The organism is Sporosarcina sp. P12(2017) (genome assembly GCF_002743035.1).
GTDB lineage: Bacteria > Bacillota > Bacilli > Bacillales_A > Planococcaceae > Sporosarcina > Sporosarcina ureae.
This window is the reverse complement of the sequence record NZ_PDYL01000003.1, coordinates 115,344-230,686: the sequence shown is the minus strand read 5'-3', so window position 1 is coordinate 230,686 and position 115,343 is coordinate 115,344. Positions and strand designations below refer to the sequence as shown.

Here is a 115,343-nt window from a genome sequence, read left to right as displayed (position 1 = left end):
AAGGAGGAAGACCGTGCATGAAACCCATTACATTAACAATGACAGCATTTGGACCGTATAAAGAGAAGGAAACTGTTGATTTTCGAGATTTAAAAGATCATCGTTTATTTGTCATTTCCGGAAAAACAGGTGCAGGGAAAACTACGATCTTTGATGGCATTTGCTTCGCATTATATGGACAAGCAAGTGGAGAAGATCGTACCGATACGAAAGCGTTGCGCAGTCAGTTTGCGGATGATGATATTCAGACGACTGTAGAATTGACGTTTGACATCCATAAGCGTAGATACCGTGTCGTACGTCAAATTCCTTACAGAAAAAAAGGTAATAAATCGGATACATTAGGTCGCTGCGAATTATTTGAAGAAAAAGATGAGCAATTCATTCCGGCAGTAGATCGCCAAATTGTCACCGAGGTAAATGATAAGATTGAACAATTGCTAGGCTTTACGCACGCGCAATTTAGTCAAATCATGATGTTGCCTCAAGGTGAATTCCGTAAATTCTTGACATCCGATACGGCGAATAAGGAAGCGATTATGCGTAAAATATTTAAGACTGAACCGTATCAAAAAATAGTGGAACGGTTAAAAGTGAAAAAAGAAGAAGCGAACGCTGAATATCTTCGTGAAAAACAGCTGAGTGAAGCTATTCTTCATCAAATACCGGCAAAGTTACCTGCGCGAGCCTCTTTATTATTTACAGAATTACAGTCAGATTACCCGAACTACCATCAGCTCGTATCAGGTCTTCAACAAGAACATGCACATCATGTGACGCAATCTAAAGAAGCACATAAAGAATATACTAGACTTTATACCGTTCATAACGAAAAACAACAGACACTACATGACGCCCGTTCAATTAATGAACAATTTACAAAGCTGCTGCAACGCCAAAAAGAACTGGATGGCATGCTAGCGAAACAACAAGAGATGAAAAGCCTTGAACAGAAATTGCAACAAGCTGAACGCGCCGCGAGATTAGAAGATTTAGAACAACAAGTGAAGTCTAATGTAACTGAATGCCAGAAAAAAGAAAGAAGCCACTCTGAAGCGGTCAAGCTTCTCGCGGAAACAGAGGAAAAGTTAGTGTCCGCAAAGGCTTCGTATGAACAAGAACTAGCTAAAGAATCTGAGCGAAATGAAGTAAAAGAACAGTTGCTTACGCTTAATAATTTACTTCCAACCGTATCGGGACTCGCTACGCAACGTCAAGTAGTAGAGTCACTTAAGCATACTGTAGACCAAGCGGAGAATTCGTTGCTAGTAAATCAGCAAGCATCTAAGAAACAAAAAGAATCCATTGCAGTTCTGAAAAGTGAAATTAAAGAATTGGAAACTTCATTAGAGAAATATGAAGAGTTGTTGGATCAACTTGCACAAAGCAAAGCCATTGCAAAGCAGGTGGCTTCATACAAGCAACAGCTATCACAACGACAAGAAGTTGAGGCTCATTACGAAACGGCTAAGCAACAAGTAGAGCATTCTGCAGAAGTCTATCAAGCTCTTGAGAATCGTTGGATTAGTAATCAGGCGGTCGTCCTTGCGGCATCACTTCATGAGGGAGAGTCTTGCCCGGTTTGCGGTAGTATCGACCATCCGGCTAAAGCTGAAGGTTCAGAAACAGAGCACGTATCCAAGCGACAAATAGACACGGCGAAGCTAGAGTTAACGAATAAAGAACAGACTTTCCATACTAAGCAAGCGGAATTGCAACAAGTGATGCAACGTATTGAACAAAGTGAAGCCGAACTACATGATCAACGAGTGGATTTGAATCGAGATTATCATAAAGAACAAGCTGAATTGACAGACAACGTAGCTGAACTTAGAAGTAAGCGAGAGGTATTGAAACAGAAGAAAGACGAGCAAAACCAAGCGGAGAAGGCCATGGAGGATCTTGCCGAAAAAATAAATACATTAGAACAGCAGCGTAATGAATCAAAAGGTGAGCTCGAAACGAAACTAGCTCTCTATAACCATGTCCTAACGACGGTTCCTGAAAATCTACAAGAACTATCCGCGTTGCAACAACAAATTACATCTAAAGAAACCGCAAGTCAAAAACTTGAACATGATTGGAAGTCTGTTCAACAGAAATTACAAGACGCTACAACTGAGAAAGTTAAATGGGAATCTAGAGCAATGTTAGAAAAGCAATCTCTAACAGATATGCAAGAAAAATTAGACCGAAGTGAAGCTTCCTTTGCAAAACGGATGATAGAAGAAGGTTTCGCTTCAAAAGAGAATTATATGCAAGTCAAACTGCCGACGTCAACGCGTCAGGCGATTGAGCAACAACTTCAAGTGTTTACCCAAACGCTTCATACATTAAAATCATCCGTAGAAGAACTCCAAAGGTCTGTTGAAGGCAAACAGCCATCTGATATTGAGATTATGGAGCAACAAGTAGAAGCGTTGAAAACACAATATGAAGAAGCGTTTGCTCACTACAATCAATCAAAAGCATGGGAACAAGCGGCACAGGATTTGCACAATGAGTTAGAAACAAGTAAATCTAGGGAAGCAGAGCTAGAAAAGACCTATGGAAAGATTACGAACCTCTATGATATAGTCCGTGGTCAAAACCATTTAAAAATTTCCTTTGAGCGTTATATTCAAATTGAATATTTAGAGCGTATCATTTATGCTGCAAATATTCGTCTGCGTGACCTGTCAAATGGACAATACGAACTCGTTCGCAGTGATCGTCAGGAAACAAGAGGGAAACAAAGTGGTTTAGGTATAGACGTTCATGATGCATATACAGGACAAACACGAGACGTCAAGACGTTATCAGGCGGTGAAAAGTTTAACGCCTCTCTATGTTTGGCGCTAGGTATGGCAGATGTCATTCAAAGCTTCCAAGGTGCTGTTCGTATGGAGACAATGTTTATTGACGAAGGATTTGGTGCGTTGGATGAAGAGGCTATTCAAAAAGCAATCGATACACTGATCGCTCTTCAGCAATCGGGGAGAATGATTGGCATTATTTCACATATTGATGAAATGAAAGAAGCGATTCCTGCTACATTGCAAGTAACTAAGTTGAAAGAAGGATATAGCAAGACGAAATTTGTATTGAGTTGATGTTATAGTTCTTAAATTGAGGAGTTTTTCTAAAAGTAGTATGGCACCGCTAACCGACTCTGCAACGGAAATCGCCAACTACTTCCTATCTAATTTTGTTCTTTGCTTTTACTGTTCTTTTAAGTCCGAACTGATCTCTATTGAGGTCAGTTTTTTATTTTAAGAACTTTATTGTAGATTTAGATAAATAGTTAGTATGTTTGCAATAGAGGCAAAAGTTAAATGATTCGACTGACTGTTGATTTTCTAAATAGGGAAGAGTAATATAAGGGAACGTAATATATTGCATACAAATTAACGCTGTTGACTTTGGGAGGATTTTTATACATATGGAAAAGAAATTATCATTTTCATCTAGTCTCGTTATTGGGGTTATGCTATTCGCATTATTTTTTGGCGCAGGTAATTTGATCTTTCCTGCAGAGCTAGGACAGCTCGCTGGAGATCAAACTTGGAAAGCTATGGCCGGCTTTTTATTTACTGGAGTAGGTTTACCTTTTTTAGGTATATTGGCTATCGGTTTTTCTGGCAAGAAAGATTTGCAGGACTTAGCAAGCCGAATTCATCCAATATACGCGGTTCTATTTACAGCCATACTGTATCTAACGATTGGGCCATTTTTTGCCGCGCCACGTACTGGAGCTGTGGCATTTGATATTGGTGTTGCTCCATTTTTAAACGGGTTTTCTATTGATCTTGCACGTTTTATATTTACATTGATTTTCTTCGGTATTAGCATGTGGCTATCACTGAACCCTGCAAAAATTGTCGATCGGGTCGGTAAATATTTGTCTCCTCTCATTATTATTATATTGATTGGCTTAATTGGTATGACTCTTCTTAGTCCGATGGGAAGTGCACAAGTAGCGCAAGCGCCTTACAATGAAACACCATTCTTTACAGGGTTTCTAGAAGGCTATAATACGATGGATGCATTAGCTTCGTTAGTGTTCGGGATCATTGTCATCAACGCATTGCGTGCAATGGGCATTACTAGTAAAAAGCAAATATTGTCTTCCACGGCGAAGACAGGATTTGTAGCAGCCGGATTTTTAGCCATTATATATATCGGTATTGCCTATCTGGGTGCCACATCAGTTGATTTATTTGGCTATCTGGATGGGGGAGGTTCCGTGTTAAGCAAGACTTCCTCGCATTTATTCGGTACGACAGGATTAATGTTACTCGGTGTAGTAATTATGCTTGCCTGTCTGACAACAGCCATTGGGTTACTGACTGCATGCGGTGAATATTTCCATGCGATCATCCCAAAAGTAAGTTATAAACTTTTTGTAGTCTTCTTTTCAATATTCTGTTTGGTCGTAGCGAATTTCGGTTTAGCGAATATTATCAATTACTCGCTACCTGTACTTGTTCTACTGTATCCATTGGCAATGGTTTTAATTCTATTAACGTTCACTGGCCCTTTATTCCATCAATCCAGCTTGGTATATCGAACAGCGACGATAACGGCTTTCCTTGTCAGTTTCATTGAAGCGCTAGTGAAATTCTACTCACTAGTAGAGAAGACCATGCCGAACTGGCTTGTAGCTGTCCAGGATGCATATACAGCATACATCCCATACTACACAGAAGGTATCGGTTGGTTGGTTCCTGTATTGATCATGACAGTTGTAACAGCCATTGTGGCGGTAGTAACCAATAAAAGAATGCGAGCTATCCAAGTGGTCTCCACTAATGAAAAATCATAAAAAACAGGATCCGTTTTTTTCGGATCCTGTTTTCCTGTCTATTTACGCATCCACATTTTCAATCGAATGAAACTCCTCGATCGCGCGTAACCAGTTTTCTCTCATAACTTTTGTAACTTGCTCACCATCACGCTGACTCATTAAATCTATAATCTGGTCATGTTCTGCAATCGACTTTTCCGTCAGTATAATGGAATTGTGAAAGAAAAGCCTACGCACATGGGCTTGTAATGAGACAAGCAGCGAAGAAATGTATGGATTATTAGCTGTGTCCACAATAATTTGGTGGAATTTTTCATCGGTTTTCAAAGCTTGGAAATAATCTTCCTTCTCAACTGCTAGCGCGAATTTCTTATTCGTATCACGCAATTTCTTAATAATATTTTCAGTTAGATTTGGTATAGAAAGTTCAGCTGATAATGCTTGTAGCGCAGCGAGTGGGGGAAGCAAATCTGAAATAGATTCACGATCAACGTCTGTCACTTGTGTTGCTTTACCCGGAAACATTTGAACAAATCCTTGAACTTCTAATAATTGTAGCGACTCACGTATAGGTGTGCGGCTCACTCCGAGTGCTTCTGCTAATTCAACGTCGTTTAGCTTTTCTCCAGGTTGTAGAGTTCCGTCAATAATCCATTTCTGCAGTTGACTGAACGCACTTTCCTTAGCAGTCTTTCGTATGGGTTGTGCGTGGTTAGTTGGTATAGGCAATTTCTCACACCATCTTTCTCCAAAAGTAGTCTTCACATAAATCTGATTTAGCTAATAGCCAATATACAATATACTACATCTTTTTTCTGTTACTTAACAGTCTTAAGTAAAATATACAGAAATAATTGGAAATTATTATAAGGCTAAATAAGATTATATTTAAGTAACATTGAGATAAATGCAAATAGTTCTTGTAGTTTCCGCTTGTATTTGATAGATTAATGTCTATACAGGTTTGCATTCCTTTAGTAGATTAAATTTTACAAATCTTCAAATTAAGGTATTGCAAATATAGTACACGTTTGGTATTGTTTGGGTGTGTACTATAACAAATGAACGACTAACCCGCTATATCATATTATCTATTGAACTTGATGAAAGCGGTTTCAGTGAAATGGGGGGAATATGAACTAATTTACTACGCTATTTAAAATAGAAAGGGGATCAACCAATGACTAATCAAGTGGCACGTGGAAAATCCACAATGGACTATGAAAAGCTCGTTCAAACAGAAGACTTTAAGGGGCTTGTAAAAAGGAAAAAGAGCTTCGCTACACCTTTTGTTATTTTCTTCTTCGCAGCGTACTTTATTCTTCCATTATTAACAGGTTATACAAAGATTCTAGAAACACCTGCCATTGGCGCAATGACATGGACTTGGGTCTATGCATTCTCCATGTTTGTTATGGTCTGGGTATTTACATCCATTTACATGAACAAAGCTAAACACTTTGATGTTGAAGTGGACAAGATTATAGAGAAAAACGTTTTAAAATAAGGGGGTTGTGTTCATGAGTTGGATTTCATATGTTATATTCTTCGCAGTAATCGCGTTAACGCTCTACATTACATACTGGGCGGCAAAGCAAACAACTACGGCAAGTGATTTCTATACAGCCGGTGGTTCATTAACAGGTTGGCAAAATGGTATGGCAATTGCTGGTGACTACTTATCGGCAGCATCTTTCCTAGGGATCGCTGGTGCGATTTCACTAAACGGATTTGATGGTTTCTACTACAGTATTGGTTGGTTAACGGCTTATCTCGTTGTTTTATTCTTAATTGCTGAACCACTACGTAACTTGGGTAAGTTTACGATGGCAGATATGATTGGTGCTCGTTTCGGCGCTAAGAAAGTGCGTGGAGCGGCAGCATTGAATACAATTACAATCGTAATGTTCTACATGCTTGCACAATTAGTTGGTGCGGGTGCTCTTATTAAATTATTATTCGGTATCGAGTATTGGATTGCTGTTCTAATCGTTGGAACTATGATGTTAATCTATGTTCTATTCGGTGGAATGACTGCAACAAGCTGGGTACAAATCGTTAAAGCAATTCTATTGATGTTAGGTACAATCATTATCTCCTTCTTGGTACTTATGAAGTTCAACTTTAACTTCATCGGTATGTTCGAGACAATGAAAACTGCTACTCCACATGGTGAAGCATTTCTTCACTCAGGGGTTGTTTATACAGACACAATCGGTCTTATATCAGTATTGATCGCACTCGTTCTAGGTACTGCTGGTCTTCCACACATCTTAATGCGTTTCTTCACAGTTAAAGATGCGAAAACAGCACGTTCTTCCGTTATTTATTCTGTATGGATTATTGGGATCTTCTATGTATTGACGATCTTCCTTGGATTTGGCGCAGCTAAATTCGTTGGATCAGACGCAATCATCGCAGAAAACGCCGCAGGGAACATGGCGGCACCAATGCTTGCTGGAGTTCTTGGAGGAGACGCACTTGAATCCTTCGTTGCAGCTGTTGCTTTCGCGACAATCCTAGCAGTTGTTGCAGGTCTTGTACTTTCTGGTGCTTCTGCAATCGCTCACGATATTTACGGACAAATTTTCAAAAATGGTAATGTAACGGAGAAACAACAAGTTGCAGCAGCTCGTTGGGCTTCTATCGCAATTGGTGTTGCTTCTATCCTTCTTGCACTAGGTTCTGAAAAGTTGAACGTTGCGTTCTTAGTATCACTTGCATTCTGTGTTGCTGCATCCGCAAACGTACCAACTATTCTATTAACAATTTACTGGAAGCGTTTCAACACAACAGGTGCTGTTGCATCAATGTTGACAGGTCTAATCGTTGCATTAGTTCTTGTTGCGATCAGTCCTTCTGTAATGAGTCCAGTTGAAGGTGCTACTCTTATTACTGGTAATCCAATCTTCCCGTATGCTAACCCAGCTATTGTTTCCGTGCCTGCAGGTTTCCTTGCTGCATTCATTGGCACACTTGTTAGCTCTAAGCGTCACGAGAAAGATGAAGTTTCTTATGCAGAAGTTCGTTTCAAAGCAGAAACTGGCTACAAAGAGCTTGATCTTTAATAACTAGCTTGATATTTAACAAATGGCCCCTCTTCTACAAGCACGACAGAAGAGGGGCCATTTTTTATTCAAATGAAAAACTGTGAAGGTAGGCAGTCATTGACTTAGTATTGGAAGTTCATGCTGAAAGAATAATGAAGGTAAACATGTACGTACTGATGACATTTACATTTGAATAATATGAAGTAAGATCTCGTGATGGTTAATTCGAATAGGAGGTTTTGAAATGCTGAAGATGGTGAAAGATCAGGAGTGGTATGATAAAATTCATGGAAATCCGTTATTTACTAACACATCACAAAAGGAATTTGATCAGTTATTGCTTGAATGTAAGCTGAAAATGTATGAAGAAGCGGAGAAATCCAACTATTTCAAAACACCTCAAGAAGGGTTGCTCATTGTGTTGAAAGGGTCCGCAGAGGTTCAAATAGAAGGACAAGATGGCAGTTCGGTAACACTGGAGTTCATTCAAGAAAATGAACTCATTGGTTTTTCCAACTTTGCCTACTACTTAGGAGAAATGGCCCGACCGCTTGATAAGCATCATATTGATATGGTTGTGGCAGAGGGCTCCGTTTGTCTCCAAGTTCCGTATGAAGTGATTAAGCATCGGATGGATGATCAAAATGTGCGCGATTATATCTTGCGCAAAATGTCGATTCGTTTGGCCAATGTCTATACCTCATTAGGGGAGCAAGTTCGTTTGGCTGACGAATATGGTGAGAGTGAACCGTATGTCCGACGTGTACAGGATTTCATGAGCAGTCCAGTGGTGACAATCCATGCGGAAGCAGAAACGAGAGAAATTGCTGAATTGATGATAAAACACTCCATTAGTTCTATTATTGTGACCGATCAGTCAGGTAAATTGCTTGGAATTGTAACGGAAAAAGATTTGGTCGAGAGAGTGATTGCGGGTGGCGGTTCTCCAATTGGACTCAAGGCAAAAGATGTCATGACGAAAGAGCCGCATACAATCAAGGTAACCGATTATTACTATGAGGCCTTGACTAAATTTTATAAACATGGAATCAAGCATTTGCCGGTAGTCAAAGCAGGGAAGCCTGTAGGAATCGTGACATTTGCTACGTTAATGACAAAACGTGATCGTAATTCTATGAATATTTTAAAAACGATAGAAGAAGCTTCCTTTGAAAAATTGCCTGTCGTGAAAGCGGCAATTTACGATGTGTTGTCCAATTTAATCCAAGATGAAATATCCACAATCCATACATTGGAAATCATTACGAAATTCTATGATCGTCTGGCTAAACATTGCGTTATGCTGGCTGTGCAGTCACTTGAAGATCAAGGGAAAGGTACGCCACCTGTTGCGTTTGCCTGGTACCAGATGGGCAGTGGTGCACGTGGAGAGCAGTTTATGCTGACTGATCAAGATCACTTCCTTGTCTATGAAGACGTAACGAGAGAACAGTCTGAACAAGTAGAGAATTACTTCGAGCTACTTGGCAATGAAATTGTCGTTCATCTTGAACAGGCAGGTTATACTAGGTGTATCGGATTCATGATGGCCAGCGAATCGCAGTGGCGCGGCACTATGGCAATTTGGCATGAACGCATTCGCCAATGGGCGTTGCAATCTACACCTGAACAGATCTTGCTCGGCTACAACTTCCTATCATTCCGTTTCCTCTACGGTGAAACTACCGTCAATGATCGATTTATCGAAATGGTCCACGATCTGTTAAGAAAATCAGCTACATTTATTTATTATATGGCGCAACAGGAAAAAGAAAAACCAATACCACAATTACAACAAAACTTTTTGAACATTTTTAGGGGACGTAGTAAAGCGGATGTAATTGATATTAAGAAACATGCTTTATTCCCGCTTCATCATTGTTTGCAAATCTTAGGAGTTAGTAATGGGATTATTAATGCAACACCTCTTGAGATTATTTCAGCCTTGCAGAAGAAGAAAAAGATCACCAAAGATTTTGCTGAAGAAATTCGCCATGCATATGAAATATCCCTCAGTATTCGAATTTCCATGTCGTGGGAAAAACATTTACGCGGTGAGAAAGTTTCTACAGAAATCGACTTGCGTAAGCTGAGAAGATGGGAATTGAACGAATTACGGACAACGCTAGATACGGTCAGAGCACTTCAATCACATTTATTGTCAAAACTTTAAGACAATATTGATAAAGGTCCCTGTACAAAGTTCGCGCATAATGTACTATAGAATGAGGGGGCGGTATCATGTTTTGGAAAAAGAAAAAATTATCGTATGATTTACAGCAATCGCTTCAGCTCAATACGCCGCTGCAAGATATGAATTTTACAGTATTTGATACAGAAACGACCGGTTTTGCTATTGGTGCAGACGATCGAATGATTGAAATCGGAGCCGTACAAGTGGAAGGATTTGAGGTTACGGATCACGTATTTCAAACATTTGTGAATCCATCCAGGGATATTCCTCCTATCATCAGCAAGCTGACAACTATACAGCAATCACAAGTTGACCAGGCACCTATGCCTCTTCCGGCTATCGAAGAATATTTTGCGTTTATTGAAAAACATAAAAGTGCAGGGTGGGTAGGGCACCATGTCAGTTTTGATGAAATGGTCATTAAGAAAGAATTAAGCCGTCAGAAATGTACATTTCAAATCCCTACATCATTTGATACGATGCATTTGATTAATTATTTGGATCCCACAGGTGAGCAACAAGACTTGGAAGACTATGCACGACTGTTTGGTACAGAAATTTTCGAACGACATCGTGCATTAGGCGATGCATTGACGACGGCACATGTCTTCACGGCATTACTAAGAAAACTCGATCGTCATGGCGTGAAGACACTAGCAGATTTACTTCGTATTAAAAGTGGTGGAGCACAAAAATTTGTTTCCTACACGTAAATTCAGTGATCGGGTTCGACATTCAATGAAATTTGAGTGGCGGGCTCGTTTGTTTGTTGTGATATAGTAGAAATTAAAGAGTTGAACAATGGATGGAGGACGTGAAGTAATGAATAAACGTCAAACGATTTTATTGATCGTCATTCTAGTGGCTATTGCAGTGTATTGCTGGATATTGTTTTTCGAGTTACCGAATAAGACAGCAGAAGGTGCAACAACATACATAGGATCACGAATTAGTTGATTCGTATAGAAAAGGAGTAGATACATATGGATGTTATCATTATTACAGGCGCTTCAAAAGGAATCGGTCAACAGTTACTCAGTCAATTTAAAGAAATGGGCGCAACGGTGTACGGTATGGCACGAACGAATCCAGATCAACTACATACGATGTATGAAGTGGATCTCGCAGACTGTGAAAAAGCGACTGCCATTCTTGGAGGGATAGTGAGTCAACATCTAGACGAAGCGAGTTCTTTCACATTGATTAATAACGCCGGTATGGTGGATCCGATTAGTTTGGTAGGTGCATTGGATGCGCAAAAAATAGAGCAGGCAATTAAAGTGAATTTAACAGCACCGATTCACTTAATGAATACCTTTATCGATACATTAAAAGATTTCAAGGGAACGAAAAAGATCATGAATATCTCTTCTGGGGCAGGTCGCAGTGCGTATGAAGGGTGGGGGATTTATTGTACAACGAAGGCTGGACTTGATCAGTTTTCACGTGTCATCGCACTGGAGCAGAAGATGGCGAAGTATCCAACCGGAATTGTATCGATCGCGCCAGGTATTATTGATACAGGGATGCAGGAGACGATTCGGTCATCATCTGAACAGCAATTTCCACACTTGAAGCGTTTCGAAGCGTATAAAAGGGAAGGTCAGTTAAGTTCAGCCCTTGAAACCGCAAAAAAACTAGTGCGATTTGTGAAAGAGGTTGACTTCTTAGAAATCGATCCAATTGCAGATGTTCGTAAATTTGATTGACTAAAAACCCGTTGCCACTATGTTGTGTGGCAACGGGTTTTATGATTCTCCAGATTCTACTGTACGCACTTCTTTAAAATCTTTCATTTTCTCGAGTGCTAGTAAAAACGGAGGGTTTCTTCTCTGATTTAGCAATTCATAGCGGATCGCATGCACATCGCCTTGGTGTAATTTCGAGACATAGTCAAGCAGTGCATCACGCTCTTCAGCTCCGCCTTCATGTCCATCATATACGGTAATCGTGATGATTCCGGATTTTTTTAGCAAACTAAGTAACGCATCGAGTGCTGCAATTGTAGATGAAGGAGTCGTGATGATACTGGGATCTTCACTGTATGGCAAATAGCCTAAGTTGAACATAGCACCGCTAATTTCGCCTTCTACGTATTGGCGGACATTCGCATGGCTATCATGAATGAGTGTAGCGCGACTGGCTAGCTCGCCAAGATGTTGCTCCGTTGTATCAAGTGCTTGTTGCTGGATATCAAATGCGATAACGCGTCCCTCGTCACCGACTAAGTCAGCTAAGAAAAGTGTATCGTTGCCGTTACCGGCGGTCGCATCGACGACTGTATCTCCAGGCTGCACGCGTTCGGTAATAAGCCGTTTCGCTATCGGCAATACGCGGTGCAGCAATATGTTTGTCACATTATTTCACCTCTTGCAGATATTTTTTCCCTTGCCAGCTATTACGTCTTTCTAATTCTTGATCAATACCATTCAGTACTTCCCATTTCGTGACGCTCCACATCGGTCCAATTAATAAATCGATTGGTCCGTCACCTGTGATGCGATGCACAATCATTTCTGGAGGCATGATTTCCAGTTGATCGACGACTAGATTGATATACGCTTCCTTCGTTAAAAATTCTAGCTTGCCTTTTTCGTATTGCTTTACCATAGGTGTTCCTTTTAATAAATGCAGTAAATGAATTTTGATACCTTGTACATCAAGTTCGGCAACTGCTTGAGCGGTTTCCATCATCATTTCCTCAGTTTCACCAGGTAAACCATTGATGATATGGCTGCAAATATTAATATTGTGTTTACGTAACTTGTCGACACCTTCTTTATAGCATTCGAAATCATGCGCACGGTTGACAAGTTTTGCAGTAGATTCATGAACAGTCTGCAAGCCGAGTTCTACCCATAGATAGGTGCGTTCATTTAGTTCAGCTAAATACTCAACTACGTCATCAGGTAGGCAGTCAGGACGTGTCGCAATCGATAATGCCACAACGCCTTCTTGGGCCAACGCCGCTTCAAACTTTTCTTTTAGAACAGGAAGAGGGGCGTGTGTATTCGTATAAGCTTGGAAATAAGCCATGTATTTAGCATCTTTCCATTTCCGCTGGGACCGTTCTTTGATTTCAGCAAATTGAACTTCAATTGCATCTACGCGATCACCTGCGAAATCACCTGAGCCTGCTACGCTACAAAACGTACAGCCACCATGTGCAACAGTTCCGTCACGATTGGGACAGTCAAACCCAGCGTCAAGCGCTACTTTCGCAATTTTGCAACCGAATGTATCCTTCAAATGTCTTGACCATGTATGGTATCGTTTCCCTTCACTTGGAAACGGAAGATTGATTTCATTCATATGTACAGCTCCTTTACATCAGACATTGTACCACGGAATATGCATGGATATCACACAACAAACCGCAGAAAGTATTTACTATACGACAAAAAGCAACAGAGGAGACTTGTATTCAGCTTGTGTTTCGGGTAAACTGAAGAAAATAATGAAGGCAATGATGAGGAATAGTACTTCTTACGCTACTTTTTAGAGAGCAGACGGCTAGTGCAAGTCTGTAGGAGTGGAGAACGAACTCGCCTTTGAGCCTGTATTGGTGAATACTTGTAACTAATACCGTACTCCGCGTTAAGGAATCAAGTTGGACGGTGTATTCCGTCAATTTGGGTGGTACCGCGGGAAACTATATAGACTCTCGTCCCTTTGTAGAGGGACGGGAGTCTTTTTTTATCTGTACGCACCAATGCAAGAAGCAGAAATTGAATCATATGGAGGAGTTTTTGACATGAGTTATCAACACACGCAAATTGAAGAGAAATGGCAAAAGTATTGGAAAGATCACGATACATACAAAATGACGGACGATCCATCCAAGCCTAAATTTTATGCATTGGATATGTTCCCCTATCCGTCAGGCGCAGGTCTGCACGTTGGACATCCGCTTGGCTATATCGCGACAGATATTTTAAGTGCATTCAAACGTAAGCAAGGATATAACGTATTGCACCCAATGGGATGGGATGCGTTCGGATTACCTGCTGAGCAGTATGCGATTGATACAGGAAATGATCCAGCTGAATTCACAGCGAAGAACATTGCAACATTTAAACGTCAAATGCAAGATCTTGGATTTTCTTATGATTGGTCTCGTGAAATCAATACAACCGATCCAAGCTATTACAAATGGACGCAGTGGATTTTCATTCAACTTTATAAGCGCGGTCTTGCGTATATTGATGAAGTAGCTGTCAACTGGTGCCCGGCATTAGGAACAGTTCTTGCAAATGAAGAAGTAATCGACGGGTTGTCTGAGCGTGGAAATCACCCAGTTGAACGTCGTCCGATGCGCCAATGGGTATTGCGTATTACGGAATACGCAGACCGTCTGTTGGAAGACTTGGATGATTTGGATTGGCCTGAAAGTCTAAAAGATATGCAACGTAACTGGATCGGTCGTTCTGAAGGTGCACAATTGAAGTTTGAAATTGCGGATACTGAGCATTCATTCGAAGCGTTCACTACACGCCCAGATACGATTTTCGGTGCGACTTATGCAGTGTTGGCTCCTGAACATAAATTAGTTAGCGCGATCACTACAGATGCGCAGCGTGAAGCGGTAGAAGAATATATCGATTCTGTAAAATCAAAGAGCGATCTTGAGCGTACAGACTTAGCAAAAGACAAGTCGGGCGTATTCACTGGAGCCTATGCAATCAACCCAGCAAGCGGTGAGAAAATGCCGATCTGGATCGCAGATTACGTATTGGCTACGTATGGCACAGGTGCGATCATGGCAGTTCCTGCACATGATGAGCGTGATTATGAGTTTGCGAAGAAATTCGATTTGCCGATTGTGGAAGTAGTTGCAGGCGGAAACATTGAAGAAGAAGCATATGCAGGAGAAGGCGAACACGTCAACTCGGACTTCTTGAATGGCTTAGGCAAAGAAGAAGCTATTTCCAAGTCGATTGAATGGTTCGAAGAGAATGGTACGGGTGAACGCAAAATCACGTATCGTCTACGCGACTGGTTATTCTCCCGTCAGCGTTATTGGGGCGAGCCGATTCCTGTCATTCACTGGGAAGATGGCACGATGACTACTGTCGATGAATCGGAATTGCCATTGATGTTGCCTGTAACAGACAATATCAAGCCGAGCGGAACAGGTGAGTCACCACTTGCGAATATTACAGAGTGGGTCAATGTAGTCGATCCGGAAACTGGTATGAAAGGTCGTCGTGAAACGAACACGATGCCACAATGGGCAGGAAGCTGCTGGTATTACTTGCGTTATATCGATCCAAATAATGATGACATGATCATAGATCCGAAATTGGCTGAACGTTGGTTGCCAGTTGATATTTACGTAGGTGGAGCGGAGCACGCAGTTCTGCATTTATTGTATGCTCGTTTCTGGCATAAAGTATTGTACGATATTGGTGTCGTACAAACGAAAGAGCCGTTCCAAAAGCTCTTCAACCAAGGGATGATTTTAGGCGAAGGGCATGTGAAAATGTCTAAGTCGCTAGGTAACGTCATTAACCCGGATGATATCGTTCATTCACACGGTGCAGACACGTTACGTATTTATGAAATGTTCATGGGACCACTTGACGCATCGAAAGAATGGTCAACGAATGGACTGGACGGATCTCGTCGTTTCCTTGATCGCATTTGGCGTCTACTCGTCAATGAAGACGATACATTGACGGATAAATTAACGGATGAAACTGGTGGACCTCTTGAGAAAGTCTATAATCAGACGGTCAAGAAAGTAACGGAAGATTTCGAAGCTATGCGTAATAACACAGCGATTTCTCAATTAATGGTATTCATCAATGAAAGCTATAAAGCGGAGAAGTTGCCAAAAGCATACATCGAAGGATTCCTTCTATTAATTTCGCCTATCACACCTCACTTGGCAGAGGAACTGTGGTCTAAACTAGGTCACACGGAGACGATTGCCTATGCACAGTGGCCGACGTTTGATGAAACTAAACTATCGGATGATACAGTGGAAGTGGCGGTACAGATCAACGGTAAAATTCGTGCGAAAATTACTGTAGCGAAAGACAGCTCGAAAGAAGAATTAGAGCAAGTCGCTTTAGCAAACGAAGACGTGAAGCAGTGGATGGAAGGTAAGGAATTGAAGAAGATCATTGCGATTCCTGGACGCCTTGTTAATATTGTAGCGGGTTAATGAAAAGTAGAAAGCCGGTTGGAGATTTATTTCTCCGACCGGCTTTTTTGGTTGTGATCGTATTTATGGGGTATGTGCTTTGTTCTGTTGGTTGAGTGCTCTATGTGTCACGCTAGCCGCTCTATCGGATTGGGGGAGCGCTCTATGTGTCACGCGATCCGCTCTATAGGACGGGGGGAGCGCTCTATGCGTCGCGCTAGCCGCTCTATCGGACGGGGGAAGCGCTCTATGTGTCACGCTAACCGCTCTATCAGACGGGCTAAGTGCTCTATGTGTCCCGCTAACCGCTCTATCGCCCACGCCAAGCGCTCTATCAGACAAGCTAGCTGCCCTATACAACCATTCAACCGCTCATAAGGCAACTCAAGGTCACCCTAATAATCCGGCATTCATCCCCGCCAGACGACCTGTCACGAGAGCGGCAGTAATATTATAGCCGCCCGTATATCCGTGGATATCCAAAATCTCTCCACAGAAAAACAAACCGATTTTCTTACGTGAAGCCATCGTCTTAGGCTCGACTTCTTTTACTGAAACGCCGCCGCCCGTCACGAAAGCCTTCTCAATCGGTTGCGTCCCTGTAATATGTACAGGGAATGTTTTTAGAAGTTTTGCGAGTGTACGAATAGCCTCACGCTTAATATCTATGCCGATTTCAGTTTCATCGATTTCTGCTTTCTTCAATAAAAACAGCAACCAACGTTCAGGTACGAGACCTTTCAATGAGGTTTTCACTTGCTTTTTCGGTTCATCTTTTAAAATTTTTGCAATGGTTTGGGTCAATTGTTCTTCATGTTGATCAGGTATTGAATCAATTTGCAGTAGGACGGGCTGCTTGCCGTTCTTCATTTGCTCTTTGACGACATATTGACTACAGCGTAATATCGCAGGACCGCTTAATCCGAAATGTGTGAAGAGCATATCCATTTGATGCGTCACAAGTGTTTTCCCTTTTTTATTCAGTACAGATACTTTGACGTCACGTAACGCAAGGCCTTGTAAATCTTTTGAGACGATAAATGGCTCGCGTGACAGCAACGGAACTTCTGTCGGGTACAGTGTCGTTACGGTATGACCCGCTCGTTCGGCCCAAGGGTATCCGTCTCCAGTACTACCTGTTTGTGGGACGGCTTTGCCGCCCACTGCAACGACTACTGCATGAGCACGTACTTCTTCACCATCTTCTAATCGAACACCGAGGATCTTTTCGTCATCCATTAATAATTTCTGTACTCGGCTTTCCAATCGTATTTCCACACCTAGTTCATCCATCTGGTTCAATAGGGCGTTTACGACATCTTTTGATTTATTTGAAACAGGAAACATCCGTCCATGATCTTCTTCTTTTAAGGGGACGCCAAGGCCTTCAAAGTAGTCGATGATATCTTGGTTGTTAAAGACAGAGAACGGTCCATATAAAAACTTTCCGTTGCCTGGAATATGTTTAATGATTTCTTCTTGTGAAAGTCGATTTGTGACGTTGCAGCGACCGCCGCCAGAAATGGCTAATTTATTGCCGAGCTTCTTTCCTTTTTCGATCAGTAGAACTCGCTTTTTTTGTTCGGCTGCTGCAATGGAGGCCATTAAACCTGAAGGTCCGCCACCAATTACGATTACATCATACATTGTAGAACCACTCTTTCGTTTCATTTTATCTTTCATTATACACCATATGGGCATGGTTGCTTTTTGATTTGGACTTCAGTTAAAGATTGTGCAAAAGCGTGTCGAGGGGTAAACTATACAAGAATCTCTTTAGGAATGGAAGGAATCAATTATGGCATCAAATTTATTGAAAGGCACGGCCATTTTAACGATTGGCTTATTTTTATCGAAGGCTCTCGGTTTACTCTATGTAATTCCGTTTTATGCAATCGTTGGAGAAAAGAGTGTCGGTCTCTATCAATACGCATACATACCGTATAATCTAGCGCTGGCGGTCGCGGTATCCGGAGCTCCACTCGCCATATCGAAGTTTGTCTCTAAGTACAATGCGTTAGGGGATTATGCGACCGGTCGGAAACTGATGAAATCGGGTATGGTCATCATGTCTCTAACAGGCTTGCTGTCATTTCTCTCTTTGTTCTTCCTAGCAACTCCGATTGCGGAACTAGTAATCAAGGATGAAGAACAGATTTTTACAGTTCAAGATATTGCGACAGTTATTCGCTGGGTTAGCTTTGCTTTGCTAGCAGTGCCATTACTTAGTATCGCTCGTGGATTTTTGCAAGGTTATCAAAAGTTCGAACCTACTTCTGTATCTCAATTAATAGAACAGATCGTACGGATCATTGTGGTGCTTGTTGGTGCTTTCGTAGTCGTCAATGTACTGGATCTATCGCCAAGAATCGCTGTACAGTTTGCAGTGTTTGCTGCATTTATCGGAGCGCTCGCTGGTTTATGGAGTCTTTACTATTACTGGAAAAAATATCAGGATGAATTCAATTATTTGTTATCGAATAGTCCACCTGCAAGTTCGGTGTCATTGAAACAAATTTATACCGAGGTCCTTGCGTACGTATTGCCGTTTGTATTGGTCGGAACGATTAATCCGATCTATCAATTCGTAGACATGATTACATTTAACGGCGCTATGAAATCAATCGGACTTTCAAGTGTCTCCGATTTATATTTAACAAAACTAAACTTTTTAACACATAAGATTGTGATGATTCCCGTGATGGTCGCGACAGGATTTTCTATGGCGCTGATCTCCATTATCACGAAGGATTATACGTCAAAGAATCAAAAGGGTATCACACGTTCACTCGATCAGACGTATCAGATCATGCTGTTCTTGACAATTCCAATGGTAATTGGATTGATTGTCTTAAACAATGAAGTCTATCAATTCTTATATGAGTATGATGTGGCAGGAGCGAGCGTCTTAGCTGCCTACGCACCGGTTGCGATTTTATTTGCGATGTTCACTGTAACGGCTGCAATCTTGCAAGGAATCGATCATCATAAATGGATCGTCTTCACTTCATTGCTCGGGTTGCTTGTGAAAATGTTGATCAACATTCCACTGATTAAACTGTTCGAAGTGAACGGTGCGATTATAGCTACCGCAATTGGCTACTCAGTAGCGGTATGTATTAACTTATTCGTTATTAAAAAAGCATTAAATTATAAATCTGAAATGGTCATCAGACGCTTGTTCTTGATTTTGGCATTCAACGCAGTGATGTTTGTGGGTGTTTGGCTGACGAATAAAGGATTAAACATGGCGCACATCCCAGTAGGTCGTTGGCAAGCATTATTGTATGTGATGATCGGTTCGGTTGTCGGTATGGTAATATACGGATTCCTGGCTTTCAAATCAGGACTCGCACAACAATTATTCGGAGATCGTTTAACACGTATTATGAAACGCATCGGGTTTGGAGGGTAATGAATGAGGTTAGATAAATTATTATCGAATACAGGGTATGGTTCGCGTAAAGAAGTGCGACAGTTATTGAAAAAAGGAATGATACGGGTGAATGGGGCAGTGGAAAAAGATCCTGCCCAGCACGTGGATCCTGAGGCAGATGCGATTTCATTGCTAGGTGAAGAAGTCATCTATAGAGAATTTATCTACTTGATGATGCATAAACCGCCTGGTGTGTTATCGGCGACGGAAGACAACCGGGATCAAACTGTTGTGGATTTGCTTGGAAGTGAAGAGCGGCATTTCGAACCGTTTCCGGTAGGACGTTTGGATAAAGACACAGAAGGATTATTGTTGCTGACGAATGATGGGAAGCTTGCACATAATCTATTGTCACCAAAGAAAGAAGTGCCAAAAACGTATTATGCAAAAGTGGCGGGAGTGGTAACGGAAGAAGATACCGAGGCTTTTGCGCGCGGTGTAATTTTAGACGATGCCTATGAAACGAAGCCGGGCGTTTTACACATTTTACATTCTGCTGAAGAGTCAGAGATTGAACTGACAATTACAGAAGGAAAGTTTCACCAAGTGAAGCGAATGTTTGAAGCGGTAGGGAAAAAAGTGGTGTATCTGAAGCGGTTAACGATGGGGCCACTCGAATTGGATCCGGATTTGGAACTAGGGGAATACCGTGAGTTAACCGAAGAAGAATTGCTGCAACTAAAAGAACTAGATCGTTCCAAGCAAAAAGGCTGATGCAAAAGCGTCAGCCTTTTTTGCGTTGTACACTTGTATATAGGAAGCTAGATCAAGAAGATAATTTCACTTTCTTGGACGTCGTGGTCCATTCGCCGCGGACTGAGCTCTTAATCAATTCATTGTACTCCAGAACGTTTAAGTCACGTTGAGCGGTGCGGGGTGAAATATTGAATTCATCCGCCACGTCCTCCGTTGTTACTTTTCCGTTATCTCGAATGAACAGATAGACATCTTTGATACGAATTAACATGCGATCGGTAGCTGGGTTCATCTAAGAAACCACTCCTTCATCTTCATATTTTCACACCAACATTGCAAAAGAAGACTGTTGGGGTATTCTTTGACATTATCTTTCCTGATCCGCTCCTTATATTTAGCTATGCCAGAATAGTAAGTGAATGATTCTGACAATAGTAGTATAACGTATTTTATGTGAAAGCGCACATGTTTTCGCTTATACTTTTGAATAAATTAGAATAAATAGATTATAAGTTACCAAACTAGCGGCTAATTCGAGTTAACTAGAAAAATGCTCCTGCCTCTTTTAAGGTCTAATTGATTTTATTCGACAAACATGTGAAAATAGAAAAAGAGGAAACTGGCGGTAGTTTGGCTTGAAGTTTCATAAAAGAAGGGGTGGCGATTGTGTGATTTATTTCAAAGATGGGGAATTCCTAACAGAAGATAAACTGAATGTATCCGTGAATGATCGTGGCTATGTATTTGGCGATGGAGTCTATGAAGTCATTAAAGTGTATGATGGTGCTTTGTACACGGCGAAAGAACATTTGGAGAGATTACTCGAGAGTGCTGAAAAAATCCGCGTAAGCATGTCATATACACTTGATGAGTTACTTGAAATCGTGCAAAAGCTTCAGTCGGATAATCAAATATCTGTTGGACATATTTACATACAAGTCACACGCGGTGTGGCGCCACGTGCACATCATTTCCCAGAAGACAGTGTCCCTGTCATGATTGGCTATGCTGTGGAAAATGCACGTCCGTTAGAAATCCTTCAACAAGGTGCGGCTATGAAGTCTGTTGAAGATATGCGTTGGCTTCGTTGCGATATAAAAAGTTTGAATCTACTTGGCAATGTCATGGCGAAACAGGAGGCATTTGATCATGGATGTCAAGAAGCATTATTTGTACGAGATGGGTTGGTACGTGAAGGTTCATCTTCCAATGCATTCGGTATTAAAGACGGAATCCTTTATACACATCCTGCCAATAATTTCATTCTGAACGGAATTACTCGTCGTGTCGTGTTGCAGATCGCAGAGAATTTGGCGATTCCGGTTAAAGAAGAAGAATTCACATTGTTGCAAGCGTTAGATATGGATGAGTTTTTCTATACGTCGACGAATACTGAAATTACACCGGTTGTAACGATAGATCAGCAACCTATTGGACAAGGAGTTCCTGGACCATTGACGAGAAAGTTACAAACGGCATTTGAGGCGCAAATTCCGAAGTTAGTGGTAGCTGGTGATACTAAGGAAAGAGAAGCTAATGGCCCAGCTAGTTAAACTCGCGGATTATGTTTCTCGATATGAGAATGACTTAACTCGTTATCCGACACAATTCATCCGTCTGAAACACTATCAATGGAAACGCATTAAAAATCAATGGGAGCACGGTGTTGATTTAAATGCGGAGACAGCGGCTGCTTTTTCTGAAGATGTGCAAGTACCTTCGAAATGGTATACGGGGTTATTCAAGAAATGGCGTAAAAAAACAGATGTGGAATGGACACATGAGTCCGCTAATTCAGAAGAAGAAGTAGAAGACCAAGAGGATGATATGGGTTTTCAGGCTTCGATAGCTAGTCAACCTACAACGATCGAACAGTTAAAGAAAGCCTATCGCGATCAATTATTTCAATTCCAATTAAAGTGGGCGAGTTCTACATTATATGACCGGTCACGTGTAGACCCAAAATATTTCACTGACCCATTATTGAAGCAACTAACACTTCGTTTACCTGATAGCTTCTTGTTATTTTATTATCCAATCGTCAAAGTCAATAAAGCACCTGTCGAGTTGGATATCATCTTGTTGGCACCTACTACATGCTATTGCATCACAGTGCTCGAAGACGAAAGAATGGCTGCGTACATAGGTAGTGGCGAAAGGTTTTGGTCAAAGAGGTTCGGTGAGGAAGAAGTGAAAGTGCTGAATCCTACGATCGCGCTCAGTAGGATGGAGAAAGTGGTTTCATCATTTTTTAGAGCGGCAAAAGTGGAGATGCCGATCAGGAAGCTGATTGTTTCTAGGAATGGCTATATTGATTATCCTGGCACTCCGTTTGAAGTTACAACAGTTGACCGCAAAACGTATGAACAATGGCTGGCTAAGTTATGCAGTAATCCGAGTCCCATGAAGCATACGCAATTTAAAGCCGCACAATCGATTTTAGATCACGCACAGACTACAGCAATGAGTCGATTGTTTGATGCAGAAGAAGTTGTGGAAGAGCAATAGAATAGAAATTATTGAAAAGAGAGAGTGTACTAATTATGCGTTTACGAAATAAGCCTTGGGCTAAAGATTTCATGGCAGAGCATCCGGATGTATTGATTTTGGATCCGGAAGGCAAAAAAGGTCGTTGGACTGAAGAGTTCGGAAACGATGCGCCAATTCATATTGAAGTAGGTACAGGTAAAGGTCAATTTATCATTGGCATGGCGCTTGCTAATCCAGAGATTAACTATATTGGCATCGAACACTTCGATAATGTGATCGTATCCGCGTTAGAGAAAGCGATTGAAGCGAAAAAGCCTTCTAATCTTCGTTTGATGCGTGTCAATGGAGAAGAACTAGAATCTCTTTTCGTAGGATCAGAAATTAGTCGCGTCTATTTAAACTTTTCTGATCCGTGGCCAAAAGACCGCCATGAAAAGCGTCGTTTGACACATCCAAACTTTTTAGCAAAATATGAAGGTGTTTTGAAGGCGAATGGAGAAATTCATTTTAAGACAGATAATCGTTCGCTATTTGAATATTCTCTTGTCTCCATGACGGACTATGGTATGAAATTACGATCCGTTTCACTCGATTTACATGCAAGTATGCCAGAAGATAATGTGTTAACCGAATATGAAGAAAAATTTTCAAGTAAAGGTCATCCAATTTATCGTCTGGAAGCGCAATATCAGAGCTAATTCTGATGTGTAAGAAATGGAAAGCTGTTGGACGTTGTACTTTTCTGCTGGATCTCTAAGGATTCCGTGGAAAAGTACAATGTCAATACAACAGTTACTAAAGGAATGTAGGGAGGAATTATTTTGGATCAATTAACTTTTCATGATATGAAACTAACGTGGCTTGACGGTGGCGTGAATTTTCTAGACGGTGGTGCGATGTTCGGTGTCGTTCCGAAGGCTCTATGGTCAAGACGCTATGAAGTGGATGAAAACAATTTAATTGAACTACGAACAGACCCAATCCTTATTCAATATCAAAATAAAAATTACTTGATTGATTCCGGTATCGGTAAGGGCAAGTTGGACGACAAGAAAAAGCGTAACCTAGGTGTACGTGCTGAAACTCGCGTAGAAGAAAGCCTAGAAGAACTTGGTATGACACCGGATGATATCGATGTCGTGTTAATGTCCCATCTCCATAACGATCACGCGGCTGGTTTGACGCAGTGGGAAAACGATGAACTTGTGTCCGTATTTAAGAATGCCAAGATCTATACATCGCAAGTCGAGTGGGATGAAATGAGAGAGCCGAATATTCGCTCACGTAATACGTATTGGAAAGAAAACTGGGAGCCAATTCAAGGTCAGGTTACGACATTTGAAGAGGAGATAGAAGTGGTGCCAGGTATTAAGATGATTCATACGGGCGGTCATAGTGATGGTCATTGTGTGATTAAGCTGGAGCAGAATGGCGAGACGTTGATTCATATGGCGGATATTATGCCGACGCATGCGCACACAAATCCTTTATGGGTACTTGCCTATGATGATTATCCGATGGACTCGATTTTCGCAAAAGAGCGCTTGATGAAGGAAGCGCTTCCAAATGAGTATGGGTTTATTTTCTATCATGATGCGATGTATCGCATGGCGAAGTTTAGTGAAGATGGAAAGACGATTGTGGATAGCTTGCCTCGTACTCGGTGAGGGGTTAAGTTCAAGTGATTTAGTGAGGGGGGTGCGCAGTTGATCGACGTTCCAGGCGGACGCTTTCCCATGGGCCCGCGGTGAGCCAACTGTTCGCTGCGCTCTCTTAGTTGTCTCACCTGATCGGGCTGATCCATCGGGAGCCGCCTTCCTCTTACGATCAACTGGTGTTGTTTTCCTGCATTAGAACCTTTATGCAATGTTAAACATTAAGTGCTAGAGACAGATCCCTTTTACGGGGGGTTTGTCTTTTTCTGTATGGAGAAGTACATTTTAAAATAGAGAAGACCGGTAACTTGGTGATACTCTGAACTTTCTTACGCAAAAAAAAGAGGCCATCGCAAGAAGTAGATACTTCTCGGATAGCCTCTTTACGTATATTTGATTATGGATTACTGACGAACTAGCTCTACGACAGTGCCTGTTTTTGCATCTGCTGCGAATTCGAATTGCTCTAGCTTGCCGTCTTTCATGCGGGAGACGCCACCACGGTAAACGTCCATAGAGATTACGTGGTTTGTGTAAGGTTCTGGTTTCATAACGATCCAAGAACCGTCGATCGGTCCCTCTTCTTTAAATGCGTCTTTTACTTTTTTCAATACGTTGTCAGCAGGTACTTCCTCATTGTAACGGTTAAATGCCTCATTCACTACTACGCCTGCAGCAACTCCAGTTAAAATTCCAGCTAAAAAGTCTTTTACTCTCATGGCTAATTGCAGCCTCCTTCGCAAATCTTTTCTTATAGTGTAACATAGTTTAAAAGTGCATGGCGATTCTAAAGTGTCTCCCACTTCATTAATCGGTAGAATATGGCACTTTTGTGTAAAGCGAATTCTTAATCTAATTAGTATTCATCTGTTTGGTATGTGGATATACTACACATAGACAATAAAAAAGTGAGGGATTTCGATGAAAAAAGAAACATTGGATTTATTTCGTACATTGACTGAACTTCCGGGCGCACCAGGTAATGAATACCGTGTCCGGGCTTTTATGCGTGATCAATTAGCACAGAACTCGGATGAGATAATTCAGGATGGTTTGGGTGGCGTGTTTGGTGTTCGACATGGACAAGAAGATCAGCCGAAAATTATGGTTGCTGGACATATGGATGAAGTCGGCTTCATGGTAACAGGTATTACGGATAACGGAATGCTTCGTTTTCAGCCGTTAGGTGGCTGGTGGAACCAAGTATTACTGGCACAACGAGTCCAGATCATTACAGAAAATGCGGAAATTCCGGGTGTGATTGGCTCTATTCCACCGCACTTACTGAGTGACGCAGAGCGTAGAAAACCAATGGATATCAAAAACATGCTGATTGATGTCGGTGCAGATGACAAAGCAGATGCTGAGAGTTTCGGTATTCGTCCAGGTCAGCAGATCTTGCCGATTTGTCCGTTCACACCGATGGCTAATCCGAAAAAGATTATGGCCAAAGCATGGGATAACCGCTATGGTTGCGGTCTCGCCATAGAACTGTTGCAAGAAGTGAAAAATGAAACGTTGCCAAACACATTGTATTCAGGTGCAACAGTCATGGAAGAAGTCGGCTTACGTGGCGCACAAACAGCAGCGCGTATGATAGATCCAGACTTATTCTTCGCACTTGATGCAAGTCCTGCAAATGATGCAAGCGGCAATAAAAAAGAATTCGGTCAGTTGGGCCAAGGGGCATTATTGCGAATTATGGATCGTTCGATGATAACACACCGTGGTATGCGCGAATTCATTTTGGACACTGCTGAAACTCACAATATACCGTATCAATACTTTGTATCCCAAGGCGGTACGGATGCAGGGCAAGTACATGTCGCGAATAACGGCGTACCAAGTGCAGTCATCGGTATTTGTTCTCGCTACATCCATACAGCGGCTTCAATTATCCACACAGATGATTATGCAGCAGCGAAAGAATTAATTACAAAGTTAGTAAAAGCGTGCGATAAAACCACAGTAGAAACTATTAAACAAAACTGCTAAACAACTAGAAATGAGGCGGTTGAATGAAATTTGTTCTTGGTTCTGAAAATCAGGCGAAAAAACGTGCAGTACTTCGGATCGTCGACCGCTTTCTAGAGAACAGCACTGTTACTTCAACGTCTGTTCCGTCAGGCGTCAGCGCACAGCCAATGAGTGTAGAGGAAACTCGGCAAGGTGCAATCAATCGTTCCATCGCTGCAGCAAAAGATGCTATTGGTATTGGGTTAGAAGGTGGTGTCCATATGATCGGGGACACGATGTATCTATGCAATTGGGGCGCCCTTACCACGCCGGAAGGCAAAACGTTTACTGCTGCGGGGGCACAAATCCCTTTACCCGAAGAGTTAGCTGAAGAAATTCGCCAGGGGAATGAACTAGGTGATGCGGTAGATGCTTATTTTAAAAAGCAAAACATTCGCATGTCTGAAGGCGCTATGGGGATGTTGACGGCTCAACTCGTACCGAGAGACGCGTTATTTGAGCATATCATGCAATTATTGATCGGCCAGCTGTTGTATAGCAAGTCGCCACAGAGCTGACGATTGCAATAGCAGCGGGGTGCGATTAGAATAGGACTGATAGAAAATTGAACGAAAGTAGAGAAGGGGGGAACCTGAATGTTGCGAAGTGGAAAGGTTTTCTTGCTGTTGCTACTAGCTGTCGTATTGGTAGGATGTAATCAGAAAGTGGAAGTCCGAACTGATGATGCATTTGTTTCAGCGAAAAAAGCATTTGAATTAAATAGCAAAAAAACAAACCAAACAGTGGGCGATATTGATTTCTATAAACCGCCAACTCTACGAATAGATAAAGAATCTATTTCACAAAAGATTGTTTTAACTAAACGAAATGATTCATTTTATCTAACAGTTAATCCGAATGAAAAGAAAAACAGTCAAGTGTATTATGACGTACTATTGACGGATGAACCGGATCATTTAGTAGGTGCACAAACATTCTCAAAAGATGATGCATTTGGCTTTGTCGCTGTTATTCAAAAAGGTGAGAAGCAAGTAGAACTAATTGCAAACGTAGGTGGAGCGAAAGTGGAAACGGTGACGAATGAAGCAAATACCGATGCCTACTTAGAAAAAATGATGGAAATTGCTCGTTCGGTTCAGCATGACGATCAGTAAGTATTATTGAGTATTGAAGGAGTGGGTTAACGAATGGAAGCTGAAGATTTGGTAGAAGAACTAAAGAAACGCTTACCTAAAGAGAACTTTGATTGGCAATTTGACCGAAAAGCAGACAAATTGCGAATTGTCCATCATACTCTTCATAAAGGTATGGATATTTCATTACCTGAAATTTTATCTAAGTATGAGCAGAAAAAAGAACGCGCAATCGATGAAGTGGTGTATACCGTCCGTGAGACTTTTCTTGCAATGGAGCAAGAGCAAGCAAAAGGGTTCGCAGGAGAAAACACGATCTATCCTGTCATCCGATCGACTTCATTCCCAACGGAAAGTTCTGCTGGACAAGCTTTCTTAAAGAAAGATCATACAGCCGAAACACGGATTTTCTATGCGCTAGACTTAGGAAACACGTATCGCTTGATCGATCACGGTATGCTGTCCGATTTGCAGATGACAGAACAGGAAATACAAGAGGTCGCCATGTTTAAAGTGAAGGCGTTGCCGACAGCTTATAAGCAGGATATCGTATCGGATAATATTTTCTACTTCATCAACAATAACGATGGCTATGATGCGAGCAGAATATTGAATCAGCCATTCATGAAAGAAATGGAACAGAAAATCGAAGGTCATATGGTCGTTTCTGTCCCTCACCAAGACGTGTTGATCATCGGAGATATCCGAAATGACACAGGGTATGATGTCGTGGCACAAATTGCCATGCAGTTTTTCACAACAGGCGCTGTACCAGTCACGTCATTGTCTTTCATTTATGAAGATGGTAAGCTTGAACCTATTTTCATTATGGCAAAAAATAGATTGGCAAGAAGGGAAAAGAAGAAATGAATATATTTTATAATCCAGAAGGTGTTGGCGACGTATTATTCGTTCAACTTACAACAGAAAGACCGACAGCTCTCACTGCTGAAAGAAAAAACAATGTTACATTGATCAAAAATGAAGAGACAGGAACTGTAGTAGCGTTCAATTTATTTGATGCATCTAGTTATTTCACTGTTTCAGCAGTAGGGCAAGTAGAACTGACAGAAGAGCTTGGCGAACAAATACAACAAGCATTAAAGAAAAACGACATAGATTTGGAATTGGAACTGGATTTCACTCCAAAATTCGTTGTAGGCTATGTGGCTGAAAAAGAAAAGCATCCAAATGCAGATAAATTGAACATCTGCCAAGTAGAAGTAGGGGAGGAAACACTACAAATCGTTTGTGGTGCTCCTAATGTGGAAGCTGGACAGAAAGTGGTTGTAGCAAAAGTAGGCGCTGTAATGCCTTCAGGTATGATTATTCGTGATGCGGAACTACGCGGCGTTGCTTCATCAGGTATGATCTGTTCTGCTAAAGAACTCGATCTGCAAGATGCACCCGATGCAAAAGGAATCCTCGTATTAGAGGACGATCGAAAAGTCGGAGAAGCTTTCGAAGCGTAAGTTGAAAATATATCCATAGTAAAAAGCTTTTGCACAAGGCTCATTTAGCTTGTGGCAAAAGCTTTTTTGTATTATTGTTACAAAGGGTTACAAATGATCATTTTATACAAAAAGTACATAGAACTGTTTGATTTCCCCACAGGTAACCTGTTAAAATGAAATGATTGATATGAAAAGAGTGATATATTTGAGTTGGCTACGGAATATGAAGAGACGCCTTCAGCAAATGCAAGAAGGCACTGAAAAAGATAACCCTTTAAAAGAACAAACAACTACTGAAAATAACATTGTAAAAAATAATGAAAACCAAAACAAAAATGAAGAATTTGATGAAAATAAAAAAACAAACTTTCGATTTCCGATAGTTTCTGACTATGAAATTTACGGATGGGAACCACAGATCCATCATGATGAATATACAAAAGATTATGTGCAAAAAGATGTAGCAGAAGAAGACATATATGAAATACTTCCTTTGGAACAGAATGAACGTTGGCCAGGTCGTTTTGAGCGAAGTGGAAATGTCTACCGTGCAGAAGCGAAACGGGATTTTGCTCATATCATTCCACCTACGTCCAATCCATTACCTCTTCCGTTTTCTGGGAGAAAGCATGAACGTACGCTGCACACAGAGCCGCAACGGATTGAACCCTATGAATCACAGCGTCCTGAATTAGAGGAAACATCTCGCCAAAAGGAAGAACCTGTGAAGGTAGAGAAACCGAAGAAATTTAGAAAGCCGTTTTCGCCTACACATGTGCCTTCACCTATCTATGGATTGCACACTAGTTCTCCAATCAGTGAGGCTATGGAATCGGTTATAGAAAAGAAAGATACGAAAGACCAAGAATTGCACGATCAATTAGAAAATCATGACGAGGAATTGCCATTATCCTTGATTTCCAATCAACAATCAAATGAAACACCACTATTTGCTAGTTCTTCAGAAAAAAGACAGTCTGAGGTGTCCTCGGCGAAAGAACACACTCAAAAAGTAGAGGAATCTAAATTAGAAGTATCTGAAGAAGCTAACCAACTAGTAGAGCAGACTGAAGAAATACCAGTGATAGAAGAAGAGTTAGTTGAAGTAGCTGAACACGACGATGTGCATGATGAAATCGAAGGAACAGAAGAAGCCGAAGAAACAATTGTAGAGTTAGAAGCTGCAGTAACAATTGTGGAACCAGAAGAATCGCAGGAAGTCTTTGCGCATACGGAAGATGTAGAGCAAACTCAATTGGTAACAGAAGTAGAAACAGAAGTAGAAAAGCATAATAATCCAACTGAACCAGAAGAAATTGCAGTAGATTCAGAAGCACCAGTAACTGTTACGGTTGAAGAAGAAATAGAAGAAATGGAAGAAGAGATAGAAGTAATAGAATCGGATGAAGTAGAATCTGAAATAGATGATATTGAAGAACAAGCACAACCAGTTAAGAAAGAAAAAGTGGTCCCATTTAATGTGTTGATGCTTAAATCTGATAAAGAAAAATTAGCGGCAAGAGTAGAAGAGTTAATTGCAGCTAATGCAGCGAAGAAAGAAATTGTGGTAGAAGAGCCAATTGAAATAGAATCTGATCACAAACACAGCATGGCGGAACAATCTGAAGCGGTAGAAGATATACAACCGGTACTGCCAGAACAACAGAAAAATAGTGTAGAAGCGAGCATGGAGGAATTAGCATCCATTAAAGAACCCGTATCCATTGCAGTAGAATCTGATGTTGAAGTTACAGAAGTGGTCGCGACGACTTCTGAAACAATTGTAGAAGAACCTGAAGAGGAAATAATTGAGGAAGAACTACCACATTATGGATTCCCGACGATGCACTATTTAGCGCCACCGGAAGAAGAAATCATAGATGAAGAGTGGCTTGCGTCGCAGTCTGCTACGTTAGAAGAAACGCTTTCTCATTTCTCTGTACAAGCTTCTGTTGTTCAAGCTGTGCAAGGTCCTGCAGTCACAATGTTTGAGTTAACGGTAAAGCAGGGGACAAAGGTAAGTAAAATTCGAAATCTTACCGACGACTTAAAATTGGCTTTGGCCGCTAGAGATATTCGTATTCAGGCACCAATTCCAGGTACAAGTATGATTGGTATTGAAATCCCGAATCGTAAAACACGTGCTGTTCGAATTTCAGAGGTTATTGATAGTGATCCGTTTATGAATTCAGACTCACCTCTAGAGGCAGTACTCGGACTGAGCTTGACAGGGGAGCCGCAAACGATTGATCTACGGAAGATGCCACACGGAATGATAGCGGGTGCAACAGGTTCCGGTAAATCCGTCTGTATCAACTCTATACTAATCAGTTTGCTGTATAAAGCTTCGCATCATGATCTGAAACTATTACTCATTGATCCGAAAATGGTAGAACTGGCACCATACAATGGTATTCCTCACTTGTTGAGTCCGGTTATTACAGATGTAAAAGCAGCGACTGGCGCATTGAAATGGGCAGTCAATGAGATGGAAAGACGCTATGAACTGTTTGCGCATTCCGGCGTACGTAATATTGAACGCTATAACGAAATGGTCATGGAATCACGACGTTTCTCTTTAAAGATGCCTTATATCTTAGTAGTGATTGATGAGTTAGCGGATTTAATGATGATGGCGCCTGCAGATGTCGAAGTGTCGATCAGTCGAATCACACAAAAAGCTAGAGCTTGTGGTATTCATTTAATCATTGCGACACAGCGGCCTTCTGTTGATGTCATTACCGGAACGATCAAAGCCAACATTCCGACTCGTATAGCGTTTGCTGTGTCCTCACAAGTGGATTCAAGAACGATTTTGGACTCGGTAGGGGCAGATCGTTTACTTGGTAAAGGAGATATGTTGTATTTAGGCAATGGCCAATCGGCTCCTGTTCGTCTTCAGGGGACATTTGTCACGGATGATGAAATCGAGCGTATAATAGAACATGTTCGTAATGAAGCAGAACCGAATTATTTATTCGGCCAAGATGATTTGCTGGCGGCCGCTGTCCGAGAAGAAGAATCGGACCCGTTATTTGAGCAGGCCTGCAATTTTGTCATCGAGCAGGGGAGTGCATCTACCTCGTCGTTACAGCGCCATTTCAGCATCGGGTATAACCGAGCGGCAAAGTTGATCGACCGAATGGAAGCGAATCAATTTATATCTGAGCAAAGAGGGAGCAAAGCGCGCGACGTCTTTTTGACGGAACAAGCATTTGAAAGCTTCATGAAATAATGAATTCATAGTTCGGATCTAAAGATTTGATCGAGCGCATGATATTCTATAACAAGAAATAATCTTCTGGTCTATTATTAGACGGTTGAAGATAAAAAGTGGGATGAAAGAACTCCCGGGAGGTTTCAATATGACATTGTTACATTTTACTGGTATAAAAGGATCAGGAATGAGTTCCCTTGCCCAGTTGCTACATGACTCTTCTTATAAAGTTCAAGGTTCAGACGTAGAAAAATACTTTTTCACAGAAGATCCCTTACATGAACGAAATATAAAAGTTTTGCCATTTGACGAAAATAATATTCAGCCGGGCATGAAAGTAATTGCGGGAAATGCATTTAAAGATGATCATCCTGAATTACTACGCGCAGAAGAACTAGGGATAGAGGTTATTCGTTATCATGACTTCCTTGGCGACTATATGGAACAATTTACTTCCATCGGGGTTACGGGAACGCATGGTAAAACATCTACAACGGGCTTGCTTGCGCATGTATTGGGTGGCTTTGCGCCAACCTCTTACTTAATTGGAGACGGTACAGGTAAAGGTGTCGAGAATGCGGAGAACTTTGTATTTGAAGCATGTGAATATAAACGTCACTTTTTGGCATACCATCCAGACTATGCTATCATGACGAATATTGATTTCGATCATCCGGATTACTTCACAAGTTTGGATGATATTCTAGACGCTTTCGGACAGATGGCGAGTCAAGTGAAGAAGGCGTTAATCGCTTGCGGTGATGACGATAATCTTCAGAAACTCCAATGTCAGGTTCCAATTGTCTATTATGGCTTGGATTCATCCAATGATTTCTACGCAGCGAATATTGAAAAAGATCAAAATGGCTGCTCGTTTGATGTGTTCATCCGAAATGAATTTTATTATCGTTTCACAATTATGTTGACAGGCGACCATGCTATTCGAAATGCTTTAAGTGTTATTACACTATGTCATTATGAAAATATTCCAGCTGAAATTGTAAATGAACGTTTTGCGACGTTTACGGGCGTGAAAAGACGATTTACTATCATGGAATTAGATGGCCGTGTCATCGTCGACGACTATGCACATCATCCTACTGAAATCCGCGCGACATTGGATTCAGCACGTCAAAAATATCCGAACCGTGAAATAATTGCGGTATTCCAACCGCATACATTTAGCAGAACAGCTGCGTTGCTAAATCAATTTGCAGATAGTCTTTCTGAAGCAGATCATGTGTATTTATGTGATATATTCGGATCGGCAAGAGAGCAATCAGGAAATTTAACGATTCATGATTTAATTGATAAAATTCCTAATTCCCAACATTTGAAAATAGAAGATATGTCAGATTTAGAAGCACATCAAAATTCTGTAATCTTATTTATGGGAGCTGGAGATATCCAGTTATATTTAAAACAATTTAAGTCTGATATCACGAAAGAAGAAACAGCCTAATCTTTATGAGAGGGCTGTTTCTCATTTTCTTTAAAATTTATTCGTTTCGATAAAGGATATCAACTAGTTATGTCGAACAGGAATATAGGACGAAAAGTTTAGAAACTCTGAAAGAAGGGTAAAGTTTTCGTAAGAATATGCACTAGGAGGATTACGTAAGTGATCAATTTACTTTACGTTGCAGCAGTGATTGCTGCAATCGCATTTCTTATTCTTTGTGTAAGTCTAGCGATGACGCTGGGGTCGTTAAAGACATCATTACAAAGTGTCTCGCATACAGTAGATGGCTTATCAAAGCAATTAGAAGGAGTGACTACAGAGAGTACGCAGCTTCTTCAAAAAACCAATCAGCTGGCCGAAGATTTACAAGGAAAAGCGGACAAGCTGAACACTGTGGTGGAGGCAGTAAAAGGAGTAGGTGACTCAGTGAACACGCTCAATCAGTCCGTTCACCGGATTTCCAGCTCAGTAACTACCAAAGCCGAACAAAACAGTGACAAAATCGCGCAAGTAGTACAATGGGGAACTGTTGCAGTTGGTCTATATGATCAGGTAAAGGAACGGCAACCCGAAAAGTCTGCTGGTTGGACAGTGTACAAATCGCGCTCCTAGTACAAGCATTTTCCTTTAAAATGTACAAAAAACAGTTAATTCACAGGAGGAATAAAAAATGACAGAAAACAAACCAAACTATAACGATAACCAAGGTAACTATTCAAATACTTATGGACAGCCACAATACCCAGCAAACTACACATATCGTTCAACAAATGATCTGTATGATGAAGATAGTAGCGGCACAGGTAGTTTCATTGCGGGCGCAATCATTGGTGGAGTAATCGGAGCCGCGACAGCATTATTCTTAGCACCGAAGACGGGCCGTGAAATGCGAGAAGATTTAACTTTGCAAGCTTCACAATTAAAAGATAAGAGTATTGAATTAAGCTCAACGGCAAAAGGTAAAGCGGTGGAGTTATCCAGTGCGGCAAAAGATTACACAGCTGACTTTACGGATACAGCAAAAGAAAAAACTACAGCTTTCACTACAGCTGCAAGAGAGAAGACTTCTGAGCTATCTCATAACTTACAAGAGCAATCAGGACAGCTAGTAGATAAAGTGAAATCTGCTACATCAAAAGCTAGCATTCCAATGGATGATGGTACGGTATCATCTGAAGGGGAAGAAGCAACTGATTATAAAAGTGCAAAAGAAAACAATGAAAAATCTGGAGAACTTTCAAAAGTAAAAGATGCTTCAAACAAAACTGAAGATCAAGTTAAAGCTGTCAAATCGTCAAACCAAAACAAAGACAACAAAACTCCTAAAGCAGATACTTCTGCTAAAAAGGATACTAATCAGTCTAAAGCAAACAACTCATCTTCAAACAACAACAAAGTCCATTCTAAATAATAGCGAAAACCTTCCTTCACGGGAAGGTTTTTCTATGCGTACCCTTAGATAAAAGAGTCATAGGAAAAAGCTACGCTGTGCGGTTTTTCTGCACAGCGTAGCTTTTATTCGAATATAATTTCTAGTTGATCTCCACCGAATATTATTTCATTGAAGCGAATGGAATCACCATTACGCAATAATCGATAGTTGGCAGTAGAGTGAGAGGGTAATGAAAAATCAGTGAATGAAAAAATATCACTGAATAGTATAGGAGAGCTGGGTAAGGACTTGAACTCCACCTTGTCGTTAGATTGTACTTGGTAGTCAAGACTCGCCAGTTGTCCGTTTACATAAGTAGCAGTTCGTTGTTTTGTAATCACCACAGGTTCTTCATTGAATGTAACATCGGCACGTTCTTCTAGAATGATATCCAAATCCTTCGCTATTTCTTTCAATGAAAGAAAAGAAGGCTGATACGTCTCTATGATATCGTTTGCGTGAATCTGATAATCGTCTGAGACTTCTTGTCCGTTTACGGTATAAATGGTCTCACGCTTCCTCAGACGGTGGGGAGTTCCGTTCCATGTAATTGTGAACGGCTCTGTCCACGGACTTACAGGAGACGTGATTACATCTTGTATTCTATTCGCTGGATTCACTGTCAGTTCATCCCGATCAGCAATCTTAGTATCCATTGTAACGGGCTTTCCATTCAGCAAAATTTGACCTGTAATCTTCTGAGTTACCCCGTCCAGCTGATAATGAATGGATTCAGGCGCCTCTACCAAGTCTCTGACTGTCGCTGAGGCGTCTGTGCCGTCTTTACCGAACAATAGCTCAATGCTATCTAGATTGCCAACACGATCCTTAGTGCCGGCTTCAGTGCCGTTTAACAAGATGGTCGTAGAAGAGCCGTGCTCGCCAGGAAGTGTTCTCCACTGTCCATTTACTTTTACAGTTAGTGCAAGTCCAGGTCTACCATATAATTGACGAGCGGTAATGCGAGCCGCCAGCAATGTATCGCCTACTGTAAGCTCTTTTAGCTCGAACAATCGAATGGATTGGTCGTTGACTGTTAAAGAAATGTAATGAATCGGAGCTCTTTGCGCTGCGATCGCAATCCCGATCGGTGTAACGAGTGCAGGAGAGGCTTCAATCTGATCAGAGAATGTGACCCCTGAAAGCGCATCGAGACTTCGAATAGCTACCCGGTTTTCAGGAAGATCTAGTTGCGTACTCACTTCTTTTGTCAGAGTAGGAGTTAATCCTCCACCTCCAACAATCATCACGGCTTGTGGAGGTGAGTTATGATTCAATCGTTTGATTTCATTCGCAATGGACAACGCGAGATGTTTCACTGACGGTCTGATGACATCAATCACTTCTTCTGAAGGTATTTCTTGTCTAAATCCTAAAATGTCATGAACTGTCAAGACATCGTGTTCAAGGATTTGTCGTTTCATTTGTTCAGCTAAAGGAAAGTCAAGCAAATAGTGTGTACTTAGTGCTTCGGTCATTTCGTCTCCTGCAACAGGTACCATTCCATAAGCTGTCACGGTATTTTCCCTGACAATGGCAATATCTGACGTGCCAGCCCCGATATCGACTAATGCGATATTCAATCTTCTCATGGAAGGGGGAACGAGCACATGAATAGCAGCGATCGGCTCAAGTGTTAAAGCTTCCATTTCCAAATCGGCACGCTTTAACGCGGCGAGTAAGGATTCCACAACTACTCGTGGCAAGAATGTGGCAATGACTTCTACGGTCGCTGATTTCCCAGTTTGATCTATAAGGCTACCAATCTTTTCATCTTGCAATTTATAATATAAGACAGAATAACCAACGCAGTAATAATGATCATCCTCTTGCGATTGATGAGCGGATAGTAATTTTTCTTGTGCATGTTGGACAGCTGATAATTCCAATCGGTTAATATCTTCTTTTGAAATTAAAGTACGATCTGAAATATCCACCGTTACAGTTCCTTCTGCTGTTTTCAATGAACGACCAGCTGCTGCAACACTGACACGTTTCAGGGGACCGTGAATTTGCTCTAATTCTTCTTTAATTTCTTGAATAATGGATGCGACGCTTAAAATATTATGTATTTGCCCATCAATCATCGATCGCTCTTTATGTTCTTTTGAAATCAAGTCTACAATATGGAATGAATCATTCTGTTCTTCCAGTATAATGCCCACAACCGAGCGAGTCCCGATATCAAGAGCGAATAACTTAGTAACCAGGATTTCCAACCTCTTTTCAAGTTTTTTTCTATGCGAAAATAGTGAATATTTATTTATTCGATGAAATTGCGTGACTTTTCTAAGAGTATTCATTATACTAGGTCTATTATATAAAAATGTACCATAGATTCCGGTGTTAGAAAAGGAAGATATGTACGGGGAGGAGACAGGTATTATGAGCAAGCAAGATTTAGGTGAGTTGAGAGGTACTATTGATCAGTTGAACTTAGATATCCTTAAGTTGATCAATGAACGTACAGGCGTTATCCAAGAAATTGGTAAGTTAAAAGAAAAGCAAGGTGTTAATAGATATGATCCGGTTCGCGAACGCGAGATGCTCAACGTCTTGAAGAAGGTAAACCATGGTCCTTTACCAGACGGTATCCTTGAACAGGTATTTAAATCTATTTTCATGTCAGCACTTGAAGTACAACAAGATGAGCAGAAGAATGCATTGCTCGTATCCCGTACTAAAAAGCCTGAAGACACGATTGTTGACGTAAACGGCCATAAAATCGGAGATGGACATCCTTCTTTCGTATTTGGACCTTGTGCAGTAGAATCTTACGAACAGGTGTTGGCAGTAGCAAAGTCAATCAAAGCAAAAGGATTAACGATGATTCGTGGAGGAGCTTACAAGCCGCGTACATCTCCATATGATTTCCAAGGTTTAGGCCTGGAAGGTTTAAAAATTCTCAAGCGAGTTGCAGATGAAACTGGACTTTCTATCGTCACAGAAATCATTACACCATCACACTTGGAGGAAGCACTCGAATACATCGATGTGATCCAAATCGGTGCACGTAACATGCAGAACTTTGAATTGCTGAAAGAAGCTGGAATGGTCAATAAGCCAGTACTTCTAAAGCGTGGAATGTCTGCAACGATTTCTGAGTTCGTCAATGCAGCTGAATATATTATATCTAAAGGTAATACGGAGATTATGCTATGTGAGCGAGGAATTCGTACATATGAGACGGCAACTCGAAACACGCTGGACATCTCTGCTGTTCCCATCTTGAAGCAAGAAACGCACTTACCGGTATTCGTGGATGTTACACACTCCACTGGCCGTAAAGATTTATTGCTTCCGACAGCGAAAGCAGCAATTGCAGTAGGAGCAGACGGCGTTATGGCAGAGGTTCATCCTGACCCAGCCGTAGCATTATCGGATTCAGCGCAGCAAATGGATATTGAGCAGTTTGACAAGTTCTATGAAGAGATTACTCGCTTCATGAACACACACCAAACGATCTAAAACATCCAACACCGATCCTTTATTAGTAAAGGTCGGTGTTTTTCTGTATAGAATGACAGAATTCTGCACAGAAAAACACAAAAGTCCAGTAGAACACGGTATACTAGTAAAGAATAAAGACAGGAGGAGCAAAAATGGCGATCACTATTTACGATGTAGCAAGAGAAGCGAACGTATCGATGGCAACGGTTTCACGTGTAGTGAACGGCAATCAAAACGTGAAGCCGGCGACTCGCAAAAAAGTATTGGACTGTATTGAACGATTGGGATACCGGCCAAACGCCGTCGCTCGTGGATTGGCCAGCAAGCGTACTACGACGATCGGAGTAATTGTCCCTGATATGTCCAAGAGTTACTACGCAGAGCTATCCAGAGGGATTGCAGACGTTGCCACGATGTATGAGTACAATATCATCATCTCCAACTCGGACAAGAGTACATCTCGAGAAGTTGAGTTGTTTGAAGATCATTTAGGTAAGCAAGTAGACGGACTGATCTTCATGAGTGATTCTATTTCACCTGAAGTACGTAAAGAAATGAAAACAGCGAATGTTCCAATCGTCTTGGCAGGGACGTTGGATTTTGAAACCAATTTACCCTCTGTCAATATTGATCATGAACAGGCCGCATATGAAGTAACAAAGAAGTTGATCGACAATGGCCACAAGCGTATTGCGTTTGTTTCGGGACCGTTTACACGGGACATTAATCGTGTGTGCAAGCGTGTTGGGTATATTCGAGCGTTGGAAGAAGCGGGGATGATGATTGATGAGTCATTGATCGTGGAAACTGACAATACGTATGACGATGCGTACGAAAGTTGGAATGTGCTAGGGAAGCTTTCTGATCGACCGACGGCTGTTATGACGAGTAGTGACGAAGTTGCAATTGGTATTATGAATGGTGTGCGGGATGAGGATCTTAGAATTCCTGAGGATTTAGAGATCATTTGTTTCCAACACTCTATTCTTGCGCGTATTGTTCGTCCGCAGTTGACTGCGATTGTCGTGCCATTGTATGACCTGGGTGCCGTATCGATGCGTTTGTTGACGAAGTTGATGAATAAGGAAGAAGTGGAAGAGACCGAGGTTGTGCTACCTTATTATTTGGAAGAGCGGCAGTCGGTTAAGAAGTAAAGTAGGAGTTGTCGCCTGCAACGAAGATGTACTGGTGTTGTGTGCTGAACCTAAAACACTACTATCTTATTTTTGAATAATATAAAGACAAAAAGCAACTTATCTTCGCGATAAGTTGCTTTTTATTAGGATTTACGAATGACGTGCAAAGCTCTCGTTAGCATTTGCTCGTTTTTTTCGTTGATATCATTTTTACGAGGGACTGGTTCGTATAGGTCCACAGGGTCTTCCCACGTCTCAATAAGGGGAACTGGGGATTCGGGTTGCCATTTGTTTAACCAGGCTTCTGGAAGTCGTCCGGTTGGTGTTGGGATGTCTTTCATAGTGAGCCATAGGTGCGACCATGCACGTGGTACTACGCGCCAGATATCGTATCCACCACCGCCTATTGCGATCCATTTCCCGTCACAGAATTCTTCTGCGAGTTCTTTTGCTAGTTTCGGAATTTCTTCGTAGATCTTCATTGTGCTATACAGATGCGTGAGTGGATCGAAGTAGTGCGCATCTGCTCCATTTTGGGTTAGAATAACGTCTGGCTTGAAGTGTTCTGCTACTTCACGCAAGGCAGTTTTATAAATATGTAGGAAAGATTCGTCTTCCGTAAATGCATCTACAGGGAAGTTGAATGACGTACCATAACCTGCACCATTTCCTCGTTCTGTCACATTTCCTGTCCCGGGAAACAAGTAGCGACCTGTTTCATGGATGGAGAATGTACAAACATTTGGATCATCGTAAAACGTCCATTGCACGCCGTCACCATGGTGAGCATCGGTATCTACGTATAATACGCGCGCTCCATATTTTTGCTGTAAGTATTTGATAGCTACTGAACTATCGTTATAAATACAAAAGCCAGAAGCTTTCCCTTGGAAGCCGTGATGCAAGCCGCCGCCGAGGTTCAGCGCATATCTTGAACGACCTTCCATTACTTCTTCAATTGCTGTAAGTGTACCGCCCACGAGTAGTGCACTCGCTTCATGCATGCCAGTGAAGAATGGTGTATCTTCCGTACCGATTCCGTAGATACTACCAATATTTTCGCTGACATCCCCTTTACTCGCTTTTTTTACAATTTCGATATACTTTGCGTCATGAGCCAGAAGCAATTCTTCGTCTGTGGCTGTGCGCGGAATGACAATTTCATCAGGCTTGATGGTATTCATTTCATCTAGTAAATCCTTTGTCAAAATGATTCGCTTTTGATTAAAAGGATGGGTATCCGAAAATTCATAGTTTAGTTGGTCAGGAGAAAAGATAAAACTCGCTTGTTTTTTCATACGCCCATCTCCGGTTCGCTTGGCCAAAGAACTTCGAATCCTTGCGATTTCAATCCTTCGATGATCGGGAGAGGGTTCATTCTTTTGATGCGGATCGCTAGAATTTTGTACTCTTCATTATCTTGATAAGGATAAACTAGTACACTGAGCACGTTCGTATTGTGATCATGAAATACTTTAGATGCTTCGTATAAAATACCGGGCGTGTTTGGAACGCGGATTTGAATATGTGAACTTGGCTGATTGGCACCCGTTAATTCAATATAGTTATAGAGTAAATCTGTTTTAGTTAGAATTCCGACTAGCTGATAGTTAGACACGATGGGTAAACAACCAATTTCATACGTATAAAACATTAACGCAGCTTCTTCCGCAAAGTCCCGCGGATGTCCGATTAATAAATCGGTTTTCATAATTTTATCGAGTGTTGTTTCATAAAGTGAAGGTTCCAATCTCTCCGAAATGCTCGAAGGAGAAGCTTCTTTGACGTCACGGTCTGTAACCAGTCCTTCTATCCGCCCATCTTTTACAATCGGGATGTGGCGGATACGTTTCTCCTTCATCAGTTGTACCGCATCTGCAATCGTATGCGTAGAATTAAGCGTAATTACGTCTTTTTTCATAATGTCCTGTATTAGCATGATCATTCCTCACTTTCAGTAATTAACACGATGTTTGAAGCGCACACGATCAAAGCGTTCGATGGATTCTTGATCAACTCTTTTTCCGATTCTCGCCATTAATGCATTGGCAGGGTGGGAGCAAACTTCGGGATCGTCAGTGGAGAAAAATTCCATGCCACCTGCACGCATCATTTTTTCCATCATGTTGCGATAATCCCATACGTTCAAACCAGTTCCTTTTAAATCCCAGTGCCAATAATATTCAGTCGTAATAATAATATAATCTTCCATAGCATCATCCAACATCGATAATTCCAGTAAGGATTTACCGATACGTGCGCCGCGATAAGCAGCAACTACTTCGACGGCGCCTAGTTCTATTAAGTTGGCCAATTCAGCTTCATACCAGCGTTCGAGTGAATCGGGATATAGAAACGTAACATACCCAACAACCATATTATTGATTCTCGCTACATTGATCCGGCCTTCAGGAAACGCAGCGATTTTCACCAATGCTTCTTGTTGTTGTTTAGATGGACGGAATGCTTTCAATCCTTCGTGAAATTCAAACGATGCCAGTCGCTCTGGTGAAACAGGCCCTTCAATCACCAGTTCACCTTCGTCATGCGGAAATGATCTGGAAAAGTAGGTCTTTTTATGTTCCACACAGTTCACCTCTTCCTAATATTTCTATCCGTTGTACGCTCAAGTACTAGCTGTAAGTTCAGCACGTGTTGCTCTCTGTTAAGTATACAATTGATAGGGTGGAAAAGTATATTATTATCATTATAATCACTGAATTGTCGGTAATTATATTTGGAGCCGTACATAATAAGTGGAGAGAGGAAGGAGTCGCAACGAATAAGAGATGACGGTTTTCCATTCGCACTGGCAAAAACCTTTATAGACAAAACAAAACCGGATTACATTATAAAATGGTAATCCGGTTTGTGAGTTATTCTTTTGCTGCAGGAGTCGCATCCGGCTTTGGCTCCGGTGTAACTTCTGGCTTTGTTTCTGGTTTTGGTTCTGGTGTAGCTTCCGGTTTAGTTTCCGGCTTTGATTCAGATTCTGTATCTGGCTTTGCATCGGGCTTCGTTTCTGGAGTTGTCGTTCCTGGTTTTGTTCCAGAATTCATATCTGGTTTCGGCTCTGCTTTTGGTGCAGCATTGGTTACCGTGTTCGAAGGCCCTGATAGTAGGCCAGTAATATCCACTGCACGCACGTAATATGAACCATATCCGACTTTATACGATCTGGAAGCTCCGTCACGAACTGTACCGATTCTGGCACCGTTTTGATAAATGTAATAACCGATTACATCATTTGAAGAGGAGCCAGTCCATGTAAGAACTGAACCATTTTGTCCTGCTGATACGGCTGCAGGTGGCACATTGTCTGCAGGGAAGGTTGATCCTGCGACACTGTTTGAATAAGCACCACGACCTGCAAGTAGTTTGGAAGCATCTCCGCCCAAACGTCCGAGCATGCGCTTGCCATATTCAGTAGTTACGCCAATTCCTCCTGATGTGACAAATTCACGTGGAGTAGAAGCTAACGCCTGATAGAGTTTACCATTCACTCGAACGGCCGAAGACGAAACTATACTGTCATCCACTTTTGTCGGCACCATCTTTTTCGAATTAAATAAATCCGATCGGACGAGTCCAGCTGCTGAACAAGCTTTGGAAGGAGCAAGTCCCGAAATGCCACAGAATGAACGTGTGACGACGCCGTTAGGGCGCTTAAAGGTATCTCTTGCTTTAATCGTTTCTGGTATCACGGTATTGGCAGTATTCATCAATTGTCCGTACAATCTTGCTGTCCGTTCTGATGGATGCATTTGACCACTGTTGTAGCCGTGGTATAACGGGGTATTTCTGTTTTTATAACCCATCCAAACACCAAGCGATACATTTGGATTATAGCCGACTAGCCAAGCGTCTCCGTAATTCTGGGATGTTCCCGTCTTAGCAGCTAAATCCGGACGGAAATTCATCAAGCCAGGCAATCTTGCAGCCGTACCGTTCCCTTTTAATACATCACGCATCATATCTGTGATGATATAAGAAGTTTCCGGGCTGAACACTTCGACTGGTTCCGCTTTGTGTTCAAATACTATATTACCTTTCATGTCTTCAATTCGTTCAATCATATACGATTCGATGAATTGACCACCATTGGCAAATGTAGCGAAAGCATTTGTGTTTTCTTCAACAGTGACATCCATCGTACCTAATGATGCAGAAAGACCGCTGCCTGCCTGATCCGTAGCATTTGTAAATTTCATTTTCTTAAGGAAATCAATTGGATTTCTATCTATAATCTGGTCATATAGACGTATAGTAGATAAGTTTTGTGAACGAGCCAGGGATTCACGGGCTGGCAATACACCAAGCTCACGGTCGAAATAGTTGCCAGGTGCGTAGTTGCCTCGTCTAAATTTTACATCGACTAGCGGACTACCCGCACCAATTACACCATATTCAATGGCAGGTGCGTAAACCAATAATGGTTTCATGGAAGATCCATTTTGTCGGTAAGCTTGAGTAGAGTGATTCAATGCTTCGAGTTCGTAATCACGTCCACCGACGAATGAAAGTACTTTCCCCGTATGGTTCTCGATCATAGAAGCACCGACTTGAACAGGATTTTCTTTAGTAATCGTTTTGCCTGATTCTTCATCTACTGTTTCAGACGTATACGTATAGCCGTAGTATCGGAAGCTATCAGCCACTTCATTCATTTTGTCATACAGCTCTTTATTGATAGTAGAGTAGATCCGATAGCCGTCTGTTCGCATCGAGCGATCCGCCATAATTTCATACTTTTCCTTGATCTTGGAATCTCCCTCAAAACGGTCCGCGTCAATGCCATCTTTTTCAGCCAATACTTTAGCTAAAATGTCGATTGTGCGATTTTGGATTTCCTGTGTGACATACGGATAACGTTCCGTTGCACGGCGTGAAGGTTGTCTAAAGTCTTTCGTTACATCGTAAGCTTTTGCTTCCTTCCATTCTGCATCCGTTATATACCCTGCATCACGCATCCTGAACAATACCGTTTTCATTCGGTTGACACCATGCATAAGTTTTTCCCGTTCTTTAATACCTTGGTTTTTACTGTAGAATGGCGTGTATGTATAAGGAGCTTGTGGAATACCCGCAATATACGCAGCTTGCGGTAAACTTAACTCAGCGGCTTTAATGCCGAAGATTCCACGTGCGGCTGTTTCAATGCCGGCAATATTTTGTCCCGAAACATCACGACCATAAGGAATGATGTTCAAGTACGCTTCTAGTATTTCGTCCTTCGTCATGAAATGTTCTAAGCGCATAGCCAACAAGATTTCTTTAGCTTTACGTTCATATGAAACTTCATTCGTCAAAATTTGGTTTTTCACTAATTGCTGAGTGAGTGTCGATCCACCTGTTTGACTGTCTGAGTTCGTAACGTCTTGGAATACGCCGCGGAATATCGCTTTAGGCACGATACCTTTGTGTTCTTCAAAGTACTCATCTTCAGTAGCCAGAACAGCGTCCAATGCATACTGTGAAACTTTATCTAGCGTAATTTGTCGGCGCTCGATGTCCGAGTTAATCTTGCCTAGATAAACACTGTCTGCAAAGTACATTTCAGATGTTTCTTCATAATTAAACACTTGATCCCGAAGTTCTTCCTTAGTACGTAACGGTTCTTTCGCAACGAGAGAAGCGAAATATCCTGCACCAACTGAACTCGCAAATACGGCCCCAATGACGGCGAAGATCATGAGTAAAATAAACAAGTTCCAAAGTACGCCGGTTCCGATGCGAAGTTTTTTGGCCCAAGGCTCTTTTTTCGCTTGTTCAAACTTATCTTCAAGTTGCTTAATTCTATTATTCTTTTCGTTATTCAAAGTTTTCTCCCCCCAAAAATCTTTCTCATTATATCACAGATTCAAAAGGAAATATGCAATAATTGTTGACTTTCATTGGAAGTTGGGTAAAATTGAACTCATACGAAATTACATGTCGAAAAAACCGAAGTAGTGGTAGTGAGTTCCGTTTTAGAGAGACAGCGGTTGGTGGAAGCTGTTCGGTGCACTATACATGAATTACAGTTTTGGAGTGTACGTTTTGCGCAACGTTACCCGCGCCTCAAAGCCGGAGAGTATCTACTCTCAAGCCGGGTGGTACCGCGTTATGAATTACTCAACTAACGTCCCTGCATGATCATTTACTGATCGTGTGGGGACTTTTTATGTTGAAAATAGGAGGAAATAGAACATGTCGAATGAATTAATGGATGATTTACGTTGGAGAGGTTTGCTATACCAGCAGACGAATGAAGAAGGTCTTGAGAAGCTTCTAACAGACGAGAAGATTTCTCTTTACTGTGGGGTAGACCCGACAGCAGATAGTATGCACATCGGTCATATCGTACCATTGCTGACACTGCGTCGCTTCCAGTTACACGGACACCAGCCGATTCTATTGATCGGTGGCGCTACAGGGATGATCGGGGATCCATCAGGACGCTCTGAAGAACGCCAATTGCAAACGACGGATCAAGTAGACGATAATGTTCGTGGAATTAAAAAACAACTAGAAATGATCTTTGATTTCCAAACAGAAAATGGCGCAAAACTTGTTAATAATAATGACTGGATCGGTTCCATGTCATTGATCGAATTCTTGCGTGACTACGGTAAATTGCTAAGCGTCAATTACATGCTAGCAAAAGATAATGTTGCGTCTCGTTTAGATCAAGGGATTTCCTTCACGGAATTCTCGTACATGTTGATGCAAGGTGCGGACTTCAACCACTTATATGATCACCATAATTGCCGCGTGCAAATCGGTGGATCAGATCAGTGGGGGAATATCACGACAGGTCTAGAAGTCATCCGTAAAATGCATGATGAAGAAGTACAAGCATACGGATTTACGATTCCATTAGTAACAAAAGCAGATGGCACGAAGTTCGGTAAATCTGCTGGCGGCGCGGTATGGCTCGATGCAAAGAAAACTTCTCCATATGAGTTTTACCAATTCTGGATCAACGCAGCAGACGCGGACGTTGTGAAATACTTAAAAATCTTCACATTCCTAAGTCGTGAAGAAATCGAAGCCCTTGAAATCTCCGTACAAGAAGAGCCACATTTACGTAAGGCACAAAAGACGTTGGCAGAAGAAATGACGCGCTTAGTTCACGGTCAAGACTCACTTGATCAAGCACTACGTATTTCTGCAGCACTATTTAGCGGTGATTTAAAAGCATTGACTGCTGCCGAAATGAAAGATGCGTTTAAAGATGTACCGACTGTAGAAATGGAAAAAGCGGATCAAAACATCGTCGATTTCATCGTGCAAGCGGGTGTATCTCCATCGAAACGCCAGGCACGTGAAGACGTAACAAACGGTGCGATTTCCTTTAATGGCGAGCGTATTACAGATACAGCCTTCACAGTAGGGGCGGAGCAACGTTTGGAGGACGCATTCATCATTGTGAGACGTGGGAAAAAGAAATATAGTATGGTGAAGTTTGTTTAACTGGGAGATCATGAATTGAAAAAAGAGTATATGATGTACGCGATGACGTTAGGTTTAATAGGCGACGCGATTAATGAAATGATCGATGCGGTGGAAGAGAATAGCCCAGAAGGTGTTAAACGCACCGCAAAGCTATTTTCTAGGGTAGCGACCACCATGAAAGAAGAAACACCTCCTGACATTTTCGCGATTGAGCATCAAGAATTGGTCAAAGCTTTTACACTGTGGAACGTAGCGAATAAGCAAGCGACCGCTATGCGATCCGAAAATATCGTTGAAGCTGCATCAGCCGCTTTAAATAAGCATGAAGGTTTTTTGGTCAGTATTATGGACCGAATTTATGATAAGTTGCGCAATTAATATTGGATGAAAGGGCATCTCTTCGGAGGTGTCTTTTTTGCGTTAGAAATAAAAACTATTATGGATAGCAGGAATCATAAAAAGTGCCTATGCAAAACAGTCATATTCGCTTGAACGAACGGAGAAGTTTGATACATAAGCACTGTAAAATAATACGTTTTTATTTAGTTAACAACTTTTTGATTATGCGAATATCTGTGTCGTGGTCGTTTAGTAAGCGCTGAGTCTTACGCATATCATCTGATTTTACTTTGTTGAATAAAATCTGTTCAGAGAACGTATCGATTTTCTGGCTATTGGCAACAGACCTTACAACTTGTTCGGAAATAGCTTGCTTCATAGATATTTGTTCTTCTTTGATTATGGAAATATTGGTCTTAAGAGAAGAAATATCTTGCTCCATATTGCTTACTTTGTCTACCAAGAGTTCAAGAAGTTCACGATCTGTCATGGAAATCCTCCTTTTGTTTTATACCTACATTTTTACAAAAGATGCATACTTGAGATGTAATTACTTTACATTTGTTTTGTATCATATCATAGTTCACATGACTTGTACAGAACATATATTCGTAATCAATAGCGTTCTAAAGAAATTGTTTGCGTAATGACAATCCTGAACGTTCAAGATAATCTGAAAACATAGCGCTAACATCCTCAACATAAAAGGGTTTTCCTTCTCTATGTCGAATACTGTAGATAGAGGGAAGTGAGAAGTTTGAAAAAGTACAGAGTACATTACCACTTTGCAGGCGCTGAAAGTATTGTAAGAATCATTGAAGCGGCAGATCCAGAAGATGCTTTAGGGATAGCAACAAATTCCCGAAGCAATGATATTGTTTTTACTGATAGTAAAGGGACGTTATATTGTTTCTTTTATAGAGACGTGAAATATGTTTCAATTGCGGAAGATAGATCGTAAACAGCAGAAATGTTATTTTTTGCTAAATAATAATTCGGAGCGTCCTTTAGAGGGACGTTCTTTTTATTTGTTCTATTAACGCCTCACAAAGAAGGATTGCCTCTTCACGTTACATAATAAAAAATACATGTAAATATAGTTTTTTGGCACGTTTCAAAATGGTACAACGGACGTATCATCTAGAAACGAAGGAGCGTACCAATGTGAAACGACACACCGTATCATATTGGTACGGCCTATAACCAAAGAACTTAAGAATTAAAGAATTAAAGAATTAAAGAATTAAAGAATAAAGATATTGTCGAGAAGCATCTCGACGTCTAATATTTCGTAGTTCATTTTTTACTGAGAAAAAATTTGCACACCTAGTATCCTTTTTGCTTCTCAGCTCTATATAGTGTGCAAAGCTAACCTGGTGGTATTTTGTAACTTGAAGCCAAAAACTACGTCTACGTTCAAAAGGAGTGGAGAATTATGAGAAAACGAATGCTACTACTTCCCATTTTATTGTCGCTGACAGCTTGCTCTTTCAATCCATCTTCGCAGAACACGATTATTGACTGGGTAGATTTTGTGAAATGGAATGATACGACGTATGGAGCGAACTATGAAATAAATGAGCTTGAAAAAGATTGGGAAACTGCTGGAGAAGTAGGAGAAGTGCAGTATATGTTGGATGGTCACGCGGATGCCAATCATCAGTCTAAAAATGGAGATGCTGCTTACTTGTCAAAAGGGACGAAATTATTCGCAATGAAGGGGTATGATCCTGCATTTCGAATTATAGCGGACGGTAAAGTATACGAAGTAACTGAATCGGATACTGCTGAGACGGTTGGGGATTTTTTAGATATTAAAGGGAGAGTACAGCGGGTTATTTTACAAAGTGAGCAAGATTTATCGTTCATTGGGGAGTTTACGGATGAGCATGCGGAGCAACTGATTGAAGAGTTGCTGGTAATGTCGTATGAACCAGATAGGCGTGCGTTGGAAGGCAAGCGAGTGTTTTTCGGAATTGAGTTAGTAGATGGGACTATGACGCGATCAGTTTATTGGCCGGAGACGGGTTATGTTCATTATGGTGGGGTGGCTTCTCAAGAGATTAAAGACGTATTTGAGGTTGAGATGGATAAGTATGATTACTGAAGAAAATTGATAAATATAAAATAGGGTGAAGAGCAATCACGAGTGTTTAAACAAGTTATGAAAGTTTGGTGTGCAGGTACTCTAAATAAATAGATAACATCTTATTCAAAGGAGATATTACTGAAAAAGGGAATTAAGATACAATTGCATATACTGCACCGAAAAAAACCCTACAAAGTAAGGTGTATTTTCATGAGAAAAAGAGCCATTCAAGGCTCTAGTGATATTCTTTAGATTTCTTTAGACACTCTTCAAAATGCAATACGATATCGTTAAAGGAAAACTCGTTTTCTTCAATGGTGTATACAATGATGTTTGCATCGCTATCGTATCTCTTATTGAAAACCGGCTTTACATGGTTATTCTGGATTAAAGCCTTAGCAAGTTCGACTGCCAATCTTTTATTACCATCCAAATAAAACACCTCCTAAGTGATTATATTTGAATGAATAGGAGAATATGAAAGTCGTACGATCGTTGGAGGTACGACAGAATCATATGAGTCGGAACCTGATACATTTATTATTCATTGAGTTTTTTGAACAAAGCTATTAGGTAGTCTTCATCTTGGTCTTGAATAAATAGAATCTTATTGTCAAATTTTAAGATTTGATCAGAAACTTCTTGATAAAATGATTCTAGTTGTTTAAAACGCTTTGTTTGCTTTACGAAGAAATAAGAAGTGGCTAATGCTCCACCAATGTAAGGAATTAGCTGTTGGATTGATTCAACTGTGACCTCTAACTTTTCCGTCCGGTAAGTGTATCAGTCATGACTTCATCTCGCTTCCTGAAGACATTGTTGCGTATAAGTAATGTTTAGTAATAGGTAAAGAATGAAAGGTTTTAAGAACACAATGGTTTCTAGGCTAAATAAGGTTTATAGTTAATAAAACCCCGCCAACCGAGATAAATATCTCAGTCAACGGGGTTTCCTTGTTATTAACGAGAGTAGAATTCAACGATCAATGCTTCGTTGATTTCAGCAGCTAACTCGCCGCGCTCTGGAAGGCGTACGAATGTACCTTTTTTCGTATCTTTATCGAAAGTTACGAAGTCTGGAACGAAGTTGTTCACTTCTAGTGCTTCTTCGATAGCAGTCAAGTTTTGAGATTTCTCACGAAGAGAGATTTCAGAACCTGGCTTAACTGCGAATGAAGGGATGTCAACGCGCTTGCCGTCTACCAAGATGTGACCGTGGTTGACTAGCTGACGAGCTGCACGGCGAGTGCGTGCAAGACCCATGCGGTAAACAACGCTATCTAGGCGAGCTTCAAGAAGGATCATGAAGTTTTCACCGTGAATACCTTGCATTTTACCAGCTTTGTTGAAAAGTGTGCGGAATTGACGTTCGTTTACTCCGTACATAAAGCGTAGTTTTTGTTTTTCTTGTAATTGCATTCCGTATTCGGAAAGTTTTTTACGTTGGTTTGGACCGTGTTGTCCTGGTGCGTATGGACGCTTTTCAATTTCCTTACCAGTGCCTGTTAGTGAGATACCTAAACGGCGTGACAGTTTCCAAGATGGACCTGTATATCGAGCCATGAGAGACTCCTCCTCTGTTGGTTTTATTTTGTTGTAAAATAAGACCAGATATGTTCAATCCATCTGCCATTCTATAATCTTGCAACTTCGCCCCTGCAGCCTCGAGGTTACGTGGTGCACCTTGAAAAAAGGAATAGACTGGACAAAATAGAACACATAACTGCTGCGAATATTTTACACAAAGCATAGCATACCAATTTATTGACTATTGGTCAAGCATTTCATTTTTAGAAGTTGAATTAAGAGAATGTACTTCAGTTTTTTTAAACGATAATTACTACAACAAGTAGCGGATTGTTGTGGAAGGTGGCAAGTGCAAAGATGTGCTCCTAACACTTCGCTTTTACTCGCAAAAGCCGTTCTTCGTTACGGCTCTTCCACCTGGAACAGAAATCAGCGTTTCTTAACTAGTTACAAATATCTTTATTCAATTTATAATAGATGGAAGTTCATGCTCTTTCGTTTTTCAAACAATCGATGTACACTGTAGTAAAGCGCTTTCATTAAGACATGAATACGTTATAACAAGGAGGAATCAGCATGAAGAAGAATAACAACTGGCACAAAGAGACGGCGATGATTCATGAAGGTTACGACGACAAGGATCATCAAGGAAGTCTGGCGGTGCCGCTGTATCAGACCTCAACCTATGTATTTGATTCGGCTGAACAAGGCGAGCGGCGTTTTGCGGGTGAAGAAGCGGGGAATATTTATTCTCGTTTAGGAAATCCGACGGTCGCGGTGCTTGAAGACCGTATTGCTAAAATGGAGGAGGGCGCAGCAGGTCTCGCATTTGCTTCAGGTATGGCAGCGGTCAGTTCGGTGCTCGTTCATTTGACGAAGGCGAATGATCATATAATTTGCTCGCGTGGGATTTATGGTTGCACATTCGGATTCTTAAAAATATTAGAAGAGAAGTATATGATCACGCATGATTTAATTTCTATGAGAACGGAACAAGAGATTGAGAAAGCTGTGAAGCCTGAGACTACATGTATATATGTAGAAACTCCAATTAATCCAACGATGGAGCTGGTTGATCTCGAGGCGGTAGTCAATGTAGCCAAGCGTCATAATTTGAAAGTGGTAGTGGATAATACATTCTGCTCACCTTACATCCAAACACCGTTGACGTTCGGCGTAGATTATGTACTTCATAGCGCGACGAAATACATTAATGGACACGGTGACGTGATCGCAGGGCTGCTCGTAGGTAAAGATGCAGACGAGATGGCGAAGATTCGAGGTACAGTGTTAAAAGATTTCGGTGGTATCATTTCACCGTTTGATGCGTGGCTATTGTTACGCGGCATTAAGACATTGCCTATTCGAATGGATCGACATTCGGCCAATGCCAAGATTATTTTTGACTATTTACAGAAGCACCCGAAAGTAGAAGAAGTATTCTATCCGTTTGACGATCAGCATCCACAGTACGAGATTGCGAAGAAGCAGATGAAAATGGGTGGGGGATTGATTTCATTTACGATTAAAGGTGGAAAAGAAGATGCGCAGAAGTTGCTGAATCATTTATCGCTCATTAAGTTGGCGGTCAGTCTAGGGGACGCGGAGACGCTCATGCAGCACCCCGCGACGATGACACACTCTGCTGTGCCGAAAGAAGATCGCAAGAAGATGGGTGTGTCGGATACGTTACTACGCTTATCTGTAGGTCTCGAGCATATGGATGATATCATGGCAGACTTAGATCAAGCGTTTGAAGCCATTTGAATTGAAAAAAGCGAGCGTCCCATATCGGGGAGCTCGCTTTTTATATAGGATCTTTAATGTTACGTTTGACAACGATTATATGTGTTGATTTATATAGCATGTAGATTCTGATTGGACCTCTTTTGCCGCGGTCGTGTTCTACTGGTTGTTTCCCTTAAGCAACGCAAACCCTACCTACTTTTGCGTCCTTGCGACCCTATAGTCGCGCCAGTGATGAATAAGTGTTCCGAATAAACATCTGCAGAACGCCATTTTTTTATGTCAGATCTGTTATCAATCCCAATCAGTAACTATACACGAATTGAGATTGTTTGTCAAGAAGGCTCTACACTATCAGATTCGCAAAGTTTACAAACTATTGAATAGGGAACTAGTAAATTAGAGCCTGTTGTTGTCTACAGGAAAATTTTTATTGGAGGGATTAGGATGAACGTAGAGATTGTAAACGAATTTCCTCACGAGTTTTTGAAGGAGCAAGCGGAGACATGTATCTCCATTTATCAACCGACCCACCGGTATCGACCTGAAAATCAACAAGACCCGATCAGATTTAAAAATTTATTACAACAAGTGCATGAAGAGTTGTCTAAAAAACGTGCAACGAATGAAGTAAAGAGTTTACTAGCTCCACTTGAGAAACTAGAAGGCGAGCGTCCTTTCTGGGCACATGCAGGAGATGGACTGGCATTGTTTGCGACGAAGGATCGTATCATAGCTTATCATCTGCAACGTCCTGTGCCTGAATTGGCGATTGTGTCAGACAGTTTCCATATTAAACCGCTTATTCGCGTATTCCAATCTGCCGACCGTTATCATCTACTCGGCGTCAATAGACAACAATTCAAACTTTTTGAAGGGAATCGCTATGGTATAGAGGAAGTAGAGATCCCTGAGGAATTGGCGAAAACGAAGGACGAAGCGATTGGTGATCAAGTGACGGAGTCCTATTTAGGTACTGGCAACTCAGGTGGAGCTGCTGGAGCTGCTATGATACATGGACATGGTGGTAAAAAAGATGAAATTGACATTGATATTGAGCGTTATTTCCGATATGTAGATCGAACGGTTGCGGAACATTACTCTAAACCGATGGAACTTCCTTTATATTTAGTCACGCTCTCCGAATATCAGACGCAGTTTAAAGAGTTAAGTCATAATCCACACCTACAAGCGGAAGGAATTAAGTCCGACTTTGAGGCACTTAGCCTGGAGAAACTACGTAAAATGGCTTGGGAATTAGTAGAGCCAACGTACTTACAGAAAACAAAAGACTTAGTGGAGAACTTTGAAAATGCTAAAGCGAATGATCAAGGTTCTGCAAACATCCAAGAAATTGCTAAAGCAGCAAGTGAGGATCGTATTAGACGACTTGTACTGGAAGATGATTATCTGTATCCAGGTAAAATTAATCTAGGCACAGGAGAAATACAGACGAATAACCTGGAGGAATCTGCAGTGGATGACGTCCTGGATGACTTAGCAGAAATCGTCTTTAAAACCGGAGGAGAAGTAGTCGTTCTTCCGAAAGAACGGATGCCTGTTAAAACAGGTGCAGCTGCAATCTTTAGATGGTAAGAAGAAAATCCGGCCAAGAGATTTCTCTTGGCCGGATTTTACTGTTATTTTTCTTGTTCAAGTATTTCTTTAGCTGCAGTCAACGCGGTTTGTACGCGTGGAAATCCAACATACGGAATGAGTTGCATGATGCTCTCAACGATTTCCGTTCTCGTTAAACCGACTGTCAATGCGCGTTTTACATGCGTTTGGATTTGTGTAGTCGCTCCTTGTGTGACAAGCGAAGCGAGTGTTACCAATTGTCTTTGTTTACTGTCGAGTCCTGGCCGTGAATAAATTTCCCCATACGCGAACTCCACTATGTACTTTCGTAAATCAGGTGCCAATCCTTTTAATGCATCGGCTGTCATCATGCGTTCGGCCTCTTCTTCACTCACATATTCCTTAATTTTCTCTAGTCCTGCTTCAATACGTTCTGCTGACAATGAAATAACCCCCTATTTTCTTGCTGTAATATAAAGAAAGTATAGCATATTCTGATTATTGTTTTGATTTTCTGTCAGGAAATTATGAAGTTATTATCAGTTTAAAACATAATAATGGTTCAAAGGATGTGAAATTCGTCATTATTGTTTAAGGAATGCTAAGAGTAGGTATAGATAAATAGGTCAAAAAAACAAGTATTTATGGAGGTAATGAAAAATGGATAAGTTTTTCCTAGAGAATGCAGTACAAGCTAAAAAGAAGATTGAAGAATTGGTAGCACAAGGTTATACACATGATGAGGTGTATGTTTTCGCACATAGTGAAGATCGTGAAGACAAAATTTCAGATGCACTGGATTCAGAGCAAGTAGGTATGGCCGAGATGGGCTTCCTCGATACAATGAAGAACATGTTCACGTCTCGTGGCGATACATTGCGCGCGCAGATGGAGTCAATAGGTCTTTCAAAAGCAGAAGCTGAAGAAGGCGAAAGCGAACTAGATAAAGGTAGACTATTACTAGTCGCGAAAAAATAAGACAGTAAAAAAACCGGTCAGAGGATTCTATTCCTTTGACCGGTTTTATTTTTGCATACATAACGAGTAGGACGCGTCCCCTCTGAAATGTAAATCCCGAGCTGTATCTCTATCACTTACTTTTCTTCATTAGACATTGCCTCGTAATAAGCATCCACCGGTACAAACAACCCGACCTTACCATGCGTCTTGTCATCTAGCGTAGCAAACACAATGCCGATAACCTTGCCTTCTCCATTTATTACAGGACTTCCACTATTCCCTCTATAAACAGGTGCTTTTATCATGACGACAGGAATATCCCAATCTGCTAGCTGTTTGTAGTCAATCGTGTGACCCTTATTTGCTATTCCTGAAAAGCTCAAAGGATTACCGATAAATGTAATTGGCTCATGGTCATAAAATGTCGTTTCTTTCGCTAAAGTCATGTGAGGGAGATTGGTTCCATTCACTTCAAGTACCGCAAGATCGATGTCTGGAAACACTTTCGTGACATCTGCGATAAATCGTTCGCCTTCAGGGAAAGAGACAATCATCGTTTCATTGCCTTCTACTACATGATAATTCGTAATAATGGTGCCTTGTTCATTAATGGAAAAACCTGTACCTTTAGTATGTTCTGTAGCTACGACAACTACCGCTTCTTTATATTCTGCTATTTGTGGATCTGAAGATAACTCTGAAGATGCTTTTAGAAACTCCAAAGCTGGAATGGAGTATATCTGAAAGACAATGGCGAACGTGCTGAGTGCTAGAGTAGTTGCCATGATCCAAAACATCCACTTAGGGAAAGGGCGATAGGTGCGTCGGACATTTTTTTCAGCAGCTGCTTTTTCTAATGCTTCACGTTGTGCTTCGAGTACGAGATCTTGCAGCTCATCATCGTCCAAGTCTTCTTGATACGGATTTTTGTTATCCACTAGTCCCACCTCTTTCTCGTATATAGTTTACCAGATAATGAATGCAAAGGGAGTTAACCGAGTTTAGTGGGAAGATACTATATAATGTATAAATGAATAGTCCGCAAAATTTGTAACAATAGAATACGAAAATAGGAATAACCGTGTGGTAATATCCTAAGATGTGATAAAAAGTTCGTTGTTTTTTAAAAAAGATGTGAATAGAAGACGAAAATGCTTTAAACATGTTACGATATACTATAATATCTAAAGTAGTCACTTTATGCGCGAAGTGTGGGATAGGGGGATCATAGTGAGATGATATACGTCATCATTCCATTAGTTATCATCATTGTTTTAACGGTGATGGCATTTCTGTCTAGGCGAAAGCATATACAAGAAATCAGTGAAATGGAACAAGAAAAATTACAAATTCAAAACGAACCAATATTCGAAGAAATGACGAAAGTGAAGCAGTTGAATATGACTGGCGAAACAGAAGAAATGTTCGAGAGATGGCGCAATAATTGGACAGAAGTAGTAGATGATCGCCTTCATAATGTAGATTTGCTTTTACTGGATGCTGAAGGGCAAGTGGATCGTTTCCGCTTTAAGAAAGCAACGGAAACAGAAAAACAAATCCGCGAAATCTTGAACGAATGTGAAAAAGAGATGCGAACGATCTTGCAGGAACTAAACGAACTGATTGGCAGTGAAGAAAGAAATCGGTTTGAAATTGAAACGGTAAAAGAACACCACCGTGCCGCGCGCAAAAAGATCTTAGCTCATCAGTACGCATTTGGACCGGCAGTGGAGCCTTTAGAAAAAGAGTGGGAATCCTTCAATCCTAGATTTGAAGAGTACGACGCACTTATCGAAAATGGTAACTACTTACAAGCGCGTGAAATTGTGATTGTATTAGGAGCAAAAGAAGAACGCTTTTCGTTTTTACTTGATGAGATCCCTGCATTACTTAATGAGTTGCAGACGAAAATACCTGCTGCTTTGCGAGAATTGCGTAAAGGGATTATCGAAATGGAAGGTCAGGAGTATTACTTAGGACACCTGAAAATGCCTTCACGTTTTGACAAAATCGAACAACAAATTGCGGATCTTCGTCAATTATTAGCACGTTTGGATGTTGAAGAAGTAGCTGCGGAAGTGAATGAAATTCATGATGAAATCGAATCGTTCTACGATGTATTGGAAGAGGAAGTTAGTTCCCGTCATTACGTAGATGAGCATTTGGATCAAATGTTGGATTTATTTGAAGAACTTCAATATGCGATTCCAGATACGATTGAAGAAGTGAAATTCGTTCAACAAAGTTACCGTCTTGATGAGAATGAAGTCATTATTCCACAAATGGCATTGCAAAAGTTGAACGCACTGGCGAAACGAATTGAAATATTCATTGAACGTCAAGATGCGAAAAACTTGGCCTACTCAGCTCAACAAATTGAGTTGCAAGAGCTAGTGGAAGAATTGGATGCAATCTCTGAAGCACATTCCAAGTTCAGTAACCGTATCAAAAATCTTCGAATCGATGAAAATCTTGTGCGCTCACGTATTGTGACTCTTGCACAGCAACTGCAAATTGCGGATCGTAATTTACACCGTGCCAATATCCCGGGTATTCCCGATGATATGGAAGTACAGCTTGAAGAAGCGGACGAACAAATATTCATCGTGAAACAAAGTCTAGAAGAAGTGCCACTTAATATGGCGTTGGTTGAATCATATGTTCAAAAAGCAGATACAGTAGTCACGGATGTTTGTGCGAAAGCTGCAGACATGATTGAAAATGCCTTGCTTGTAGAACGAATCATCCAATACGGTAACCGTTACCGTGCGTCTCATCCGGAAGTTCACGAGAAATTGTTGAAAGCTGAAGAGTCCTTCATGCAATGTCGCTACTTAAGAGCATTGGAAGAAGCAGGTACTGCGGTTGAAGAAGTTGAACCAGGAGCCTTGAAAAAGATTCAAGGTATGATTCAAGTTAAAGTATAACTATATTCCGACAAAGCCACCGGTTTTCCGGTGGCTTTGTTTCGCTCATTCATATAGAAAGGAGAGGATTACATATGTATTTTGATCATAGCGCCACAACTCAGCCAGATGAAAGAGTTCTTCGTACCTTTATGGATGCTTCTGCATCGTATTTTGCAAATCCTGCATCGCTACATGCTGAAGGAAAGCGTACAGAAAAGTTATTAGAACGTGCGCGAACACAAGTACTTGAAACGATCGGACTTGGACTGACAGAAGGAATTTTCACTTCAGGCGGGACAGAATCCAATAATCTTGCCATACTAGGTTATGTCTATGCCAATCAGCATAAAGGTCGTCATCTTCTCACAACAAGCATTGAACATCCTTCTGTATTGAATGTTTTTCGAGAATTAGAAAAGCAGAACTTTATGGTGGATTATTTATCTGTAGATGAAGAAGGAAGAATTTCATTGGATGAGCTTCGAACGAAGTTGCAAAAAGATACGATTTTAGTTAGTATCATGCATGTTAACAATGAAATCGGTACGATACAGCCGATTGAGGAATGTGCGAAAATTATTCATTCATCTTCACGTGCGATGTTCCATTCTGATTGTGTGCAGAGTTTTGGAAAGTTCTCGCTTACTGACTTTACGGATGGTCCTGATCTCGTATCATTATCCGCTCATAAAATTTATGGAATAAAAAATAGTGGATTTTTAGCTTATCGTAAAAATATCCGACTGCAGCCGATTGTCCTTGGTGGCGGACAAGAATATAAATTGCGTAGTGGAACCGTATCGGTGCCACATGCGGCAGCTCTTGCGAAAGCGGCTCGTTTACTCGTAGAAGAAGTGGATATGCAACAGTTCCGACACTGGCGGAAGGATCTGGTGGAGTTCTTCTCAGAAATTGATGAATGCAAAGTATTGGCACCAAACGCGAGCGCGCCGTATATATTATCCGTCGCATTTGCACAGATTACGGGGGAGATTGCGATTAACTTCCTGCAACAGCAAGGATTGATCGTTTCGACTTCTAGTGCATGTTCTTCGAAGAATTCGGATGTTAGCCATGTAATAGAAGCCATTCAAGTTCCGCAAGAGTTTGAAAAAGGCGTCATTAGAATTAGCTTAGGTAAAAATCAAACAATAGAAGAAATCGAACAATTGAAAGTAGCGGTTCGTCAATTAGTCGAGCTGATCAGAAAAGGAGTGGGGAAATGAACTGGAATACCATTTTAATTCGATATGGTGAAATTTCGCTTAAGGGAAAAAATAAGAGTAAATTTATCCGTAAACTGAAAGCGAATATAAAAGCGGCTTTGTCCGATTTAGGAACGGTTACGATGCGTGCAGAACGTGACCGGATGTTCATTTATACAGAAAAACCGGAAGAACTGGATCGTGCAATTGAAATATTGCCGTCGATTTTTGGCATTCAATCATTCAGTCCAATCGTAATTTGTGCACCTACATTAGAAGACATTAAAGAAACATCATTAAAAGTTCTTGGCAAAACGGAGACTGCTGGCAAGACGTTTAAAGTAGACGTCAAACGTGCAGACAAACGTTTCCCGCTCAATACAGGAGAATTGCAACAAGAATTGGGCGGTCATGTATTGAGAGTGTTCCCTGATTTAATCGTCCAAATGAAGAAACCTGAAATTTTATTGTATGTAGAGATCCAGCATGAAGCGGCTTATATCTCTTCACACACATATAAGGGAGCAGGTGGCATGCCAGTTGGCTCGAATGGCCACTCGTTGCTATTGTTGTCAGGAGGAATAGACAGTCCGGTAGCGGGCTATATGATGATGAAACGCGGCGTGTCCTTTGATGCCATTCACTTTGCTAGTCCACCGTTCACGAGCGATTTGGCCATAGAAAAAGTAGAAGACATTGTTAGACAGCTAACAAAATTTGGGGCAGTCATTCGCTTGCATGTGATTCCGTTTACGGAGTTGCAACAAACAATTGTTAAACAAGTTCCAAGCAACTTGTCCATGACCACGACAAGAAGAATGATGATGAAAGTTGCCGAACAAGTACGAAAAGATACGAATTCACTTGGTCTGATCACAGGTGACAGCCTTGGACAAGTAGCAAGTCAGACGCTCGAGAGTATAACGGCAATTAATGAAGTGACGAATACACCGATCTTGCGTCCACTCATTGCAATGGACAAATTAGAGATCATTCAAATCGCTGAAAAAATTGGGACATACGATATTTCCATCCGTCCTTACGACGATTGCTGTACCGTATTCACACCACCGAGTAATAAAACGAAGCCGCAAGTCGAGAAAGTTGCGTACTACGAAAGCTTCCAGGAGTTTGACGACATGGTAGCAGAAGTCGCTAGTCAGCGTGTAACGACCATTCCGAGCAAGCAGACGAAAGAGGACTTCGAAGACTTGTTGTAAAGAAAATATTACCTATTACCTTCCTTGCATGATATTTTGAAAAGTGACCATTCTAATGTCACAAGGAGGTGAACAACATGCCAAACAACAACAGCTCGAACCAATTGTTAGTTCCCGGAGTACAACAGGCTCTTAACCAAATGAAGGAAGAAATTGCTTCTGAATTTGGAGTACAACTTGGACCAGATGCTTCATCGCGTGCCAACGGATCCGTCGGCGGAGAAATTACAAAGCGATTAGTGCGTCAGGCTCAGTCACAAATGAACGGTTATACTAAGTAAATCGTAAGACACGGGATGCCTCAGAAGCCACAGCGCTTCTGGGGTATCTTTTATTGGATTGTTATTAAGTTTAAGGTGTGAGTTCAAGTGCTAAATGGAATAGGATAGGTAAGGCAATGGTAAGTGCGATGGGATTGAAGCGTCCCCTCCGAAGCGCAAATCCCTCACCCCAACACCACTACTTGCCTTTTCATTTATTCCACCTAGCATACCGAAATTCACAGTATACTATACATATCCGAACAGTATAATGGAAAAAAGTATATAAAGTTTTGAAATTTCACCATTCTATTTGTATACTTGTAGTAGTACATAAAAGGGGGAATGGAAATGAACCGAGAAGAACTACTTGCGCCAGCACGCTACAATATTGTTTCGGAATTCGAAAAATATGCAACGGGTGATGGCAGAAAAGCATTAATTTATGTAGATGCGCAAAATCAGGAACAACAAGTAACGTACGACGAACTTATCCAAGCAGCTAACCGAACAGCAAACGTTCTGACGTCGACTGGCTTGAAAAAAGGTGATGTAGTGCTTGTGATGGTGCCGCGTATGATTGAAGCGTATGTGACATACATTGGTGCACTAAAGGCAGGACTTGTTGTAATCCCTAGTTCTGAAATGCTACGTTCCTCCGAAATTGAGTATCGCATTGAACATAGTAACGCAAAAGCGATCATTGCATTTGATGCTTTCACCGATCAACTTGAACATGTAGAAAATCTAGATAAAGTAACAGTTTATATTATCGGAGAAGCAAAAGAAGGGGAAATATCCCTGACTGCGCAAGAAAAAAGTGCTTCTTCAGAGTTTACCGCTTGTGATACGGCTAGTGATGATATGGCGTTTCTATCGTATACGTCTGGTACGACTGGCAAGCCTAAAGGTGTAGTCCATACACACGGTTGGGGATACGCCCACTTGCGAACAACTGCACCGAACTGGTTGGGTATTGAAGAACATGATATTGTGTGGGCTACAGCGGCACCAGGATGGCAAAAGTGGATTTGGACACCGTTCTTATCGGTTCTAGGAAGCGGTGCGGTAGGTTTTGTCTACGGCGGCAAATTTGACGTGAACAGATACTTACAGTTTCTAGATGAATACCAAGTCAATGTTCTTTGTTGTACGCCGACTGAATACCGATTTATTGCAAAAGCTGAGGATTTAGATGAGTTTTCATTAGCCTCCCTGAAAAGTGCTGTCTCTGCAGGAGAGCCATTAAATCGTGGAATCATTGATATTTTCGAAAAACGGTTCTCGCTATCTGTTCGTGATGGATATGGACAAACAGAGAACACGTTACTTGTCGGTACAATGATTGGTATGGAGCCGCGCCCTGGATCGATGGGTAAACCTACACCAGGAAATATTGTCGATATCATTAATGATGAAGGTAAACCGGCAAGCGTAGGTGAAGTTGGCGATATTGCTGTTCATAAATCAACGCCAGCGCTATTTCATGAGTATTTAAATGATCCTGAACGCACGAAGATGCAGTTTAGAGGGGATTATTATATTACTGGTGACCGTGCTAAAAAAGATGAGGATGGGTATTTCTGGTTTGAAGGCCGAGGCGATGATATTATTGTGAGCTCGGGTTATACGATCGGACCATTCGAAGTGGAAGATGCGTTGATCAAGCATCCGGCAGTTCGTGAGTGCGCAGTAGTAGCAAGCCCTGATCCTGAACGCGGAAATATTGTGAAGGCATTTGTCGTCTTACGTAATGATACGACAGAATCGACTGAGAAACTCGTAAAAGAGTTGCAAAATCATGTCAAAGAATTGACGGCGCCTTATAAATATCCCCGTAAGATTGAGTTTTTAGAAGAGTTGCCAAAAACATCTTCAGGCAAAATCATGCGTGTTGAATTGCGTAAAAAAGAACAAAATCAAAAATGACGTTGTAGTAAGGCTATAAAAAGGACTGTCAAGAGTCGTTTTGTACCGACATTTGATAGTCCTTTTCGTATTAATTCAGAAAAATGTACGTTGAACTTTTTCGAAGAATGAGTTATCTGGAAGTTTTGCGGTACGAATGATTTTATTGCTTAGTCGCGCCTCTACTTTTTCTACTTGTTTGATGCCGAGTGCTTCATTATCTGCTGCGATGGAAGGAAATTCATTGCCTTCTTGTTGGATATTGAGCGTCAACGTTCGTTCATTACTTAGGATGAACGACGTGCCGAGTGTACGGAATCGATTATTATTAACCGAGGCAAGCTCTGTCACTTGGAAAGAAGGTAGCCGCGGATCGATTACAGCGCCTTTAACGGATTTATTATACGCTGTACTACCTGTTGGCGTGGAGATAATCATACCGTCGCCAAGAAACGTTTCGAACAATAAATCATCGATGAAAATATCCATGACAAATGTGCGGATGATTGTAGAACGTATGCTGAATTCATTCAGGCAGAAGAACGGGTTCTGTTGATTGATCGTCACTTCGAGAAGGGGGTAATGACGTTCTTCAATCGTTGTTTGCCGTAATGTTTCTGTTAGGGAGCTGATATCATCGTATTGGAAATCACAATATACACCGTGTGCTCCTTTTACAGATGCTCCGAGATACAGAACATCTTGACGGAAATCAGTTTTACGAACAGCTTGAAGAAATGTCCCGTCACTGCCGATACTGATGACCACATTGGCTTCGGTATGATCTTCTGTTAGTTTGAAGCCTTCTTTTTTAAGACGTTGGGCAATAAAATGTTTCTTGTGGGCGTTGTCTTCGTCTAAACGGCTGAAAAGAAAAATAGTATGTAGAGAAGTCATTTGAATCGTCTCCTCTTTCAGTTAATAGAATAAGTGTAGCATGAATGAAACATTTGGACGATTAGGAACGTATAGGTAGATGTGGACAAAGGAGGAATTTTAATTATGAATGCAAAAAGATGGATTGCTGTAGCAGTAACTGCCACATTGATAATTGTGTCGGTTGGTATTAACGCGATGTCGTGGGTGTTCACGAGAGACTGGAACAGTTTCGTCAACGAAATCAATTTGATGGAAACCCAAGTACAAGAAACAGTAGTAGAAGATGGAAGTGTCAATGAGCGAATTGCGGTACTGACAGTAGATGGTGTCATACAAGATGTTGGTGAAGCGACTATTTTTAGTGGTGCGGAATACAACCACAAACAATTTCTGACGCAGTTAAATGAATTGTCGAATGACGACACGGTGAAGGGAATTGTTCTTTCTGTTAATTCACCAGGTGGCGGTGTATTGGAATCATCGGATATTTATGATGCGATTACAGAAATTCAGGAATCGAAAGAAATTCCGGTTTACGTCGCAATGGGCGGCATGGCGGCTTCAGGTGGCTATTATATTTCAGCTCCTGCAGATAAAATTTATGTTCATCCAGAAACATTGACTGGTTCGATCGGTGTCATCATGCAATCGGTTAACTACGGAAAATTGGCTGAGAAATACGGTGTGGAATTCCCGACGATCAAGTCAGGTCCTTATAAAGACATGATGAGCCCGACTCGAGATATGAAGCCTGAAGAACGTGCGATGCTACAGGAAATGATTGATGATTCGTATAAACGTTTCGTTGATATTATTGTAGATGGACGCGGTATGTCAGAAGCAGCTGTACGTAAAGTAGCGGATGGACGTGTCATGAATGGCCGTCAAGCGATTGAAGCGGGGCTTGCGGATGACTACGGTAAGTTACCAGCGGTTATTTCTGCCATGAAAGAAGATTATCATTTAGAGAAAGCAGAAGTATTCGAATATGGAATGCCTACTAATTTAAAAGCTATTCTGTCCATGAAAGCGCATGATGTATTCAATGGAGATGTAGAATCACAAATTATGAAAAAATTACTGACTGAAAATACAGCACCACGCATGATGTATTTATACGGTGAATAACAAGGAGGGAAACGATAATGACGAATGAACTGCTAGATACGCAACCACCCGTCCGACTTGAACAGGCGCTCGTGCCAAAATATGCAGGTTTCTGGATCAGACTATGGGCATTTTTGATCGACATGCTGATTCTTTCGGCAATTAGCGGCATCTTTGTCAAGCCGGTGTTCCGCGTACTCGATATAGCGATCACCAAGCCCTCTGCCTTTTTATTCAGTCCGTATAAAGTGACGACACTTGTTTTGTTATTGTTGTATTTTATTTTGATGACAAAAATAGCGGGGCAGACCGTAGGGAAAATGATCATGGGAATTCGAGTGTTGAAATCAAACGGCGAGAAATTAAGCTGGGGCTCAGTTATTTTTAGAGAAGGATTCGGTCGTTTCATTTCACAAATGCTATGGATTCCGTATTTGCTGGTCTTGTTCTTACCGCAGAAGAAAACACTTCATGATGTCTTTGCTGACACGGTTGTGGTGCATGAACGTACATTTGAGAGAAAAGAAGTACAGAAAGTTATTCATCCCGAACACCATCAGTTGCATGAAGACCCTACGGTTTAGTACACTAGTTTAAAAGGAGTGGTTAGGTATGGTACAAGTTACATTCAAAGATAACCCGATTCATTTGTTAGGTTCAGAAGTGAAAGTTGGAGATCAGGCACCAAGCTTCACCGTGCTTGCGAATGATTTAAAACCTGTTACACTTGAGGATTCAAAAGGTAAAGTGCGTTTGATCAGTGTTGTGCCTTCTGTTGATACAGGAGTATGTTCCATTCAGACTAAGCGTTTCAACGACGAAGCAACATCGCTTGGGGAGGATGTGGAAGTCATGACGATTTCTTGTGATCTTCCGTTTGCACAAGGACGTTGGAAAGAGAATGAGAATGTGGAAAACTTACACTTATACTCCGATCATCGTGATCTTTCATTTGGTAAAGCGTTCGGTACGGCGATTGAGGAATTACGATTATTGACTCGTTCGATCTTTGTTGTCGATCGTGATGGTAAAGTCACACACGTTGAGTATGTGAGTGAAGCGACTGACCACCCGGACTATGATGCAGCAATCAAAGCAGTGAAAGAACTGAATTAATTTTAAAAAACCCACCTGAACAAGAGGTGGGTTTCTTCTTGGAGGAATGTAAATGAACAATATGGAAAAGGTTTTTACGTATTACGACAATCATGCGTCAGCTACTGAAGGATTGTATTTGGATGCGGTGTTGGAGGCTAGTGAAAAGTGGCTGGATCAACCGTCAGCAGTAGACTTACAAGATCCTGATAAAGAAGAAATTCGTAAAGGTATTCAGCTGGCCTTATTAAAAGGATTAAAGCAGTCCACACAAGCTCATCACCAAATGACTCCTGACACGATTGGCTTTTTGATAGGGTATTTAGTCAATAAATTATTGGATTCAACACAACCTGTAACGTTATTAGATCCAGCAGCAGGAACGGGGAATCTTTTGTTTACAGTATTGAATCAATATAAAGGTTCCGCTTCTGCCAGTGCAGTTGAAATCGATGATGTGTTGATTCAAATCGCTGCTGCGACAGCTAATTTATTGGAGTTACCGGTATCATTTTATCTACAAGACGCACTGCGGCCGTTACCTATTGATGTAGTCGATGCGGTAGTGAGTGATTTACCTGTAGGCTATTATCCTGACGATGAAGTCGCGATGGATTATGAACTTATGGCGCCTGAAGGCCATGCTTTCTCTCATTATTTATATATTGAGCAATCGATGCGCTATGTAAAGCCGGGTGGATACGGATTATTCATCGTACCTTCCAGGTTGTTAACTGCTGAAGGGGCAGAGCCTATTTTACACTTTGTCAAAGAACATAAATTATTGAGAGGCTTGCTAGAATTGCCTTCTTCATTATTTGCGGATCAGCGTTTTGCTAAAAGTATTTTATTATTACAACAGCCACCAAACGACAAATTTGTCCTGCCAGACGTATTGTTGGCGAAAATACCTGAACTTGGAAATGCCACCGCTATGCAAAAGTTTTTCGATAAACTAAGTACGTGGATGGAAGAAGGGGAGGAGTGACGAATAGTCACTTCTCTTCTTTTTTTATTTCATGAAAGTTTTCGTGGAAAGATACCGCACATCTCATGAATTCAATTGCTTTTAAAATAGTTAGATACTATAATAAATTCAAACGTTCTACGACGTAATTATTTTAAGGGGTGGTTTTTTTTGCCGAAGATTTTGTCGATAAATGCGGGAAGTTCTTCTTTGAAGTTCCAATTGATTGAAATGACGAATGAAGAGGAAATTACAAAGGGGTTATTCGAACGCATTGGTTTAGAAAATTCCGTTTTCAATATGGCGACTGCCGAGAAGAAAATCGAGAAAGTAGTCGATATAACAGATCATTTAATGGCTGTTGATATGCTGTTGGAGCATTTACTTAGTGAAGGAGTCGTTTCGTCTTACGATGAGATTGATGGACTCGGTCACCGCGTAGTTCACGGGGGAGAGCTATACAGTGACTCAGTGTTAATTACGGATGAAGTTATTGAAAAACTGGAAGAGATCTCAAGCTTCGCACCACTACATAATCCAGCGAATATTGTTGGAATTAAAGCTTTTGAGAAAGCGTTGCCAAATACACCTTCAGTTGCAATATTTGATACAGCATTCCATCAGACAATGCCTGAAAAAGCATTTTTGTATGCATTACCATATGAGTACTACGAAAAGTATGGAATTCGTAAATACGGTTTCCATGGGACGAGCCATAAATACGTCACTGAACGCGCTGCAAAGATCTTGAACAGACCGCTTGAGGATACACGCCTAATCTCTTGCCACTTAGGTAACGGTGCGAGTATCGCAGCTGTTAAAGGCGGTAAGTCAGTAGACACGTCTATGGGCTTCACTCCGTTAGCAGGCGTGATCATGGGCACACGTTCAGGTAATATTGACCCGGCTCTCATTCCGTATATGATGGAGCGTACGAATGAGTCAGCTGAAGAAGTAGTCAATGTATTAAATAAAAAATCAGGACTACTTGGAATTAGTGGATTTTCGAGTGACTTGCGCGATATTACGGAAGCTGCAGAACAAGGCAACCACCGTGCGCAATTGGCTCTGGATGTCTTCACAGATCGTATTCACCAGCACATCGGGCAATACGCAGCAGGGATGGGCGGAGTGGATGCCATCATCTTCACAGCAGGAATTGGCGAGAACAGTGCAATCGTTCGTCAAAAAGTAATGAACGGTTTGGAATTCATGGGTGTCTACTTCGACCCAAGCCTAAACAACATTCGCGGCGAAGAAGCATACATCAGCTTTCCACACTCACCAGTCAAAGTACTGATTATCCCAACAAATGAAGAAATCATGTTAGCCCGTGACACCGTGCGTATCGCTGGAATTCCAGTACCAGAAGAAGCAGAAAAAGTAGCAGTTGAATAAATGAAACAAAGTCCCGACCGTCAAACCCCTGACAGTCGGGACTTTTTACGAGATATTGTAAAAGCATTCGTTCACTATAATCACTACCGCTAATTGCTTCGTTTAGTTGGAGAGGGAATCTTTACACGTTACTGTTTTATGAGACGTAAACTAGTTGATCGACGTTACAGACGCCGCCCACCCCTCACTCTTTATCTCTAGCTATATACATAAAAGCAAAAAACTGCCACAAGAAATCAAACGAACGACTTTTTGGGCAGTCTTTAGTTACGTGTTAGCCTTGTAGATGTTCGGGTGTACGTACAACAAGTACATCACACTTCGCAGAACGAACGATATTCTCGGAAACACTTCCGATTAAGAAACGTTCCACACGGTTTAGACCTGTAGCACCACAAATAATTAAATCTGCTTGAAGTTTCTTTGCAATATCGCGTGGAATCAACGTCTTAGGAGAACCATATTCTACGTGAATCTCAACATTTGCAACGCCTGCTTTAACAGCTTCGTTGCGATAGTCAGTTAATAATTCTTCAGCGTATTTCTGTGCACGCTCTGCAATTGAACGATCGTAAGCTTCGACTGCTGCGTAAGAACGCGTATCAATAATATTGATCAAGTGAAGAGTAGCATCGTTCCGATCTGCAATTGCGATTGCTTTTTTAAATGCCCATTTCGCCTCATCTGAACCATCTACGGCTACGATAATGTCCTTGTAAGTAAGTGCCATATTATCACTCCATCCTTAAAATTAAATGCTCTCTACACTATTCTTATTCTGGATAGTTTATGAGAGTCCTTCTTTTTTGTCGAAAAATCTTATTAAAAAATTAGAAAATGAAGATTGTATGGGGAAACGTTGAAAAAATGAGGTAAAGCTATCTATTTTCTGATAAGATTAAATTGTTATTAATAGACAGTGAGATAAGGAAAAAAGAATTTACAATTCTAGGAGGATTTTGCATGCGTATAGGTGTTCCAAAAGAGATTAAAAATAATGAAAACCGAGTGGCAATAGCCCCTGCAAGTGTTTTAACTCTACTAACAGCTGGTCATGAAGTAGTAATTGAAAAAGGTGCTGGAATTGGTTCGAGTTTTCAGGATGAAGAGTATAAAGAAGCAGGTGCGATCATCGTAGACTCGGCCGCTGAAGTATGGGAAGCGGACATGGTACTGAAAGTGAAAGAACCTACAGAATCAGAGTTTCAATATTTCCGTGAAGGATTAATTCTATTTACATATCTTCATTTGGCACCAGAGTTAAAATTAACACAAGCATTACTCGACAAAAAAGTAACAGCCATTGCTTACGAAACGGTTCAATTACCGAGTGGCGGATTGCCTCTGCTAGCACCAATGAGTGAAGTGGCGGGCCGTATGGCAACGCAAATCGGTGCACAGTACTTGGAAAAGACGAAAGGCGGCAAAGGCATTTTGCTTGCTGGAGTACCAGGTGTATCACGTGGGAAGATCACAATCATTGGTGGCGGACAAGCAGGTACAAATGCTGCGCGTGTGGCAATCGGAATCGGTGCACACGTAACTATTTTGGATCTATCAGTAGAGCGTGTACGTCAGCTTGACGAGATCTTCGGAGAGCATATTCAAACATTGGTATCCAATCCTTATAACATCGCTAAAGCAGTAAAAGATGCAGACTTGGTAATCGGTTGTGTTCTAATACCAGGTGCAAAAGCGCCAACTCTCGTAACAGAAGAAATGGTGAAGTCTATGAGCCCAGGCTCTGTCGTAATTGATATCGCGATTGACCAAGGCGGAATTTTTGAAACATCTGACCGTGTCACAACACACGATGATCCGACATACACAAAACATGGTGTCATTCACTACGCAGTAGCGAACATGCCGGGGGCAGTACCACAAACGTCTACCATGGCACTGACAAACGTGACGATTCCTTATGCTCTTCAAATCGCTAACAAGGGCTTTAAAAAAGCATGCACAGACAACGAAGCACTACGTAAAGGAATTAACACACTAGCTGGAAAAATAACATACAAAGCAGTCGCAGAAGCACAACAACTGGCTCACGTGAACGTTGAAGATGTACTAGAAACTATTTAAACTGCACACAAAAAGACCACTACATAAACTAGCGGCCTTAGACTGAAGACAAACCCCTGAGATGGAATCTGTCTTCAGTTTTTCTTTTGTTATTTTTATTCTCCGATAACCTTCAAATCCTTAGGGAACTTTGTCAATACCTCGACGCCATCCTTCGTCACATACAAATCATCTTCAATCCGCACACCTGTTACAGTCGGATCATAAATGCCTGGCTCAATCGTGAAAACCATGCCTTCTTGAAGCGGCATATTATTCGTTCCTGTCAAAGAAGGGAACTCGTGAACAGAAATACCAAGACCATGCCCAATACGATGCGGGAACAACTCACCATATCCGGCTTCTTCAATTATGGACCGTGCCGCCAGATCAACTTCCTGAGCTAATGTACCAGGACGCACCACGTCAATCGCTGCTTGCTGTGCCTTCTTGACTGTCTCATAAATCTTCCGCTTTTCTTCTGTAGGCTCGCCAAACGCAATCGTTCGCGTTATGTCGGAGCAGTATCCTTTATAGACAACTCCAAGATCAAATAAGATGAAATCACCTTTTTCGATTCTTTTCTCTCCTGGAATACCATGAGGTGAAGCGGTTTTTGTACCTGAAACAATAATGGTATCGAATGACATCTTCTCCGCGCCTTTTTGTTTCACAGCTTGTTCTACAGCTTGGACTATTTCCAACTCTGTTTTACCTTCCGCGATTTCATTACAACCTACTTCAATCGCATAATCTGCTAATTCAGCTGCTTTACGTAAGTAGGTAAGTTCCACATCATCTTTGATTAGACGATTGTTGGCAAGTTCATCATCCAACTTAGCAAATTGTAGGGCTGGGAAACGCTCTTGTAGAATTTCGTATCGATCAACAGTTACATGTTCTTTTTCGATTGCCAGTAATGAAAATGTAGGGATTCGTTCCGTGATGGCACGATCTAAAAATTCGAACGCATTATCTGTATCTTTATATCCGATAGCCTCATACTTCCAACCGATTGCTTTGACATCCGGAACTTCCATAGCAGGACAAATAACAAATGGATCCGCTTCTTTGAAAATAACTACACCTAGTAATCGCTCATGGGGATCACTACGGAAATTAGTCAGATAAAATATATTATCCGGATTCGTTATGAGTGCTGCATCTACATCATGTTTCTCTAAGAAATCTTGTACTTTTTGAATGTTCGTCAAAATATTACCTCCTCTGTTTTGGTTAGTATAACAAAAAAGAGGGTTTTAAGCTTTTATGTAGAAGGTATAGCAGAGTAAGGAATTAAAAAGAGGAGTGTGATCGTTGTGAAAATCTCATACCATGGTCATTCGATCGTGAAAATTGAGACGAAAGGGAAGACGATTTTAATCGATCCTTTCATTACAGGTAATCAACTAACAGATCTAAAAGCGGAAGATGAAAAACCGGACGTGATATTACTGACACACGGACATAATGACCATGTAGGCGATACAATGGATATTGCCAAAAGAGAAGATATTCTAGTTGTAGCCCCTAATGAATTGGCCGTATACCTTGGATTCCAAGGCTTGAATACGCATGGAATGAACATTGGTGGAGCAAAAGAGTTTGATTTTGGTACAGTGAAGTATACACAGGCATTCCATAGTTCTTCTTATACAACGGAAGATAATGAAATTATTTACACAGGTATGCCCGCTGGCTTACTATTGACGATCGAAGATAAAGTGATCTATCACGCAGGAGATACTTCGCTATTTAGTGATATGAAACTGTATGGGGAAGAGGGAATTGATGTAGCGTTCTTACCGATTGGTGATAATTTCACAATGGGCCCTAGAGATGCCGCAAAAGCAGTCGAATTATTGCAACCGAAGCTAACTGTTCCTGTCCACTACAATACATTCCCACCTATCGAATTGGATCCTGAAGACTTCAGGTCACTCGTAACAAATCATGAAGTGAAAATAATGGAACCAGGGGAATCGATTGAACTGTAAAATATAAAATAAATAATTACGGTCTATGGCGCATAGTTAGTGTCTTAGACCGTTTTTTTGTCGGATTTATGGTATGATTATCAAAAAGCCGAAACCTTAAACCAGGTCGAAGAAAAAGGTGAAATCATGTCAACTAAACACGAGCAGATTTTGCGTTATATCGAAAGCTTGGCCGTGGGAGAAAAGATCTCTGTCCGCCAAGTTGCAAAAGTATTGGAAGTCAGTGATGGAACCGCTTACCGAGCGATAAAAGAAGCGGAAAATCAAAAACTGGTGAATACGATTGAACGTGTAGGAACCATCCGAATTGAGAAAAAGAAAAAAGAAAATATTGAGCGTTTGACATTCGCGGAAGTCATCAACATTGTAGATGGTGTCGTGCTTGGCGGACGTGATGGATTACATAAAACATTAACAAAATTTGTTGTGGGGGCCATGCAACTTGAGGATATGATCCGGTATATCGATGCCGGCAGTCTATTAATTGTAGGAAACCGTTTGAAAGCACATGAAATTGCGATTAAAGCGGGGGCAGCTGTCCTCGTGACCGGTGGCTTCGATGCGACCGATGAAGTGAAGCAACTGGCAGACGAAATGAATTTGCCTGTTATTTCAACGAGTTATGATACTTTCACAGTAGCGACCATGCTGAACCGAGCGATTTATGATCAGTTGATTGAAAAAGAGATTTTATTAGTGGAAGATATTTTGACACCGTTAGCGAGAACAGTGACATTATCTCCTGAGGACTCAGTCGATCAATTTTACGAAGTGAATCACCAAACATCTCACTCAGCCTACCCTGTGGTGAAATCTGACGGTACGTTAGTAGGAATTATTACGTCCCGCGATGTCGTCAGCAATCCAGACGCGAACACCGTTGGGAAAGTTATGACGCCTGGTCCGATCACTGTAAATGGGAAAATGAGTGTGGCATCAGCAGGACACAGTATGATTTGGGAAGGTATTGATTTAATGCCTGTCGTTAATGATGCTGGGGTTCTAGAGGGAATCATCAGTCGTCAAGATGTCCTAAAAGCGCTACAAATGACACAACGTCAACCGCAACAAGGAGAAACCATTGATGACATCGTGAAGAATCAAATGAAAGCCATTGCTAATTCACCTGAAAAAATCGAGTTCGCAGTTGTCCCGCAGATGACCAATCAATTTGGTTCATTGTCTTACGGTGCGATGTTGACGATTCTGACAGAAGCAGGCAGTCGTACGATCAAGCTTCAAAAACGGGGCGAAAGTATGCCTGAGAACGTGACGATCTACTTCATCAAACAAGTGCAGCTTGGCGCGTCGGTAACAGTGGAACCGAAGATCATTCACATGAGTCGCCGATCCATCAAACTAGAAATTGAATTAACGTCAAACGACGGGATTGTAGCGAAAGCCATGGGAACGTTCCAACTTTTTGAGAAATAAAAAACTGACGTCAATTGACATCAGCTTTGTTTAGTTCACGTTCCTCAGCTACAAACTGCTTATAATGTTTCTGAGCGTTAAAGTTAAATATGGCAACAAATCCGCCGAATAAAATGAATATACCTGACACGATATATGTTAGCGCGCCATCAAAAATGAGCAATTGATTGATTCCAAAGAAAATCAATAGAGCACCAAGTGCTGTGCCGGCCAAACTTGCATACATTTTTTTACGAATGGGAAACATATGATTCGTACGGAATTGTCGTGTTTTGAAAACAAAATAGAATACGCCGGAAGCGACGATACCAAAAACAAAAAGAAAATTAACCATTTCCATAAAAAAGCCTCCATTAAATACAAAATAACCTACTATGTGATGAGGTTCATTATATATTGTAGCGGCTTTTAATGAGGAATGCGAATACTTGTACAGAAACCTGGGGGAATATACATGAAACGACAAATCATTGACACAATTGAAAAGTACGAGAAAATCATCATCCATCGTCACGTTCGACCGGATCCAGATGCATATGGATCACAATTGGGGTTGAAAGCACTTATTGAAAAGAACTATCCACAAAAGCAGGTGCTTGCAGCCGGAATGCATGATGAACTGCTAAGTTATTTAGGGGAACCGAATATAGTGACTGAATCAGATTACGAAGGTGCCCTTGTCATCGTTACTGATACAGCAAATACGGATCGTATCGATGGATCGTTTTATAACAAAGGGGCATTTTTATTGAAAATTGATCACCACCCCAACGAAGATCCATATGGCGATGAGCGGTGGGTAAATACAGACGCAAGTTCTTGCTCCGAAATGATCTTTACAGTATATGAAGAAGGTCAAGCGTCATACGGTTGGGAAATAACTCCGGAAGCGGCACGTTTTTTATTTGCAGGAATTGTAGGCGATACAGGCCGCTTTATGTTTCCAAGTACAACTGAAAAGACATTTGAAGCAGCCAGCTCATTAATCAAGCAACCTTTTGATCGCACGAAATTATTCGCGGGAATGTATGAAATGGATCGTAAAATCTTGCATTTGCAAGGATATATCTACCAAAACTTTACGATTGATGAAAATGGTGCGGCGTATATTAAATTAACTCAAGAAATTTTGGAGCAATTCGATGTCTCAGTATCCGAGACATCTCAACTAGTAGGGTCACTTGGAGATGTTAAAGGAATTTGTGCGTGGATTATCTTTATTGAAGAGAATAATCAAATCCGTGTACGCCTACGTTCGAAAGGTCCTGTTATCAACACATTAGCGATGCAGCACAATGGTGGCGGTCATCCATTAGCCTCAGGCGCTTCCGCATATTCATGGACAGAAGTAGATGAAATCATCGTCAAACTGCAAGAACTTTGCAGAAACTATTAAGCAGAGCTGAGGGATTGAAATGAACCTGATGTATCCGCAAATCGTAACGGGCGCAGACTTATTGCGTGGAATCGTAAAGTTAGACGAATTGGCTCCTCTTTTACAAAAAAGAGGGGCTTCTTCTGCTGCTATCGTCAATAGTAAGTTATATGGAGTTCGGTCATTCAGTAAAATGTTAGTTAAATACGGCATTCGGCCAGTAATTGGTTTGTCCGTTATAGTAGAAGTCGAAGATCACGAAGTGCTTCTATATATATATGCACAAGACGAAATAGGCTTCTCTAATCTAATGAAAATGAGCAGTGCCATTTCGACACGTGAAGAAGAAAAATTACCGCTCAACTGGCTTCAAGCCTATCAAGAAGGGTGCCTCATCATATGTGCGATGACGGATTCTTCATGGGCGAACGCGCGTAATATACATGTACTGCAGTTACTGACAGAGAAAGTGTCTAGCGCTTCCATATTTATTGGAATCAGCCGTCCAGGCGGAGGAGCACATCCTGACGAAGAAGCGATCATTCAGTTGAGTGAAGAATGTCAATTGCTAATAGCGGCTTGTCAGGAAACACGCTTTCTCCATAAGGAAGATTTTCAAGCCTATGAAGTCGCAACAGCCATTCGTAAAGGCTATAAACTGAATGATTCAAAAAAACCACCTAATCGGTATCGACAAGCGTATTTGCCGGAACGAGAAGAGTTTGCAAATTGGTTTAATGATTACCCTGAATGGTTACAGACAACGGAAAACATGATGAATTCCTGTGACGTAGTTATCCAGAAAGAAGATTTCTTGCTTCCACAGTTTCCTGTAGAGGACGGCAAAATGCCTATTGATTTGCTGGAGGAAAATTGCCGAACAGGATTGCAACAACGTTTTCAGATAGTATCTTCAGAATATGAACAACGATTGCTCTATGAATTATCAATTATTGAACAAATGGGGTTCACAGATTATTTCTTAATAGTCGAGGATTATGTACGTTACGCAAAAACGGAAGGAATTCTAGTTGGTCCAGGGCGGGGGTCTTCAGCAGGCTCTTTAGTCGCGTTTGCACTTGGCATCACAGAAGTAGATCCGATTAAATACGGATTGTTATTTGAGCGTTTCTTGAATCCAGAACGAGTGACCATGCCGGATATCGATATCGATTTCGCAGATCATCGCAGAACAGAAGTTGTAAATTATGTGGCAAATACATACGGTAAACAATATGTCGCACAAATCATCACATTCGGTACACTTTCAACAAAAGCGGTCGCTCGAAATGTGGCTAGAGTGTTGGATTTCACACCTGAAGAAGTTCGTTTTATGTCCAATGAATTAAATAGTGGACAGTCGTTTAAGGAAACCGTCAGGCAGTCCAAGAAATTGCGGGACTGGATTCAAGTGGAGCCGCGAAGAGAGGTGTGGCAACAAGCTGCCATACGTTTAGAAGATTTGCCGAGGAATGCATCCACCCATGCTGCGGGTGTTGTGCTTGCTGCGAAACCACTTGTTCATTATGTCCCATTGCAAATTGGATCGGATGATGTATTCCTGACTCAGTGGGCGATGAAGGATGTAGAAGAAGTCGGTTTACTGAAAATGGACTTCCTTGGGTTGCGAAACTTAACACTGCTCGATAGAATACGTGCCATGATTCAATACAATAAAACGCAAGTCATTGACTTCGAACAGATACCGCTCAATGATCAAGAAACGTATAAAATATTTAAAGCAGGAGATACAACGGGAATCTTCCAGTTCGAATCACTAGGCATGCGTCGCGCTCTTAGAACAATACAGCCAGATAATTTTAAAGATATTTACTCAGTCAACGCCTTGTATCGTCCGGGCCCAATGGAATTCATCCCACTTTACAGTCGTCGAAAAAACGGACAAGAGCCGACTGTTTATGACATACCGGAGCTCGAACCTATCCTAGCTGAAACATATGGCATTATTATCTATCAAGAACAGATTATGAAAATCGCGGTGAATATTGCAGGCTTCACCATGGCGGAAGCGGATCTTCTAAGACGAGCCATTAGTAAGAAGAATCAGCAAGTGCTGGAAGAAGAAAGACAGCATTTTATTGCCGGAGCACGTAAAAAAGGATTTGATCAGGAGAAGGCAAATAACGTCTATAATCTGATTGTTAAATTTGCGGATTACGGATTTCCAAAAAGTCATGCTGTGGCCTATTCACTGATTTCCTATCGACTGGCATTTTTTAAAGCGAATGAACCAACATATTTTTACGCAGCATTTTTATCTTCTTTAACAGGAAGTAAAGATAAGATGACGGAAGTAATCCGTGAAATGAAGGCAAAAGGTATTCCGATACTGCCTCCATCTGTCGCAAAAAGCCGTTATTCACATACAGTGGAAGGGAATGCGGTTCGTCTTGGCCTAGGCGCTATAAAAGGAGTTACTTTCGCCTTCTACCAGCAATTGGCTACCGCGCGTGAAAAGGGAAGTTGGTCTTCCATGTTTGACATGGCCCTCTCGCTTGGAGCTGATCATTTCACTGAAAAAACGATCATTCCGTTAATTAAAGCAGGCGCGCTTGACGATTTTAATCAGAAGCGTTCAGTTCTCCTCGCTTCGATAGATGCTGCTCATTCCCATGCACTTTTCATAGGGGATGATGCATTAAGTGAGCAGTTTCTATTTAATTCACAACCTAAATATACACCAGGTGGCACAATGGATCAGATGACTATGCTTGGTTTTGAACATGAAACATTAGGCTTTTATTTGTCTGAGCATCCTGTAGAACAACTAAAGCGAAATGCATCCAGTCAAATACCTTCTATTTCATCTCTATTTTCTTTACGTCAAGGCACCAAAGTGCACTGTATGGGAATCATCCTCTCGATCAGACGGATTCGTACAAAAAAAGGTGAAGCCATGGCATTTCTTACGTTACAAGATGAGACTGAAGAAATATCCTGTACCGTATTTCCGAAACAATATACACAGATCAGCGTCCAATTAAAAGAGCAAGCATTTGTTCAAATTTCAGGAAGCATTGATTTCCGAAATCAATCCGTTCAACTTATAGTAGACCAGTTATTGCCGCTTAGACTCTCAGGAGAATAAAAAATGGCCTAAAAATTACAAGTGCAGTCTTCTATGGTCCATCATGGCGCAATCTACGTCATGATGGACCATACTTCGACTTTTCAGCAAGCGAGCGTTCAGTCAGCGAGAAAAATGACGAAATAAAAACACTTGTAATTTCACGATATTACTTTACGTAGTGCCGACTTTTTTGTATGCTTGTATGCAGGGTGGTCAGACCACTCTGTTGAAGGTATGAAAAAGGAGTTCTCCTCATGCAAAATTCACAATCATCATCCAAGCGTTTTTTGGATATTATCGGAGAACTACAATCACTGATTAGCGAACAAAAAATCGAATATGGCGATAGGTTACCATCTGAACGTCACCTGGCGGAAAAGCTACAAGTAAGTAGAACAGCAGTACGCGAGGCGTTGCGAAGTATGGAATTGCTAGGTCTCATTGAAACGAGGCGAGGCGAAGGAACGTTCCTATCCGATTTCAAAAAACATCAGTTAGTGGAAGTTCTCTCGACGTTTATTATGCAGCAAGCACGGTCCATCCAAGATGTAGTTGAAACAAGGATGATCCATGAGCGAGCGGCTATTACAACGATCACAGAAAATGAAGAACTACGCATGCTACCTGTTTGGATAGGCATGCAAAGTAAATTGAGAGAAAGAGAGTCAGTGTTTTGGCGTGTAGATATGGTGCGTGAAACCATTGTCGCTACTGAAAATCGACTCTCCTTGAAAATTTGGTTTTTACTAAAACAGTATAGCGGTGTTTCTTTTGATGTACCTATTGAGGCTGATGAGGAAATAGCTATAGTGGATGAATTACTGGATGAAATGATGGCAGGTAATACGGAAAAAGCCTTAATTTGTTATGAAAAATGGATGAATCAAGTTGAGGGAGAAAGAAGGGAAACGGAATGAGTATCAAAGAATTATTTAAAAAGAAACCAAAAGTTGACCAACATACAATGCCTTCTGCCAAGAGTAAAGCAGATGTGCCTGAAGGAATTATGACGAAATGTCCAGAGTGTAAGCACGTGATTTTGACGAAGGACTTATTAAAGAATGGTAAAGTTTGTCCATCTTGTCAGCATCACTATAAAATGACGGCACAAGAACGAATTGATCACTTATTTGACGACAATAGCTTTAAATCAATGGATGATCATTTGAAAACAGAGAACCCGCTTAATTTCCCTTCTTATACAGAAAAAGTAGAAGCGGATGCAAAAGCAACCGGCTTGAATGAAGCGGTTCTGACCGGTGTCGGTAAGATTCAAGGTACAGAAGTAGCTGTTGCGGTCATGGATGCACATTTCCGTATGGGATCAATGGGTTCGGTTGTTGGCGAAAAAATTACAAGAGCTGTAGAAAAAGCTACTGAATTAGGTATTCCTGTAATGATCTTCTCTGCAAGTGGTGGTGCCCGTATGCAAGAAGGCGTTATTAGTTTGATGCAGATGGCTAAAGTAAGTGTAGCTCTTGAAAGACACGCGAACAAAGGTTTATTGTATATTTCCATCATGACCTACCCGACAACAGGTGGTGTATCTGCTAGTTTCGCCTCAGTTGGGGATATTAACCTAGCAGAACCAAAAGCTCTGATCGGGTTTGCTGGGCGTCGTGTAATCGAACAAACAGTACGTGAAAAACTACCTGAAGATTTCCAAACGGCGGAGTTCTTATTAAATCATGGGCAATTAGACGCGGTAGTTCATCGCAATGATATGCCAGAAGTGATGAATAAAATCTTGAAGCTTCACGCACGAAAGGGGGCCGTACTTGTATGAGTAAAACATTAGCATTTGAAGAACCTATCGTAAAATTGCGTGAAAAAATTAATGAACTCGAAGAATATACGGCAGTCAATGACGTAGATCTTTCGTCCGAAATTGTCAATTTGAAAAATCGCTTAGCTAAATTGGAAACGGAAATCTATGAGAGTATGGAGCCTTGGGATCGTGTGCAAGTTGCACGACATCCTGAAAGACCGACGACAATGGATTATATTACTCAACTGTTTGAGGACTTTATCGAATTTCATGGAGATCGCAACTTTGGAGACGATGAAGCCATAATCGGTGGAATCGCTTCATTTGAAGAAACGCCCATTACGATCATTGGACATCAGCGTGGAAAAGACACCAAAGAAAATGTCAAAAGAAACTTTGGTATGCCACATCCTGAAGGATACCGCAAAGCGCTTCGTCTAATGAAGCAAGCAGAAAAATTCAATCGCCCTATTATTTGTTTCATCGATACAAAAGGTGCGTATCCTGGTAAAGCGGCAGAGCAACGTGGACAGAGCGAGGCAATTGCTCGTAACTTAGTGGAAATGGCTGGTTTGAAAGTTCCTGTCATCTCCATCGTGATTGGAGAAGGAGGTAGTGGAGGTGCATTGGCTCTAGGTGTAGCAAACCATATCCATATGCTTGAAAACTCCACATACTCTGTTATATCTCCTGAAGGTGCAGCGTCTATTTTGTGGAAGGATCCATCCCTTGCTAAACAAGCGGCGGAAGCGATGAAAATTACTGCGCCCGATTTGAAAGAAATGAATATTATTGATGAAATCATTCCCGAAGTACTTGGCGGAGCACATCGCGATGCAAACAAACAATCTTTAGAGATGCGTAATACTTTACGAAGATCATTAAGAACATTATGCGAATTGACATCAGATGAATTAATTGATAATCGATATACTAAATTCCGAAGTATTGGTGTCTTTTCGGAATAAAAGATGCGGGCAACCGCGTCTTTTGCTCGTACATACAAGTAATGATTAAAGGGTGGGATCGACATGAAAAAAATTGCGGTCTTAACAAGTGGTGGTGACGCGCCGGGAATGAATGCAGCCATTCGTTCTGTAGTCAGAAAAGCGCTATTTGAAGGCTTGGAAGTTTCGGGTGTGTTTAATGGTTATCAAGGGTTGATTGAGGGTAAAATTGAACAATTCCAGCTTGGTTCTGTTGGGGATATCATTCAACGTGGCGGAACGATATTACGATCTGCGAGATGTCCGGAATTCATAACAGAAGAAGGTCGCGCCAAAGCGATGGAGCAAATCAAGCTTCATGCTATTGAAGGATTAGTCATCATTGGTGGAGATGGGTCATTTAAGGGAGCTAATGAACTAGTTAAATTAGGCGTTCCTTGCGCTTGTGTACCAGCTACAATTGATAACGATATTACTGGAACGGAATTTACGATTGGCTTTGATACCGCATTGAATACTGTCGTCGATGTAATCGATAAAATACGAGATACCGCAACATCACATGAACGTTCTTTTATTGTTGAAGTAATGGGGCGTGACGCAGGTGATCTAGCGCTTTGGGCAGGTCTTGGTGGCGGTGCTGAATCGATTATACTGCCTGAGAAGCCATTTAACGTAAACGCTATTGTGGATCGCCTCAAGAGCAGTACGAGTCGTGGTAAAAAACACAGTATTATCGTACTGGCTGAAGGCATGATGTCTGCTACGCAACTGGCAGAAATATTGAAAAATGAAGCGGGTATCGAAACTCGTGTATCCATTTTAGGGCATATGCAACGAGGTGGCTCGCCATCTGCACGTGATCGGGTAATTGCCAGTCAATACGGTGCAAGAGCTGTTGAAACACTATTGTCTGGAAAGAAAAGTTCTGCTGTTGGTATGAGAAATCATAAAGTGGTAGACTATAACTTAGAAGAAGTCTTTACAAAACGAGAAAAGTTGGACTTGTCATTAGTAGATTTGGCAGAAACATTATCTATCTAATTAGTCAGAGTCGACATGATGCAGAGGAGCGATAAGTAGTGAGAAAGACAAAAATTGTTTGTACAATCGGCCCGGCAAGTGAGTCATATGATGGACTTCTAAAGCTGATTGACGCAGGGATGAACGTAGCACGTCTAAACTTCTCCCACGGCACTCAAGAAGAGCATAAAGTACGTATTGAAAGAATCCGTAAAGCTGCAGCTGAAAAAGGAAAAGTGGTAGGAATTTTACTCGACACAAAAGGTCCTGAAATTCGAACTCATAAAATGCAAGATGGTCAAATCGAATTAGTACGAGGACAAGCAGTAGATATCTCGATGCAAGAAGTGCTTGGTACTGCTGAATTGTTCTCTGTTACGTACGAGAAGTTAATTCATGACGTAGACCGCGGTTCGTTTGTCCTTTTAGACGACGGTTTGATCGAACTTGAAGTAACAGGTAAAGATACAGATAAAGGTTTAATCCACACAAAAGTGATCAATGCAGGTCCTTTAAAAGATAATAAAGGGGTCAACGTTCCGAATGTTTCTGTTCAATTGCCAGGAATTACGGATAAAGACAAAGAAGATATCTTGTTCGGTATTGAACAGGGCGTCGATTTTATTGCAGCTTCATTTGTGCGTCGTGCATCTGACGTCATTCAAATACGTGAACTCCTTGAAAATAATAATGGTGGACGTATCCATATCGTACCGAAGATTGAAAATCAGGAAGGTGTAGACAATCTCGATGAAATCCTTCAATTATCTGACGGTCTTATGGTTGCTCGTGGAGATCTAGGAGTAGAAATTCCGGCTGAAGAAGTTCCTCTGGTACAAAAAATGATGATTCATAAATGTAACCAATATGGTAAGCCGGTTATCACTGCAACTCAAATGTTGGATTCTATGCAGAGAAACCCACGTCCCACACGTGCAGAGGCAAGTGATGTGGCCAATGCAATTTTGGACGGTTCAGATGCTGTCATGCTTTCAGGTGAAACGGCTGCTGGATTATATCCTGTTGAATCCGTAAAAGTGATGTGTAAAATTGCTTTATCTACTGAAGAGTCCATGGACTTTCATTCTGTTGTTTCCACAAGAACGAGAGAAAAAGAAGGGAATCTTACAGAAGCGATTGGACAAGCAGCGGCTTACACAGCGCTAAACTTGAATGTGAAGGCAATTTTAGCACCCACTGAAAGTGGTCATACAGCTACCATGATCGCCAAGTATCGTCCTGGTGTTCCGATTATTGCGGTTACACGTTCGGAAGTCATCTCTAATAAGCTAACGCTTGTTTGGGGCGTTTATCCAATCATCGGAAAGAAAGCGTTGGATATTGATGGCATTCTTCAAGAGTCTGTCGAAGAAAGTGTCAAAAATCAATATGTAACGCATGGCGATGTAGTGATCATTACGGCGGGTGTACCGGTTGGTCAAGCAGGTACAACGAACTTGATGAAATTACATGTGATTGGCGATTTAATCGGTCGCGGCCAAGGCATCGGTAAAAACGTTGCCTTTGGTAAAGCAAAGATCATCAAGAACTCACAGGAAGCATTGACACAAGTCAAAGAAGGCGACATTATTGTGACGCATTCTACAGACCGTGATATGTTTGCAGCGCTTGAGCGGTGTGCAGGTATCATTACCGAAATAGGTGGATTGACTAGCCACGCAGCAGTGGTTGGATTGAGTCTAGGTATACCTGTAATAGTTGGTGCTGAAAACATCACATCCGTTATTAAAAACGGCAGTGACATTACAATGGATGCAGCAAGTGGCGTAATCTATAACGGTCACGCAAAAGTATTGTAAAAATATATAGACCGCTTCTCATATAGAGATAGCGGTCTTTTTTGGAGGTTACTATATGAAATGGTTAGCAGCATTATTCATCATTGTACCGACAGCTGAACTGGCTTTATTAATGGTTTCAGGCAAAACACTCGGTATTATGCCTACGATCTTGATTATTATTGCAACAGGAATAGGTGGCGCTTATCTTGCGAAGAAACAAGGGCTTCGGGCATGGCGTGACTTACAGTTCCGTATGGCCAATAGAGAAACCCCCGGTAAAGCGTTAGTTGATAGCGTGTGTATTTTACTAGGTGGTTTATTATTACTCATGCCTGGTTTTATTACAGATAGTATAGGATTATTATTGTTGTTTAGCGGTCCGCGTAAAATTTTATATCCATTTATCGTCAAGTGGATTTACAATAAAATACGCAATGGGCAAATCCGAGTTATGTAAACGTAGGATGCTCCTTTACTTTTAACGCAATAAATAAGAAGAATGGTAAAAACATGATGCCGTATAATCCGAATAAATACACAGCGCAAGCGGTAATGATAAATGAGTGTACGGTCCGCAATTTAAAAGCATGTGCCCATAAAAGTGATTCGATTATCTGTCTGCACACTAGTAAAATAATGTATAGAACTAATAAGCCGATAGCCGATTGCATGTCGTCAATATAGAACGAAAAGGCAATCATCGGCAAAAATGCCAGACCAATTCCTAGGAATGGAATACTATCGACTAATGAAATCAAAAATGCTTTGGTTAAGAAAGACTCAAAATCAAGCAACCAAAAACCGGCAGCCATTAGAATAAACGTCATAACAAATAATCGGATCTGAACAGAAAAGAAATGTCCCATCAAACGGCTTGACCTATCAAAAATCCTGCCCGCTACTTGTCTGAAGTTTTTAGGGAAGTAAACTAAAAACCAAAATCGATTGGCTGCACTTTCTCGTAAAGCGAAAAAATAAGCGATAATAAATAAAAATGTACTAAAAATGTGTTGGAAAGTCTTTTGCAGTAAACTGATAATTCCTTCCATCGCCTCATGACTCATTTGTATAAATTGTTCTGCTGCAGCATGTAAATTCCATCCTTTACTATCCATCATTTCGATAATTACCCCTAATTGATCTTCCATAGTCCAAATGACAGAAATCAATCCATTGATTGATAGGAATAGGAAGGTGTATACTAAAGAGGCAAGCACGCCCATTATGAGCAAAGCAGCTAAAAAGGCCGGCAGTTTTGTAAGTGCAATTACAGAATTCATGAGCGGAGCAGTGAAGAAAGCGAAAACTATCGCAAATCCTATAGGTGGGATCACGATGAGGAAAATCACGATTAGTATAGCCGGTAACCATTGACGGACATAGGTTTGGAAGCGCTTGGATTCGATGGATATCATGCGGATTTGTCCATTCCTTTCGGGTAATAATAGATAAAAAACATCTTTACCATTCACAAAACCGTTTAAGTTGCTTATAATGGACATTGTAAGCGTTTTAGATAAAAATATAATTAGCAGATGGTCATCGTTCTGCACTCCGCTTCAGGGAGATGACTAAACTGGGAAGAAGGAGCGAATATCATGACAGCAACAAAAGGTTTGGAAGGTATCGTGGCAGCACAAACTCAAATCAGTTCCATTATCGATGACACTCTTACATATGTAGGGTACAGCATCGATGATTTAGCAGAAAATGCTAGTTTCGAAGAAGTAGTTTATCTACTTTGGCACAAACGTTTGCCAAACGAAGTGGAACTAGCTGAATTGAAACAGCAGTTAGAAGATAACGCAGAAATTCCACAAGGGGTTCTTGATCACTTCAAAACGTACCCAATCGACAAAGTGCATCCAATGTCAGCACTTCGTACAGCAATCTCGCTTCTAGGATTATACGATGAAAAAGCGGAAGATATGTCACCAGAAGAAAACTACAATAAAGCAGTTAAGCTTCAAGCTAAAGTTGCAACTGTAGTTACTGCATTCGCACGTATCAGAAAAGGACAAGAGCCAGTAGCACCTAAAAAAGGTTTAAGCTATGCGGCAAACTTCCTTTACATGCTTTCTGGGGAAGAGCCTGCTGATATCGCTGAAGAAGCATTCAATAAAGCACTTGTACTACATGCAGACCATGAATTGAACGCATCTACGTTCACAGCACGCGTATGTGTCGCTACTCTATCTGATATGTATTCTGGTGTCACTGCGGCAATCGGCGCTCTTAAAGGCCCATTACACGGCGGTGCAAACGAAGCAGTTATGAATATGCTAATGGAAATCGGCGATGAAGATAAAGTCGAGCCATATATTCGTGAAAAACTAGCGAACAAAGAAAAAATCATGGGCTTCGGACACCGTGTATACCGTCAAGGTGATCCACGTGCGAAGCACTTACGTGAAATGTCTAAACGATTGACTAGTCTTCGCGGTGAAGAAAAGTGGTACAATATGTCCGAAAAAATCGAGGGAATTGTCACTGGAGAAAAGAAATTGCCTCCAAATGTTGATTTCTACTCCGCTTCGGTATATCATTCATTAGACATCGATCATGATATTTTCACACCTATTTTTGCAGTTTCTCGTTTTTCAGGATGGATTGCACATATTCTAGAACAATACGAAAACAACCGCTTGATCCGCCCACGTGCAGAGTACGTAGGACCAGGCATGCAAAAGTATGTTCCAATCAATGAACGATAAAAAATAGTAAATTCGTGGGGCGGTATCTCGTATACCGGCCCACTGATATTGAAATCAGGAGGATATCAATAATGGCTAACGATGGAAAGATTACAGTAACTAACGGTGTTTTAAACGTCCCAGATCACGCAACGATTCCTTTCATTATAGGTGACGGCACAGGTCCGGATATTTGGCATGCAGCTTCACGCGTAATCGAAGCAGCTGTTGAAAAAGCTTATGACGGGAAAAAGAAAATTAATTGGAAAGAAGTTCTTGCTGGAGAGAAAGCATTCAACGAAACTGGTGACTGGCTTCCAAAAGAAACTCTTGACACAATTAAAGAATATCTGATTGCTATTAAAGGACCACTTACTACGCCAATCGGTGGAGGATTCCGTTCATTGAACGTAGCATTGCGTCAGGAACTGGATTTATACACTTGCTTGCGTCCGGTTCGTTATTTCGAAGGAGTACCATCACCCGTGAAACGTCCTGAGGATTGTGACATGGTTATTTTCCGTGAAAACACAGAGGATATCTATGCGGGTATCGAGTACCAAGAAGGTTCTGACGAAGTAAAAAAATTAGTTAACTTCCTTCAAACTGAGTTAGGTGTTAAAAATATTCGTTTCCCTGAAACTTCAGGTCTAGGTATCAAACCAATTTCTGAAGAAGGCACAAAGCGTCTCGTGCGCTCAGCGTTGAACTATACAATCGAAGAAGGTCGCAAGTCTTTGACGATTGTACACAAAGGAAACATCATGAAGTTCACAGAAGGCGCATTCGCGAACTGGGCATACGAGTTAGCTGAAGAAGAATTCGGCGACAAAGTATTCACATGGAGAGAATATGACCGCATTAAAGATGCTGACGGAACAGATGCTGCTAATAAAGCACAATCTGATGCAGAAGCAGCTGGCAAAATCATCGTAAAAGATGCAATTGCTGACATCTTCCTACAACAAATTCTGACACGTCCAAAAGAGTTCGACGTAGTAGCTACAATGAACTTGAACGGTGACTACGTTTCTGATGCGCTTGCTGCACAAGTAGGCGGAATCGGAATCGCACCGGGAGCGAACATTAACTACGAGTCTGGGCATGCGATCTTTGAAGCAACTCACGGTACAGCACCGAAATATGCAGGATTGGATAAAGTTAACCCTTCATCCGTATTGCTATCAGGCGTTATGATGCTTCAACACCTTGGCTGGACAGAAGCTGCTGATCTAATCACTGCTTCTATCGAAAAATCTATTGCATCTAAAGTAGTGACATACGACTTCGCGCGTCTCATGGACAATGCGACAGAAGTAAGCACTTCTGGATTTGCTGATGCATTAATCGAAAACCTATAAGCATTACAGAAGAGGGGGATGAGAATCCCCCTCTTTCTACTATCTTGTTCTGAAAAAGGAGAGTTTTACATGTCATTGAAGCGTAAAAAAGTATCGGTTATCGGATCTGGTTTTACTGGAGCAACAACTGCATTCCTTTTAGCTCAAAAAGAATTATGTGACGTCGTGATCGTGGATATTCCACCTATGGAAAATCCAACGAAAGGCAAAGCATTAGACATGTTGGAAGCTGGTCCGGTTCAAGGGTTTGATGCTAACATTATCGGCACATCCAATTATGAAGATACAAAAGACTCTGATGTAGTTGTTATTACTGCCGGTATTGCACGAAAACCTGGAATGAGCCGTGACGACTTAGTACAGACAAATCAAAAAGTAATGAAATCAGTAACAGCTGAAATCGTCAAGTATTCTCCTGATACGAAAATTATTGTTCTAACGAATCCAGTAGATGCAATGACGTATACTGTCTACAAAGCATCTGGGTTCCCTAAAGAACGCGTGATTGGCCAGTCAGGCGTTCTGGATACAGCTCGTTTCCGTACGTTTGTCGCACAAGAATTGAATCTATCAGTAAAAGATGTAACAGGATTCGTTTTGGGTGGTCATGGAGACGATATGGTGCCTCTAGTTCGTTATTCGACGGCTGGTGGTGTGCCTTTAGAAAACTTGATCTCTGCTGGTCGTCTAGAAGAAATTGTAGAACGTACACGTAAAGGCGGAGCTGAAATCGTCAATCTATTAGGCAATGGCTCTGCATATTATGCGCCAGCTGCTGCATTGGTTGAAATGACAGAAGCTATATTAAAAGATCAAAAAAGGGTATTACCATCGATTGCGTTCCTAGAAGGTGAATACGGTATGAATGGTATTTATTTAGGTGTCCCGACGGTATTAGGTGCAGGCGGTATCGAAAAAATCATAGAACTTGAATTAACCGAAGATGAGAAAATGGCACTTCAAAAGTCCGCTGATTCTGTACGTACTGTAATGAGCGTTCTAGCGTAAAACTATAGGTTGAAGATCGGACAGCTATCTAGCCGTCCGATCTTTTTTCTTGTTAGCTCGATTTTTCATGAGTGAATTGCTATAATTTACTTATTGAAATAATTTTCAGCTTTTTCATTGATGACTTTAGAAATACAGGAGGGGTTTATTTGTTGAAAAATAAACGTAAATCGATAGGAAAAGATATCACAGAGTTAGAGATTGGTGAAAGGTTACACTTGACCGAAAAGATTGAAGATAAAGATTTGATGTTGTATCTAGGATTGACTAATGATGCAAATCCTCTTTATTTGCAACATGATTACGCAGCGGAGACGATATATGGACAACCAATTGTTCCACCTATCATGTTGACGGGTATCGTGACAGCCGCCATATCTAAACACATGCCAGGACCAGGTGCTCATATTATTAATCAGCAACTGCATTTCCCTAAGCCGGTCTATCATTACTCGATTGTTGAATTCTTTCTGGAAATTACGAAACTTGATATTCAGTTAAATCAAGTAACCATCCAAGTAGATGCAACGGATGAAGAAGAAGAACGAATTATGAGTGGGGAAGTAGTAGTGATCGCTCCACAAAAACTTCCTGTCAAAGCAGTGCAAACAAAGGAATCCGCGAATGGGAATTAAACAGCAAAAGATTTTGATTGTGGAAGATGAACAATCTATACAGAAATTGCTTGAATTCACATTGCAACAAGCGAACTATAAAACAGTACTCGCGAATGATGGAGAAGAAGCTGTGGAAAAAGTATTGGATGAAAAACCCGATTTAATTATTTTGGATCTAATGTTACCCAAAATAGACGGAATAGAAGTTTGCCGTATGCTGAGAAAAGAGAATATTGAAACACCAATCATCATGTTGACTGCTAAAGGTGAAGAGATGGATAAAATCGTCGGCCTAGAAATGGGTGCTGATGATTATATGACCAAGCCTTTTAGTCCGCGTGAAGTTGCAGCAAGGGTGCGTGCCGTTCTTAGGCGAACAGGAGAGCGTAGCCATATGAAAGAGAAGAAATTGGTTGCGGGTCAACTGACAGTGTATCCTGAGCGCTTGGAAGTCTATTTAGATGAAAAACCACTCGAGTTTACGCCGAAGGAATTTGAGTTGCTTGTTTATTTCATGAGGCATCCGAATCGCGTGTTCTCTCGTGACCAGTTGCTGCAAGCGGTATGGAATTATGAATTTGCGGGAGATTCGAGAATTGTGGATGTGCATGTGAGTCATCTGCGCGATAAAATCGAAGAAAATACGAGAAAGCCGCGCTATATTAAAACAATGAGAGGCGTCGGTTACAAGTTTGGAGAGTAAACTAGATGAAGTACTATTACACAAAAATTTTAACCGTGTCTGCAGTCATCTTATCTATTCTATTAATTGTGCTAGGAATTATCTTAGGACAATTTTTTCATTTATTTGGTAAAAATGTAGATGCGACAATACAACAAACCTATTGGGTTTACTTGCTATTTACGCTCGTTCTAGTATTTGTTGTCATGATGTTTGTTATGACGAAAATCCTTCAGCAGTATGTTCAGCCGTTTGATCACTTTACAGGTGTTGTGCATCAATTGGCGCGAGGGAACTATTTGGTGCGAGCGCATAATGAAGATAGTAAAATAAATCACCAACTAACAAATTCTATCAATCAAGTAGCACAAAAATTACAAGGTAACTCTGCACTTCGCGCCATGGAACAAGAGCGTTTAAACACATTGGTCAGTAGCATTGGAAGTAGTCTGTTGATGTTTGGACGACAAGGTGCTGTCAATTTGGTCAACCGTGTGTTTGAAGAAACATTCCAGCGTAATGGAGAAGAGTTGATGGGGAAAACGTTTAAAGATATCGGTTTACCTTCAGATATTGAGAAAGAAATTGAAACGATATTTTTAACAGAAGAAGTGCGCACGTTCCAATCTCAAGTAGTGCTTACAGAAGGCGTTTGCCATTTAGACGTATACGGTGCGCCTGTCATTGGTGAAAACGGCAACTGGCTTGGAATCGTTATCATTATGCACGACATTACAGAGTTGGTTCATCTTGAGCAAATACGTAAAGATTTTGTGGCGAATGTGTCCCATGAATTAAAGACACCTGTAACTTCGATTAAAGGTTTTTCAGAGATGTTGCTTGACGGAGCGGTGGAAGATCCTGTGATTAGGCGTGATTTTCTAGAGATTATGTATAAAGAAAGTAACCGTCTACAATTATTGATTGAAGATTTATTGCGCTTATCCAGCATGGAACGTGGAAGTTTTGAAATTACACGAAAGCCTGTTGATGTGATGGAAGTAGTCGAGCAATCCATCAAAATCGTTCAAAAGAAAGTTCAAGAAAAAGAGATGCGAATCGATTTGCATATGCCGGAACAATTAATCATTCTTGCGGATCACGATCGGTTAGTGCAAGTGATGGTGAATTTATTAAATAATGCCATTGCCTATTCGCAAGAAAAAACAATCGTGACGGTTTCCGTAGAAGAAATTGATGAGTATGTGGAAATTTCGGTTCGCGATCAAGGTATTGGTATTATGCCTTCAGAGCTCCCACGTTTATTTGAACGTTTTTACCGCGTAGATCGTGCGAGAAGCAGAGAGTCAGGCGGTACAGGATTAGGCCTTGCCATTGTAAAACATATTGCTGAAGCGCATCATGGCACCGTCACAGTGGACAGTGAAGTGGGTGTCGGCACTGTTTTCCGTATTCAGCTACCTACACATGAGCAACTATAGTAAAGAAAATGAAACTTACTAGACTACTGTTCCGTACAGTAGTCATACATAGAAAAGGGGGAACAGATATGAGCACAAAAAGAATCCTGGTGACACTCGGTTTGTTTATCACCGGATTATTACTTTTATTGATCGTCTTTACCACGTGGTACACAGTAGACGAATCTGAACAAGCTGTCGTCATTTCATTCGGACAAGCTGGCGCACCTGTAACCGACTCAGGTCTTCATTTTAAGTTGCCTTGGCCGATTCAGAAGACAGAGATCTTATCTAAGGAAACGTACAGTATTCATTTCGGTTACAAGCAAGATAAGTCGGGTGAGATCGTAGATAAGGAAACGAAGATGATTACCGGAGACGAGTACATCGTTCTGACGGATCTGACAGTGCAGTGGCGTATTGTCGATCCGAAGAAGTACTTATTCAATGCTGAAGACCCGATTGAAATCTTAAGGGATGCAGCGTCTGCTTCTATTCGTTCCGTTATTGGTAGTTCCACAATCGACGCGGCATTGACTGATGGAAAAGCGGAAATCGAAGCGAAGACCCGTGATTTATTGACTAGTTTAGTAGAAAAATATGACATCGGTGTCGCAGTACAAGGTGTGAAATTGCAAGACGTTGAATTACCGAACGCAGAAGTTCGTGCAGCATTTACCGCTGTAACGGACGCACGTGAAACGAAAAACACGAAGATTAACGAAGCGAAAAAGTATGAGAATCAAAGAACGAAAGAAGCGATTGGAGAACGTGACGCGATTAAATCTCAGGCACAAGGGAAAAAGACTGCGCGTATCGAACAAGCACGTGGTGACGTGGCGGTATTCAGTGATTTATATAATGAATACGCAAAAAGTAAAGAAATCACACGTGAGCGTTTGATTATTGAGACACTGGAGCAAGTATTACCTAAAGCAAATCTTTACATCATGAACGACAGCGGAGAAACGATGAAGTATTTACCACTCCAACAGTTGCAAAAAGATCAGCCGCCTGTAACGGAAGAAAAGGATAAGTCAGCTGACAAAGGAGGGAAAGCTTCATGAGTAACGAACAAAATCCTTTCAAGAAGATAGAAGAAGCTCTCAAGAAGATGGGAGAAACCGATCAAAAAAGAAGTACACAGAATCCAGGATCGGAACCAGATCCTAAAGTTACGCAAATACGACCAAAAAAAGAGTTTGATATGAAAAAGTATACGAAATTAATTATCTCGCTCACAGTAGTGTTTGCGATTCTCGTTATTCTATTATCCAACTTATTTATCGTAAAAGAGAATGAGTACCGTGTTGTCCGTCAATTCGGTGAAATTACTAGGATTATCGAAAACCCGGGTATGAATATGAAAATACCATTCATTCAAAGTGTTAGTACGTTGCCGAAAAACCGAATGACTTCTAACGTGTCGGAAGCGGAAATCAACACAAAAGATAAGAAACGGATCATCATTGATAACTATGCAATATGGCATATTACCGATCCTGCTAAAATGATTTCCAACGCACGTAATATTGTCAATGCGGAAGCGAGAATGGAAGAATTTATTTATTCTGTTGTCCGTAATGAAATGGGACGTCTTGATTACGTCAATGTCGTCAATGATGAAGATTCGTCTCGTGGAAGCTTGAATGATGATGTGACGGCCAAAGTAAATAAGTTTTTAGATGATGGTAATTATGGAATCAAAGTAGTGGATGTCCGTATGAAACGTATTGATTTACCTGAAGAAAACGAACAATCGATTTACACACGGATGATTTCAGAACGTGATTCGACTGCGCAATCATACCTTTCAGAAGGTGACGCAGAAAAGCAGAAGATTGAAGCAGAAACAGATCGTGAAGTGCAGGAAATGTTAGCAAAAGCGAAGAAAGAAGCAGCGATTGTCACTGCGCAAGGTGAGGCGGAAGCCGCCAAAATCTATAATAACGCTTATGCAAAAGACCCTGAATTCTATAAACTGTATAGAACACTTCAGTCGTATACGAAAGTCGTGGATGATGAAACGATGATCATCCTTCCAGCGGATTCACCATATGCCAAGCTATTAACCGGCAATATCGAGTAATCATAAGTGCGTCATTTTCATTAGAGTTGCCAAACGTGGTAAACTAGATGAAAATGACGTTTTTTATAGTGACGAACATAAAGGAGTGGGATGAATTTTGACGAAAAAGAAAATCGTCTTATTGGACGGAAACAGCTTGGCATACCGTGCATTTTTTGCTTTACCTTTATTGACGAATGAAAAAGGTGTTCATACAAACGCGGTATATGGCTTTACCATGATGTTAGAGACCATCTTAGCAAATGAAAAACCGACGCATGTGATTGTAGCATGGGATGCAGGAAAAACTACATTCCGCCACAGTACGTATACAGAATACAAAGGCGGACGTCAAAAGACACCACCAGAGCTATCGGAACAGTTCCCGTATATTCGTAAATTAATTGAAGCATTCGGTATCACGCAGTATGAACTCGATTTATATGAGGCGGATGATATTATCGGGACATTAAGTAGAGAGTGTAATGATGCGGAAGCAGAAGTCGTCATCATCTCAGGAGATAAAGATTTAACGCAACTTGCGAATGATCAGACAACCGTATGCATCACAAGAAAAGGCATTACCGATCTTGAAAAATACACACCTGCACATATCGAAGAGAAATATGGCATTGCACCATTGCAGATCATCGACATGAAAGGTTTAATGGGCGATGCATCCGACAATATTCCAGGCGTACCTGGAATTGGTGAGAAAACGGCACTGAAATTATTGAAGGAATATGGTTCTGTAGAAGCAGTTTATGAGTCGATCGATCAAATCACTGCAAAGAAAATGAAGGAAAACCTTGTGAACAATAAAGAGCAAGCTTTCATGAGTAAAGAACTCGCAACCATTGAAGTTCACGCTCCGATTACGGTGTCATTGAATGATTTGGACTTTGTCGGACGCAACGAAGAAGAAGTGATTCAACTATATAAAGAATTGCAATTTAAATCATTGCTTGAAAAGATGGATGTATCTGTCGAGGTTCAACCACTAGAAGAAATCGCTGTTCATACTGTGGAAGAAATTACTTCAGAAATGCTGACGGATACGATGTCTGTGCATGTCGAGATCGATGGCGATAATTATTTGTCTGAAGATATTTTAGGTATTGGTCTGTCAAATGACACAGATACGTACTTCATCACTACTGAATTGGCTACATCATCTGATCTCTTTAAGAGCTGGATTGCGGATCATGCCACGCGTAAATATGTTTCGGATTCTAAATCAGCCTATGCAGCGATTGCGCGACTTGGCATGGAACTAAATGGTGCAGAATTCGATCTCATGCTGGCGGCGTACATCGTCAATCCTTCATTCTCGACAAATGAAGTCTCCGAAATCGCACGTTCATTTGGCTATCATGGTGTAGAAAGTGACGAAGCTGTCTATGGTAAAGGGGCTAAGCGAACTGTACCGGCATCTGAACAACTTGCCAACCATACTGCAAGAAAAGCACATGCAGTGTGGGAGCTGTATCCTGTGGTTACAAAACAGTTGGAGGACAATGAACAGCGTGACTTATTCCATGACCTAGAATTACCGTTAGCAAAGATACTCGGGAAAATGGAAGTAACCGGTGTGAAAACGGACGTAGATGTGCTGAAGACGATTGGAGAGCAGTTGTCGGAACGTCTGGCAGTCATTGAGAAGACGATCTATGAAATGGCTGGCGAGACATTCAATATTAATTCGCCTAAACAACTCGGCGTCATCTTGTTCGAGAAAATCGGCTTGACACCTATTAAGAAAACAAAGACGGGTTACTCGACAGCTGCAGATGTGCTAGAGAAGCTCGAAAGTGAACATGAAATCATTCAACATATTTTATTATACCGACAGCTCGGCAAGTTGAATTCCACATATATCGAAGGTCTTTCTAAAGAAATTCATGAAGACGGAAAGATCCATACACGTTTCCAGCAGGCGCTAACGCAGACAGGCAGATTGAGCTCGATCAATCCGAACTTGCAAAATATCCCTATCCGTTTGGAAGAAGGGCGCAAAATACGTGCAGCATTTATTCCATCTGAAACCGAATGGATTATGTTTGCGGCTGACTATTCACAAATTGAATTGCGTGTACTTGCACATATTTCGCAAGATGAAAAATTAATTGAAGCATTCCGTCAAGGTGCGGATATTCATACGAAAACTGCGATGGATGTTTTTGGTGTGAAGGAAGAAGAAGTGGATAGCAATATGCGTCGCGCAGCAAAAGCTGTCAACTTTGGTATTGTCTATGGCATCAGTGATTATGGATTATCCCAAAGTTTAAATATTACTCGTAAAGAAGCAGGGGAATTCATCGATACGTATTTAGCGAGCTTCCCGGGCGTCAAACAGTACATGGATAATAGTATTATTGACGCCAAGCAAAAAGGCTATGTGACAACACTATTAAAACGTAGACGATATTTGCCGGACATTACGAGTTCAAATTTCAACTTGCGAGGTTTCGCCGAGCGTACAGCGATGAATACACCGATCCAAGGAACTGCGGCGGACATCATTAAACAAGCGATGATTGATATGGATGCCAGACTTGAAAAAGAAAATATGCAAGCACGTATGCTGCTTCAAGTACATGACGAACTGATCTTTGAAGCGCCTATGGAAGAGTTGGAGAAACTAAAAGAAATCGTACCGGAAGTCATGGAACAAACGATTCAACTCGATGTTCCGTTGAAAGTCGATTGGAATTATGGCAAGTCTTGGTACGAAACGAAGTGAGTGAGTATACATGCCAGAACTACCGGAAGTAGAAGGAGTGGTGCGAGACCTTGCACCGCTCGTGGAAGGGCGGACGGTGAAGCAACTTTCTGTATCGGATACCGTCGTCATCTCTAAAACAGCTGGAAAAGAAACGATTATTAAAGGAAAATCTGTGGACGACTTTCTTGACGGCATGGAAAATATGCAAATCGAGAAAATTGTGCGTCGCAGTAAATATATTTATTTTCATTTAGTGAAAGAAAGCCAACCACATTTGCTCGTCAGCCACCTTGGTATGACGGGCGCTTGGTTTGTCGTGAATTCTCCTGATGAAATTACAGAAGAAAAGTTCCGGAAACATGCACATGTCTTTTTGGAAATGGAAGATGGCGGATTACTGGTCTACTCGGATATACGAAGATTCGGTGAAATGCGGCTACTACAGACGGAAGAAGATTTTCCTCCTTTGTTAGAGATGGCACCCGAACCTTTTTCTGATGAAGCGCTGGACCATTTTTTATCGATGGCAGAAACTCCGAAGTATAAAAGAAAACCTATCAAAGAAGTGATCATGGATGGGAAAGTTATTTCGGGATGCGGCAATATTTACGCTACAGAAGCGCTGTTTCATATGAAGATCCATCCGAGTCGAACAGCGGAACGAATCAGCAAAAAACGCAAAATTCTATTGTTTGAAGAGGTAGTACGCGTTTTGCAAGAAAGTATCGATGCAGGAGGCAGTACAATATCCGATTATCGTTCAGTTAACGGCAACGCGGGAACGATGCAAGATCGACTGCATATGTACGGGAAAAAAACATGCTTAGCGTGCGACACGCCGACTAAAAGTAAGCAGATTGCGGGCAGAACGTCTGTCTATTGTCCAGCTTGCCAAAAATAAGGAGTGATGAGCGTGATTATCGGATTGACAGGAAGTATTGCTAGCGGGAAAAGTACGGTAGCGAATATGTTGCGTGAAAAAGGTTACCCTATTGTTGATGCGGATGTAATTGCGAGGGAAGTGGTTGAGTCAGGAAGCCCATTGCTAAAAAAAATCCAACAGACATTCGGTGAAGAGGTGTTACGGGAAGATGGTACACTGAATCGCGAACAACTTGGCGCAATTATTTTTGGTGATGAAGTGAAACGACAACAGTTAAATGAATTGATGCATCCTGCCATCAGAGGGCGAATGGTCAGTCAGAAAGAAGACTATTTAACTCAAGGCTATCAAACCGTCATTATGGACATCCCCTTACTGTTTGAAAGTAAACTTCAGGACTATGTGGAGAAGATTGTCGTCGTTTCTGTCACGAAGCAAATTCAAAAACAGAGACTGATGGCTCGCAATGAATTGACGGAAGCAGAAGCAGATGCCAGAATCACATCCCAGTTGGATATGAGCATCAAAGAACAAGGCGCTGACGCGGTTATTCATAATAACGATACAGTGGAAGATACCGAAAAGCAGTTGAATGCAATCCTTGAAAACTGGCAAGCTGTACCGAGATCATGAGTGTGGGGAATTAATTTATAAATTTAATGTGTTATAGTGTTGGCATAATGATAAAATGTGTTATACTAATGAACGATTAAAGATATAAAGTATAACATACATGCAGGAGGATCCCTTTAATGACTACAAAAATTGCAATTAACGGACTCGGCCGTATTGGACGGATGGTATTCCGCCAGATTATCAAGGAAGACGATGTTAATCTAGTTGCTGTCAATGCGACATATCCAGCTGAAACGATTGCACATCTCTTGAAATATGACTCGACACACGGAGTTTTCGATGGTGAAATCATTGCGGATGAAAATGCGATCATCGTCGACGGCAAACGTGTACAACTAATTTCAGAACGTGACCCATCGAAATTGCCTTGGCAAGAGCTTGGCGTAGATATCGTTATAGAATCAACAGGTGTATTCAACTCACGTGATAAAGCAGCACTTCATTTGGAATCGGGCGCAAAGAAAGTAATTTTAACTGCTCCAGGTAAAAATGAAGACGTAACCGTTGTAATCGGAGTGAATGATGAGGAATTAGATGTCAACAAACATAGTGTAATTTCTAATGCGAGTTGTACAACAAACTGTTTAGCACCAGTTGCAAAAGTATTGAATGATGAATTCGGTATTGTAAACGGCTTAATGACAACTGTACATGCATATACGAATGATCAGAAGAACTTGGACAACCCACATAAAGATTTACGCCGCGCGCGTTCTTGCGGAGAATCCATCATCCCAACTTCAACAGGTGCTGCAAAAGCTTTGTCTCTTGTACTTCCTGAGCTTGAAGGGAAAATTCACGGCTTGGCACTGCGTATCCCAACACCAAATGTTTCCCTTGTGGACTTGGTAGTGGACGTAGAAAAAGATGTGACGGTTGAAGAAGTGAACAACGCGTTCCGTAAAGCAGCAGAAGGCTCGATGAAAGGGATTCTTCGCTATACTACAGAACCTCTTGTATCGATTGACTTCAATACGACTACAGAATCCGCAACACTAGATGGACTTTCTACTATGGTCATGGGCGATCGTAAAATCAAAGTGCTTGCATGGTATGATAATGAGTGGGGTTATTCAGCACGTGTTGTGCAATTGGCGAAAAAAGTCGCTACTGCACTAACTGATAAAGTCACTTCATAAATGAATGAATCGGCACTTCATCTCACGGGATGGAGTGCTTTTCTGTGTCCGTTTGTTGTTGTATGGACAGTTTCTGTTATAATGAAAAGTACTAATGAATATGCGGAGGAACTAACTATGTTATGTCCAGCTTGTCACTACCACGGAACACGCGTAATTGATTCACGACCTGCGGAAGAAAACCGTTCCATTCGACGAAGACGTGAATGCGAAAAATGTAGTTATCGTTTCACGACATTTGAAAAAGTGGAGCACTCTCCGTTAGTTGTCGTAAAGAAAGATAAGACCCGGGAAGAGTTCAGCAGTGAAAAGTTGCTGAGGGGATTAATTCGCGCTTGTGAAAAACGCGCGGTTCCGATCGAGCAATTAAAAGAAATCGTCAGTTCTATCGAAAAAGAACTAAGAAGCTCAGGAAATGTCGAAATAGATTCAGAACAAGTAGGAGAAATGGTGATGGAACGATTAGTGGACGTGGACGAGGTGGCGTATGTACGATTTGCGTCTGTTTACCGCCATTACAAAGACATCACGATCTTTATTGACGAGTTGCAACAATTGCAAAACAGGAAAGATGAACAAGAGTAAGATGTTGATCTAGAAGGGGAGGCGATTGTTAAAATGCTTTATACAGAGTTGCAGCCTGTCGATTCCTTCGAAGTGAAATTAGCACATCCTTTCTCTGCGTATGACCGACAAATGCTGACGTTATTTTATCAGCCACTTATCGGTCCTGAAGCGGTCAGTTTGTTTATGACCCTTTGGACGGATGCGGAAAGCAGAGAACCGCAAGAACATACCCACTACTATTTAATGAATATGTCTTCGTTTCCACTTCAAGCCATTTTTGAAGCGAGGATTTCATTGGAAGCTATTGGATTGTTGCGTACGTATAAGAAAAAGCAAGAAATAGATAAACGATCTTTTCTTTACGAACTATTACCACCACTCGATGCACCATCTTTTTTCAATGATCCGCTCCTATCTACCTTTTTATTCAGTAAAATTGGAGAGCAGCCGTATCGTCAGTTACGCGGCCGATTTTTAGAGGAGCCTATTGCGAAAGATGAGTATCAAGATATATCCCGAACATTTTTAGATGTTTATAAACCAGCGAGAGGCGATCAAGCGATGGAATTGACTGCAGGAATGCATTTCCAAGGAAAGAGTGAACCTCCCGGCATACCGTTTTATGTAGCAAATTTCAATTTCGATTTATTTTATAACGGTCTTTCAGAACAAATGATCCCTAAAGCTTCTTTGCGCACTATTTCTCAGGAAATGATTGCGATGCTGGCTTTCTTGTATTCACTCAGTCCGCTCGATATGCAAAAAGTCGTGATGATTGCAATGGATGAAAATCATCAGTTGACGGAAGAAAAAGTTCGCAAGGCAGCTGCGGAATTTTATAAGATGAATACGTCCAAGCAACCGCCTAAATTACAGTCGGTGTTTACACAACCGGTCGTCGAAGAAGTGCCAAAAGAAAATATGAGTCGTGACGAAGAACTATTGTTTTATCTAGAACATACTCCGCCAAAAGAAATGTTGCGTAAAGTGAGCAAGAAAGAACCATTCCTTGTAGACATTCAGCTTGCTGAACGATTAATCAATTTGCATAAGTTCCCTGTAGGTGTCGTCAATGTCTTGCTTCAATATGTAATGCTACGTAATGATGGCAAGATCACGAGCAGTTTTGTGGAACGCATTGCTTCACATTGGGCGAATAAACAAGTGAATGATGCTAAAACGGCTTTGAAGTTATCAAGAGAAGAACATGATCAATACATGAAATGGCTCAAAGAAGGGAAGCAGTCGACGCCTAGAAATCGAAAGCCAACAAGGGAAGAAAAAGTTCCAGAATGGTTTTCTAAGCGCGATAAAAAGAATGAGAAATCCGGTAAACCTAATAATTTCAATGTAGAGGAAGAACGCCAGAAGTTATTGAAAGAATTGGGGATTCAAGAATCAGAGGTGAAATAATATGGAACGAATTGGGGATGCGATGAAACGCGTAGTGAATGCTCCTTCATTAGCCCAGAAATATGACGAGCTTCGAACAGAAGTTATGGAAGATCCGGCTGTTCAACAATTTATTAGCGAGCATTCCGATGAAGTCAATACAGATGTGGTCAACCGCAGTCTAGGTAAATTATATGAATTCACAACGGCTTCCCACGCTTGTGAGCGCTGTCCGAATCTCGATGGGTGTATTAACGTCATGAAAGGCTTTGAGCCGAAATTAGTCATAGCACAGCGCCTTATTGATGTGGATTATATAGTCTGTCCTACTAAGCAGTTGGAAGATGAACGTAGAAACATTTCGAAAATGGTCAACAGCATGTACATGCCTAAAGAAGTAATGGAAGCGCGTCTATCTGACGTGAACTTCTTGTCAGAGGATAGTCGCGTGATCGTGATGCGAGCAGCTAAAGATTTCATAAATCAAATCGAGTCTACTGGTAAGGTTCCGGAAAGAGGCTTCTATTTATTTGGTAACTTCGGCATTGGAAAATCATTCATTTTAGGTGCGCTAGCGAATGAATTGGCAACTAGACGTATCCAAACTGTAGTAGTGTATGTGCCGGAATTTCTACGTGAGATGAAGCAATCGATTCAAAACCAAACATTGGACGAAAAAGTGGAGTTTGTGAAGCGGGCTCCTGTCTTGATGCTAGATGATATAGGAGCAGAAACGATGTCGACTTGGACTCGGGATGAAGTGCTTGGCACGATTTTGCAGTACCGTATGGCGGAAAAGCTACCTGTATTCTTTACCTCCAATTTTAATTATAATGAATTAGAACATCACCTTACAACGAGTCAGCGTGGGGAAAAAGAGCCTATTAAAGCGGCACGAATTATGGAGAGAATCCGCATGGTCAGCCAACCATTTAAACTTGGTGGGGAGAACTGGCGGGATTAATCTTTCTTTATAAAATGGCTTTGATGAAAGAATTAATAAATTACACTTGCAATTACGCTCAGACTTTTCTATACTATTACACAGTTCAACATTCATAAAATGTTAAAATGCATCGAAGAGGACAATAATTTGTTATTCACCTTTCCAGAGAACAAGGGCATGGCTGAAACCCTTGTAGGCAGAAGATAAATTTACCACCTCCAAGCAGCATCAGTGAAAGTAAGTAGCTGATGACGGTAGCGGCCCGTTAGCCGATCGAAAGCTTCGGTCTTTTCGCATATTTGCGAATAGAAGGAAGAAGGGTGGAACCACGAGCTCAAGCCTCGTCCCTTTAGGGATGGGGCTTTTTTGCGTTCAAAAAAAGAAAGGGAGTCATACACATGCCAGAAAATATTCACTTAACATTTCCAGATGGTGCAGTAAAAGAATTTGAGGACGGCGTCACAACAGAAGAAATTGCAGGCTCCATCAGTCCTGGATTGCGTAAAAGCGCATTGGCAGGGAAAATTGGAGATCAGCTAATTGATTTGAAATCACCAATCCATACAGATGGAGATATTAGTATTATTACTCCAACATCAGATGAAGCATTGGAAATTCTGCGCCATAGTACGGCCCACCTTTTGGCACAAGCCGTTAAACGCAAATTCCCGGATGCGAAACTAGGTATAGGTCCTACTATCGAAAATGGTTTCTATTATGATATCGATTCACCTACACCGATCACAGCTGAAGACTTACCTGAATTAGAAAAAGAAATGAAACGCATCATCGGTGAAAACTTGCCGATCATTCGTCACGATGTATCTCGTGCGGAAGCAGAAAAGCGTTTCAAAGAAATTGATGATGAATACAAGTTGGAACTTCTTGAAGCAATTCCTGAAGATCAACAAGTATCCATTTATGAACAAGGCGAATTCTTTGATCTATGCCGTGGCATTCACGTCCCGTCTACAGGTAAACTAAAAGAATTTAAATTATTAAGTATTGCAGGAGCTTATTGGAGAGGGAGCTCTGATAACAAAATGCTTCAGCGGATCTACGGAACAGCTTTCTTCAAAAAAGACGAGCTGAAAGACCACTTGCGTATGCTCGAAGAAGCAAAAGAGCGTGATCACCGTAAAATCGGTAAAGAATTGAATCTCTTCACGAATTCACAAAAAGTCGGACAAGGTCTTCCACTTTGGTTGCCAAAAGGTGCTACAATTCGCCGCGTAGTAGAACGTTATATTGTAGATAAAGAAGAAAGACTAGGCTATCAGCACGTGTATACTCCCGTACTTGGAAGTTTGGATCTCTACAAAACTTCAGGTCACTTGGATCACTACCAAGATAGCATGTTCCCGATTATGAGCATGGATAACGAAGATCTCGTTTTACGTCCAATGAACTGTCCTCATCACATGATGATTTATAAAAATGGTATTCATTCGTATCGTAACTTGCCACTTCGTTTGGCAGAACTCGGCACAATGCACCGTTATGAAATGTCCGGAGCACTTTCAGGTCTTCAGCGTGTTCGCGGAATGACATTGAACGATGCGCATATCTTCGTGCGTCCTGACCAGATTAAAGAAGAGTTTAAACGCGTAGTCATGTTAATCATTGAAGTGTATAAAGACTTCAATATCAAAGATTATTCATTCCGTCTATCGTATCGCGATCCTGAAGATACAACAAAATATTTTGATGACGATGAAATGTGGGAACGTGCACAAGCTATGTTGAAAGAAGCAATGGATGAGATGGAGCTTCCGTATACTGAAGAAGAAGGCGAAGCAGCATTCTACGGTCCGAAGCTCGATGTACAAGTAAAAACTGCAATTGGTATGGAAGAAACACTTTCCACAGCACAATTGGACTTCCTTTTACCTGAGCGCTTCGACCTTACGTATATCGGCGAAGACGGCAAACAACATCGTCCAGTCGTAATTCACAGAGGTGTCGTCTCTACAATGGAACGCTTTGTTGCCTTCTTAATTGAAGAATACAAAGGAGCTTTCCCTACGTGGTTAGCGCCAATTCAAGTAGAGCTCATCCCGGTATCACCTGACGTTCACCTTGACTATGCTCAAGACGTTAAAGAAAAACTGACATTGGCAGGGTTCCGAGTAGATGTGGACAGCCGTGACGAGAAGATCGGTTACAAGATCCGTGAAGCACAAGTACAAAAGGTTCCGTATATGCTTGTACTAGGAGATCGTGAAGTGGAAGCTGGCGAAGTCAATGTTCGTAAATACGGTGAACAAAAATCTGAGAGTATGTCATTTGACGCGTTCCTTGAATTGATCAAAGAAGACGTGAAGAAGGACTGATCCAAAGAGGTAGGTACCGTGGATCTGTTTTTCAGGTGGACACTTCCGACTTACTAAACGAAGGCGTCTTACAAGCGGTAGTGTAGCGATGAGTCAGCCAGGGAGTTCTTCCTGTCTGGTTCATTGCAATAGCCATCCGCAAGCGCCAAAGTGGGTGTAAAGCCGTTTTTCATTCTACTTTTCGAAATTGTTGAAAATAGTAGTTGCAATCCTATCTATAGTACGCTATACTTGAAAAGTTGAATTAATTCAAAAAAACCTGTGTGTCCGACAATGTGATCTGCAGAGTTATTGACATTTGATACTAATGATGTTATTATTAATAAGGTTAACTGAATACAGTTTGTGGTATAAGAAGAGGCTACCCGCTTCTCACCTGATCGACGCAATGAAGTTGTTGCCAGGTTAGCACAATAAGTTTATATCTATGCATACTGGCATAGTATACTTACGCGGGTAGACAAATCATATTTGTCTACTTTTTTTATTTTGTAAAATGGATAGACCTATGGGACTTTGAAGTCGGGATTTCCGATATACCAAAATGTGTATTCACGAGACAATATTCGGAGGTGGATTACTATTAGCAAAGACATGTACGTAAATGATGGTATCCGAGCACGTGAGCTGCGATTAATTGATCATAACGGCGAACAACTCGGTATCAAAACACGTAATGAAGCTTTAGATATTGCTGCTCAAGCAAACCTGGACTTAGTTCTTGTTGCTCCACAAGCGAAGCCCCCAGTAGCTCGTGTTATGGACCATGGAAAGTTCAAGTTCGAACAGCAAAAGAAAGAGCGTGAAGTACGTAAGAATCAAAAGGTCATCAACGTAAAAGAAGTTCGACTTAGCCCTACAATTGATGAGCATGATTTCCAAACGAAACTTCGTAACGGAATCAAGTTCCTTGAAAATGGGGATAAGGTCAAAGCTTCGATTCGTTTCCGCGGCCGTGCGATTACGCACAAAGAAATTGGCCAACGAGTACTTGATCGCTTTGCAGAATCTTGCAAAGAAGTAGCAACTGTTGAAGTTAAACCAAAAATGGAAGGTCGGAGCATGTTCTTAATACTTGCCCCACTTGCCGAGAAAAAGTAACACGAACAATTTAGGAGGAACAGAACATGCCAAAAATGAAAACTCACCGCGGTTCCGCGAAACGTTTCAAAAGAACTGGAACTGGTAAATTAAAACGTGGCCGTGCTTACACAAGTCACCTATTTGCTAACAAATCTACGAAGGCTAAGCGTCACTTACGTAAGTCTTCACTAGTTTCTTCAGGCGATTACAAGCGTATTCGTGAAATGCTAACAAACATGAAGTAAGACCGAACACACACTTAAAGGATAAGCAGGAGGTAATGCACTATGCCACGCGTAAAAGGTGGAACAGTAACGCGCAAGCGTCATAAAAAAGTATTGAAATTAGCAAAAGGTTATTTTGGTTCAAAACATAGACTTTATAAGGTAGCAAACCAACAGGTGATGAAATCTTATAACTATGCTTACCGTGACCGTCGTAACAAAAAACGTGATTTCCGTAGACTATGGATTACACGTATCAACGCGGCTGCTCGTGTGAATGGTATTTCATACAGCACATTAATGCACGGCTTGAAAGTAGCTGGCATCGATGTTAACCGTAAGATGCTTGCAGAACTTGCAGTGACAGATGCACCAGCATTTGCACAACTTGCAGAAACAGCAAAAAAATCTGTAGCAAAATAAGATGAACCAAAATCCACTTTCGTTTTCATTCTTATATGGAAATGAAGGTGGATTTTTTCGTATGGAGGAATGGCTGAAATGGCACAAACTCTATTAATTTATATGGTCATCCTGTCACTTTGGGCCTTTGGGGCAATGGGATATGATAAAAGACAAGCTAAAAGGAAAAAGCAACGTGTGCCCGAACGAAATCTATGGTTACTGGCTTTGCTTGGCGGCGGAGTGGGGGCGTACGTTGGCATGCAATTCTTTCATCACAAAACAAGAAAGACCAATTTCCGTATTGGATTTCTACTTCTAATGATGATTGATATCGTGTTGCTACTTGCAATATATGGTGTGAAATTTCCAACTACCGTTACATTTTAATATAAAAAACGGAAATAGCTTTTCTGAGCTATTTCCGTCTAATCAAGATTTCATTAATTGTTCAATTGGATTCTTCCAATTGATCTCGGCATGAGGATAATTCGTTCGTACTTCGGATTCAAGGAAATGAAAATCCTCTTTCGTCATACCTTGCAGATTCGCTTCATTTTTCACCCAAATGAAAATAGAGACAACATCAAAGGAATCAGTCGTGGTGCCTAGATATTTCTCACCTTCAAACATCGCACCTTTATACGTAATAAAAAAGTTTTTACGGATATTCTTAACGTCATCATAAAAATAATACTGTTCCTTTTCATACGCTTCATCCAGCTTTCGCTTAGCATCTGTCAAATAGCGAATCCCGGCATAAAATAAATATATAACAAGTGCTATAATGAAGATGCGGATCAATACAACCATGAAATCAGCTCCTGCAAACGATATAGTACAGTACTATACGGCTGAGTCTGGTAAAAGGTTTCATTTAATAGCAAAATGGTGGAGGGAATACAAATGAAATTACATCAACTATTTGAAATGCAAAGAGCACTCGATACATATATACAAAAAAATCATCAAACGAATGAGACATTTGCCGAAAGAGGTTTGGCATTAGTTGTCGAACTTTCCGAGTTGGCGAACGAAACACGTTGTTTTAAATTCTGGAGCACAAAAGGACCTTCAGCAGATGAGGTCATTTTAGAAGAGTATGTAGATTCTATACATTTCTTATTATCTCTAGGAATCGAAAAAGGCTTTGACGGATTGGAAGACTGGCCAGCGAGTGATGCTAAAGATCAAAATCTGACACAACAGTTTATTCAAACAGGTCAATCTATTTATGCATTTTTGGACTCATTAACATTTGAAGATTATAAAAATATTTGGATGAATTACGGAGCACTGGCGAATACACTTGGATTTACGGAAGAACAGATTATTCAAGCATATATTGATAAAAATGAAGAGAACTATGCACGTCAAAAAAGTGGATACTAAGCGGTATCATTGACTTCATCGTAATTTTTACCATAATAGAAATTTCATAAATAAATAAATTGACAAAAAGACTGTTTTGATAATAATATTAATACAATACAGGTCATACAGGGGGTATTTCGTTGAACGAATGGAGTAAGGATGATTTTGGATTGCGTTTAAAGGCACTGAGAGAACGTCGAGGACTATCGATGATGGCATTTGGCGCGGCAATCGGCACATCAGCTAGCCGAATTAAAGATTGGGAGCGTGGTAAGAACGCACCGTCCGCTGCTTGGATCGCTAAAATTTCAGAGCGTTTTTCTGTTTCTACCGATGAGTTGATTATGGGTGAGGTAACATTTACTCCGTATTTCAAAGCGACAGGTAATACAGTAGAATCACTCTATGATCGTCTTCGTGAAACGATGAATGTCGAATCCTCTGGTAAATGGCCAACAGAAATTGATGAGCTATATGCAGAAATCGACGCAGTGAATAAAGAGAAGTACCGCAGCGGAAAAGGACGTCGATCGGCTGAAAAAGAGCTGATGGAATTAGCCATCCGTCTACCTAAAAAAGATGTACTAGAACTACTCGAACTCGCTAAATATAAAAGACGCACCCTATAAAACGATGCCCCTTAAAGTTATTACACTTCGAGGGGCATCGTTTTTTATTAGTAGAATGTGAAAGTTAAATAGGATTAGCCGAATGGGTTAGTAGAGAGTACGAAAGGATTGAAGCTCCATCTCGGGACGCGTGTCCTATCGGCCGTGCGGTGAGCTAACCAAGTCGAAATCTCCTTCTGATTGCCTCACCTGGCGGGCTTGATTCATCCTGAGCCGCCCCAGCTTCCGATTCAATCCTACGTAAGTAGATGTAGATCACTTACTGTATTTGAGTGGGTATTGTTGTAGTCTTTAAACTTAACTATTTACTATCCTAACTTTAATGCTTAACAAATAGTAACAACCACATACTGTGCAGGAAAGCGCCCGCTCAGAACGGAAATCCCTACCCAACGCCATGTCAGCTACTCCACAGTTTTCAAAATAACAAATAATCAAATAGAATGAAATGTAGGAAAGTAGAATGAAATGCGTTATGATGGAATCGTAGATAAACCCAAGGAGGATGAGTTGATTGAAAGCATTCGTTCATGAAAATGGTGAGTTGCACTATACAGATATCGCCGATCCCTCAGCTGGAAACGGTGAAGTTATTGTCGCATTGAAAACAGCAGGACTCAATCGGCGTGACACCGCTATACCCAAACGACGTGGGGACGCTAAAGAACCTTTGGCATTAGGCTCAGACGGCGCCGGCACGATCGAATCAATTGGAGAAGGTGTAACCGGTTGGAATGTTGGAGACGAAGTAATTATCAATCCATCACTTCGATGGTTTGAAGAAAGCGATGCGCCACCAGCTGAATTTGATATTCTTGGTATGCCGGATCATGGCACGTTTGCAGAGAAGATTTGCATATCCTCAGATCAGCTAGAGAAAAAGCCATCACATCTTACATGGAATGAATCCGCAGTTATCGCTCTATCCGGGCTTACAGGTTATCGAGCACTAGTGACTAGGGGCCGTATAGAAGAAGGCCAAACCGTCTTTATTCCTGGAGCTGGAAGTGGAGTCGCGACCTATATGATTCAATTTGCGAAGAAAATGGGAGCGCGTGTCATCGTGTCCTCAAGAAGTGAAGAAAAAAGAAATCACGCATTGAAAATCGGTGCGGATATAGCGATTGATACGAATAGCCATTGGCCAACAGAACTAAAAGATGAACGTGTAGATCTTGTAATTGAGAGTGTGGGAAGAGCAACATTCAATCGTTCTCTTGAAATTCTCAAAAAAGGTGGACGGATCGTAGTGTTTGGTGCAACGACAGAAGATACCGTCGAACTGAACTTACGTGAATTCTTTTATGGTCAGTATTCGTTGCTAGGTACTACGATGGGAAGTCGTGAAGAACTACGGGATATGTTAGCGTTAGTTGAAGAACATCAAATCCATCCCGTTATTGATTCAGTGATTCCTCTTGAAAAAGCAACTGAGGCATTTACTAAGCTAGATGACAGTGTACAATTCGGTAAAATCGTTTTAGCCATTTCGAAATAACAATATAACCGGTATAGAAAGGCAGTGGAAGTAGTGACGAAAGAAATAAAGACACTGACAGATTTGGAAATCGCTTCAAAAGCAACTATGCAACCAATTGAAAACATCGCAGACAAAGCAGGAATTCCATTGGATGCGTTAGAGCTATATGGTAAATACAAAGCGAAAATCAATGTAGATCTCATTCCAAAACAAACTTCACAAGCGAAAGTCGTACTCGTAACTGCTACCAGTCCAACACCGGCAGGAGAAGGGAAATCGACAGTGACTGTTGGTCTCGGTGATGCACTGTCTCGTTTAGGTAAGAAAACAATGGTTGCATTACGTGAACCTTCATTAGGACCGGTAATGGGTGTCAAAGGTGGAGCAACGGGCGGCGGCTTCTCCCAAGTACTGCCTATGGAAGACATCAATCTGCACTTCACTGGAGACCTTCATGCCATTACAACGGTGAATAATGCGTTGAGCGCTATGATCGATAACCATTTGCATCAAGGTAATGTGTTGAACATCGATCCACGCCGTATTACATGGAAACGCGTCATGGATATGAATGACCGTGCGCTTCGTCATGTGACGATTGGTTTGGGTGGTCCATCACAAGGCGTGCCACGCGAAGATGGTTTTGATATTACAGTAGCATCCGAAATCATGGCCGTATTCTGTCTGGCGACTAGTTTGCAAGACTTGAAAGAACGCTTGTCCGATATTGTGATTGGCTATACGTATGAAAAAGAAGCTGTAACCGTGCGTGATTTAGGCGTAGAGGGTGCGTTGACGCTTCTGCTTAAAGATGCATTCAAACCAAACCTTGTCCAAACGATTGAAGGCACACCAGCTTTCATTCACGGTGGACCGTTTGCAAATATTGCCCATGGTTGTAACTCGTTGATCGCAACGAATACAGCGCGTAATCTGGCTGACTATGTCGTGACAGAAGCGGGATTTGGATCAGATTTAGGCGCAGAAAAGTTTATGGACATTAAAGCGCGCATCGGTAAATTCCAGCCGGATGCAGTCGTTCTTGTGACAACAATTCGCGCGCTCAAAATGCATGGTGGAGTAGCAAAGCAGGAGTTAAAAGTCGAGAATACTCAAGCTGTAGAAAAAGGTTTAGTTAATTTGGAAAAGCATATTGAAACGATTCTATCGTTCGGAGTGCAACCTGTCGTCGCGCTCAATCGTTTTGTGGGGGACTCTGATAGTGAATTGCAGAAAGTCCAGAAGTGGTGTCAGGATTATAATGTAAAAGTCGCTTTAACTGATGTATGGCAAGACGGTGGAGCAGGTGGAGAAGCATTGGCGAAAGAAGTCTTACAAGTGCTAGAAGAGCCAAATAATTTCGCTCCAATTTATGAAATAGAGCAATCAGTAGAAGAAAAACTCACAGCGATTGTTCAAAAAGTATATGGTGGCACAGGCGTTTTATTTACCGATCAGGCTAAGAAAGATTTAGCTGAAATTAAAAAGAATGGCTGGGATCTCTTGCCGGTCTGTATGGCAAAGACTCAGTACTCGTTTTCCGATGATCCAAAAAGGTTAGGACGTCCAACAGACTTTTCGATCACAATCCGCAATATTTTACCAAAACTTGGGGCAGGTTTCTTAGTTTGTTTAACAGGTGACATCATGACTATGCCTGGTTTACCAAAAAAGCCGGCAGCACTCAATATGGATGTCGATTCGGCTGGCAATGCTAAAGGGTTAATGTGATTGCTCTTTATAGTAGAGAGATATTAAGCAAAGGGCCATTAAGGCTTTTTGCTTTTTTAAAATCAAAAAGGAAGTAAAGAAAAGTAAAAAACGAGCTTTGAATCCGTAAATGACCCTTTGAGACATTAAACGTGCGAAACAGTACGCATGAAACGATGAGAGAATCGTTCAGCTATATGGAAAAAGACCAAAGACCAATACTCTATATATCTCTGGTTGAATCATAAAAAGGATGTGCAGAAAGTCGTCAACATGACATTCTGCAACATCCTTTTTGTATTCTATATAATCAAAAGATCTTGTGATCAACCAGCCATTCACTGATGAAATCCATGATCGACTCTACAGTCCCATCTTCGAATGGCGATCTCAAGTGGACCGTTGCGACGAGCTCCAGGAATGATTTACTTCCGCCCAATTGACACAGGGCCAAATAATCTGTCCATGCATCGTCAAAGTCATTTAATGAGCGTTGCCAAAATTGGAGAGCACAGATTTGCGCCAAGGCATAATCAATATAATAAAACGGCACTTCATAGATATGACCTTGTCTCTGCCAAAAACCGCCTTGTTCCAAATAGGGATGTCCATCATAATCCCGATTAGGTAAATAGATGTTCTCAAGTTCTTTCCATACTGCTTTACGTTCACTTGGAGACATTTCAGGCTGGTCATAGATGCGTTGCTGAAACTCGTCCACTGCCACTCCATAAGGTAAAAACAACACACTTTCAAGTAAGTGTGCATAGCGATAACGTTCTGCATCGCTACCAAAAAAATGATCCATCCAGAACCAAGTGAAGAACTCCATACTCATAGAATGGATTTCTGCTGCTTCGGTCGTTGGCCAAATATATTCGGGGATTCCAATTGAACGACTAGAATATACTTGGAACGCATGGCCTGCTTCATGCGTCAAAACATCAATATCACTTGAGGTTCCATTGAAATTCGAGAAAATAAAAGGTGAATCATAATTATCTATAAATGTACAATAGCCGCCAGCTTCCTTGCCTTTTTTCGCTACCAAATCCAATAAGTTTTTACGTTTCATATAATCAAAAAAGCGTCCGGTTTCACGCGATAACTCCTGATACATTTTTTGTCCATTTTCCAAAATCCATTCAGGGGAACCTTTTGGTTGAGGGTTTCCTTCTGCGTAATGCAATGGTTCATCATAAAACTTCATTTGCGAGATGCCTATTCTTCGACTTTGCATACCTCGAATCTTCTCTGCTAAAGGGACCACATGCGTCCGAATCTGATTACGGAAATTTCCCATCATAAGTGCATCATAGCCGATCCGGTCCATACGTATGTATCCCAGTTCTATAAAGCTTTTAAACCCGAGTGTAGTAGCGATTTCATGACGTACTGCCACGAGACGATCAAAAATCCTATCGAAATCATCTTCATGTGAGGCGAAAAAATCGGCAGTGGCATTCATAGCATCTTTTCTAACGGAACGATTGAGTGACTCTTTAAATGGTCCAAGTTGTGCCAAAGTCAGCATTTCGCCTTGGAACTCGATTTGTGCTGAAGCGACGAGATGTGCGTACTCCGAAATAAGTTTATTTTCTTGCTGTAAAAGTGGCAAGACTTCATCTGAATACGATTGGACGGCATTCTCCGCAAGCTTAAATAGCTGAGATCCCCATCTGTCTTCCAATTGTGCTCGGAAAGGCGTAGTGATGACAGCTTGGTAATAATTGCTTTGCAAAGCTTGGAATTGAGGTCCGATCTCATCAAAATAATCTCGTTCATCTTGATAGAAGGTATCATTCGTATCAATGGAAGAACGGATATACATGATGTTTTCCGCTGTACTGTAATCACTCGTCAACATGTTTATATGCTCAATAATTTTAGCCTGCTCTTCGAATGAGTTTGCCTGCTTAAACTGGTCCAGTGCATTCTGAAACTCTATTTTTAGTTTTTCGATGTCCGGGCGAGTATACTCATAATCTTCAAAAGTAAGCATCGTACTCCTCCTAGTTCGTATGTAATGTGCCTATCCCTTCATTTTCTAGCAACGAGTAAAAAAAAGCAAACAATTTAGCGGTAATGACGTTCATAAATTGCCACAATCTTATGAAATGATGTAGGATAGAGAGAGTAAACTCTAAGTGAGCGGGAAGAAGGAGAAATTGAATGCAAATAATAAATCATAAAGCACAAGAACTGGTAGATCCGACAGGTATTATCGATGGTCAGCGCTTTGAATTCCTATTGACAGTTAAGTTCGATGAAGAAGATGAACTGTTCAATGAAGAGGGTACTGGCTTACGTATGCTATATTCTGCGAAGGATGGCCAGCGAAAGATGCTAACGTACCAATTTTATGAATTGGCAACGGAAAGTCCTTTTGACGTTGAATGGGACGAAGAAGAACAAACGTCAGCAGAGCAATACTGCATGGAACATTTTCCTGAAATCTAAATACAAAATAGATGTTATTCTCTTTATAATAGGGGATAATAGACTAGAGAAACATAAGTAGTACACCCCAAAGCATCTCATCAAAGAATTAATTATAGGAGTGTTTTAAATGAATCATGAAATAGTGGATATTACGATTATCGGCGGAGGTCCAACTGGATTATTTTCTTCGTTCTACGCAGGCATGCGTGAGATGTCAGTTAAAATTATCGATAGTTTGCCACAGCTTGGTGGCCAATTGATCGAGTTATATCCTGATAAATACATTTATGATGTAGGCGGATTCCCTAAAATTTTGGCGAAAGATTTAGTGGCAAACTTAGTGACACAAGCGTACTATGCAAAACCTGAAGTTTGTTTAGGGGAAGCAGCAATGTCCATCGAAAAGAAGGACGATCACTTTGTTTTAACAACGGATAAAGGTCAGCATTTGACACGTACCATTTTATTGACTGCAGGAATTGGGGCTTTTCAACCACGTAAAATTGGATTGAAAGAAGAACCTACTTTTGAAGGCAAAACATTACACTATGGTATTAAAGACTTGTCTATGTTTAAAGATCAGAATATCTGTGTTTGTGGTGGGGGAGACTCTGCACTAGACTGGGCATTGATGCTTGAAGATATCGCAAGTCAGGTCACACTGGTTCACCGTAGAGAACGTTTCACTGCGCATGAAACAAGTGTTAATCAACTGCGCGAATCTAGTGTCAATGTGTTAACTTCACATGCTGTAAGTGAGTTACATGGCGATGGAGATACATTGGATAAAGTTGTTCTAAAGGAAAAAGACGGCAGCGTGAAAGAACTCACATTCGATCATGTAGTAGTCAATTACGGCAATATTTCCTCACTCGGCCCATTGAAAGACTGGGGCTTAGATATGGATCGTAACTCTATTATAGTTAACTCTCGCATGGAAACGAATATTGAAGGCATTTATGCAGCTGGTGATGTAACAACATACGACGGCAAAGTGAAATTAATTGCGGTAGGTATGGGCGAAGCGCCGGTTGCAATCAGCCACGCGAAAGCGTTCCTAGATCCGAAAGCGAAAGTGCAGCCGTTACACAGTACGAGCATATTTGGTTAATAGAATAGTATGCACCTTGTATGGAGAGTTGTTCACCGTACAAGGTGTTTTTATGTAGTGCTATAAAAGGCTATCTCAAGAGAGATCTCGAGATAGCCTTTTTCATTACGAACCGATTATCGCTTTGTAGTTTCATAATCAGCAACTTTGACTAGTTGTTTACCTAAATTTGTTCCATCGAATAAACCAAGAAATGCATCTGGAATATTTTCGAAGCCTTCGACAATTGTTTCTTCATACTTCAATTTGCCTACAGAAAGCCATTTACCTAAATCAGTTGATGCAGTAGCGAAGTCTGCCGCATAATCTCCTACGGTAAAGCCTTTCATCAACGCGCTTGTTTTAATCATTGTAGATTGAAGGCGAGGACCGTAGTCTTGTCCTTCTTTATTGTAAGAGGAAATAGCGCCGCATAGTGCAATTCGCGCATGCTTATTAAGTAAAGTAAAGACTGCATCCGTCACTTCACCGCCGACATTGTCAAAATAGACATCTACACCGTTAGTTGCAGCTTTAGCTAAGTCTTCTTTAAAGCTATCCAGTTTATAATTGACTGCCTCATCAAAGCCCAGTTCAT

General features: G+C 41.2%; 105 protein-coding genes and 2 other annotated features (2 of these 107 cut by a window edge). Of the genes, 81 read left to right on the top strand and 24 right to left on the bottom strand.

Annotated features, from left to right (window positions below; translation table 11 throughout):
- The 3 genes from CSV80_RS03810 to brnQ form a co-directional block, all read left to right on the top strand.
- A protein-coding gene (locus CSV80_RS03810) for an exonuclease SbcCD subunit D (RefSeq protein WP_099669654.1) crosses the window boundary here: on the top strand, positions 1-21 show its 3' end. 1,134 nt of this gene lie to the left of the window's left edge; 21 of the gene's 1,155 nt are visible here — the last part of the coding sequence; its start codon lies off the left edge, out of view; it ends in the stop codon at positions 19-21.
- Positions 18-3,092, top strand: a complete 3,075-nt coding sequence (locus tag CSV80_RS03805) for an AAA family ATPase (RefSeq protein WP_099669653.1) — start codon at positions 18-20, stop codon at positions 3,090-3,092. The genes CSV80_RS03810 and CSV80_RS03805 overlap by 4 nt, the downstream gene beginning before the upstream one ends.
- A gap of 329 nt (positions 3,093-3,421) precedes the next feature.
- Complete coding sequence (gene brnQ, locus CSV80_RS03800) at positions 3,422-4,804, top strand: branched-chain amino acid transport system II carrier protein (RefSeq protein ID WP_099669652.1); 1,383 nt, start codon at positions 3,422-3,424, stop codon at positions 4,802-4,804.
- A 42-nt stretch (positions 4,805-4,846) separates the two neighbouring features.
- Here the strand turns inward: brnQ and CSV80_RS03795 are convergent, their stop codons facing one another.
- Positions 4,847-5,515 carry a GntR family transcriptional regulator gene (locus tag CSV80_RS03795; RefSeq protein WP_099669651.1) on the bottom strand — a complete coding sequence of 223 codons (669 nt, stop codon included), beginning with the start codon at positions 5,513-5,515 and terminating at the stop codon, positions 4,847-4,849.
- Between the two features lie 451 nt (positions 5,516-5,966).
- Between CSV80_RS03795 and CSV80_RS03790 the strand changes: the two genes are divergently transcribed.
- The 6 genes from CSV80_RS03790 to CSV80_RS03770 all read left to right on the top strand — a co-directional run bounded on the left by CSV80_RS03790 (position 5,967) and on the right by CSV80_RS03770 (position 11,739).
- The gene (locus CSV80_RS03790; protein WP_099669650.1) at positions 5,967-6,293 is read left to right on the top strand and encodes a DUF485 domain-containing protein; all 327 of its coding nucleotides are present in this window, start codon (positions 5,967-5,969) and stop codon (positions 6,291-6,293) included.
- Between the two features lie 13 nt (positions 6,294-6,306).
- The gene (locus CSV80_RS03785; protein WP_099669649.1) at positions 6,307-7,854 is read left to right on the top strand and encodes a solute symporter family protein; all 1,548 of its coding nucleotides are present in this window, start codon (positions 6,307-6,309) and stop codon (positions 7,852-7,854) included.
- Between the two features lie 226 nt (positions 7,855-8,080).
- A complete protein-coding gene (locus CSV80_RS03780; protein WP_099669648.1) occupies positions 8,081-10,009 on the top strand; it encodes a DUF294 nucleotidyltransferase-like domain-containing protein in 1,929 nt (642 codons plus the stop codon).
- A 68-nt stretch (positions 10,010-10,077) separates the two neighbouring features.
- Positions 10,078-10,743 (top strand): 3'-5' exonuclease, encoded by a 666-nt coding sequence (locus CSV80_RS03775; protein WP_029052821.1) that lies wholly within the window; start codon positions 10,078-10,080, stop codon positions 10,741-10,743.
- A 109-nt stretch (positions 10,744-10,852) separates the two neighbouring features.
- Complete coding sequence (locus tag CSV80_RS17975) at positions 10,853-10,987, top strand: hypothetical protein (RefSeq protein ID WP_255407629.1); 135 nt, start codon at positions 10,853-10,855, stop codon at positions 10,985-10,987.
- Between the two features lie 26 nt (positions 10,988-11,013).
- Complete coding sequence (locus tag CSV80_RS03770; RefSeq protein WP_099669647.1) at positions 11,014-11,739, top strand: SDR family NAD(P)-dependent oxidoreductase; 726 nt, start codon at positions 11,014-11,016, stop codon at positions 11,737-11,739.
- Between the two features lie 39 nt (positions 11,740-11,778).
- On the opposite strand, the gene mnmM is transcribed toward CSV80_RS03770, so the two are convergent.
- Together mnmM and mnmL are read right to left on the bottom strand one after the other, a co-directional pair.
- Positions 11,779-12,387 (bottom strand): tRNA 5-(aminomethyl)-2-thiouridylate-methyltransferase MnmM, encoded by a 609-nt coding sequence (gene mnmM, locus CSV80_RS03765; RefSeq protein WP_369802802.1) that lies wholly within the window; start codon positions 12,385-12,387, stop codon positions 11,779-11,781.
- Between the two features lies 1 nt (position 12,388).
- Positions 12,389-13,342, bottom strand: coding sequence for a tRNA modification radical SAM protein MnmL/YtqA (gene mnmL / locus CSV80_RS03760; protein ID WP_029052824.1), 954 nt, complete (start codon positions 13,340-13,342; stop codon positions 12,389-12,391).
- A gap of 145 nt (positions 13,343-13,487) precedes the next feature.
- Positions 13,488-13,705 (top strand) — a binding site (T-box leader).
- A gap of 79 nt (positions 13,706-13,784) precedes the next feature.
- On the opposite strand from mnmL, the gene leuS reads away from it, so the two are divergent.
- Positions 13,785-16,199: a leucine--tRNA ligase gene (gene leuS, locus CSV80_RS03755; RefSeq protein ID WP_099669672.1), complete on the top strand. Its 2,415-nt coding sequence runs from the start codon at positions 13,785-13,787 to the stop codon at positions 16,197-16,199.
- Positions 16,200-16,568: 369 nt separating this feature from the next.
- Here leuS and CSV80_RS03750 read toward each other — a convergent pair whose 3' ends face one another.
- Positions 16,569-17,825, bottom strand: a complete 1,257-nt coding sequence (locus tag CSV80_RS03750; RefSeq protein ID WP_099669646.1) for a BaiN/RdsA family NAD(P)/FAD-dependent oxidoreductase — start codon at positions 17,823-17,825, stop codon at positions 16,569-16,571.
- Between the two features lie 151 nt (positions 17,826-17,976).
- Between CSV80_RS03750 and CSV80_RS03745 the strand changes: the two genes are divergently transcribed.
- Both CSV80_RS03745 and CSV80_RS03740 read left to right on the top strand, forming a co-directional pair.
- On the top strand, positions 17,977-19,593 hold the full coding sequence (locus CSV80_RS03745; RefSeq protein ID WP_099669645.1) for a putative polysaccharide biosynthesis protein: 1,617 nt from the start codon (positions 17,977-17,979) through the stop codon (positions 19,591-19,593).
- A gap of 3 nt (positions 19,594-19,596) precedes the next feature.
- Positions 19,597-20,328, top strand: coding sequence for a pseudouridine synthase (locus CSV80_RS03740; RefSeq protein ID WP_099669644.1), 732 nt, complete (start codon positions 19,597-19,599; stop codon positions 20,326-20,328).
- A gap of 52 nt (positions 20,329-20,380) precedes the next feature.
- On the opposite strand, the gene CSV80_RS03735 is transcribed toward CSV80_RS03740, so the two are convergent.
- Complete coding sequence (locus tag CSV80_RS03735; protein WP_029052830.1) at positions 20,381-20,602, bottom strand: DeoR family transcriptional regulator; 222 nt, start codon at positions 20,600-20,602, stop codon at positions 20,381-20,383.
- A 376-nt stretch (positions 20,603-20,978) separates the two neighbouring features.
- Between CSV80_RS03735 and dat the strand changes: the two genes are divergently transcribed.
- The 4 genes from dat (at position 20,979) to CSV80_RS03715 (ending at position 24,467) form a co-directional block, all read left to right on the top strand.
- Positions 20,979-21,863: a D-amino-acid transaminase gene (gene dat, locus CSV80_RS03730; protein WP_099669643.1), complete on the top strand. Its 885-nt coding sequence runs from the start codon at positions 20,979-20,981 to the stop codon at positions 21,861-21,863.
- The gene (locus CSV80_RS03725) at positions 21,847-22,818 is read left to right on the top strand and encodes a nuclease-related domain-containing protein (protein ID WP_099669642.1); all 972 of its coding nucleotides are present in this window, start codon (positions 21,847-21,849) and stop codon (positions 22,816-22,818) included. Before dat ends, CSV80_RS03725 begins: the two co-directional genes overlap by 17 nt.
- A gap of 35 nt (positions 22,819-22,853) precedes the next feature.
- On the top strand, positions 22,854-23,498 hold the full coding sequence (gene trmB / locus CSV80_RS03720; RefSeq protein WP_029052833.1) for a tRNA (guanosine(46)-N7)-methyltransferase TrmB: 645 nt from the start codon (positions 22,854-22,856) through the stop codon (positions 23,496-23,498).
- Between the two features lie 123 nt (positions 23,499-23,621).
- The gene (locus tag CSV80_RS03715) at positions 23,622-24,467 is read left to right on the top strand and encodes a YtnP family quorum-quenching lactonase (protein ID WP_099669641.1); all 846 of its coding nucleotides are present in this window, start codon (positions 23,622-23,624) and stop codon (positions 24,465-24,467) included.
- A 392-nt stretch (positions 24,468-24,859) separates the two neighbouring features.
- On the opposite strand, the gene CSV80_RS03710 is transcribed toward CSV80_RS03715, so the two are convergent.
- The gene (locus CSV80_RS03710; RefSeq protein ID WP_029052835.1) at positions 24,860-25,174 is read right to left on the bottom strand and encodes a peptidase M4; all 315 of its coding nucleotides are present in this window, start codon (positions 25,172-25,174) and stop codon (positions 24,860-24,862) included.
- A gap of 202 nt (positions 25,175-25,376) precedes the next feature.
- Here CSV80_RS03710 and CSV80_RS03705 point away from each other — a divergent pair, with 202 nt between their 5' ends.
- The 9 genes from CSV80_RS03705 (at position 25,377) to CSV80_RS03665 (ending at position 35,109) form a co-directional block, all read left to right on the top strand.
- Positions 25,377-26,450 (top strand): M42 family metallopeptidase, encoded by a 1,074-nt coding sequence (locus tag CSV80_RS03705; RefSeq protein ID WP_099669640.1) that lies wholly within the window; start codon positions 25,377-25,379, stop codon positions 26,448-26,450.
- A gap of 23 nt (positions 26,451-26,473) precedes the next feature.
- Positions 26,474-26,989: a DUF84 family protein gene (locus CSV80_RS03700; protein WP_099669639.1), complete on the top strand. Its 516-nt coding sequence runs from the start codon at positions 26,474-26,476 to the stop codon at positions 26,987-26,989.
- 78 nt (positions 26,990-27,067) lie between these two features.
- Positions 27,068-27,586, top strand: a complete 519-nt coding sequence (locus CSV80_RS03695) for a hypothetical protein (RefSeq protein ID WP_099669638.1) — start codon at positions 27,068-27,070, stop codon at positions 27,584-27,586.
- Positions 27,587-27,619: 33 nt separating this feature from the next.
- Complete coding sequence (locus tag CSV80_RS03690; RefSeq protein WP_099669637.1) at positions 27,620-28,435, top strand: DUF1444 family protein; 816 nt, start codon at positions 27,620-27,622, stop codon at positions 28,433-28,435.
- A complete protein-coding gene (ytpR, locus tag CSV80_RS03685) occupies positions 28,432-29,037 on the top strand; it encodes a YtpR family tRNA-binding protein (RefSeq protein ID WP_099669636.1) in 606 nt (201 codons plus the stop codon). Before CSV80_RS03690 ends, ytpR begins: the two co-directional genes overlap by 4 nt.
- Positions 29,038-29,242: 205 nt before the next feature.
- Entirely contained in the window at positions 29,243-32,254 is a 3,012-nt protein-coding gene (locus CSV80_RS03680) for a DNA translocase FtsK (protein ID WP_233201506.1), read from the top strand.
- 130 nt (positions 32,255-32,384) lie between these two features.
- A complete protein-coding gene (gene murC, locus CSV80_RS03675; RefSeq protein WP_029052841.1) occupies positions 32,385-33,698 on the top strand; it encodes a UDP-N-acetylmuramate--L-alanine ligase in 1,314 nt (437 codons plus the stop codon).
- Between the two features lie 159 nt (positions 33,699-33,857).
- Complete coding sequence (locus CSV80_RS03670; RefSeq protein ID WP_099669634.1) at positions 33,858-34,310, top strand: DUF948 domain-containing protein; 453 nt, start codon at positions 33,858-33,860, stop codon at positions 34,308-34,310.
- Between the two features lie 58 nt (positions 34,311-34,368).
- Positions 34,369-35,109, top strand: a complete 741-nt coding sequence (locus CSV80_RS03665; protein ID WP_099669633.1) for a YtxH domain-containing protein — start codon at positions 34,369-34,371, stop codon at positions 35,107-35,109.
- A gap of 104 nt (positions 35,110-35,213) precedes the next feature.
- On the opposite strand, the gene pilM is transcribed toward CSV80_RS03665, so the two are convergent.
- On the bottom strand, positions 35,214-37,349 hold the full coding sequence (gene pilM / locus CSV80_RS03660; RefSeq protein WP_369802801.1) for a pilus assembly protein PilM: 2,136 nt from the start codon (positions 37,347-37,349) through the stop codon (positions 35,214-35,216).
- Between the two features lie 166 nt (positions 37,350-37,515).
- Between pilM and CSV80_RS03655 the strand changes: the two genes are divergently transcribed.
- Together CSV80_RS03655 and ccpA are read left to right on the top strand one after the other, a co-directional pair.
- On the top strand, positions 37,516-38,598 hold the full coding sequence (locus CSV80_RS03655; protein WP_029052844.1) for a bifunctional 3-deoxy-7-phosphoheptulonate synthase/chorismate mutase: 1,083 nt from the start codon (positions 37,516-37,518) through the stop codon (positions 38,596-38,598).
- 134 nt (positions 38,599-38,732) lie between these two features.
- Positions 38,733-39,734: a catabolite control protein A gene (ccpA, locus tag CSV80_RS03650; protein ID WP_099669632.1), complete on the top strand. Its 1,002-nt coding sequence runs from the start codon at positions 38,733-38,735 to the stop codon at positions 39,732-39,734.
- 125 nt (positions 39,735-39,859) lie between these two features.
- Here the strand turns inward: ccpA and CSV80_RS03645 are convergent, their stop codons facing one another.
- The 4 genes from CSV80_RS03645 to CSV80_RS03630 form a co-directional block, all read right to left on the bottom strand.
- Positions 39,860-41,014, bottom strand: a complete 1,155-nt coding sequence (locus CSV80_RS03645; protein ID WP_037561509.1) for an acetoin utilization protein AcuC — start codon at positions 41,012-41,014, stop codon at positions 39,860-39,862.
- Positions 41,011-41,655, bottom strand: a complete 645-nt coding sequence (locus CSV80_RS03640; RefSeq protein ID WP_029052847.1) for an acetoin utilization AcuB family protein — start codon at positions 41,653-41,655, stop codon at positions 41,011-41,013. Before CSV80_RS03640 ends, CSV80_RS03645 begins: the two co-directional genes overlap by 4 nt.
- Before the next feature lie 15 nt (positions 41,656-41,670).
- Positions 41,671-42,303, bottom strand: a complete 633-nt coding sequence (locus tag CSV80_RS03635) for an N-acetyltransferase (RefSeq protein ID WP_099669631.1) — start codon at positions 42,301-42,303, stop codon at positions 41,671-41,673.
- Between the two features lie 289 nt (positions 42,304-42,592).
- A complete protein-coding gene (locus tag CSV80_RS03630; RefSeq protein WP_099669630.1) occupies positions 42,593-45,535 on the bottom strand; it encodes a transglycosylase domain-containing protein in 2,943 nt (980 codons plus the stop codon).
- 370 nt (positions 45,536-45,905) lie between these two features.
- On the opposite strand from CSV80_RS03630, the gene tyrS reads away from it, so the two are divergent.
- On the top strand, positions 45,906-47,171 hold the full coding sequence (gene tyrS / locus CSV80_RS03625; RefSeq protein WP_099669629.1) for a tyrosine--tRNA ligase: 1,266 nt from the start codon (positions 45,906-45,908) through the stop codon (positions 47,169-47,171).
- Between the two features lie 15 nt (positions 47,172-47,186).
- Entirely contained in the window at positions 47,187-47,531 is a 345-nt protein-coding gene (locus tag CSV80_RS03620; protein WP_099669628.1) for a hypothetical protein, read from the top strand.
- A gap of 160 nt (positions 47,532-47,691) precedes the next feature.
- Here the strand turns inward: CSV80_RS03620 and CSV80_RS03615 are convergent, their stop codons facing one another.
- Entirely contained in the window at positions 47,692-47,982 is a 291-nt protein-coding gene (locus CSV80_RS03615; protein ID WP_099669627.1) for a hypothetical protein, read from the bottom strand.
- 267 nt (positions 47,983-48,249) lie between these two features.
- Here CSV80_RS03615 and CSV80_RS03610 point away from each other — a divergent pair, with 267 nt between their 5' ends.
- The gene (locus CSV80_RS03610; RefSeq protein WP_099669626.1) at positions 48,250-48,453 is read left to right on the top strand and encodes a hypothetical protein; all 204 of its coding nucleotides are present in this window, start codon (positions 48,250-48,252) and stop codon (positions 48,451-48,453) included.
- Positions 48,454-48,927: 474 nt separating this feature from the next.
- Complete coding sequence (locus CSV80_RS03605) at positions 48,928-49,599, top strand: hypothetical protein (RefSeq protein WP_099669625.1); 672 nt, start codon at positions 48,928-48,930, stop codon at positions 49,597-49,599.
- A 217-nt stretch (positions 49,600-49,816) separates the two neighbouring features.
- Here the strand turns inward: CSV80_RS03605 and CSV80_RS03600 are convergent, their stop codons facing one another.
- Together CSV80_RS03600 and rpsD are read right to left on the bottom strand one after the other, a co-directional pair.
- Entirely contained in the window at positions 49,817-50,014 is a 198-nt protein-coding gene (locus CSV80_RS03600; RefSeq protein WP_099669624.1) for a hypothetical protein, read from the bottom strand.
- Positions 50,015-50,540: 526 nt separating this feature from the next.
- Positions 50,541-51,143: a 30S ribosomal protein S4 gene (gene rpsD / locus CSV80_RS03595; protein ID WP_029052863.1), complete on the bottom strand. Its 603-nt coding sequence runs from the start codon at positions 51,141-51,143 to the stop codon at positions 50,541-50,543.
- Between the two features lie 540 nt (positions 51,144-51,683).
- Here rpsD and megL point away from each other — a divergent pair.
- Positions 51,684-52,874, top strand: a complete 1,191-nt coding sequence (gene megL, locus CSV80_RS03590) for a methionine gamma-lyase (RefSeq protein ID WP_099669623.1) — start codon at positions 51,684-51,686, stop codon at positions 52,872-52,874.
- A gap of 426 nt (positions 52,875-53,300) precedes the next feature.
- Positions 53,301-54,449, top strand: a complete 1,149-nt coding sequence (locus tag CSV80_RS03585) for a baeRF3 domain-containing protein (RefSeq protein WP_099669622.1) — start codon at positions 53,301-53,303, stop codon at positions 54,447-54,449.
- Positions 54,450-54,493: 44 nt separating this feature from the next.
- Here CSV80_RS03585 and CSV80_RS03580 read toward each other — a convergent pair whose 3' ends face one another.
- Positions 54,494-54,874 (bottom strand): carboxymuconolactone decarboxylase family protein, encoded by a 381-nt coding sequence (locus CSV80_RS03580; RefSeq protein ID WP_233201505.1) that lies wholly within the window; start codon positions 54,872-54,874, stop codon positions 54,494-54,496.
- Between the two features lie 217 nt (positions 54,875-55,091).
- On the opposite strand from CSV80_RS03580, the gene CSV80_RS03575 reads away from it, so the two are divergent.
- Positions 55,092-55,409, top strand: coding sequence for a YflT domain-containing protein (locus CSV80_RS03575; protein WP_029052867.1), 318 nt, complete (start codon positions 55,092-55,094; stop codon positions 55,407-55,409).
- A 116-nt stretch (positions 55,410-55,525) separates the two neighbouring features.
- On the opposite strand, the gene CSV80_RS03570 is transcribed toward CSV80_RS03575, so the two are convergent.
- The gene (locus CSV80_RS03570) at positions 55,526-56,329 is read right to left on the bottom strand and encodes a S1C family serine protease (RefSeq protein WP_099669621.1); all 804 of its coding nucleotides are present in this window, start codon (positions 56,327-56,329) and stop codon (positions 55,526-55,528) included.
- A gap of 297 nt (positions 56,330-56,626) precedes the next feature.
- On the opposite strand from CSV80_RS03570, the gene ezrA reads away from it, so the two are divergent.
- The 5 genes from ezrA (at position 56,627) to mbcS (ending at position 62,914) form a co-directional block, all read left to right on the top strand.
- Positions 56,627-58,318, top strand: coding sequence for a septation ring formation regulator EzrA (gene ezrA / locus CSV80_RS03565; RefSeq protein ID WP_029052869.1), 1,692 nt, complete (start codon positions 56,627-56,629; stop codon positions 58,316-58,318).
- 74 nt (positions 58,319-58,392) lie between these two features.
- A complete protein-coding gene (locus CSV80_RS03560; RefSeq protein ID WP_099669620.1) occupies positions 58,393-59,526 on the top strand; it encodes a cysteine desulfurase family protein in 1,134 nt (377 codons plus the stop codon).
- The gene (gene thiI / locus CSV80_RS03555) at positions 59,523-60,725 is read left to right on the top strand and encodes a tRNA uracil 4-sulfurtransferase ThiI (protein WP_099669619.1); all 1,203 of its coding nucleotides are present in this window, start codon (positions 59,523-59,525) and stop codon (positions 60,723-60,725) included. The genes CSV80_RS03560 and thiI overlap by 4 nt, the downstream gene beginning before the upstream one ends.
- 77 nt (positions 60,726-60,802) lie before the next feature.
- On the top strand, positions 60,803-61,006 hold the full coding sequence (locus tag CSV80_RS03550) for an alpha/beta-type small acid-soluble spore protein (protein ID WP_029052872.1): 204 nt from the start codon (positions 60,803-60,805) through the stop codon (positions 61,004-61,006).
- Positions 61,007-61,336: 330 nt separating this feature from the next.
- The gene (gene mbcS, locus CSV80_RS03545; RefSeq protein WP_099669618.1) at positions 61,337-62,914 is read left to right on the top strand and encodes an acyl-CoA synthetase MbcS; all 1,578 of its coding nucleotides are present in this window, start codon (positions 61,337-61,339) and stop codon (positions 62,912-62,914) included.
- A 75-nt stretch (positions 62,915-62,989) separates the two neighbouring features.
- Here the strand turns inward: mbcS and CSV80_RS03540 are convergent, their stop codons facing one another.
- A complete protein-coding gene (locus CSV80_RS03540) occupies positions 62,990-63,790 on the bottom strand; it encodes an NAD kinase (RefSeq protein ID WP_099669617.1) in 801 nt (266 codons plus the stop codon).
- A gap of 105 nt (positions 63,791-63,895) precedes the next feature.
- On the opposite strand from CSV80_RS03540, the gene sppA reads away from it, so the two are divergent.
- The 5 genes from sppA (at position 63,896) to CSV80_RS03515 (ending at position 68,339) form a co-directional block, all read left to right on the top strand.
- Entirely contained in the window at positions 63,896-64,900 is a 1,005-nt protein-coding gene (sppA, locus tag CSV80_RS03535) for a signal peptide peptidase SppA (protein WP_099669616.1), read from the top strand.
- Positions 64,901-64,917: 17 nt separating this feature from the next.
- A complete protein-coding gene (locus CSV80_RS03530) occupies positions 64,918-65,463 on the top strand; it encodes an RDD family protein (protein WP_233201504.1) in 546 nt (181 codons plus the stop codon).
- 28 nt (positions 65,464-65,491) lie between these two features.
- Positions 65,492-65,995 (top strand): thiol peroxidase, encoded by a 504-nt coding sequence (gene tpx / locus CSV80_RS03525; protein WP_099669614.1) that lies wholly within the window; start codon positions 65,492-65,494, stop codon positions 65,993-65,995.
- Positions 65,996-66,047: 52 nt separating this feature from the next.
- On the top strand, positions 66,048-66,962 hold the full coding sequence (locus CSV80_RS03520; protein ID WP_099669613.1) for a class I SAM-dependent methyltransferase: 915 nt from the start codon (positions 66,048-66,050) through the stop codon (positions 66,960-66,962).
- Positions 66,963-67,112: 150 nt separating this feature from the next.
- Positions 67,113-68,339, top strand: coding sequence for an acetate kinase (locus CSV80_RS03515; RefSeq protein ID WP_099669612.1), 1,227 nt, complete (start codon positions 67,113-67,115; stop codon positions 68,337-68,339).
- Between the two features lie 274 nt (positions 68,340-68,613).
- Here the strand turns inward: CSV80_RS03515 and CSV80_RS03510 are convergent, their stop codons facing one another.
- The gene (locus CSV80_RS03510) at positions 68,614-69,069 is read right to left on the bottom strand and encodes a universal stress protein (protein ID WP_099669611.1); all 456 of its coding nucleotides are present in this window, start codon (positions 69,067-69,069) and stop codon (positions 68,614-68,616) included.
- A 233-nt stretch (positions 69,070-69,302) separates the two neighbouring features.
- Between CSV80_RS03510 and ald the strand changes: the two genes are divergently transcribed.
- Entirely contained in the window at positions 69,303-70,424 is a 1,122-nt protein-coding gene (ald, locus tag CSV80_RS03505) for an alanine dehydrogenase (RefSeq protein WP_099669610.1), read from the top strand.
- Between the two features lie 95 nt (positions 70,425-70,519).
- Here the strand turns inward: ald and CSV80_RS03500 are convergent, their stop codons facing one another.
- Complete coding sequence (locus tag CSV80_RS03500) at positions 70,520-71,617, bottom strand: M24 family metallopeptidase (RefSeq protein ID WP_099669609.1); 1,098 nt, start codon at positions 71,615-71,617, stop codon at positions 70,520-70,522.
- A gap of 105 nt (positions 71,618-71,722) precedes the next feature.
- Here CSV80_RS03500 and CSV80_RS03495 point away from each other — a divergent pair, with 105 nt between their 5' ends.
- Together CSV80_RS03495 and CSV80_RS03490 are read left to right on the top strand one after the other, a co-directional pair.
- Positions 71,723-72,400 (top strand): metal-dependent hydrolase, encoded by a 678-nt coding sequence (locus tag CSV80_RS03495; RefSeq protein WP_099669608.1) that lies wholly within the window; start codon positions 71,723-71,725, stop codon positions 72,398-72,400.
- A 126-nt stretch (positions 72,401-72,526) separates the two neighbouring features.
- Positions 72,527-73,834 (top strand): DRTGG domain-containing protein, encoded by a 1,308-nt coding sequence (locus tag CSV80_RS03490; protein ID WP_099669607.1) that lies wholly within the window; start codon positions 72,527-72,529, stop codon positions 73,832-73,834.
- Positions 73,835-73,844: 10 nt separating this feature from the next.
- Here the strand turns inward: CSV80_RS03490 and CSV80_RS03485 are convergent, their stop codons facing one another.
- Positions 73,845-74,174, bottom strand: coding sequence for a YtpI family protein (locus tag CSV80_RS03485; protein WP_099669606.1), 330 nt, complete (start codon positions 74,172-74,174; stop codon positions 73,845-73,847).
- 114 nt (positions 74,175-74,288) lie between these two features.
- On the opposite strand from CSV80_RS03485, the gene CSV80_RS03480 reads away from it, so the two are divergent.
- From CSV80_RS03480 to CSV80_RS03445, 8 genes are all read left to right on the top strand, one after another.
- On the top strand, positions 74,289-75,230 hold the full coding sequence (locus CSV80_RS03480; RefSeq protein WP_099669605.1) for a DHH family phosphoesterase: 942 nt from the start codon (positions 74,289-74,291) through the stop codon (positions 75,228-75,230).
- 19 nt (positions 75,231-75,249) lie between these two features.
- Positions 75,250-78,318, top strand: a complete 3,069-nt coding sequence (locus CSV80_RS03475; protein WP_099669604.1) for a DNA polymerase III subunit alpha — start codon at positions 75,250-75,252, stop codon at positions 78,316-78,318.
- A gap of 236 nt (positions 78,319-78,554) precedes the next feature.
- A complete protein-coding gene (locus CSV80_RS03470) occupies positions 78,555-79,217 on the top strand; it encodes a FadR/GntR family transcriptional regulator (protein ID WP_099669603.1) in 663 nt (220 codons plus the stop codon).
- Positions 79,214-80,086: an acetyl-CoA carboxylase, carboxyltransferase subunit beta gene (gene accD, locus CSV80_RS03465; RefSeq protein ID WP_029052887.1), complete on the top strand. Its 873-nt coding sequence runs from the start codon at positions 79,214-79,216 to the stop codon at positions 80,084-80,086. The genes CSV80_RS03470 and accD overlap by 4 nt, the downstream gene beginning before the upstream one ends.
- Complete coding sequence (gene accA / locus CSV80_RS03460; RefSeq protein WP_029052888.1) at positions 80,083-81,036, top strand: acetyl-CoA carboxylase carboxyl transferase subunit alpha; 954 nt, start codon at positions 80,083-80,085, stop codon at positions 81,034-81,036. Before accD ends, accA begins: the two co-directional genes overlap by 4 nt.
- Positions 81,037-81,099: 63 nt before the next feature.
- Entirely contained in the window at positions 81,100-82,059 is a 960-nt protein-coding gene (gene pfkA, locus CSV80_RS03455) for a 6-phosphofructokinase (RefSeq protein WP_099669602.1), read from the top strand.
- A 38-nt stretch (positions 82,060-82,097) separates the two neighbouring features.
- Entirely contained in the window at positions 82,098-83,858 is a 1,761-nt protein-coding gene (gene pyk / locus CSV80_RS03450; protein WP_099669601.1) for a pyruvate kinase, read from the top strand.
- 55 nt (positions 83,859-83,913) lie between these two features.
- Positions 83,914-84,297 carry an FxsA family protein gene (locus CSV80_RS03445; RefSeq protein ID WP_099669600.1) on the top strand — a complete coding sequence of 128 codons (384 nt, stop codon included), beginning with the start codon at positions 83,914-83,916 and terminating at the stop codon, positions 84,295-84,297.
- Here the strand turns inward: CSV80_RS03445 and CSV80_RS03440 are convergent.
- Entirely contained in the window at positions 84,290-85,312 is a 1,023-nt protein-coding gene (locus CSV80_RS03440; protein WP_233208464.1) for an AI-2E family transporter, read from the bottom strand. The genes CSV80_RS03445 and CSV80_RS03440 overlap by 8 nt on opposite strands.
- A 126-nt stretch (positions 85,313-85,438) precedes the next feature.
- Here CSV80_RS03440 and citZ point away from each other — a divergent pair, with 126 nt between their 5' ends.
- From citZ to CSV80_RS03340, 20 genes are all read left to right on the top strand, one after another.
- Positions 85,439-86,554 carry a citrate synthase gene (gene citZ / locus CSV80_RS03435; protein WP_099669598.1) on the top strand — a complete coding sequence of 372 codons (1,116 nt, stop codon included), beginning with the start codon at positions 85,439-85,441 and terminating at the stop codon, positions 86,552-86,554.
- A 68-nt stretch (positions 86,555-86,622) separates the two neighbouring features.
- Positions 86,623-87,894: an NADP-dependent isocitrate dehydrogenase gene (gene icd / locus CSV80_RS03430; RefSeq protein WP_255407630.1), complete on the top strand. Its 1,272-nt coding sequence runs from the start codon at positions 86,623-86,625 to the stop codon at positions 87,892-87,894.
- A gap of 69 nt (positions 87,895-87,963) precedes the next feature.
- Positions 87,964-88,902, top strand: a complete 939-nt coding sequence (gene mdh / locus CSV80_RS03425; protein WP_029052894.1) for a malate dehydrogenase — start codon at positions 87,964-87,966, stop codon at positions 88,900-88,902.
- 149 nt (positions 88,903-89,051) lie between these two features.
- On the top strand, positions 89,052-89,537 hold the full coding sequence (locus CSV80_RS03420; RefSeq protein ID WP_099669596.1) for a MaoC/PaaZ C-terminal domain-containing protein: 486 nt from the start codon (positions 89,052-89,054) through the stop codon (positions 89,535-89,537).
- Entirely contained in the window at positions 89,527-90,222 is a 696-nt protein-coding gene (locus tag CSV80_RS03415) for a response regulator transcription factor (protein WP_099669595.1), read from the top strand. Before CSV80_RS03420 ends, CSV80_RS03415 begins: the two co-directional genes overlap by 11 nt.
- Before the next feature lie 5 nt (positions 90,223-90,227).
- Complete coding sequence (pnpS, locus tag CSV80_RS03410; RefSeq protein ID WP_099669594.1) at positions 90,228-91,643, top strand: two-component system histidine kinase PnpS; 1,416 nt, start codon at positions 90,228-90,230, stop codon at positions 91,641-91,643.
- Between the two features lie 68 nt (positions 91,644-91,711).
- Complete coding sequence (hflK, locus tag CSV80_RS03405) at positions 91,712-92,689, top strand: FtsH protease activity modulator HflK (protein WP_029052898.1); 978 nt, start codon at positions 91,712-91,714, stop codon at positions 92,687-92,689.
- On the top strand, positions 92,686-93,711 hold the full coding sequence (hflC, locus tag CSV80_RS03400) for a protease modulator HflC (protein WP_099669593.1): 1,026 nt from the start codon (positions 92,686-92,688) through the stop codon (positions 93,709-93,711). The genes hflK and hflC overlap by 4 nt, the downstream gene beginning before the upstream one ends.
- Positions 93,712-93,808: 97 nt before the next feature.
- Positions 93,809-96,433 (top strand): DNA polymerase I, encoded by a 2,625-nt coding sequence (gene polA, locus CSV80_RS03395; RefSeq protein WP_099669592.1) that lies wholly within the window; start codon positions 93,809-93,811, stop codon positions 96,431-96,433.
- A 10-nt stretch (positions 96,434-96,443) separates the two neighbouring features.
- Entirely contained in the window at positions 96,444-97,316 is an 873-nt protein-coding gene (mutM, locus tag CSV80_RS03390) for a bifunctional DNA-formamidopyrimidine glycosylase/DNA-(apurinic or apyrimidinic site) lyase (RefSeq protein ID WP_099669591.1), read from the top strand.
- Between the two features lie 12 nt (positions 97,317-97,328).
- Positions 97,329-97,931, top strand: coding sequence for a dephospho-CoA kinase (gene coaE, locus CSV80_RS03385; RefSeq protein ID WP_099669590.1), 603 nt, complete (start codon positions 97,329-97,331; stop codon positions 97,929-97,931).
- Positions 97,932-98,050: 119 nt separating this feature from the next.
- On the top strand, positions 98,051-99,073 hold the full coding sequence (locus CSV80_RS03380; RefSeq protein ID WP_099669589.1) for a glyceraldehyde-3-phosphate dehydrogenase: 1,023 nt from the start codon (positions 98,051-98,053) through the stop codon (positions 99,071-99,073).
- 117 nt (positions 99,074-99,190) lie between these two features.
- The gene (nrdR, locus tag CSV80_RS03375; RefSeq protein WP_099669588.1) at positions 99,191-99,658 is read left to right on the top strand and encodes a transcriptional regulator NrdR; all 468 of its coding nucleotides are present in this window, start codon (positions 99,191-99,193) and stop codon (positions 99,656-99,658) included.
- 33 nt (positions 99,659-99,691) lie between these two features.
- A complete protein-coding gene (locus tag CSV80_RS03370; protein ID WP_099669587.1) occupies positions 99,692-101,053 on the top strand; it encodes a replication initiation and membrane attachment family protein in 1,362 nt (453 codons plus the stop codon).
- A gap of 1 nt (position 101,054) precedes the next feature.
- Positions 101,055-101,996: a primosomal protein DnaI gene (dnaI, locus tag CSV80_RS03365; RefSeq protein WP_029052906.1), complete on the top strand. Its 942-nt coding sequence runs from the start codon at positions 101,055-101,057 to the stop codon at positions 101,994-101,996.
- A gap of 103 nt (positions 101,997-102,099) precedes the next feature.
- Positions 102,100-102,330: a binding site (T-box leader), on the top strand.
- 46 nt (positions 102,331-102,376) lie between these two features.
- Entirely contained in the window at positions 102,377-104,311 is a 1,935-nt protein-coding gene (thrS, locus tag CSV80_RS03360; RefSeq protein ID WP_099669586.1) for a threonine--tRNA ligase, read from the top strand.
- Between the two features lie 594 nt (positions 104,312-104,905).
- Positions 104,906-105,412 (top strand): translation initiation factor IF-3, encoded by a 507-nt coding sequence (gene infC, locus CSV80_RS03355; RefSeq protein ID WP_143560452.1) that lies wholly within the window; start codon positions 104,906-104,908, stop codon positions 105,410-105,412.
- A gap of 26 nt (positions 105,413-105,438) precedes the next feature.
- A complete protein-coding gene (gene rpmI / locus CSV80_RS03350; RefSeq protein WP_029052909.1) occupies positions 105,439-105,639 on the top strand; it encodes a 50S ribosomal protein L35 in 201 nt (66 codons plus the stop codon).
- Between the two features lie 42 nt (positions 105,640-105,681).
- Complete coding sequence (gene rplT, locus CSV80_RS03345) at positions 105,682-106,041, top strand: 50S ribosomal protein L20 (RefSeq protein ID WP_029052910.1); 360 nt, start codon at positions 105,682-105,684, stop codon at positions 106,039-106,041.
- Positions 106,042-106,119: 78 nt separating this feature from the next.
- Positions 106,120-106,410 (top strand): DUF1294 domain-containing protein, encoded by a 291-nt coding sequence (locus CSV80_RS03340; RefSeq protein ID WP_099669584.1) that lies wholly within the window; start codon positions 106,120-106,122, stop codon positions 106,408-106,410.
- 42 nt (positions 106,411-106,452) lie between these two features.
- On the opposite strand, the gene CSV80_RS03335 is transcribed toward CSV80_RS03340, so the two are convergent.
- Positions 106,453-106,833: a sigma-w pathway protein ysdB gene (locus CSV80_RS03335; protein WP_099669583.1), complete on the bottom strand. Its 381-nt coding sequence runs from the start codon at positions 106,831-106,833 to the stop codon at positions 106,453-106,455.
- A 93-nt stretch (positions 106,834-106,926) separates the two neighbouring features.
- On the opposite strand from CSV80_RS03335, the gene CSV80_RS03330 reads away from it, so the two are divergent.
- The 4 genes from CSV80_RS03330 (at position 106,927) to CSV80_RS03315 (ending at position 111,234) form a co-directional block, all read left to right on the top strand.
- On the top strand, positions 106,927-107,412 hold the full coding sequence (locus tag CSV80_RS03330) for a dUTP diphosphatase (protein WP_099669582.1): 486 nt from the start codon (positions 106,927-106,929) through the stop codon (positions 107,410-107,412).
- Positions 107,413-107,534: 122 nt separating this feature from the next.
- Entirely contained in the window at positions 107,535-108,023 is a 489-nt protein-coding gene (locus CSV80_RS03325) for a helix-turn-helix domain-containing protein (RefSeq protein ID WP_051210452.1), read from the top strand.
- A gap of 514 nt (positions 108,024-108,537) precedes the next feature.
- Positions 108,538-109,521 (top strand): zinc-binding dehydrogenase, encoded by a 984-nt coding sequence (locus CSV80_RS03320; protein WP_099669581.1) that lies wholly within the window; start codon positions 108,538-108,540, stop codon positions 109,519-109,521.
- A gap of 33 nt (positions 109,522-109,554) precedes the next feature.
- On the top strand, positions 109,555-111,234 hold the full coding sequence (locus CSV80_RS03315; RefSeq protein ID WP_099669580.1) for a formate--tetrahydrofolate ligase: 1,680 nt from the start codon (positions 109,555-109,557) through the stop codon (positions 111,232-111,234).
- 289 nt (positions 111,235-111,523) lie between these two features.
- On the opposite strand, the gene CSV80_RS03310 is transcribed toward CSV80_RS03315, so the two are convergent.
- Positions 111,524-113,215: a M3 family oligoendopeptidase gene (locus CSV80_RS03310; RefSeq protein ID WP_099669579.1), complete on the bottom strand. Its 1,692-nt coding sequence runs from the start codon at positions 113,213-113,215 to the stop codon at positions 111,524-111,526.
- 170 nt (positions 113,216-113,385) lie between these two features.
- Between CSV80_RS03310 and CSV80_RS03305 the strand changes: the two genes are divergently transcribed.
- Together CSV80_RS03305 and CSV80_RS03300 are read left to right on the top strand one after the other, a co-directional pair.
- A complete protein-coding gene (locus CSV80_RS03305; protein WP_029052917.1) occupies positions 113,386-113,673 on the top strand; it encodes a DUF6509 family protein in 288 nt (95 codons plus the stop codon).
- A 109-nt stretch (positions 113,674-113,782) separates the two neighbouring features.
- Positions 113,783-114,766, top strand: coding sequence for an NAD(P)/FAD-dependent oxidoreductase (locus CSV80_RS03300; protein ID WP_099669578.1), 984 nt, complete (start codon positions 113,783-113,785; stop codon positions 114,764-114,766).
- Between the two features lie 116 nt (positions 114,767-114,882).
- Here the strand turns inward: CSV80_RS03300 and CSV80_RS03295 are convergent, their stop codons facing one another.
- Positions 114,883-115,343, bottom strand: partial view of an NADP-dependent oxidoreductase gene (locus tag CSV80_RS03295; RefSeq protein WP_199083918.1) — the end only. The gene runs 568 nt beyond the window's last position; 461 of the gene's 1,029 nt are visible here — the last part of the coding sequence; the start codon falls outside the window, past its right edge — the gene reads right to left on this strand; its stop codon occupies positions 114,883-114,885.

Bases quoted from the DNA above. Each gene is read 5' to 3' on its own strand.
- CSV80_RS03585 (WP_099669622.1), top strand. From the start codon at position 53,301: ATGAACGTAGAGATTGTAAACGAATTTCCTCACGAGTTTTTGAAGGAG.
- CSV80_RS03605 (WP_099669625.1), top strand. From the start codon at position 48,928: ATGAGAAAACGAATGCTACTACTTCCCATTTTATTGTCGCTGACAGCT.
- ald (WP_099669610.1), top strand. From the start codon at position 69,303: ATGCGTATAGGTGTTCCAAAAGAGATTAAAAATAATGAAAACCGAGTG.
- CSV80_RS03550 (WP_029052872.1), top strand. From the start codon at position 60,803: ATGCCAAACAACAACAGCTCGAACCAATTGTTAGTTCCCGGAGTACAA.
- CSV80_RS03335 (WP_099669583.1), bottom strand. From the start codon at position 106,833: ATGGTTGTATTGATCCGCATCTTCATTATAGCACTTGTTATATATTTA.
- CSV80_RS03645 (WP_037561509.1), bottom strand. From the start codon at position 41,014: ATGAAAAAACAAGCGAGTTTTATCTTTTCTCCTGACCAACTAAACTAT.
- pnpS (WP_099669594.1), top strand. From the start codon at position 90,228: ATGAAGTACTATTACACAAAAATTTTAACCGTGTCTGCAGTCATCTTA.
- CSV80_RS03305 (WP_029052917.1), top strand. From the start codon at position 113,386: ATGCAAATAATAAATCATAAAGCACAAGAACTGGTAGATCCGACAGGT.
- CSV80_RS03690 (WP_099669637.1), top strand. From the start codon at position 27,620: ATGGAAGCTGAAGATTTGGTAGAAGAACTAAAGAAACGCTTACCTAAA.
- CSV80_RS03785 (WP_099669649.1), top strand. From the start codon at position 6,307: ATGAGTTGGATTTCATATGTTATATTCTTCGCAGTAATCGCGTTAACG.
- CSV80_RS03780 (WP_099669648.1), top strand. From the start codon at position 8,081: ATGCTGAAGATGGTGAAAGATCAGGAGTGGTATGATAAAATTCATGGA.
- mdh (WP_029052894.1), top strand. From the start codon at position 87,964: ATGTCATTGAAGCGTAAAAAAGTATCGGTTATCGGATCTGGTTTTACT.
- CSV80_RS03520 (WP_099669613.1), top strand. From the start codon at position 66,048: ATGAACAATATGGAAAAGGTTTTTACGTATTACGACAATCATGCGTCA.
- rplT (WP_029052910.1), top strand. From the start codon at position 105,682: ATGCCACGCGTAAAAGGTGGAACAGTAACGCGCAAGCGTCATAAAAAA.
- trmB (WP_029052833.1), top strand. From the start codon at position 22,854: ATGCGTTTACGAAATAAGCCTTGGGCTAAAGATTTCATGGCAGAGCAT.
- hflK (WP_029052898.1), top strand. From the start codon at position 91,712: ATGAGCACAAAAAGAATCCTGGTGACACTCGGTTTGTTTATCACCGGA.
- murC (WP_029052841.1), top strand. From the start codon at position 32,385: ATGACATTGTTACATTTTACTGGTATAAAAGGATCAGGAATGAGTTCC.
- CSV80_RS03485 (WP_099669606.1), bottom strand. From the start codon at position 74,174: ATGGAAATGGTTAATTTTCTTTTTGTTTTTGGTATCGTCGCTTCCGGC.
- CSV80_RS03340 (WP_099669584.1), top strand. From the start codon at position 106,120: ATGGCACAAACTCTATTAATTTATATGGTCATCCTGTCACTTTGGGCC.
- CSV80_RS17975 (WP_255407629.1), top strand. From the start codon at position 10,853: ATGAATAAACGTCAAACGATTTTATTGATCGTCATTCTAGTGGCTATT.
- CSV80_RS03700 (WP_099669639.1), top strand. From the start codon at position 26,474: ATGAAATTTGTTCTTGGTTCTGAAAATCAGGCGAAAAAACGTGCAGTA.
- ezrA (WP_029052869.1), top strand. From the start codon at position 56,627: ATGATATACGTCATCATTCCATTAGTTATCATCATTGTTTTAACGGTG.
- rpmI (WP_029052909.1), top strand. From the start codon at position 105,439: ATGCCAAAAATGAAAACTCACCGCGGTTCCGCGAAACGTTTCAAAAGA.
- CSV80_RS03680 (WP_233201506.1), top strand. From the start codon at position 29,243: ATGAAGAGACGCCTTCAGCAAATGCAAGAAGGCACTGAAAAAGATAAC.
- CSV80_RS03540 (WP_099669617.1), bottom strand. From the start codon at position 63,790: ATGACTTCTCTACATACTATTTTTCTTTTCAGCCGTTTAGACGAAGAC.
- tpx (WP_099669614.1), top strand. From the start codon at position 65,492: ATGGTACAAGTTACATTCAAAGATAACCCGATTCATTTGTTAGGTTCA.
- ccpA (WP_099669632.1), top strand. From the start codon at position 38,733: ATGGCGATCACTATTTACGATGTAGCAAGAGAAGCGAACGTATCGATG.
- CSV80_RS03310 (WP_099669579.1), bottom strand. From the start codon at position 113,215: ATGCTTACTTTTGAAGATTATGAGTATACTCGCCCGGACATCGAAAAA.
- hflC (WP_099669593.1), top strand. From the start codon at position 92,686: ATGAGTAACGAACAAAATCCTTTCAAGAAGATAGAAGAAGCTCTCAAG.
- CSV80_RS03470 (WP_099669603.1), top strand. From the start codon at position 78,555: ATGCAAAATTCACAATCATCATCCAAGCGTTTTTTGGATATTATCGGA.
- CSV80_RS03510 (WP_099669611.1), bottom strand. From the start codon at position 69,069: ATGGCACTTACTTACAAGGACATTATCGTAGCCGTAGATGGTTCAGAT.
- mnmL (WP_029052824.1), bottom strand. From the start codon at position 13,342: ATGAATGAAATCAATCTTCCGTTTCCAAGTGAAGGGAAACGATACCAT.
- CSV80_RS03490 (WP_099669607.1), top strand. From the start codon at position 72,527: ATGTCAACTAAACACGAGCAGATTTTGCGTTATATCGAAAGCTTGGCC.
- CSV80_RS03805 (WP_099669653.1), top strand. From the start codon at position 18: ATGAAACCCATTACATTAACAATGACAGCATTTGGACCGTATAAAGAG.
- ytpR (WP_099669636.1), top strand. From the start codon at position 28,432: ATGAATATATTTTATAATCCAGAAGGTGTTGGCGACGTATTATTCGTT.
- accA (WP_029052888.1), top strand. From the start codon at position 80,083: ATGAGTAAAACATTAGCATTTGAAGAACCTATCGTAAAATTGCGTGAA.
- CSV80_RS03735 (WP_029052830.1), bottom strand. From the start codon at position 20,602: ATGAACCCAGCTACCGATCGCATGTTAATTCGTATCAAAGATGTCTAT.
- CSV80_RS03705 (WP_099669640.1), top strand. From the start codon at position 25,377: ATGAAAAAAGAAACATTGGATTTATTTCGTACATTGACTGAACTTCCG.
- CSV80_RS03725 (WP_099669642.1), top strand. From the start codon at position 21,847: ATGGCCCAGCTAGTTAAACTCGCGGATTATGTTTCTCGATATGAGAAT.
- mbcS (WP_099669618.1), top strand. From the start codon at position 61,337: ATGAACCGAGAAGAACTACTTGCGCCAGCACGCTACAATATTGTTTCG.
- CSV80_RS03615 (WP_099669627.1), bottom strand. From the start codon at position 47,982: ATGACAGATCGTGAACTTCTTGAACTCTTGGTAGACAAAGTAAGCAAT.
- CSV80_RS03790 (WP_099669650.1), top strand. From the start codon at position 5,967: ATGACTAATCAAGTGGCACGTGGAAAATCCACAATGGACTATGAAAAG.
- dnaI (WP_029052906.1), top strand. From the start codon at position 101,055: ATGGAACGAATTGGGGATGCGATGAAACGCGTAGTGAATGCTCCTTCA.
- rpsD (WP_029052863.1), bottom strand. From the start codon at position 51,143: ATGGCTCGATATACAGGTCCATCTTGGAAACTGTCACGCCGTTTAGGT.
- CSV80_RS03475 (WP_099669604.1), top strand. From the start codon at position 75,250: ATGAACCTGATGTATCCGCAAATCGTAACGGGCGCAGACTTATTGCGT.
- leuS (WP_099669672.1), top strand. From the start codon at position 13,785: ATGAGTTATCAACACACGCAAATTGAAGAGAAATGGCAAAAGTATTGG.
- pfkA (WP_099669602.1), top strand. From the start codon at position 81,100: ATGAAAAAAATTGCGGTCTTAACAAGTGGTGGTGACGCGCCGGGAATG.
- brnQ (WP_099669652.1), top strand. From the start codon at position 3,422: ATGGAAAAGAAATTATCATTTTCATCTAGTCTCGTTATTGGGGTTATG.
- nrdR (WP_099669588.1), top strand. From the start codon at position 99,191: ATGTTATGTCCAGCTTGTCACTACCACGGAACACGCGTAATTGATTCA.
- CSV80_RS03415 (WP_099669595.1), top strand. From the start codon at position 89,527: ATGGGAATTAAACAGCAAAAGATTTTGATTGTGGAAGATGAACAATCT.
- sppA (WP_099669616.1), top strand. From the start codon at position 63,896: ATGAATGCAAAAAGATGGATTGCTGTAGCAGTAACTGCCACATTGATA.
- thrS (WP_099669586.1), top strand. From the start codon at position 102,377: ATGCCAGAAAATATTCACTTAACATTTCCAGATGGTGCAGTAAAAGAA.
- CSV80_RS03655 (WP_029052844.1), top strand. From the start codon at position 37,516: ATGAGCAAGCAAGATTTAGGTGAGTTGAGAGGTACTATTGATCAGTTG.
- thiI (WP_099669619.1), top strand. From the start codon at position 59,523: ATGAACTGGAATACCATTTTAATTCGATATGGTGAAATTTCGCTTAAG.
- CSV80_RS03775 (WP_029052821.1), top strand. From the start codon at position 10,078: ATGTTTTGGAAAAAGAAAAAATTATCGTATGATTTACAGCAATCGCTT.
- CSV80_RS03530 (WP_233201504.1), top strand. From the start codon at position 64,918: ATGACGAATGAACTGCTAGATACGCAACCACCCGTCCGACTTGAACAG.
- citZ (WP_099669598.1), top strand. From the start codon at position 85,439: ATGACAGCAACAAAAGGTTTGGAAGGTATCGTGGCAGCACAAACTCAA.
- CSV80_RS03330 (WP_099669582.1), top strand. From the start codon at position 106,927: ATGAAATTACATCAACTATTTGAAATGCAAAGAGCACTCGATACATAT.
- CSV80_RS03380 (WP_099669589.1), top strand. From the start codon at position 98,051: ATGACTACAAAAATTGCAATTAACGGACTCGGCCGTATTGGACGGATG.
- CSV80_RS03665 (WP_099669633.1), top strand. From the start codon at position 34,369: ATGACAGAAAACAAACCAAACTATAACGATAACCAAGGTAACTATTCA.
- infC (WP_143560452.1), top strand. From the start codon at position 104,906: ATGTACGTAAATGATGGTATCCGAGCACGTGAGCTGCGATTAATTGAT.
- CSV80_RS03710 (WP_029052835.1), bottom strand. From the start codon at position 25,174: ATGAGAGTAAAAGACTTTTTAGCTGGAATTTTAACTGGAGTTGCTGCA.
- CSV80_RS03575 (WP_029052867.1), top strand. From the start codon at position 55,092: ATGGATAAGTTTTTCCTAGAGAATGCAGTACAAGCTAAAAAGAAGATT.
- megL (WP_099669623.1), top strand. From the start codon at position 51,684: ATGAAGAAGAATAACAACTGGCACAAAGAGACGGCGATGATTCATGAA.
- CSV80_RS03560 (WP_099669620.1), top strand. From the start codon at position 58,393: ATGTATTTTGATCATAGCGCCACAACTCAGCCAGATGAAAGAGTTCTT.
- CSV80_RS03750 (WP_099669646.1), bottom strand. From the start codon at position 17,825: ATGTATGATGTAATCGTAATTGGTGGCGGACCTTCAGGTTTAATGGCC.
- CSV80_RS03480 (WP_099669605.1), top strand. From the start codon at position 74,289: ATGAAACGACAAATCATTGACACAATTGAAAAGTACGAGAAAATCATC.
- CSV80_RS03695 (WP_099669638.1), top strand. From the start codon at position 27,068: ATGTTGCGAAGTGGAAAGGTTTTCTTGCTGTTGCTACTAGCTGTCGTA.
- CSV80_RS03640 (WP_029052847.1), bottom strand. From the start codon at position 41,655: ATGCTAATACAGGACATTATGAAAAAAGACGTAATTACGCTTAATTCT.
- mutM (WP_099669591.1), top strand. From the start codon at position 96,444: ATGCCAGAACTACCGGAAGTAGAAGGAGTGGTGCGAGACCTTGCACCG.
- CSV80_RS03445 (WP_099669600.1), top strand. From the start codon at position 83,914: ATGAAATGGTTAGCAGCATTATTCATCATTGTACCGACAGCTGAACTG.
- CSV80_RS03740 (WP_099669644.1), top strand. From the start codon at position 19,597: ATGAGGTTAGATAAATTATTATCGAATACAGGGTATGGTTCGCGTAAA.
- CSV80_RS03300 (WP_099669578.1), top strand. From the start codon at position 113,783: ATGAATCATGAAATAGTGGATATTACGATTATCGGCGGAGGTCCAACT.
- tyrS (WP_099669629.1), top strand. From the start codon at position 45,906: ATGTCGAATGAATTAATGGATGATTTACGTTGGAGAGGTTTGCTATAC.
- CSV80_RS03745 (WP_099669645.1), top strand. From the start codon at position 17,977: ATGGCATCAAATTTATTGAAAGGCACGGCCATTTTAACGATTGGCTTA.
- CSV80_RS03770 (WP_099669647.1), top strand. From the start codon at position 11,014: ATGGATGTTATCATTATTACAGGCGCTTCAAAAGGAATCGGTCAACAG.
- accD (WP_029052887.1), top strand. From the start codon at position 79,214: ATGAGTATCAAAGAATTATTTAAAAAGAAACCAAAAGTTGACCAACAT.
- CSV80_RS03370 (WP_099669587.1), top strand. From the start codon at position 99,692: ATGCTTTATACAGAGTTGCAGCCTGTCGATTCCTTCGAAGTGAAATTA.